The 113577-nt window shown below is 60.1% G+C and carries 104 protein-coding genes, 2 other RNA genes and 1 pseudogene (1 of these 107 running past the window's edge); 43 read left to right on the top strand and 64 right to left on the bottom strand.

Features of this window, described 5'->3' with window-relative positions; all coding sequences use genetic code 11:
* Positions 1-126: 126 nt before the first annotated feature.
* Both FHX09_RS15920 and FHX09_RS15915 read right to left on the bottom strand, forming a co-directional pair.
* Complete coding sequence (locus FHX09_RS15920; protein WP_132590813.1) at positions 127-1398, bottom strand: NAD(P)/FAD-dependent oxidoreductase; 1272 nt, start codon at positions 1396-1398, stop codon at positions 127-129.
* Positions 1399-1529: 131 nt separating this feature from the next.
* Entirely contained in the window at positions 1530-1994 is a 465-nt protein-coding gene (locus FHX09_RS15915; protein ID WP_007802135.1) for an Lrp/AsnC family transcriptional regulator, read from the bottom strand.
* Positions 1995-2154: 160 nt separating this feature from the next.
* On the opposite strand from FHX09_RS15915, the gene FHX09_RS15910 reads away from it, so the two are divergent.
* From FHX09_RS15910 to FHX09_RS15895, 4 genes are all read left to right on the top strand, one after another.
* A complete protein-coding gene (locus FHX09_RS15910; protein ID WP_007802137.1) occupies positions 2155-2874 on the top strand; it encodes an aspartate/glutamate racemase family protein in 720 nt (239 codons plus the stop codon).
* Positions 2875-2939: 65 nt separating this feature from the next.
* A complete protein-coding gene (locus FHX09_RS15905) occupies positions 2940-3857 on the top strand; it encodes a bifunctional helix-turn-helix transcriptional regulator/GNAT family N-acetyltransferase (RefSeq protein ID WP_007802139.1) in 918 nt (305 codons plus the stop codon).
* Between the two features lie 60 nt (positions 3858-3917).
* Positions 3918-4535: a TetR/AcrR family transcriptional regulator gene (locus FHX09_RS15900; protein ID WP_132590811.1), complete on the top strand. Its 618-nt coding sequence runs from the start codon at positions 3918-3920 to the stop codon at positions 4533-4535.
* 71 nt (positions 4536-4606) lie between these two features.
* Positions 4607-5836 carry an MFS transporter gene (locus tag FHX09_RS15895; protein WP_132590809.1) on the top strand — a complete coding sequence of 410 codons (1230 nt, stop codon included), beginning with the start codon at positions 4607-4609 and terminating at the stop codon, positions 5834-5836.
* Here the strand turns inward: FHX09_RS15895 and FHX09_RS15890 are convergent.
* Positions 5822-6238 (bottom strand): helix-turn-helix domain-containing protein, encoded by a 417-nt coding sequence (locus tag FHX09_RS15890; RefSeq protein WP_007802145.1) that lies wholly within the window; start codon positions 6236-6238, stop codon positions 5822-5824. The two genes, FHX09_RS15895 and FHX09_RS15890, sit on opposite strands and share 15 nt — an antisense overlap.
* Positions 6239-6355: 117 nt before the next feature.
* Here FHX09_RS15890 and FHX09_RS15885 point away from each other — a divergent pair, with 117 nt between their 5' ends.
* Positions 6356-7243 (top strand): SDR family oxidoreductase, encoded by an 888-nt coding sequence (locus FHX09_RS15885; RefSeq protein WP_132590807.1) that lies wholly within the window; start codon positions 6356-6358, stop codon positions 7241-7243.
* 57 nt (positions 7244-7300) lie between these two features.
* On the opposite strand, the gene FHX09_RS15880 is transcribed toward FHX09_RS15885, so the two are convergent.
* A complete protein-coding gene (locus tag FHX09_RS15880) occupies positions 7301-8053 on the bottom strand; it encodes a pyridoxine 5'-phosphate synthase (protein WP_007802149.1) in 753 nt (250 codons plus the stop codon).
* Positions 8054-8478: 425 nt separating this feature from the next.
* Between FHX09_RS15880 and FHX09_RS15875 the strand changes: the two genes are divergently transcribed.
* Positions 8479-9165 carry a MerR family transcriptional regulator gene (locus FHX09_RS15875; protein ID WP_007802151.1) on the top strand — a complete coding sequence of 229 codons (687 nt, stop codon included), beginning with the start codon at positions 8479-8481 and terminating at the stop codon, positions 9163-9165.
* Between the two features lie 16 nt (positions 9166-9181).
* On the opposite strand, the gene FHX09_RS15870 is transcribed toward FHX09_RS15875, so the two are convergent.
* Positions 9182-10309: an ATP-dependent RecD-like DNA helicase gene (locus FHX09_RS15870; RefSeq protein ID WP_007802152.1), complete on the bottom strand. Its 1128-nt coding sequence runs from the start codon at positions 10307-10309 to the stop codon at positions 9182-9184.
* 146 nt (positions 10310-10455) lie between these two features.
* Here FHX09_RS15870 and FHX09_RS15865 point away from each other — a divergent pair, with 146 nt between their 5' ends.
* The 3 genes from FHX09_RS15865 to FHX09_RS15855 are packed head-to-tail and all read left to right on the top strand — an operon-like array spanning position 10456 to position 12141.
* The gene (locus FHX09_RS15865; RefSeq protein WP_007802155.1) at positions 10456-10836 is read left to right on the top strand and encodes a hypothetical protein; all 381 of its coding nucleotides are present in this window, start codon (positions 10456-10458) and stop codon (positions 10834-10836) included.
* Positions 10837-10846: 10 nt separating this feature from the next.
* Positions 10847-11362: an RNA polymerase sigma factor gene (locus FHX09_RS15860; RefSeq protein WP_183720407.1), complete on the top strand. Its 516-nt coding sequence runs from the start codon at positions 10847-10849 to the stop codon at positions 11360-11362.
* Entirely contained in the window at positions 11359-12141 is a 783-nt protein-coding gene (locus FHX09_RS15855) for an anti-sigma factor (protein WP_132590803.1), read from the top strand. Before FHX09_RS15860 ends, FHX09_RS15855 begins: the two co-directional genes overlap by 4 nt.
* 3 nt (positions 12142-12144) lie before the next feature.
* Here FHX09_RS15855 and FHX09_RS15850 read toward each other — a convergent pair whose 3' ends face one another.
* Genes FHX09_RS15850 through nthA form a run of 3 tightly spaced genes read right to left on the bottom strand, consistent with a single transcriptional unit; the run spans position 12145 to position 13794 of the window.
* A complete protein-coding gene (locus FHX09_RS15850; RefSeq protein ID WP_132590801.1) occupies positions 12145-12516 on the bottom strand; it encodes a nitrile hydratase accessory protein in 372 nt (123 codons plus the stop codon).
* Entirely contained in the window at positions 12503-13162 is a 660-nt protein-coding gene (nthB, locus tag FHX09_RS15845) for a nitrile hydratase subunit beta (protein WP_184450362.1), read from the bottom strand. Before nthB ends, FHX09_RS15850 begins: the two co-directional genes overlap by 14 nt.
* Positions 13159-13794, bottom strand: coding sequence for a nitrile hydratase subunit alpha (gene nthA / locus FHX09_RS15840; RefSeq protein WP_183720413.1), 636 nt, complete (start codon positions 13792-13794; stop codon positions 13159-13161). The genes nthB and nthA overlap by 4 nt, the downstream gene beginning before the upstream one ends.
* 99 nt (positions 13795-13893) lie before the next feature.
* Between nthA and FHX09_RS15835 the strand changes: the two genes are divergently transcribed.
* The gene (locus FHX09_RS15835) at positions 13894-15174 is read left to right on the top strand and encodes an SDR family oxidoreductase (RefSeq protein WP_184450360.1); all 1281 of its coding nucleotides are present in this window, start codon (positions 13894-13896) and stop codon (positions 15172-15174) included.
* Entirely contained in the window at positions 15174-15650 is a 477-nt protein-coding gene (locus FHX09_RS15830) for a DUF2269 domain-containing protein (protein WP_183720525.1), read from the top strand. Before FHX09_RS15835 ends, FHX09_RS15830 begins: the two co-directional genes overlap by 1 nt.
* Here the strand turns inward: FHX09_RS15830 and FHX09_RS15825 are convergent.
* Entirely contained in the window at positions 15642-16235 is a 594-nt protein-coding gene (locus FHX09_RS15825) for a LysE family translocator (RefSeq protein ID WP_132590793.1), read from the bottom strand. The genes FHX09_RS15830 and FHX09_RS15825 overlap by 9 nt on opposite strands.
* A gap of 160 nt (positions 16236-16395) precedes the next feature.
* Between FHX09_RS15825 and FHX09_RS15820 the strand changes: the two genes are divergently transcribed.
* Entirely contained in the window at positions 16396-17244 is an 849-nt protein-coding gene (locus FHX09_RS15820; protein WP_184450358.1) for an aldo/keto reductase, read from the top strand.
* A 33-nt stretch (positions 17245-17277) separates the two neighbouring features.
* Here the strand turns inward: FHX09_RS15820 and ilvN are convergent, their stop codons facing one another.
* Positions 17278-17850, bottom strand: a complete 573-nt coding sequence (ilvN, locus tag FHX09_RS15815; protein ID WP_007802177.1) for an acetolactate synthase small subunit — start codon at positions 17848-17850, stop codon at positions 17278-17280.
* 26 nt (positions 17851-17876) lie between these two features.
* On the bottom strand, positions 17877-19670 hold the full coding sequence (locus tag FHX09_RS15810) for an acetolactate synthase 3 large subunit (RefSeq protein ID WP_007802179.1): 1794 nt from the start codon (positions 19668-19670) through the stop codon (positions 17877-17879).
* Positions 19671-20016: 346 nt separating this feature from the next.
* On the opposite strand from FHX09_RS15810, the gene FHX09_RS15805 reads away from it, so the two are divergent.
* Positions 20017-22107, top strand: a complete 2091-nt coding sequence (locus FHX09_RS15805; RefSeq protein WP_132590789.1) for an ATP-binding protein — start codon at positions 20017-20019, stop codon at positions 22105-22107.
* A 14-nt stretch (positions 22108-22121) separates the two neighbouring features.
* Here the strand turns inward: FHX09_RS15805 and miaA are convergent, their stop codons facing one another.
* Positions 22122-23012, bottom strand: coding sequence for a tRNA (adenosine(37)-N6)-dimethylallyltransferase MiaA (miaA, locus tag FHX09_RS15800; protein WP_183720416.1), 891 nt, complete (start codon positions 23010-23012; stop codon positions 22122-22124).
* 1 nt (position 23013) lies between these two features.
* Between miaA and serB the strand changes: the two genes are divergently transcribed.
* Positions 23014-23904 (top strand): phosphoserine phosphatase SerB, encoded by an 891-nt coding sequence (gene serB, locus FHX09_RS15795; protein ID WP_132590785.1) that lies wholly within the window; start codon positions 23014-23016, stop codon positions 23902-23904.
* Positions 23901-24467, top strand: a complete 567-nt coding sequence (locus FHX09_RS15790; RefSeq protein ID WP_132590783.1) for a GNAT family N-acetyltransferase — start codon at positions 23901-23903, stop codon at positions 24465-24467. Before serB ends, FHX09_RS15790 begins: the two co-directional genes overlap by 4 nt.
* 124 nt (positions 24468-24591) lie before the next feature.
* On the opposite strand, the gene FHX09_RS15785 is transcribed toward FHX09_RS15790, so the two are convergent.
* From FHX09_RS15785 to FHX09_RS15765, 5 genes are all read right to left on the bottom strand, one after another.
* On the bottom strand, positions 24592-26187 hold the full coding sequence (locus tag FHX09_RS15785) for a DegQ family serine endoprotease (RefSeq protein ID WP_007802189.1): 1596 nt from the start codon (positions 26185-26187) through the stop codon (positions 24592-24594).
* Positions 26188-26374: 187 nt separating this feature from the next.
* Positions 26375-27304: a protease modulator HflC gene (locus FHX09_RS15780; protein WP_007802191.1), complete on the bottom strand. Its 930-nt coding sequence runs from the start codon at positions 27302-27304 to the stop codon at positions 26375-26377.
* Between the two features lie 3 nt (positions 27305-27307).
* Positions 27308-28399 carry an FtsH protease activity modulator HflK gene (hflK, locus tag FHX09_RS15775; RefSeq protein WP_007802194.1) on the bottom strand — a complete coding sequence of 364 codons (1092 nt, stop codon included), beginning with the start codon at positions 28397-28399 and terminating at the stop codon, positions 27308-27310.
* 153 nt (positions 28400-28552) lie between these two features.
* A complete protein-coding gene (locus tag FHX09_RS15770) occupies positions 28553-29068 on the bottom strand; it encodes a dihydrofolate reductase (protein ID WP_183720419.1) in 516 nt (171 codons plus the stop codon).
* Positions 29069-29080: 12 nt separating this feature from the next.
* On the bottom strand, positions 29081-29875 hold the full coding sequence (locus FHX09_RS15765; protein WP_007802199.1) for a thymidylate synthase: 795 nt from the start codon (positions 29873-29875) through the stop codon (positions 29081-29083).
* Between the two features lie 264 nt (positions 29876-30139).
* On the opposite strand from FHX09_RS15765, the gene cmoA reads away from it, so the two are divergent.
* From cmoA to FHX09_RS15735, 6 genes are all read left to right on the top strand, one after another.
* Positions 30140-30901: a carboxy-S-adenosyl-L-methionine synthase CmoA gene (gene cmoA / locus FHX09_RS15760; protein WP_007802201.1), complete on the top strand. Its 762-nt coding sequence runs from the start codon at positions 30140-30142 to the stop codon at positions 30899-30901.
* A 14-nt stretch (positions 30902-30915) separates the two neighbouring features.
* Positions 30916-31416 (top strand): hypothetical protein, encoded by a 501-nt coding sequence (locus tag FHX09_RS15755; protein WP_245505487.1) that lies wholly within the window; start codon positions 30916-30918, stop codon positions 31414-31416.
* A 97-nt stretch (positions 31417-31513) separates the two neighbouring features.
* Positions 31514-31883: a transfer-messenger RNA gene (gene ssrA / locus FHX09_RS15750) on the top strand.
* A gap of 126 nt (positions 31884-32009) precedes the next feature.
* Positions 32010-32519, top strand: a complete 510-nt coding sequence (locus tag FHX09_RS15745; protein WP_132590779.1) for an SspB family protein — start codon at positions 32010-32012, stop codon at positions 32517-32519.
* Between the two features lie 50 nt (positions 32520-32569).
* Positions 32570-32764, top strand: coding sequence for a DUF4169 family protein (locus FHX09_RS15740; protein ID WP_007802209.1), 195 nt, complete (start codon positions 32570-32572; stop codon positions 32762-32764).
* A gap of 97 nt (positions 32765-32861) precedes the next feature.
* Positions 32862-33080 (top strand): ribbon-helix-helix domain-containing protein, encoded by a 219-nt coding sequence (locus tag FHX09_RS15735; RefSeq protein WP_132590777.1) that lies wholly within the window; start codon positions 32862-32864, stop codon positions 33078-33080.
* A 156-nt stretch (positions 33081-33236) separates the two neighbouring features.
* Here FHX09_RS15735 and FHX09_RS15730 read toward each other — a convergent pair whose 3' ends face one another.
* From FHX09_RS15730 to FHX09_RS15720, 3 genes are all read right to left on the bottom strand, one after another.
* Entirely contained in the window at positions 33237-36980 is a 3744-nt protein-coding gene (locus FHX09_RS15730; protein WP_183720421.1) for an AsmA-like C-terminal region-containing protein, read from the bottom strand.
* A gap of 184 nt (positions 36981-37164) precedes the next feature.
* Positions 37165-38577, bottom strand: a complete 1413-nt coding sequence (locus FHX09_RS15725) for an FAD-linked oxidase C-terminal domain-containing protein (RefSeq protein WP_132590773.1) — start codon at positions 38575-38577, stop codon at positions 37165-37167.
* 108 nt (positions 38578-38685) lie between these two features.
* Positions 38686-39720: an aldo/keto reductase gene (locus tag FHX09_RS15720; protein ID WP_132590771.1), complete on the bottom strand. Its 1035-nt coding sequence runs from the start codon at positions 39718-39720 to the stop codon at positions 38686-38688.
* A gap of 96 nt (positions 39721-39816) precedes the next feature.
* Between FHX09_RS15720 and FHX09_RS15715 the strand changes: the two genes are divergently transcribed.
* Positions 39817-40719 (top strand): LysR family transcriptional regulator, encoded by a 903-nt coding sequence (locus FHX09_RS15715; protein WP_132590769.1) that lies wholly within the window; start codon positions 39817-39819, stop codon positions 40717-40719.
* A gap of 164 nt (positions 40720-40883) precedes the next feature.
* Positions 40884-41978: an AbrB family transcriptional regulator gene (locus tag FHX09_RS15710; RefSeq protein WP_183720528.1), complete on the top strand. Its 1095-nt coding sequence runs from the start codon at positions 40884-40886 to the stop codon at positions 41976-41978.
* On the opposite strand, the gene FHX09_RS15705 is transcribed toward FHX09_RS15710, so the two are convergent.
* Complete coding sequence (locus FHX09_RS15705) at positions 41938-42825, bottom strand: AraC family transcriptional regulator (protein ID WP_132590765.1); 888 nt, start codon at positions 42823-42825, stop codon at positions 41938-41940. The two genes, FHX09_RS15710 and FHX09_RS15705, sit on opposite strands and share 41 nt — an antisense overlap.
* A 33-nt stretch (positions 42826-42858) precedes the next feature.
* On the opposite strand from FHX09_RS15705, the gene FHX09_RS15700 reads away from it, so the two are divergent.
* A complete protein-coding gene (locus FHX09_RS15700) occupies positions 42859-43266 on the top strand; it encodes a DUF2000 family protein (protein ID WP_132590763.1) in 408 nt (135 codons plus the stop codon).
* Between the two features lie 50 nt (positions 43267-43316).
* Here the strand turns inward: FHX09_RS15700 and FHX09_RS15695 are convergent, their stop codons facing one another.
* The 4 genes from FHX09_RS15695 to FHX09_RS15680 all read right to left on the bottom strand — a co-directional run bounded on the left by FHX09_RS15695 (position 43317) and on the right by FHX09_RS15680 (position 49738).
* The gene (locus FHX09_RS15695; protein WP_037084427.1) at positions 43317-43982 is read right to left on the bottom strand and encodes an OmpA family protein; all 666 of its coding nucleotides are present in this window, start codon (positions 43980-43982) and stop codon (positions 43317-43319) included.
* A 194-nt stretch (positions 43983-44176) separates the two neighbouring features.
* Positions 44177-45172, bottom strand: coding sequence for a flagellin (locus tag FHX09_RS15690; RefSeq protein ID WP_132590761.1), 996 nt, complete (start codon positions 45170-45172; stop codon positions 44177-44179).
* A gap of 247 nt (positions 45173-45419) precedes the next feature.
* Complete coding sequence (locus FHX09_RS15685) at positions 45420-48575, bottom strand: efflux RND transporter permease subunit (protein ID WP_183720430.1); 3156 nt, start codon at positions 48573-48575, stop codon at positions 45420-45422.
* Entirely contained in the window at positions 48572-49738 is a 1167-nt protein-coding gene (locus FHX09_RS15680; protein WP_007802239.1) for an efflux RND transporter periplasmic adaptor subunit, read from the bottom strand. The genes FHX09_RS15685 and FHX09_RS15680 overlap by 4 nt, the downstream gene beginning before the upstream one ends.
* 408 nt (positions 49739-50146) lie before the next feature.
* Here FHX09_RS15680 and FHX09_RS15675 point away from each other — a divergent pair, with 408 nt between their 5' ends.
* Positions 50147-52627, top strand: a complete 2481-nt coding sequence (locus FHX09_RS15675; protein WP_184450356.1) for a UvrD-helicase domain-containing protein — start codon at positions 50147-50149, stop codon at positions 52625-52627.
* 102 nt (positions 52628-52729) lie between these two features.
* On the opposite strand, the gene FHX09_RS15670 is transcribed toward FHX09_RS15675, so the two are convergent.
* Together FHX09_RS15670 and FHX09_RS15665 are read right to left on the bottom strand one after the other, a co-directional pair.
* Positions 52730-53077, bottom strand: a complete 348-nt coding sequence (locus FHX09_RS15670; protein WP_007802244.1) for a hypothetical protein — start codon at positions 53075-53077, stop codon at positions 52730-52732.
* Positions 53078-53166: 89 nt separating this feature from the next.
* On the bottom strand, positions 53167-53568 hold the full coding sequence (locus FHX09_RS15665) for a DUF488 family protein (RefSeq protein ID WP_007802246.1): 402 nt from the start codon (positions 53566-53568) through the stop codon (positions 53167-53169).
* A gap of 336 nt (positions 53569-53904) precedes the next feature.
* Here FHX09_RS15665 and FHX09_RS15660 point away from each other — a divergent pair.
* Together FHX09_RS15660 and pncA are read left to right on the top strand one after the other, a co-directional pair.
* Positions 53905-55208 (top strand): annotated as a pseudogene (locus FHX09_RS15660) (sensor domain-containing diguanylate cyclase); the annotation flags it as partial.
* A 341-nt stretch (positions 55209-55549) separates the two neighbouring features.
* On the top strand, positions 55550-56176 hold the full coding sequence (pncA, locus tag FHX09_RS15655; protein WP_007802250.1) for a bifunctional nicotinamidase/pyrazinamidase: 627 nt from the start codon (positions 55550-55552) through the stop codon (positions 56174-56176).
* Here the strand turns inward: pncA and FHX09_RS15650 are convergent, their stop codons facing one another.
* On the bottom strand, positions 56177-56425 hold the full coding sequence (locus FHX09_RS15650; RefSeq protein WP_132590757.1) for a DUF2164 domain-containing protein: 249 nt from the start codon (positions 56423-56425) through the stop codon (positions 56177-56179).
* Between the two features lie 132 nt (positions 56426-56557).
* Between FHX09_RS15650 and FHX09_RS15645 the strand changes: the two genes are divergently transcribed.
* On the top strand, positions 56558-57274 hold the full coding sequence (locus FHX09_RS15645) for an AzlC family ABC transporter permease (RefSeq protein ID WP_007802253.1): 717 nt from the start codon (positions 56558-56560) through the stop codon (positions 57272-57274).
* 2 nt (positions 57275-57276) lie between these two features.
* Positions 57277-57585: an AzlD domain-containing protein gene (locus FHX09_RS15640; protein WP_007802255.1), complete on the top strand. Its 309-nt coding sequence runs from the start codon at positions 57277-57279 to the stop codon at positions 57583-57585.
* Positions 57586-57615: 30 nt separating this feature from the next.
* On the opposite strand, the gene FHX09_RS15635 is transcribed toward FHX09_RS15640, so the two are convergent.
* Complete coding sequence (locus FHX09_RS15635; protein WP_184450354.1) at positions 57616-59451, bottom strand: aminopeptidase P family protein; 1836 nt, start codon at positions 59449-59451, stop codon at positions 57616-57618.
* Positions 59452-59730: 279 nt separating this feature from the next.
* Here FHX09_RS15635 and FHX09_RS15630 point away from each other — a divergent pair, with 279 nt between their 5' ends.
* Complete coding sequence (locus FHX09_RS15630) at positions 59731-59904, top strand: hypothetical protein (RefSeq protein WP_165933114.1); 174 nt, start codon at positions 59731-59733, stop codon at positions 59902-59904.
* 159 nt (positions 59905-60063) lie between these two features.
* Here the strand turns inward: FHX09_RS15630 and FHX09_RS15625 are convergent, their stop codons facing one another.
* The 3 genes from FHX09_RS15625 to FHX09_RS15615 are packed head-to-tail and all read right to left on the bottom strand — an operon-like array spanning position 60064 to position 62691.
* The gene (locus FHX09_RS15625) at positions 60064-60942 is read right to left on the bottom strand and encodes a 50S ribosomal protein L11 methyltransferase (RefSeq protein ID WP_132590751.1); all 879 of its coding nucleotides are present in this window, start codon (positions 60940-60942) and stop codon (positions 60064-60066) included.
* A gap of 14 nt (positions 60943-60956) precedes the next feature.
* The gene (locus FHX09_RS15620; RefSeq protein ID WP_132590749.1) at positions 60957-62084 is read right to left on the bottom strand and encodes an NAD(P)/FAD-dependent oxidoreductase; all 1128 of its coding nucleotides are present in this window, start codon (positions 62082-62084) and stop codon (positions 60957-60959) included.
* 4 nt (positions 62085-62088) lie between these two features.
* On the bottom strand, positions 62089-62691 hold the full coding sequence (locus FHX09_RS15615) for an SCO family protein (protein ID WP_132590821.1): 603 nt from the start codon (positions 62689-62691) through the stop codon (positions 62089-62091).
* A 352-nt stretch (positions 62692-63043) separates the two neighbouring features.
* On the opposite strand from FHX09_RS15615, the gene FHX09_RS15610 reads away from it, so the two are divergent.
* From FHX09_RS15610 to FHX09_RS15600, 3 genes are all read left to right on the top strand, one after another.
* The gene (locus tag FHX09_RS15610) at positions 63044-64966 is read left to right on the top strand and encodes a methyl-accepting chemotaxis protein (protein ID WP_184450352.1); all 1923 of its coding nucleotides are present in this window, start codon (positions 63044-63046) and stop codon (positions 64964-64966) included.
* Positions 64967-65010: 44 nt separating this feature from the next.
* On the top strand, positions 65011-65478 hold the full coding sequence (locus tag FHX09_RS15605) for a chemotaxis protein CheW (protein WP_007802269.1): 468 nt from the start codon (positions 65011-65013) through the stop codon (positions 65476-65478).
* Between the two features lie 229 nt (positions 65479-65707).
* Positions 65708-66118: a GFA family protein gene (locus FHX09_RS15600; RefSeq protein WP_132590745.1), complete on the top strand. Its 411-nt coding sequence runs from the start codon at positions 65708-65710 to the stop codon at positions 66116-66118.
* Positions 66119-66264: 146 nt separating this feature from the next.
* Here FHX09_RS15600 and FHX09_RS15595 read toward each other — a convergent pair whose 3' ends face one another.
* The 3 genes from FHX09_RS15595 to FHX09_RS15585 form a co-directional block, all read right to left on the bottom strand.
* Complete coding sequence (locus tag FHX09_RS15595; RefSeq protein ID WP_184450350.1) at positions 66265-67134, bottom strand: aldose 1-epimerase family protein; 870 nt, start codon at positions 67132-67134, stop codon at positions 66265-66267.
* A gap of 105 nt (positions 67135-67239) precedes the next feature.
* On the bottom strand, positions 67240-67734 hold the full coding sequence (locus tag FHX09_RS15590; protein ID WP_132590741.1) for a CreA family protein: 495 nt from the start codon (positions 67732-67734) through the stop codon (positions 67240-67242).
* A gap of 63 nt (positions 67735-67797) precedes the next feature.
* Positions 67798-68388 carry a 3'-5' exonuclease gene (locus FHX09_RS15585; protein WP_132590739.1) on the bottom strand — a complete coding sequence of 197 codons (591 nt, stop codon included), beginning with the start codon at positions 68386-68388 and terminating at the stop codon, positions 67798-67800.
* Positions 68389-68652: 264 nt separating this feature from the next.
* On the opposite strand from FHX09_RS15585, the gene FHX09_RS15580 reads away from it, so the two are divergent.
* Positions 68653-69174 carry a GNAT family N-acetyltransferase gene (locus tag FHX09_RS15580; RefSeq protein WP_007802279.1) on the top strand — a complete coding sequence of 174 codons (522 nt, stop codon included), beginning with the start codon at positions 68653-68655 and terminating at the stop codon, positions 69172-69174.
* A gap of 33 nt (positions 69175-69207) precedes the next feature.
* Here FHX09_RS15580 and ligA read toward each other — a convergent pair whose 3' ends face one another.
* From ligA to FHX09_RS15540, 8 genes are all read right to left on the bottom strand, one after another.
* A complete protein-coding gene (gene ligA / locus FHX09_RS15575) occupies positions 69208-71379 on the bottom strand; it encodes an NAD-dependent DNA ligase LigA (protein WP_132590737.1) in 2172 nt (723 codons plus the stop codon).
* 108 nt (positions 71380-71487) lie between these two features.
* On the bottom strand, positions 71488-73161 hold the full coding sequence (gene recN, locus FHX09_RS15570; RefSeq protein ID WP_132590735.1) for a DNA repair protein RecN: 1674 nt from the start codon (positions 73159-73161) through the stop codon (positions 71488-71490).
* A 5-nt stretch (positions 73162-73166) separates the two neighbouring features.
* Positions 73167-74036 (bottom strand): outer membrane protein assembly factor BamD, encoded by an 870-nt coding sequence (locus tag FHX09_RS15565; RefSeq protein ID WP_183720441.1) that lies wholly within the window; start codon positions 74034-74036, stop codon positions 73167-73169.
* Between the two features lie 275 nt (positions 74037-74311).
* On the bottom strand, positions 74312-75268 hold the full coding sequence (lpxC, locus tag FHX09_RS15560; protein ID WP_132590733.1) for a UDP-3-O-acyl-N-acetylglucosamine deacetylase: 957 nt from the start codon (positions 75266-75268) through the stop codon (positions 74312-74314).
* Between the two features lie 286 nt (positions 75269-75554).
* Positions 75555-77279 carry a cell division protein FtsZ gene (gene ftsZ / locus FHX09_RS15555; protein ID WP_007802290.1) on the bottom strand — a complete coding sequence of 575 codons (1725 nt, stop codon included), beginning with the start codon at positions 77277-77279 and terminating at the stop codon, positions 75555-75557.
* A 56-nt stretch (positions 77280-77335) separates the two neighbouring features.
* Complete coding sequence (gene ftsA / locus FHX09_RS15550) at positions 77336-78667, bottom strand: cell division protein FtsA (RefSeq protein ID WP_007802292.1); 1332 nt, start codon at positions 78665-78667, stop codon at positions 77336-77338.
* On the bottom strand, positions 78664-79596 hold the full coding sequence (locus tag FHX09_RS15545; protein ID WP_007802294.1) for a cell division protein FtsQ/DivIB: 933 nt from the start codon (positions 79594-79596) through the stop codon (positions 78664-78666). The genes ftsA and FHX09_RS15545 overlap by 4 nt, the downstream gene beginning before the upstream one ends.
* Positions 79584-80510 (bottom strand): D-alanine--D-alanine ligase, encoded by a 927-nt coding sequence (locus FHX09_RS15540; RefSeq protein ID WP_132590729.1) that lies wholly within the window; start codon positions 80508-80510, stop codon positions 79584-79586. Before FHX09_RS15540 ends, FHX09_RS15545 begins: the two co-directional genes overlap by 13 nt.
* 503 nt (positions 80511-81013) lie before the next feature.
* Between FHX09_RS15540 and FHX09_RS15535 the strand changes: the two genes are divergently transcribed.
* Entirely contained in the window at positions 81014-82318 is a 1305-nt protein-coding gene (locus FHX09_RS15535; protein WP_007802297.1) for an MFS transporter, read from the top strand.
* 116 nt (positions 82319-82434) lie between these two features.
* On the opposite strand, the gene murB is transcribed toward FHX09_RS15535, so the two are convergent.
* The 12 genes from murB to mraZ all read right to left on the bottom strand — a co-directional run bounded on the left by murB (position 82435) and on the right by mraZ (position 96237).
* Positions 82435-83409 (bottom strand): UDP-N-acetylmuramate dehydrogenase, encoded by a 975-nt coding sequence (gene murB, locus FHX09_RS15530; RefSeq protein WP_132590727.1) that lies wholly within the window; start codon positions 83407-83409, stop codon positions 82435-82437.
* Positions 83406-84821 (bottom strand): UDP-N-acetylmuramate--L-alanine ligase, encoded by a 1416-nt coding sequence (gene murC / locus FHX09_RS15525; protein ID WP_132590725.1) that lies wholly within the window; start codon positions 84819-84821, stop codon positions 83406-83408. Before murC ends, murB begins: the two co-directional genes overlap by 4 nt.
* Positions 84818-85942 carry an undecaprenyldiphospho-muramoylpentapeptide beta-N-acetylglucosaminyltransferase gene (gene murG / locus FHX09_RS15520; RefSeq protein ID WP_132590723.1) on the bottom strand — a complete coding sequence of 375 codons (1125 nt, stop codon included), beginning with the start codon at positions 85940-85942 and terminating at the stop codon, positions 84818-84820. Before murG ends, murC begins: the two co-directional genes overlap by 4 nt.
* Positions 85943-85948: 6 nt before the next feature.
* Positions 85949-87103, bottom strand: coding sequence for a putative lipid II flippase FtsW (gene ftsW / locus FHX09_RS15515; RefSeq protein ID WP_007802306.1), 1155 nt, complete (start codon positions 87101-87103; stop codon positions 85949-85951).
* A gap of 1 nt (position 87104) precedes the next feature.
* Positions 87105-88517 (bottom strand): UDP-N-acetylmuramoyl-L-alanine--D-glutamate ligase, encoded by a 1413-nt coding sequence (murD, locus tag FHX09_RS15510; RefSeq protein ID WP_183720447.1) that lies wholly within the window; start codon positions 88515-88517, stop codon positions 87105-87107.
* Positions 88518-88524: 7 nt separating this feature from the next.
* The gene (gene mraY, locus FHX09_RS15505; protein WP_007802312.1) at positions 88525-89625 is read right to left on the bottom strand and encodes a phospho-N-acetylmuramoyl-pentapeptide-transferase; all 1101 of its coding nucleotides are present in this window, start codon (positions 89623-89625) and stop codon (positions 88525-88527) included.
* A 22-nt stretch (positions 89626-89647) separates the two neighbouring features.
* Entirely contained in the window at positions 89648-91081 is a 1434-nt protein-coding gene (locus tag FHX09_RS15500; RefSeq protein ID WP_132590719.1) for a UDP-N-acetylmuramoylalanyl-D-glutamyl-2,6-diaminopimelate--D-alanyl-D-alanine ligase, read from the bottom strand.
* Positions 91078-92538 (bottom strand): UDP-N-acetylmuramoyl-L-alanyl-D-glutamate--2,6-diaminopimelate ligase, encoded by a 1461-nt coding sequence (locus tag FHX09_RS15495; protein ID WP_183720449.1) that lies wholly within the window; start codon positions 92536-92538, stop codon positions 91078-91080. Before FHX09_RS15495 ends, FHX09_RS15500 begins: the two co-directional genes overlap by 4 nt.
* 67 nt (positions 92539-92605) lie before the next feature.
* Positions 92606-94348, bottom strand: coding sequence for a penicillin-binding protein 2 (locus tag FHX09_RS15490; protein WP_183720452.1), 1743 nt, complete (start codon positions 94346-94348; stop codon positions 92606-92608).
* 2 nt (positions 94349-94350) lie between these two features.
* On the bottom strand, positions 94351-94755 hold the full coding sequence (locus FHX09_RS15485) for a hypothetical protein (protein ID WP_132590715.1): 405 nt from the start codon (positions 94753-94755) through the stop codon (positions 94351-94353).
* Position 94756: 1 nt separating this feature from the next.
* Positions 94757-95782, bottom strand: coding sequence for a 16S rRNA (cytosine(1402)-N(4))-methyltransferase RsmH (gene rsmH / locus FHX09_RS15480; protein WP_183720455.1), 1026 nt, complete (start codon positions 95780-95782; stop codon positions 94757-94759).
* A gap of 17 nt (positions 95783-95799) precedes the next feature.
* Positions 95800-96237 (bottom strand): division/cell wall cluster transcriptional repressor MraZ, encoded by a 438-nt coding sequence (mraZ, locus tag FHX09_RS15475; protein ID WP_088692059.1) that lies wholly within the window; start codon positions 96235-96237, stop codon positions 95800-95802.
* Between the two features lie 578 nt (positions 96238-96815).
* Here mraZ and FHX09_RS15470 point away from each other — a divergent pair.
* Positions 96816-97010: a hypothetical protein gene (locus FHX09_RS15470; RefSeq protein ID WP_016554526.1), complete on the top strand. Its 195-nt coding sequence runs from the start codon at positions 96816-96818 to the stop codon at positions 97008-97010.
* Between the two features lie 34 nt (positions 97011-97044).
* Here FHX09_RS15470 and rnpB read toward each other — a convergent pair.
* The 5 genes from rnpB to FHX09_RS15445 all read right to left on the bottom strand — a co-directional run bounded on the left by rnpB (position 97045) and on the right by FHX09_RS15445 (position 101078).
* An RNA gene (gene rnpB / locus FHX09_RS15465) (RNase P RNA component class A) lies at positions 97045-97440 on the bottom strand.
* Positions 97441-97543: 103 nt separating this feature from the next.
* Positions 97544-98731 (bottom strand): FAD-dependent oxidoreductase, encoded by a 1188-nt coding sequence (locus FHX09_RS15460; protein WP_132590709.1) that lies wholly within the window; start codon positions 98729-98731, stop codon positions 97544-97546.
* A 99-nt stretch (positions 98732-98830) separates the two neighbouring features.
* Complete coding sequence (locus FHX09_RS15455) at positions 98831-99349, bottom strand: lytic transglycosylase domain-containing protein (RefSeq protein ID WP_132590707.1); 519 nt, start codon at positions 99347-99349, stop codon at positions 98831-98833.
* 260 nt (positions 99350-99609) lie between these two features.
* A complete protein-coding gene (locus tag FHX09_RS15450; RefSeq protein WP_132590705.1) occupies positions 99610-100374 on the bottom strand; it encodes an N-acetylmuramoyl-L-alanine amidase in 765 nt (254 codons plus the stop codon).
* Positions 100371-101078, bottom strand: coding sequence for a DnaJ family molecular chaperone (locus FHX09_RS15445; protein WP_007802334.1), 708 nt, complete (start codon positions 101076-101078; stop codon positions 100371-100373). The genes FHX09_RS15450 and FHX09_RS15445 overlap by 4 nt, the downstream gene beginning before the upstream one ends.
* A 343-nt stretch (positions 101079-101421) precedes the next feature.
* Here FHX09_RS15445 and FHX09_RS15440 point away from each other — a divergent pair, with 343 nt between their 5' ends.
* From FHX09_RS15440 to FHX09_RS15430, 3 genes are all read left to right on the top strand, one after another.
* Positions 101422-102633, top strand: a complete 1212-nt coding sequence (locus FHX09_RS15440) for a pyrophosphate--fructose-6-phosphate 1-phosphotransferase (protein WP_132590703.1) — start codon at positions 101422-101424, stop codon at positions 102631-102633.
* 58 nt (positions 102634-102691) lie between these two features.
* On the top strand, positions 102692-103327 hold the full coding sequence (locus tag FHX09_RS15435; protein WP_132590701.1) for a LysE family translocator: 636 nt from the start codon (positions 102692-102694) through the stop codon (positions 103325-103327).
* A 114-nt stretch (positions 103328-103441) separates the two neighbouring features.
* Positions 103442-104377: a lytic transglycosylase domain-containing protein gene (locus FHX09_RS15430; protein ID WP_132590699.1), complete on the top strand. Its 936-nt coding sequence runs from the start codon at positions 103442-103444 to the stop codon at positions 104375-104377.
* On the opposite strand, the gene FHX09_RS15425 is transcribed toward FHX09_RS15430, so the two are convergent.
* On the bottom strand, positions 104371-105756 hold the full coding sequence (locus FHX09_RS15425; protein ID WP_183720461.1) for a serine hydrolase: 1386 nt from the start codon (positions 105754-105756) through the stop codon (positions 104371-104373). The two genes, FHX09_RS15430 and FHX09_RS15425, sit on opposite strands and share 7 nt — an antisense overlap.
* A gap of 171 nt (positions 105757-105927) precedes the next feature.
* Between FHX09_RS15425 and FHX09_RS15420 the strand changes: the two genes are divergently transcribed.
* The 4 genes from FHX09_RS15420 to FHX09_RS15405 all read left to right on the top strand — a co-directional run bounded on the left by FHX09_RS15420 (position 105928) and on the right by FHX09_RS15405 (position 110084).
* The gene (locus FHX09_RS15420) at positions 105928-107172 is read left to right on the top strand and encodes a DUF3419 family protein (protein ID WP_007802342.1); all 1245 of its coding nucleotides are present in this window, start codon (positions 105928-105930) and stop codon (positions 107170-107172) included.
* Between the two features lie 50 nt (positions 107173-107222).
* Positions 107223-107840, top strand: a complete 618-nt coding sequence (locus tag FHX09_RS15415; protein ID WP_165933115.1) for a class I SAM-dependent methyltransferase — start codon at positions 107223-107225, stop codon at positions 107838-107840.
* A 131-nt stretch (positions 107841-107971) separates the two neighbouring features.
* On the top strand, positions 107972-108769 hold the full coding sequence (locus tag FHX09_RS15410) for a GH25 family lysozyme (RefSeq protein WP_007802347.1): 798 nt from the start codon (positions 107972-107974) through the stop codon (positions 108767-108769).
* Between the two features lie 82 nt (positions 108770-108851).
* A complete protein-coding gene (locus tag FHX09_RS15405; RefSeq protein WP_183720467.1) occupies positions 108852-110084 on the top strand; it encodes a lytic murein transglycosylase in 1233 nt (410 codons plus the stop codon).
* A gap of 508 nt (positions 110085-110592) precedes the next feature.
* On the opposite strand, the gene metF is transcribed toward FHX09_RS15405, so the two are convergent.
* From metF to ettA, 3 genes are all read right to left on the bottom strand, one after another.
* Positions 110593-111492: a methylenetetrahydrofolate reductase [NAD(P)H] gene (gene metF / locus FHX09_RS15400; RefSeq protein WP_007802352.1), complete on the bottom strand. Its 900-nt coding sequence runs from the start codon at positions 111490-111492 to the stop codon at positions 110593-110595.
* Positions 111493-111496: 4 nt separating this feature from the next.
* On the bottom strand, positions 111497-112519 hold the full coding sequence (locus tag FHX09_RS15395; RefSeq protein ID WP_132590689.1) for a metalloregulator ArsR/SmtB family transcription factor: 1023 nt from the start codon (positions 112517-112519) through the stop codon (positions 111497-111499).
* 165 nt (positions 112520-112684) lie between these two features.
* Positions 112685-113577, bottom strand: partial view of an energy-dependent translational throttle protein EttA gene (gene ettA, locus FHX09_RS15390; protein WP_007802357.1) — the 3' portion only. The gene runs 757 nt beyond the window's last position; the window shows 893 of its 1650 coding nt (coding positions 758-1650); its start codon lies beyond the right edge, outside the window; it ends in the stop codon at positions 112685-112687.

Here is a 113577-nt window from a genome sequence, read left to right as displayed (position 1 = left end):
GGAACGACCCGACTTTCCTCCGCCAGAAATCCTGCAGCCAGAAAAATCCTATCCGAAAAACAAAACCCGCCGAAAAATCGACGGGTTTGTCAGCGGTCTGAGGCCGGCCTTGAGCCGCCCTCTTTGTTATGTGCGATCGTCGTCGCGCATTGTTTCCTTTTGAGTGATGAGCCGCGCGCTGTGCTGACCGCTCAGGTAGATCCAGAGCCAGCTCCAGGCCACAGCAAAGCGCGAACGCGTCCCGATCAGGAAGTAGATGTGGGCGATGCCCCATATCCACCAGGCGATCCAGCCTTTCAGTTTGATGCGACCGAAATCGATGATCGCGGCGCTCTGGCCGATCGTCGCAAGACTGCCCTGATGTCTATAGCGAAACGGAGCGGGCGCCGGTTTTGCCGCTAGGCGCGCGCGGATCACTTTTGCGGCATAGGCACCCTGTTGCTTGGCGGCCGGCGCGATCCCTGGAACCGGGGCGCCGCTCTCCTGAACGACAGAGGCCGTGTCGCCGACGACAAAGACATCCGGAAACCCCGGCGCCGTCAGATCCTTCTCGACGATGACGCGCCCCGCCCGATCTGCCGGCACATCGAGCCACTTGGCAGCGGGCGACGCCTGTACGCCTGCAGCCCAGACGATCGTGCGGCTTGGGATGATCCCTTCGCTTGTCTCGACGCCTGCTGCCGTGCACTCCAGGACGCGCTCGCCGATATGCAGTTCGACACCGAGTTCTTCAAGCGCCTTGCCGGCATAGGCCGAAAGCTCTTCGGCAAAGGTAGGAAGTACGCGCGGCCCCGCCTCGACGAGCACGACCCGTGTCTTGCGCGTATCAATATTGCGGAATTCGCGCGGCAAGGCATTGCGCGCAAGCTCGACAATGATCCCGGCGAGCTCGACACCGGTCGGCCCTGCACCGACAATCGTGAAAGTCAGAAGCGCGTCACGGATAGCGGGATCGGTTTCGGTCTCCGCCCGTTCGAATGCGAGCAGAACCCGTCGTCGGATCGTCGTGGCATCCTCCAGCGTCTTCAGCCCTGGCGCAACCGGCTCCCAATCGTCTCGCCCGAAGTATGCGTGCGTTGCTCCCGTCGCTAGAACAAGGCTGTCATAACGCAGAGTCATGCCGCTGCGTAAGGCAACTTCCTTTGCGGCAGTATCGATACCAACGACCTCACCAAGCAGCGTCGTGACGTCCGGCCGGTCGCTATAGAGGTGGCGAATGGGCCAGGCGATATCCGAGGTCGAAAGGATTGTCGTCGCCACCTGGTAAAGTAGCGGTTGGAACAGGTGATGATTGCGACGGTCGACCAGGGTGATGCGGACGCCCGCTCCCTTCAAATCGTTTGCCAACTGCAGTCCGCCGAAACCGCCACCGACAACGACAACGTGGTGCTCGCTCATGACTTGCCTTTCCGTGCCATTGCGCTACCGCAAATGTCGTCGATTGCCCGCGGCTTTCAACCTCTCTTTGGGTATAGCTCGCCTGCGTCCAGCGGTTGTCGCCGAGGTCGAATTCAGAGAGTGGAGACAACTCAGTCTGCGTAAGCAACCGGAATCGATGTCCCGCTTTTCAGCAACTCCATCGAGATGGATGCGGAAACGTCGAAGAGTTCGATCTTGCGAACGATCTGCTTGTAGATCACATCGTAGTGCTCGACGCGTGGCAGCACGATCTTGAGAATGTAGTCGTGGTTCCCGGTAAGCCGATGCGCCTCGACGATCTCGGGAATGGCGCTGATCGCCCGACGAAATGCTTCGATCCATTCGTCGGTGTGGTGCGCCGTCTTGATCAGCGCAAACACCGTCGTCGGGACACCCATCTTCTCACGGTCAAGCACCACGATCCGCCGCGCAATGTGACCGCTCTCCTCCAGCCGCTGGATGCGCCGAGAACAGGCCGAGACCGATAACGCGACCTTCTCTGCGAGATCCGTCACCGAAATGCCCGCATCGGCTTGCAAGAGTTCGAGGATTCGGCGGTCGCGATCATCCAGCATCGAGTCTTCCCAGAGTTATGATTTGATTTTGCACGATACTGAAATTTGGCGCAAAAATACAGCGCCAACGGAGAACTTGATACAAACAAAGCAAACCATTTGCGCGATGATCGATGCATGATTTCGCCAATAGGAAATTCCAGACGGGAGCATAACAATAATGCAGACAATCGGACTGATTGGCGGGATGAGCTTCGAAAGCTCGGCGGTCTACTATCGCTTGATCAATGAAATGGTGCGCGAGCGCCTCGGTGGGCTCGCCTCGGCCGACCTCCTGATGCACTCCGTCAATTTCGATGAGATCGTCGCCATGCAAAGGGCGGGCGACTGGGACGCCGCTGCCAACCGGCTCGGCGACGTCGCCCTGCATCTGCAGATTGCCGGCGCGCGCTGCATGCTCATCTGCACGAACACCATGCATCTCATCGCCGACCAGGTCGCCTCGCGCATCTCCGTTCCCCTGATCCACATCATCGACGAGACCGCGAAGTCCTTGAAGGCCGCCGGACGCAAGCGCCCGCTGCTGCTCGCCACGCGATACACGATGGAGCATGGTTTCTATGCCGATCGCATGAAGAGCCTTGGCGTCGACGTCGTCGTTCCCGAAGCCGCCGACCGGACATCCGTTCATGACATCATCTTCAATGAGCTCTGCGCCGGAAAGGTGCTCGACAGTTCGCGTGACAAGCTCATGCAGATTATCGAGCGCGAGCGGGCCAAGGGCGCCGACAGCATTATTCTCGGCTGCACGGAAATCTGCCTCATCCTCGACCCGAAGCATCTGCCCCTGCCCGGCTTCGACACGACTGAGATCCATGCCAGGGCAGCTGTCGAGTTCGCGCTTGGCGACGAAGCGGTCGAAGAGATCGTCGCCGCCTGAGTGACAAATTAGTTGACTCAGTCAATTAATTGCAGGACAAAATCTCCTATCAGGAGGTTTTGTCCATGTCCGACTCTGGCTTGATCGACGTCGCCCGCGACTTCAATCGCTTCTACACGAACTTTCTCGGCGTCTTGAACCGGGCCTATCTTGATACGGAGTTCACGCTCACCGACGCACGTGTCCTCTTCGAGGTCGGCTCTCGCAACGGTATAAGCGCGGTCACTCTTGCCCGCGACCTGCACCTCGACCCCGCCTATCTCAGTCGCATCCTCAAGCGCTTCCGAGCCGACGGACTGATCGAAACAAAGCCCGATCCCAGCGATCTGCGCAGTCAGATCATTATGGTCACCACCAAGGGACACGATCAGTTCGAGGAACTTGGCAGGCGCTCAAATGCTCAGATCGCGGAGCGCTTCGGCAACCTCGCCGAGGGCGAGCCGCAAAGCGTTGTAACGGCAATGACAGCTATCCGCTCGCTACTCGATCCGGACGCCTCACCTCCTCCATTGGTCATCCGCGCCCACCGGCCCGGAGATATCGGCTGGATCGTTCAGAGCCAGGGGAAGGCCTATACCGAGGAATACGGCTGGGACATGCGCTTCGAGGGCCTTGTTGCAGAGGTCGCCGGCAAGTTCCTGGCGAATTTTGATCCGTCGACGGAGTATTGCTGGATTGCCGAGCGTGGTGGCATCAACGTCGGCTCCATTCTCGTGACCAATGGCGGCGACGGCGTTGCGAAGCTTCGTCTGCTCTATGTCGACAAAGCGGCACGCGGCCTCGGGCTCGGCAAGATGCTGGTCGACGAATGCATCCGCTTTGCCAGAACAAAGAAATATCGACAGATAACGCTCTGGACGAACGACATCCTGCACGCTGCGCGCGGCATTTACTTGAAGGCCGGCTTTCGCCTTGTCTCCGAAGAAAGACACCGGATGTTCGGGCCGGAGGAAAACGGGCAGACCTGGGTTCTTGATCTCTGATTTGCTGCGTCGCAAAAGTTTCACTTGATTTGGAAACGATCATTTCCTAATTAGTCAGCCATGACCATGGCGACCCTTTCTGAAACGACCCGGACACGCGGCAGGCCGCGCGAGTTCGATCGCGATGCAGCGCTCGACACGGCGCTGCAGGTGTTTGCCGAGCGCGGCTATCATGCCGCGTCGATCAGCGAGCTCACCGAGGCCATGGGCCTTGCCTCCGGCAGCGTCTACAAGGCTTTCAAGGACAAGCGCGGCATATTCCTCGCAGCCTTCGACCGATATCGCACCGTGCGTCGCGGCCTGCTGGATGCCCGCATGGCGAAGGTTGGAACCGGCCGCGAGAAAATCCGCGAGGTCCTGGCCCATTATGCGCTCTCGTCACATGGCGCCTCCGGTCGTTGCGGCTGCCTCGTCGTTAGCAGTGCGAACGACCTTGCGCTTTTCGACGAGGAAGCCGCCGAGCGTGTCGCAGCGGCTTTTACAGCCAACGAAAAACTGATCACCGATCTCCTCCGCCTCGGCCAAAGCGACGGCTCGATCGCAGCCGAAATTGACGTCGCGGCCACCGCCCGTACCCTCCTTTGCGTCACCAAGGGAATGCGAGTGGTCGGCAAAACGGGACGAAGCGAAGAAGACATGGTCGCTGTCGCCGAGACTGCAATGAAGCTTCTTGCGTGAATCGGGTTGCGATCGACCTGCCTAAACGCGCAACCTTTTTTAATCATCCGATAGTCCCACCGGAGCCTACTATGAGCCTTTCGACCACCACGCGGGAAACCGTCGCGCCACAGACGATCTCGCCGTTGATGACGTTTCTTTTCGCCGCCGCATGTGGGCTGGTTGCCGCCAATCTCTATTACGGCCAGCCGCTCGCCGGGCCAATCAGCACATCCCTCGGCTTTACGCCGGCGGCAACCGGCCTGATCGTCACCCTGACGCAGATCGGCTACGGTCTCGGACTGCTCTTGATCGTCCCACTCGGCGATCTGCTGGAAAATCGCAGACTTGTGCTGACACTCATCACCACCTCAGCTGTCGCTTTGGTCGGAGCCGCCTTATCGTCAACGCCCGCGATGTTTCTCCTCGCCTCGTTGTGCATCGGCCTCGCCTCGGTCGCCGTCCAGGTGCTCGTTCCCTTTGCCGCCCACATGGCGCCGGACGCAAGCCGTGGCCGCGTCGTCGGCAACGTCATGAGCGGGCTGCTCTGTGGCATCATGCTGGCACGCCCCTTCGCCAGCTCCCTTGCCGAGGCGACTTCCTGGCACATGGTCTACTTCGTCACCGCTGCCTTGATGATCGCGCTCGTCGTCATTTTGAGGGCTAAGCTGCCAGTGCGTGTTCCTCACACTAAGCTGAGCTATGGCAAGCTGCTTGCCTCTATGGCAGATCTCGCCCTCCATTCGCGCGTTCTGCAGCGTCGCGCACTCTACCAAGCCGGCATGTTTGGTGCTTTCAGCCTGTTCTGGACCACCACGCCTCTGCTTCTGGCCGGCCCTGAATTCGGGCTGACGCAGAACGGCATTGCCTTGTTCGCGCTGGCCGGTGCTGCCGGTGCCATCGCTTCGCCGATCGCCGGACGCCTGGCCGACCGCGGCCTGACCAAGGCTGCCTCCACGCTGGCGATGTTGCTTGGAATGTCGGCCTTTCTCATCAGCCACTTCGCGACGGACGGTTCGCTGACGGCGCTGCTGTTGCTGACGGCGGCGGCAATCCTTCTCGATTTCGGCGTAACGACCAATCTTGTCTGCGGACAGCGTGCAATCTACGCGATCAGCGCCGAGCATCGCAGCCGTCTGAACGGTCTCTACATGGCGACATTCTTTGCCGGTGGAGCGATCGGATCGGCCGTGGGCGGCTGGGCTTACGCCACCGGTGGTTGGACGATGACTGCCTGGATCGGCTTCTGTTTCCCGGCCTTCGCGTTCCTTCTCTTCCTGACGGAAGGCCGCGGCACGCAGATAGTCTCAGACGTTGCCTGAGTCGAACCTGAGCCGGGCGGCGCGAACTGCGCTATGGTTTTCTTCCGCCCAGTTCAGCAGCAGTGCGAGAGTACTGTAGAGCGAGCGGCCAAGATCGGTCATGCGATACTCGACACTCGGCGGCTTGGTCGGAAACACCTCCCGCTCGATATAGCCGTCACGCTGCAGATCTCTTAGCGTCTGCGTCAGCATGCGCTGCGAGATGTCAGGGATCATCCGCCGCAACTCGCCGAATCGGTATGGACGTTGCGACAGCGCCTCGAGCATCAGCGTCGACCATTTGCCGCCGATCTGCTGCATCATGTCCCTGACCGGGCAATTGCTGAAGTCGAGCTTGCTGAGATCGACGTCTCGACGAATGCCGGGTGCCTTGTTCTTCAGGTTGACGACGGAGCCGCTCATCCTTGGTTCCCTTTTGGTAACGTAGAGCGAAAAAACTGCCTTCTTTACAGCTCGCAGTCAATTCCTATTCTAGAGCTACTCTCTTTTTGAGACCAGTAACGAACCTAGAGGAAAGACATGAGCGAGACCATTCTCATCACCGGCGCCGCCGGCCAGCTTGGCCAGAGGGTCATCCATCACCTGCTCGAGACCGAGAAAGTTCCTGCTGCAAAGATCATCGCCGCAACGCGCGACCCCGCCAAGCTCGCAGATCTCGCCGCCAAGGGCGTGGTCACCCGCCAGGCGGACTTTGACGATGCCGCCTCGCTAGAAGCCGCCTTCAAGGGCGTCGATCGGTTGCTGATCATCAGCACCGATGCACTTGCCGTCCCCGGCCAACGTCTCAAGCAGCACGAGGCAGCAGTGGATGCGGCCGTGAAGGCCGGCGTGAAACACATCGCCTACACGTCGATGCCCTCGCCGGACAAATCGCTGGTCACTTTCGCACCGGACCACCTCGGCACCGAGAATGCCATCAAGGCGACGGGCATCCCCTCCACCATCATCCGCAATGCCTGGTACATGGACAACTATCTCCATGGCATGCCGCACAATCTCCAGTCGGGAAGCTGGTACACGGGCAGCGGCGAAGGCAAGATTTCGAATATCTCTCGCGAAGACTGCGCACGGGCGATCGCAGCAGCTCTTGCCTCAGGGACGAAGGAAAATGCGACCTATACGCTGACCGGAGCGGAGTCTCTGACAGCAAACCAGATCGCAGCGACCGTCACCGATGCGGTGGGAAAGCCGTTGAAGGCTGTTAGCGTCACGGATGAGCAGCTTGGCCAGGGTATGCGCGGCGCGGGTCTTCCCGATTTCGTCGCCGACATGCTGGTCTCCGCCGATGCCAACATCCGCGCGGGCAACTTCGATCTGGTAACAGCCGATTATGAGAAACTGACCGGCAAGAAGCCTGAGACACTCAAGGACTTCTTCATCGCGCACAAGACCGCCCTCATTGCCTGAGTCGGTCAAGGAGGTCCGCTTCGCACCACCGGAGCGGGCCTTCGCCTATTCGCGGTCTTAGATCTTCTGACCGCACGCCCGGCAGAACCGCCGAACGGTTTCCGCCATGCCGAATTCTAGCGCGTCCGCCGTCAATCCATGACCGATGGACACCTCAGCAAGTTTGGGAATACGCTTTACAAGCGGCGGCAAATTCGCAACCGTCAGATCGTGCCCCGCATTGACACCCAGGCCGATTGCCAGCGCCGCATCCGCTGTCTTGCCGAGCGCTTCAAGGATTGGCCCTGCCCGTTCGGGCGCGTCGTAGCACCCGCCATAAGGACCCGTATAAAGTTCGATCCGGTCAGCGCCGACCGCCTTGGCGATAGCAACGGCCTCGGCGTCCCCATCGCCGTCGGCGAACAGCGATACGCGCGTTCCCATCTTCTTCAGCCGCGCGATGACGTCTGTCAGGAAGTCGCGGTGCTTGCGGAAGTCCCAGCCATGATCCGAGGTTGCCTGTGAGGGATCGTCAGGAACCAGCGTGACCTGCTCAGGCGCGGCGCCGACACAAAGTTCGAGGAACTCATCGGTCGGATAGCCTTCGATGTTGAACTCGGCAGCAGGAAATTCATCATCGATCAGGTTTCGGATGACAGGCAGGTCGGAGAAACGGATGTGCCGCTGGTCAGGCCGCGGATGCACGGTCAGTCCGCTGGCGCCGGATTGCAGCGCGATCCGCCCCAGCCCTTCGACACTTGGCCACGGCAGATCGCGGCGGTTGCGCAGCATCGCGACGGCATTGAGATTGACGGAAAGCGTGGTCGGCATGGCAGGATTCCAAATGAAGCGAAGGATGATCGTTTCTAGGCCAATGAGTCGGTATGGGCCAACGAGATTCGTACATGAATGCATGTGAATCTGTGATGACGCGAGTGTTTCACCCGTCAGCGCGACACTGAAAGTACATATGGTTCGGTCCTCGCACTTTAGATGATCAAGCGTTTCTCCAACGCTGATTCCTCACGAGAATCGCCTTCACCTGGTGCAACTTTCTGTCCGGATTGCCCTGCAAATTAAAAGTCACTAATTTTGATACTAACAAAATACGTCAATCACGGGTAACGTAAGCTCACAATATCGAAGAGAACACCGCCAGTTGCTTCTATGCCTGAACAGGAACGATAAGAGGGAACCCCACTCAACCGCACCCTTTTGCAATTTGCAGACGCACAATGAGCACAATGGGAGGGACCATGGCAGAAGGTTACAAGCAGGGGTTCACCTCAGACCTAGCGACACAAACGCGACCGCGGCACCGTTTCCTCCCGTCAGCGGCTCTCCCCGCCGACTTGCCCCGCGGAAGAGTACCGATCGCCGACATGGCCAATGCCTTCGGCGTGACCCATCGAACCCTGCATTTCTATGAGGAGAAAGGGCTGATTTCGGCCAGCCGAATTGGCCTGATGCGCGTTTATGAGCCGGGCGACGTTATGCGCATGGCCGTCATCAACGCTTGCCGCGAGGCCGGCATGGCGGTTGCCGTGATCCAGGATCTGATGACTGACCTCATCGAGGCCGACTCGCAGGAGGCTGCCGAGGCTCTGTTTCGCGATGCGCTCGTGACCCGCAAACGCGAACTCAGCGCGGAAATGTCCACATTGCATCGACAGATGCAGCAGGTGAGCGATTTGCTCGATCGCGAGGCGACCGAGGATCAACCCCTCAACGACAATCAAAGCGGATCGGCACTCACGGATCAGGAGTTGCGGTGTCTCGCACTGATGGCGGCAGGGCTTTCCACGCAGCGCATTGCACGCACCCTCGACCTTCGAGATGACACTGCACGATCACTTGAAGCCGGCATCATCCAGAAATTCCACGCCAACAATCGCTTTCAAGCCATAGCCAAGGCCGTCATGCTCGGCGTCGTCCAAGTCTGACGCTCAGGAAAATTGCCTAACGCACGATCGTCAAGGTTTCTGCTGCGCGCGTGATAGCCGTGTAGAGCCACCGTTCGCGTGTATCGCGGAATGCCCAGCTTTCATCGAACAGCACGACGTTGTTCCACTGCGAGCCCTGCGCTTTGTGAACCGTCAGCGCATAGCCGTAGTCGAATTCGTCATAGCGCTTGCGCGTGTTCCAGGGAATCTCACCCTCGACATCCTCGAAAGCCTGCTTCAGCAGCTTGATCTTCGCTGCGCCGCGATCCATGTCGTCGTCTTCAGGCCGGATCAACAGGTTGATGCCGGGCTTCGTCGTCTCCCTGGACGATGTCATCACCTGCCAGAGCGAGCCGTTGAGCAAGCCCTTTGCCGGATCGTTGCGCAGGCAGACGAGCTTGTCGCCCGTTTGCGGATACTCGGCCGTAAAACCCTTCAGCTCGCGAAGCCGCTGATTGTATCGGCGTCGCGTGCGGTTGGTGCCGACGAGCACCTGATCGGCATCGAGCACTAGCGACTGGTTCACCTCGCCCTTGGAGATGACCTGCGCGGTGCCATAATCGCCGTAGCTGACTTCGTTGCCCTCACGAACCTGCATTGCGAGCTGGATGATCGGATTGTCGCGAGCCTGGCGGTGAATGTCCGTCAGCAGATAGTCCGGCTCCTGATTGGTGAAGAAGCCGCCGCCGGAAACGGGAGGCAGCTGGCCGGGATCGCCGAGCACCAGAATCGGCGTTCCAAAGCTCATCAGGTCCCTGCCCAGCGCCTCGTCCACCATCGAGCACTCGTCAACCACAATAAGCGCAGCCTTTGCAACCGGGCTCTGCCGGTTGATGGAGAACATCGGCGCGATGGAGGTCTTGCCCGTTTCCTCGTCCTCGACTGCCTCCTCGCCGCGCGGGCGATAAATCAGCGAATGGATCGTCTTTGCGTTGCTGGCGCCGCGCGATCGCAGCACCTGAGCCGCCTTGCCCGTAAACGCGGCAAACAGCACATCACCGTCCACATGCTCCGCGAAATGCCGCGCAAGCGTCGTCTTGCCCGTACCGGCATAGCCGAACAGACGGAAAAGCGGCGACCGCCCTTCTTTCAGCCATTTGGAAACGGCCTTGAGGGCTTCATCTTGTTGCGGAGCAAATTGCATCGTGGATCGACTTGGCAGGATTCGCCTGACATAGGCAACCCAGAAAATCTGGGCGAGCGGGCGATCACAATGGAATAAAACCGACGCCGATGGTGTCTCATGTCTGGCAACGCAATCAAGCGTGCCAACACGTGAGGAGAGAACCCATGAAATCCGCAAAGATGCTGATCGCATTTGCCATTGCATCCGCCGTCGCAACGTCCGCATTTGCGGCCCCGCCCGTCAAGGCGGTGAAATCCAGCAAGGGCGAGGTTCTTGCCGGCGAAAACGGCATGACTCTCTACACGTTCAAGAAGGACAAAATGGGCGTTTCCAATTGCTACGACGATTGCGCCAAGAACTGGCCGCCGCTGAAGGCCGCTAGCGATGCGAAGCCAGAGGGTGCATATTCGATTGTCGAACGGAAGGACGGCAGCAAGCAGTGGGCCAAGGACGGCATGCCGCTCTATTTCTGGGTGAAGGACAAGAAGATGGGCGATATCACCGGTGACGGCGTCGGCGGCAACTGGGATCTCGTCAAGCCGTGAGCGAACCGATTTGAAGACACCAGGGCAAGATACCTTCGAGGGCCAGATCCTGGCCCTCCTTCCCTCGCTGAGACGCTATTCCCGCAGCCTCACCCGGTCCGACGCGGACGGGGAGGATTTGCTGCAGGACTGCGTCGAGAAGGTCCTGGCCCGCCGCGGACAGTGGCGGGGGCTGAACTTGCGCGGCTGGGTGTTGACGATCATGACGAATCTCTATCGCAACGGCCGCCGCCAGACGGATCGCGCGCCGTTCGTGGAACTCGACGACGCTGAGGATACCGTATCGGTGGATCCCGCTCCCGATCCCCTCGAACGCTCGCGGCTGGAGGACGCGCTAAACAGCCTCTCGGAGGAAAACCGCTCGGTGCTGATGCTGGTCGTCATCGAAGGCTATACCTATCAGGAGGTCGCGACCGCGCTCGACATCCCGATCGGCACGGTTATGTCGCGCCTGTCACGCGCGCGCCAACGGATAGGAGAGCGCATGAAGGCTGACAATGTCATTACGCTTCGGAGACCGAAATGAACGAGATCAACCAGACCGTGACCGAAGCGGATCTTCATGCCTATGCCGACGGGCAGCTTCCCGATCAGGCACGCGCGCGCATCGAAGCGTGGCTCAGTGACAATCCGGACGATGCAGCAAGAGTGGCGGAATGGACGGCACGAAATGCCGATATCCGATCGCTCTTCGCAGCTTATGAAAAATCCACGGACGCGGATATAGGGCTCGTCACTGGCCGCAGACAGCCCGCAAATTGGCCGAAGCGCCTGGCGACGATGGCCGCGATCATAGCGATTTTCGGCCTTGGCGCGTTGAGCGGCCACTACGGCCCGACGCTGTTTGAAAAGCCGGATCTGCAACTGACGGAACTCGAAACGCTTCCCAACGAAGCCCGCAACGCCTTCCTGGTTTACGCCGGTGAGGTCCGTCATCCTGTCGAGGTCTTTGCCAATGAGGAAGCTCATTTGGCGACCTGGCTCGGCAAGCGGCTAGCTGTTCAGGATCTCAAGGTTCCGAACCTGCAGGAGCTCGGCTTCAAGCTGGTCGGCGGTCGCCTGTTGCCCGTCGATGGCAGTCCCGGTGCGATGTTCATGTACGAGGACCAGGCTGGCGAACGCCTGACGGTCCTCGTCGGGCGCAACGCCGATAACAGATCTACCAGCTTCCGCTTCGCCTCGTCCGGCAATATCGAAACCTTCTACTGGATCGATGGCGAACTCGGCTATGCCGTGACCGGCGAGGTCTCGCGCGATGTGTTGAGAAAGGTCGCGGAGGAGTGCTACAGGCAGTTTCCGTCCTGATCCTCAGTACAGCGGATCATTGGCAAGCTCGATAGGCTTGCCGTGCGGCGTTGCCTCCGCCGCCCGCTGCCAGCTCTTCTGCAGATCGAGGATCATGTCGGCGTCGGCCACGCCGAGTTTGACAAGGATCGCCGAAAGCGCCGCCACCCAGCAATCGAAATAGTCGCTGCCGTCTTCGGCGCGGCCGGGCTGATGCAACTCCAGGGACAGGGTCTTTGCCCATTCGCTCCACGTAAACAGGCCGCGCTCGTGCAGATGCACCGTCATGGCGAAAGCTTCCGCAGCCCAGGGCTCGGGAAAAACCGGCTCGCCATCGGAGGATTTCGGCAGTTGCGGCGATTGCGCCAGCGGCGAGCGCGTTTCACACTGGCTCAAGATAGCTCTCCCAGGCATCGATCGACACGCTGAGCGTCGGGTCGGCACCTTCGCCCCAGATCTCTACACCGTCGAACACGACCGTATAAACCCATTGCGGGTTTTCGCCCTTTCCATGGGCGTTGTCGTCCGGAAACACGAAGGAGCCCTGCACCACCTCCACAACGCCGGTTTTGGCGCGTGCATAACGCGGCAGCCGCGTATGTGTGGTCGGATTGAAATTCCTGGTTCGGACCCTGTCCCCGGCGCCAAAGCGGGGCGGCGTTGTCACCGACCGATCACACGGACCACCCTTTGCCAGCACGCCCGCCACCATGTCGGCCTTCAGGACGCGCTTCGGCGTCGCGCCATCCGTTTGCTTGTGGCCAGCAGCGATCTCTCCGGCGGTGACGAAACCGTGCCGCTCAAGCAGCACCTCGAGAGCCCGCGTCCAGATCTCATAGTAGCTCGCGCCAAGATAATTCGCCGGCGGAATGTTTTCGCGGGCATGCCGACTCTCGTCGATATTCCAAGCGCCAAACGCGCCACTGGAAAGCGTAAGTCCAAGCGCCCGTTTCTCCCACTCCGCATGGAAATACGGCTCGTTCTTCTGGGGCGCGACTGGGCCGAAGCCCATCTGACCGCCAAGGTCGTGAGGGCCGTTCATGGAGCAACTCCCGCCACAGCCGCGAGACCCGTCCCGATCATCGCGTCGCGGCTGACGAGATCGGCAAGCTGCTCCTCGCTCCACCCTTCTGTGCCTTCCGGTCGCTCGGGAACGACCAGATAACGCAGCTCCGCAGTCGAATCCCAAACGCGGATCTTCTTATTCTCCGGCAACATCACGCCGAACTCAGCCAGCACGCCCCGCGGATCGATGACCGCCCGCGAGCGATAGGCGGGGGCCTTGTACCAGACCGGCGGCAGGCCAAGCACGGACCACGGATAACAGGAGCAAAGCGTGCAGACGACGAGATTGTGCGTATCCGCGGTGTTGAACACCGCACGCATGTGCTCACCCTGACGGCCGGTATAGCCGAGGCTCGCGACGGCAGCCGTCGCATCACGCCGCAACCACTCGGCAAATTCATGATCACTCCACGCCCTGGCAACGACGCGCGCGCCGTTGCGCGGACCGACCTTTGTCTCGTAGGTCTCCACGATCGCGTCTATCGCCGCCGGATCGATCAGTCCCTTCTCCGTCAGAACCGTCTCAAGCGCCCTCACCCGCGCCTGCATGTCGGTATAGCGGTTATCGTGGTGGTGGTCGTGGTCGTGCTGGTGATCGTCGTCGTGCACGAGATATCCTCCTCCGCCAATCTGCCGCTATCTTTACGCTCTCGTGCGCGTCACGCCAAGGCCTCTTGCCGATGCAACTTTTCGGTTAAGTTCGATGCCATGAACATCCTGATTCTCGGTGCGACAGGCTTTATCGGTTCGGCGGCAGCATCCCGCCTACTGGCTGACGGGCATAGTGTTACTGGCCTCGGACGCAACCCATCTCGCGCTCGTCTGAAATTGCCGGATATCAGATGGATTGAGGCCGATCTGTCAGAAATGCTGCGCGCGGAAGATTGGCGCGCGGTCATTGAAGGTCATGACGCCGTCGTCAATTGCGCGGGCGCTCTGCAGGACGGCCTTGCCGACGATCTGGCGGCGACACAACACAAGGCGATGCTGGCGCTGTACGCCGCCGCACAGCAAACGCGCCCTCTCATCGTCCAGATTTCCGCACGGACGAACGGCGCCGCCGGCGACCTGCCGTTCCTGGCAACGAAACATCAGGCTGACAAAGCGCTCGCCTCAAGCGGCCTGCCTCATGTCATCCTGCGCCCGGCCCTCGTCCTCGGCCGCAACGCCCATGGGGGTTCGGCCCTGCTGCGCGCCCTCGCCGCCCTGCCCTTCAGCATCCCGCTAGTTCATGCAGCTAGTCCGGTTGCAACAGTAGCACTTGACGACGTCGCGGCGGCGGTAAGTAGCGCTGTGGCGGGACATCTCCCATCTGGCACTGACGCGGATCTTGCATCGACCGAGCAATTGACGCTCGCCCAACTCGTTACCCTCCACCGGCAATGGCTGGGTTTGCCGCACGCAGATGTGGTATCCCTGCCTGCCGTCGCTGCCGCACCGGCCACCTGGGTCGCAGACGCTGCCGGTCGCCTTGGATGGCGGTCGCCCTTGCGCTCCACGGCCATGACCGTCATGGCGGAAGGCATCCAGCCAAGCGCCGACAGAGACCCCGGTATTGCTACAGCGTCGGCGCGGGACATCTTGCGCATGAACCCGGCCGGCGTGCAGGATCTTTGGTTTGCCAGGCTCTATCTCCTGAAGCCGCCGATAATCGGTACTCTGTCGATATTCTGGCTGCTGTCGGGTTTTTTGCCCTTGCTTGATATTGGGCGTGCCGCCACGCATTTCCTGCCGCTGCTGCAGGCCGGCCCTGCCGTGTCGCTGGCCGTCCTCACCTGCCTGATCGATATGCTGCTCGGCGCGGCTGTCCTTGTCCGGCCACTCGCCCGCAGAGCTATGCACGGCATGATGTTGGTCTCGCTGACCTATCTTGCCGGTGCCACCATCGTCGAACCTTCCTTGTGGCTCGATCCGCTTGGCCTTTTGGTCAAAGTCCTGCCGTCGCTGGTGCTGACGCTGGCCGCCCTCGCTATTTTGGATGAAAGATGATGCTCGAACAGTTGCTGCTGCTGGCACATGTGATCGGCGCGACTGTCCTGTTCGGTACGGGCGCCGGCATCGCTTTCTTCATGGTGCTCGCACACGGGACGCGGGATCCCAGGCTGATCGCTCATGTCGCGGGAACCGTCGTCATCGCCGATACGCTGTTTACGGCGACAGCCGCACTTCTCCAGCCGGTGACAGGTTATCTGCTGGCGCGACTGATCGGCTGGGAGCTGACAGAGGGCTGGATCACCCTCTCATTGCTACTCTACGTTTTTACCGGCCTTTTCTGGCTGCCGGTCGTCGGTATTCAGATCCGTATGCGAAATCTCGCCCGCGCTGCCGCTGTGGCGCGCGCGGAGTTGCCCGCAACCTATTTCCGGCTTTATCGCATCTGGTTTGCCTTTGGATTTCCGGCATTCTTCGCAGTTATCGGCATCCTGTGGCTGATGCTCAACAAACCGGCGATCACACTATTTTAGCATCGGCCAGAGGCTGAGCACCAACAACACGGCCATGGTAATGTTGAACCATTTGAGCCTCACAGGATCCGACAGCCAATCGCGCAGCGCCGAGCCGAACCCTGCCCAGGTCGACACGCTCGGCACGTTGACCAGCGCGAAGGCGAAGCCGACAATCAGGACACTCGCAAGATAGATATCCGGGATGGTATAGGTTGCCATCGCGGTTACGGCCATGACCCATGCCTTCGGATTGACCCATTGGAAGGCTGCCGCCGACAGGAACGACATCGGCTTCACGCCGCTTTTGCCTTCGCTAAGTGTACGCGATGTCGCGATCTTCCAGGCGATCCAGGCAAGATAAGCGCCGCCAGCAAACTTCAGCGTCGTATAGAGCGCCGGCACCGTGTGCAGCAGCGCTCCAAGTCCAAATCCTACGCCGATCAACAGCGAGAAGAACCCTGCTCCGATACCCAGCATATGCGGAACGGTGCGGCGGAAGCCGAAGTTCACGCCGGATGCGAAGAGCATCATGTTGTTGGGGCCTGGCGTTATCGATGTCGTAAAGGCAAACAGAACAAGTGCCAGAAATGTATCCAGCGGCATGAGACCTCCCAGAGGCCCGCGATTGCTTGGGCGGGCTCGATTGATTTAGGTCAATATAGCTGACCCAAATTCGCCGTTCCACGCAATCATTGTCATGGTGACAGGATTGGTTGAAAGATTGCGGAGCCGTCCAATCTTTTTCGAAAGCGGAAATGACATCATGCGAGACGACGCCATCCCAACCATCCAACTTCCGAACGGTGCAGAGGTTCCAGCCCTCGGTCAGGGCACCTGGAACATGGGTGAGAATCCCACCGAGGCGAGGCGGGAAATAGCAAGCCTGCGCGCTGGCCTCGATCTTGGCATGACGCTCATCGATACCGCGGAAATGTATGCCGAAGGTGGCGCGGAGAAGATTGTCGGCGAAGCGATCCAAGGGCGACGGGACGAGGTCTTTCTCGTCAGCAAGGTCTATCCCTGGAACGCCAGCCGAAAGGGAACGATCGAAGCCTGTGAACGCAGCCTATCGCGCCTCGGCACCGACCGCATTGACCTCTACCTGCTGCACTGGCGCGGCGATCATCGCCTCGCGGACACCGTCGAGGCGTTCGAAGCGTTAAAGACATCCGGCAAGATCGGCGCCTGGGGCGTCTCCAACTTCGATATGAATGACATGGAGGAATTGCGGACCGTTCCCGCGGGGCGCAATGTCGCCGCCAACCAGGTTCTCTACAACCTGTCGCGCCGCGGCGTTGAATACGAAATGCTGCCTTGGTGTCAGGAGCGTCAGATCCCGCTCATGGCCTATTCGCCGATCGAACAGGGACGCATCCTGCATCACCCGGAACTGATCCGCATCGCCAAGGTTTATCAGGCAACGCCGGCGCAGGTGGCGCTTGCCTTCCTGCTGGAGCGTGACGGCGTGATCGTTATCCCGAAGACGTCGAGCGCTGCCCGCGCCGCCGAAAACCGAGACGCCGTCTCGCTCGACATTACCGACGAGGATTGGGCCGTGCTGGATGCCGCCTTCCCGCCTCCGGCAAGAAAAAGACCGCTGGAGATGCTCTGATCCCAGCGGTCTTGGACGTCACTGCACGGTGCCTTACATGCCCTGCTGGCCGCGGTTCATCGCGGCAATGCCGGTGCGGCAGACCTCGATCAGGCCGAGCGGCTTCATGATCGAGACGAACTGATCGATCTTCGAGGACTTACCGGTGATTTCCAGGATGAAGTGATCGACGGTCGCGTCGACGACCTTCGCATGGAAGGCATCCGCAAGACGGAGCGTTTCGGCGCGGGTCTCACCCGTGCCGACGACCTTGACGAGCGCCACTTCGCGCTCGATCGGCCGTTCCTGACCGAGTTCGCGGGCGCGCACCGTCAGATCGACTACCCGATGAACAGGCACGATGCGCTCGAGCTGCGCCTTGATCTGTTCAAGCACGTGCGGCGTGCCGCGCGTCACGACGGTAATTCGCGACAGATGCGCCTGATGCTCGGTTTCGGAGACAGTCAGGCTCTCGATGTTGTAGCCGCGGCCTGAGAACAGGCCGATGACACGGGCAAGGACGCCCGGCTCATTGTCGACGAGGACGGAAAGCGTATGGCTTTCGGCGGCCGCCGTCTCAGGCGAGATGAAGTAGGCAGAGCCCGTCGGCTGAAGGTGTGCATTCATGATCGTGGGTTTCCTCTACCTTGATATCAAACGAGCTGGCGGCCTTTGGCGTCGATCGCATTGGCGACCGCCTCGTCCGTGGCTTCATCCGGCAGCAGCATCTCGTTGTGAGCCTTGCCCGAGGGGATCATCGGGAAGCAGTTGGCGAGATTGGCGACGCGGCAATCGAAAATGACAGGCTTCTTCACGTCGATCATTTCCTGGATCGCACCGTCCAGATCTTCCGGCTTGTCGCAACGCAGGCCAACGGCACCGTAGGCTTCGGCGAGTTTGACGAAGTCAGGCATCGCTTCCGTATAGGAATTCGACAGGCGGTTGCCGTGCAGCAGCTGCTGCCACTGACGAACCATGCCCATGTACTGGTTGTTCATGATGAAGATCTTGATCGGCGCCTCATACTGGATGGCCGTTGACATTTCCTGGATGCACATCTGGATCGAGGCGTCGCCAGCAATGTCGATGACGAGGCTTTCCGGATGCGCGATCTGAACGCCGAGCGCTGCCGGCAGGCCGTAGCCCATGGTGCCGAGGCCGCCCGAGGTCATCCAGCGGTTCGGCTTCTCGAAGCCGTAGAACTGTGCCGCCCACATTTGGTGCTGGCCGACTTCGGTCGTGATGTAGGTGTCGCGATCCTTGGTCAGCGCATAGAGGCGTTCCAGCGCGTATTGCGGCATGATGACATCATTGCTCTTGGTATAGGCGAAGGAGTTGCGCGCGCGCCAACGGGTGATATCGGCCCACCAATCGGCGATCTGGCTCTTCTCCGGCTTCTTCGGCAGCGCCCGCCACAGGCGGACCATATCTTCCAGAACGCTTCCGACGTCGCCGCGAATGCCGAGATCGACGCGAACGTTCTTGTTGATCGAGGACGGGTCGATGTCGATGTGGATCTTCTTCGAGTTCGGCGAGAAGGCATTGATGCGGCCGGTGATACGGTCGTCGAAGCGCGCGCCGATGCAGACCATGACGTCGCAGTCATGCATCGCCATGTTCGCCTCGTAGGAGCCGTGCATGCCGAGCATCTTCAGCCAGTTCTTGCCGGAAGCCGGATAAGCGCCGAGGCCCATCAGCGTCGAGGTGATCGGGAAATCCGTCAGCTCGACAAGCTCGCGCAGCAGCTTGGTGGCCTCGGGGCCGGAATTGACAACACCGCCACCGCTGTAAATGACCGGACGTTTTGCGCTCGCCATCAGCTCAACGGCCGCGTGGATCTGGTTAAGATCGCCCTGGACCTTGGGCTGATAGCTCTTCTGGATCGCATGGGCTGCCGGCGGCGTGTAGGTGCCGGTCGCAAACTGCACGTCCTTCGGAATGTCGACGACAACCGGGCCCGGACGGCCGGACTGGGCGATGCGGAAGGCTTCATGGATGATCGCAGCGAGATTGTTGACGTCCTTGACCAGCCAGTTGTGTTTGGTGCAAGGGCGGGTGATGCCGACGGTATCGCACTCCTGGAAGGCATCCGAGCCGATCAGTGAGGTCGGAACCTGGCCGGTGAGGCAGACGAGCGGGATGGAATCCATCAACGCGTCCTGCAGCGGCGTGACGGCATTCGTCGCACCCGGACCCGAGGTAACGAGCATGACACCGACCTTGCCGGTGGAGCGGGCATAGCCTTCAGCCGCATGGCCGGCACCCTGCTCGTGGCGGACGAGAATGTGCTTGATATCGTCCTGCTGGAAGATCTCGTCGTAGATCGGCAGCACTGCGCCACCCGGATAGCCGAAGATATGCTCGACGCCGTTGTCCCTCAGTGCCTGGAGGACGATCTCCGCGCCCGTCATCCGATTGCCTGCTGCCTGATTGTCCGTGCCCGTCATGTTTGTTTTCCATTTTGACTGCTGGGATTTGAGTTTTGTGGTCCGGAAGCCCGAATTTCGGACATAAAAAAAGGCCCCTGAGGGAGCCTGTCATCTAGCGCATGGGTGGCTATCGCCGGATGGTTACACCACCCTGCCCATGCGCCTTCCCACCACGATAAGAGCTACTGCGATTTTCATGGGGCGAAGTGATAGACAGAAAATTTCGCATCGTCAACGCATGCCGCAATAAAAAATCGAGCAGCGTCGTACCGCCCGAACGTGTGCGTGAACGGCCCACCTTTGGCAAAAACACTTTCTTAAACGTTCGCTCATATCCTCTTTTGCTACCGCAGGGAGTAGCCCTTTGCTGAACAAGGACTTGCACACCTCAAGCAAGGCAGGCGAGCATGACCGCCGCGATGACCAGACCCCGGGCAACCGGTTTCTCGGTCGCGTTGTTGCGTGTAGCGGGTCTCGCGCCACCATCGCCGCAGTCGCCGAAGCTGGCGGCACAGAGTTGGCCGAACTGTGGTCGGTCGGCAGGTTGATTTCGATCAGCGTTGGTCGAAACCGCGTGGTCGCCCTCGTCTACTCCATGAACACCGGCGGTCACGGCTGGGGTGAAGGAGAGGACAACTACTTTCAGATCGAAACCGAACTGCTCGGCGAGGTCCGCGTCGACGAGGATGGGCGCGAGCAGTTCTCGACCGGCATCTCCCGCTATCCCTATCTCGGCGCCATCGCCCATCGCATTCGCGCAAGCGACCTGATGCGGATCTATGATGCCGGCACCGGAACGACGGCCGTCATCGGCAAGCTCACGCAGGACGAGAGCATCGACGCTGCAATCCACATCCCCTCCATGCTGTCGAAACACTTCGCCATCGTGGGCTCGACCGGCGTCGGCAAGTCGACCGCCGTCTCACTACTCTTGCAGAAGGCAATCGAAGCCGATCCAAAGCTGCGTGTCCTGATCCTCGACCCACATAACGAGTTCGCCGCCGCCTTCCCGAAGCACTCCGTAGTCATCGACACCGATACGCTCGATCTGCCTTTCTGGCTGATGAAGCTGGAGGAGTTCGCCGAGGTCGTTTTTCGTGGTCGCGCGCCTATTCCAGAAGAAGTCGATGTTCTGCGAGACCTGTTGCCGGAGGCAAAGCGTGCCTTCCGCGGCAGCGACAACTCGCTCGTCCGTCGTACGACGGAGAAAAGTTCGATCACGGCCGATACGCCGGTTCCGTATCGCATGGCGGACCTGCTCGCCTTGATCGACGAGCGCATCGGTCGGCTCGAGGGCCGTGGCGAAAAGCCTCTCCTCAGATCGCTGAAGATGCGTATCATCGCCGCCATCAACGATCCTCGCTACCACTTCATGTTCTCCAGCAACACGATCAGCGACACGATCATGGAGACGGTGGCCGAAATCTTCCGTATTCCTGGCGATAGCCGACCGATCTGCACCTTCCAGCTGTCCGGCATCCCGTCCGAGGTCGTGAACTCCGTTGCCTCGGTTCTCTGCCGCATGGCTTTTGAAATCGCATTGTGGAGTGACGGCGCCATCCACATGCTTGTGGTCTGCGAAGAAGCGCACCGCTACATTCCGTCGGACCCAAATCTCGGCTTTTTCCCGACCCGGCAGGCTATCGCCCGCATCGCCAAGGAAGGCCGCAAATACGGCGTGTCGCTGGGGATTATCACCCAGCGCCCCGGCGAACTCGATCAAACGATCCTGTCGCAGTGCTCGACGCTCTTTGCCATGCGCCTAGCCAATGATCGCGACCAGGAGATCATTCGCTCGGCGATTCCCAATTCGTCGATCTCGACGACCAGTTTCATTTCCTCGATCGGCAACGGCGAGGCGATTGCCTTCGGTGAAGCGATCAGCGTTCCGATGCGAATGCGCTTCTCGCGCGTCGAGGAGCGCTACTTGCCCAAGGCCAATGGCGCCAATGTGAAAGTCAGCGAAGAGGATCCTGATAACGTCGACCTGCGCAAGATCGTGACGCGCATGCGTGCCGTCAGCGGTCCCGATATTTCGGCGTTCCAGCAAAGCTATTCCGCCGCGATGCCGCCCAGCGGTCCTTATGAGGACGAAGACGACTATGACGACGTCGACGGGCCGGTAGCACCATCTTCCTACCCGTCGGCACCAATGGCTGCCCGCATGCCGGCAACACCGCCACTTGCCCCGATCGAACCCTATCGCCGCGATATGCTGCCGGGGGCAGGCTCGCAGCGTGAGCCTCTAGCCGCCACACCGCGTTCAAACGCCGCGGTGCCGGAAACGTCCATCGACAGTCGCCTCGAGGCTCTAAAACGCGAAATCCGCGGAGAATCGTCACCGGGACAAGGCGACAAGCCAACTGTCGCAGGGAGCATTCGTCGCGAACCCGGCATGTCCCTCCGTGACAGCATACTGAAAAAGCCCCTTAGCAGCCTGAACGATAAGGACTAACGCCGCTCGCGGCTTTACGGCAAGCGCTCCCAGCTCTCATCCATCTGGTTGCGAAACCAGGTCATCTGCCGCTTGGCATATTGCCGCGTCGTCGCCGCACCCCGCTCCAGCACTTCGTCGCGGGTCAGCTCACCGTTCAGCATCGCCGCAATCTGCGCCACGCCAATCGCCTTCATCACAGGCATGTCGGGCGACAGCGAAAGGGCGAGCAGCGCTTTCACCTCATCCTCTGCCCCCTGCTCCAGCATCTTTTCGAACCGGCCGTTGATCCGCTGGTGAAGCACGCTTCGCTCCGGCTGCACGACGATCTTGCGCGCCGTCGATGGGTCTACGATCAGAGGCCCCGCTTGCGCCTGAAAATCGACGATCGAGCGGCCAGTCGCCTCGAGAACCTCCAGCGCCCTTACGATCCGCTGTCCATCCTGCGGACGAAGACTACCAGCGACTGCGGGATCGCGCTCTTGCAGCTGTCGATAAAGTTCGTCAGGCCCTTCTTCCTGCAGGCGTGAACGGAGGCCGTTGCGCACATCCTCCGGTATCACGGGCATGTCCGAAAGCCCGCCGGTCAACGCCTTGAAATAAAGGCCGGTTCCGCCAACAAAAATCGGCTTTCGTCCCTCGGCACGAAGACGCTCCAGCAGATCCGTAACATCACGCAGCCAAGCGCCCGTCGAATAGGCGCGGCTCGCCGGAACATGGCCGTAGAGGTAATGCGGCACGCCCTGCATATCGGCTTCCGAGGGCCGCGCGGTCAACACGCGCAACGTGTCGTAGACCTGCATGCTGTCGGCATTGACGACGACGCCACCGTGCTCTTTCGCCAATTCGACGGCAAGCGCGGACTTGCCGCTGGCGGTCGGCCCGGTTATCAGGATCGCGTTCACTGCGCTCAGAAGGTTTTCCATCATGGCCCTCGTTGCCACGCTTGTTGCCAATCCGTCAAATCCTGTTCTCACGCCCCTGGTTGCCGAGCAGGCGGCAGACGCAGTGAATGCTTCCGGCCTCTACTGGCTTGCCGATGGAATCGCCTGCGATATCGTGCTGAGGGACGGGACGGACGTGGAGGCCGCTCGAGCCAGCATTCTCGCCGTCATCGACAGTGCTGCTATCGACCTCGTCGTCCAGGATGCCGAAACGCGCCGCAAGAGACTTCTGATCGCCGATATGGACTCCACGATGATCGGCCAGGAATGTATCGACGAGCTCGCCGCCGAAGTGGGACTGAAGGAGAAGGTCGCCGCGATCACTGCTCGCGCCATGAACGGCGAGATCGCCTTCGAGCCGGCCCTTCGCGAGCGCGTCGCGCTGTTGAAGGGATTGCCGATCGGTATCGTGGACGAAGTCATTGCCAGACGCATCACACTAACCCCGGGCGGCCCCGAACTGATCGCCACCATGAAATCGAAGGGACATTATACGGCGCTTGTCTCTGGCGGCTTCACTGTCTTCACCGGTCCCATCGCAAAGACGCTCGGCTTCGACGAAAACCGGGCGAACGTCCTTCTGGAAGAGAACGGCCTCCTCTCCGGCCTCGTCTCTGAACCTATCCTCGGCAAACAAGCCAAGGTCGATGCGCTGAACGATATTTCAGAAAAGCTCGGCATTTCGCCAGACGACGCCATCGCAGTTGGCGACGGCGCAAACGATCTCGGGATGCTTCAACTTGCCGGATCCGGTGTCGCGTTGCACGCCAAGCCGACCGTTGCCGCGCAAGCGAAAATACAGATCAACCACGGCGATCTCACCGCCCTGCTTTATATCCAGGGCTACCGCAAAACCGATTTCGTAACGCCATGACAGTGATCTTAACGACGGACCGCCTGCTTTTGCGCAATTGGACCGAAATGGACCGGCCGCTTTTCCACGAGATCAATTCCGATCCTGAAGTGATGGAATTCTTCGCCTTTCGTCGCGATCGCACTGAAGCAGATTCGTTGCTGGACAGTATTCGCGATGCCATTGCGACTTCAAGGCTTGGCTTCTACGCCATAGCCCTGAAGGAAACCGATGAGCCGATCGGCTTTTGCGGTCTCTGGAAACCCGAACTGGAACCGTTCCTTCCGGCGGACACGATCGAGGTCGGCTGGCGTCTTGCGAAGCGGCATTGGGGCAAGGGATATGCAACGGAAGCGGGAGCGGAGGCACTTCGCCATGGCTTCACCCAGTTCGATCCTCCCGAGATCGTCTCTTTCGCAGTGGCGGACAATCATCGTTCCACCGCCGTCATGCGCCGACTGGGCCTGCATCACGAACCGGATCGTGATTTCGACCATCCCCGCGTTCCCGACACGCATCCGCATCTCAAACGCCACGTTCTCTATACGATCAGCCGTCAGCAATGGGAGCGTAGAATCGGCTGACGCCGACTGCCGACGCACGTCAGGCACATGGAAAATGTGGTCCGTTTGCCTCCGTCGCCGACACAGGCTTCGAACGATGAAGCGTTTCGAAGATTCACGAAGGGATGAACAAGCCCTCGTCTCGCTATTCCATCGGCACTGCGACGAAGCGCAAGTCGCCATTCGCCGACGCGATCATCATCTGCGCATTGCGCCGGCCTTCCTGCTTCAGCGACTGCACCTTAGCAGCAACCGCTTCAGGCGAACGCATGAATTCCTGCGCCACCTCAACGATCACGTCGCCAGGCTTCAGGCCCTTTTCCGCCGCCAGTGAGCCCGGCGCAACCTCGGCGACGAGCACGCCATCTACGCTTTCAGCGATACCGAAGGTTTTGCGGGTCTCCGCGCTTAGTTCCGACAGCGACAGGCCGAGCACGTTCTTCGGATTCGTTGCATCGGGTGTCGCCTGATCCGTCTTGCCCTTGCCATCAGGCATAGGCTGGCTCTGCTGATCACCGGGCTCATCCATGTCCTGGTTTTCATCAGGATCCGGATTGATGACCCCGCCCTTGTTGTTGGAGTCGGCATCGTTCGAGGCAGCCTGATCGCTGTCTTCGAGACGGCCGAGAGTCACCTTCACGGTCTGCTCCTTGCCATCGCGAAGAACGACGACGTCGACTTCCTTGCCCACCGGGCTTTCCGCCACAACGCGCGGCAGATCACGCATCTCGTTGACGGGCTTGCCGTCGAATTTCAGGATGACATCGCCCGCCTTGATCGAGCCATCATCGACCGGACCGCCCTTGATGACGCCTGCCACCAGCGCACCTTTGGCGCTCGTAAGACCGAGGCTGTCGGCGACATCGTCTGTAACCGGCTGGATGCGCACGCCGAGCCAGCCACGCCGCGTTTCGCCAAACTCGCGCAACTGCTCGACGACGCCGGCCGCCAACTCAGACGGCACCGAAAAACCAATACCGATCGATCCGCCGCTCGGCGAAATGATCGCCGTGTTGATGCCGATGACCTCGCCCTTCATGTTGAAGAGCGGGCCGCCGGAATTGCCCTTGTTGATGGCCGCATCCGTCTGGATGAAGTTGTCGTAGGGGCCGGCGTTGATGTTGCGTCCGCGTCCCGAAATGATGCCGACAGTCACGGACCCGCCGAAGCCGAACGGATTGCCGATCGCCATAACCCAATCGCCGATGCGCATCACGCTGGAATCGCCAAATTTCACGGCCGTCAGCGGTGTCTTCGGCTCAACCTTCAGGACGGAAAGATCGGTCTTCGTATCGGTTCCGATCAGCTTCGCCTTCAGCTTGGTGCCGTCGGCGAAATTGACTTCGATATCGTCTGCGCCTTCGATAACGTGGTTGTTGGTGACGATGTAACCTTGCGGATCGATGACGAAGCCCGACCCCAACGAGTTGACGTTGTGGTTGCCGCCCTTGTTACCCTTCTGCTTGTTGAAAAAGTCGTTGAAGAACTCCTGGAAAGGCGAGCCGTCGGGCGCGCGCGGCGCCGGACCAACGCCCTCATCGTCCTTGACATTTTGCGACGTCGAAATGTTTACAACGGCATTGAGGAGCCCTTCTGCAAGATCGGCAACAGATGCCGGCCCGTTCATCGGCGGCGTGCCCTGTGCGTGGACTGCGCCTGTGAATCCAATATTAGCCAGAAGTGCAGCGCCGGCCAGGAGAGCGAGCGATCGTCTGAAGGTCGGGCGGTTCGTCGGGGCCATCAAGCATCCTCATTTCAAATAAAACGCACTCTGAACACCAGCATAAGGCGGAATGATGGAGGGTGAAATCACCTTTTCGCGAAATCCCGCGCAATATGTCCGCCACGCTCGCGAACATCATGTCGCAAGCAAAAAGGGCCGGCAAAGCTGCCGGCCCTTCGTATTTCTGTACGTCCCGATGCGTCGATCAGTTCGTCGGCGCGGTCGGCATCGCCGGCGCCGGTGCGTTTCGTGGCGCGCCGTTTGCGTCGTTGAAGAAGCGGAAGAACTGCGAATTTGGCGAGATCACCAGTGTCGTGTCCTGCGAAGTCAGAGCCGTCGAGTAAGCTGCCATTGAGCGATAAAACTCGAAGAATGCCGGATCCTTGCCAAAGGCATCCGCAAACAACCGGTTCCGCTCGGCGTCGCCTTGACCGCGCAGGATTTCGGAATCGCGTTGCGCCTCGGCGGTGATCTCGACCACCTGCCTGTCTGCGATAGCTCGGCGGCGCTGGCCCTCTTCCGTACCCTGTGCGCGCAGGAGTTCAGCTTCGGCAAGACGCTCGGCGCGCATACGGTCATAGGTCTTCGGCGCAACCTCACGCGTCAGATCCGTCCGACGGATGCGGACGTCTTGGATGTTGAGGCCGAGGTCTTCGGCATCGCGATGCAGATCGTCGCGAACCTCAAGCATCATTGCCACACGCTCTTCCGACAGTGCAGCATCGAAGTCGCGCAGACCGTAAACACGGCGAAGCGAAGAATCGAGCTGCGTGCGAAGGCGCGCTTCCGCTGCCTCGCGATCGCCCGAGACCGTTTCTCGGAACTTGCGCACGTCCCTGATGTCATAGACCACGAAGGCATCGACATCGAAGGTCGCGCCACCCCGAACCTGGACACGAATGTTGTCGAGGTCGAAGCGAAGCGCCTGCCTTTCGACGATCTGAACGCGGTCGGCATCCATGAAGGCAAACGGCAGCTTGAAGTAGATGCCCGGCTCAGTCTTCACCGACTGGATCTGGCCGAAGCGGACAACAATTGCCTGTTCACGCGCGTTCACCACGAAGACCGAGGAGTAGAGCGCGATCAAGATGACGGCGAGGATGCCGAGGATGACAGGAAGCCTGTTTGATGTCATGGCTCAACCTCCCTGCTGTGCCGGCTTGCCGATCTCATTGAGCGGCAGATAGGGCACAACCCCCTGCTTCTCGTCGATCACGACTTTCTTGGAATTCTTCAGAACCTGCTCCATCGTTTCCAGGAAGAGGCGCGTACGGGTTACGTCAGGCGCTTTCGCGTATTGTTCGTTGATGAAGGAGAAGCGCTGGGCCTCACCTTCGGCCTCCTTGACGACACGATTCTTGTAAGCCGCTGCCGCTTCGCGGATCTGGGCGGCGTCACCGCGCGCCTGACCAAGCTTCTGGTTGGCGTATTGATTGGCCTCTTCGACCAGTCGCTGCTTGTCCTGGTCGGCACGCTGCACCTCTTCGAAGGCATCGGCAACTTCGCGCGGCGGTGCCACGTCCTGGATCGTCACGGCGCCGATGGAGATACCGGCCCTGTAGCGGTCCATGGTCCCCTGGACGATGTTGGCGACTTCTGTCTCGATCGGCTGACGATTGTCACGGAATGCGTCCTGGGCCGGACGGCGACCGACGACTTCGCGCATGGCGCTTTCGGCGACCTGCTGCAGTGTCTCAGCCGGATTCTCGACGTTGAAAAGATATGCCTTCGGATCGCTGACCGTGAAGAAGACGGAGAACTGGACGTTCAGGATGTTCTGGTCACCGGACAGCATCAGGCCGCTCGGCGAGGAGGAGGACGTCGATGCCGAACCGATGTTCTGCTGCTGCATCGTCACCTTTACGATTTCTACGGTCTCCATCGGCCACAAATGGAAATGCAGGCCGGGTGTGGAAATCTCTTCCTTCGGATTACCGAAACGCAATTCGACGCCGCGCTCGTCCGGCTGGACGATGTAGATGCACTGGAAGAGCCAGAACACTACCAAAATCGCCGCCACAATGACGAGTACGCCGCCGTTGAACCCGCCCGGTACAATGTTGCGAAGCTGATCTTGGCCACGTCGGATAATGTCTTCCAGATCGGGCGGGCCGCCCTTGCCGCCGCCGCCACCGCGCGGGCGATTGGGCCCTTGCCCCCATGGTCCCTGATTGTTACCGCCGCCGCCGCCCCAAGGGCCGCCGCCGCCATTCTGATTGCTCCAGGGCATCAAAACCTCGTTATTCGTTAAACTCCCGATCGCCCAACCCACGGGGGCGGCGGATACTAGCGATCGTGACCGTTATAGGTATCGCCGCATCTGCTTTCAACGCAACATGAGGAACTTGACGATATTTATTGGAAAATAGTTGGTTTTCTGCGGCTAGCGCCGGTCATAGATAACGAATTTCGTGGGATAGCTATCCTTGTCGCCCGCCGGCACGCCGATCGTCTCCGTCGCCCTCCACAGCGACGGGTCAATCACGGGAAACAATGTGTCGCCGTCAACAGAGGTTTCGACGTGTGTAACGTACAGTCGATCAGCTAGATCGACTGCCTGCGCATAAATCTGCCCACCACCGATAATGCAGATTTCGTCCTCGCCTTTCTGGCGCGCAATTTCCTCGGCAAGACTGACGGCTTCGGCCAGCGAACCGGCCATGTGCACATCGGGTTGATCTATCGCCCCGGCCTGCCTGGAGATAACGATATTTGCTCGGCCCGGTAGTGGCTTACCTATGGACTCATAGGTTTTCCGGCCCATGATGACAGGCTTGCCCAGCGTTAGAGCTTTGAACCGCTTGAGATCGGTCGAGAGCCGCCATGGCATGTCGCCATCCCGCCCGATGATACCGTTGTCGGAAACGGCAACCACAATGGTCTTGCGAACTTCAGACATCAAACTCTCCGATCAGACAGCGATCGGCGCCTTGATGCTGGCATCGGCCTCATAGCCGATCAGCTCGAAATCATCGAACGTGAAGCCGAAGATGTCCGTGACGTTGGGATTGATGCGCATGAAAGGCAGCGGCTTCGGCGTACGGGTAAGCTGCAGCTTCGCCTGCTCGAAATGATTATGATAGAGGTGCGCATCACCCAGCGTATGCACGAAATCCCCGAGCTTCAGGCTCGTCACCTGCGCCACCATCATGGTCAGCAGTGCGTAGGATGCAATGTTGAAGGGCACACCGAGGAAGATGTCCGCAGAACGCTGGTAGAGCTGGCAGGAAAGCTTGCCGTCCGCAACGTAGAACTGGAACAGGCAATGGCACGGCGGCAGCGCCATGTCATCCACCTCGGCGGGATTCCACGCCGAAACGATATGCCGGCGTGAATTCGGATTCTTGACGATGCCGGCGACGAGGTTGGCGATTTGATCGATGTGGCCACCATCGGGAGCCGGCCAGGAGCGCCATTGAGCGCCGTAGACCGGCCCGAGGTCGCCGTTTTCATCGGCCCATTCGTCCCAGATCGAGACGCCATTGTCCTTGAGGTAGCCGATATTGGTGTCGCCGCGCAAAAACCAGAGAAGTTCGTGGATGATGGACCGCAGATGCAGCTTCTTGGTGGTCAGAACCGGAAAGCCTTCCTGCAGGTCGAACCGCATCTGATAGCCGAATACGGAACGTGTGCCCGTGCCCGTGCGGTCCCCGCGATCGGTTCCGTGTTCCATCGCATGCTTCAGGAGATCGAGATACTGCTTCATCGTCCGCCGCCGATTCTGTTCCTCACCCTATTTAGGCGCTTTGAGCATCAAAACCAATCGCCGCGCTGTCATTATCCCGGCAAATCTCCGCCCCTACCTGCCAGGATGCAACCCGCGACGCGGAGCACTTTCAGGTTATCGTCAGCTTGACATGTCTTCCTGAATTCGGCGCGGGGGCGCTCCACGGGGAATCATCATCATTAGGATGCTGGCGACAATGTCGCCGACCACCCTTGGGGCCAGCCGCAAGTTTTGGGGGAAATGATGGCCGAGAGCCCAGTACGATTGCAGCTGCGAGCAGAGCTGCGCGACGAAGTATTCGCCCAGCAGGATCAGCCCATCGGCGACTTCACATTCAATGCGAAGGTCGCCGATGTTTTTGACGACATGGTCAGCCGATCCGTGCCGTATTACGAAGAAATGCAGCGGATGGTCTGCGAGCTAGCGCAGGACTACGCCAAACCGAAGACCAATCTCTACGACATTGGCTGTTCGACGGCGACCACGTTGCTCACCCTCGACCGAGTGATCGATCCGACCGTCAATTTCATCGGCGTCGACAATGCCCCTGATATGCTGGAAAAAGCCGCACAGAAAATCCAGCATGCAGACACGCAGCGACCGATGGACCTGAAAGTCGTCGATCTTCACCAGGGTCTCTACATGGAGAACGCCAGCGTCGTCACCATGCTGCTGACGCTGCAGTTCATTCGCCCGCTGTTTCGCGAGCGCGTGATGAGGATGATCTTCTCCGGCCTGAACGATCAGGGTTGCCTGCTGCTTGTCGAGAAGTTGACCAGCGAGGATACCGCCTTCAACCGCCTGTTTATCCAGCACTATTACGACTTCAAGCGACGAAACGGCTATTCTGAAATCGAGATATCGCAGAAGCGCGAAGCACTCGAAAATGTGCTCATCCCCTATCGACTTGAAGAGAACATGCAGCTTCTGAAGGAAGTCGGTTTTCGCAGCGTCGAGGTCTTTTTCCGCTGGTACAATTTCTGCGGCATCGTAGCCGTCAAGTAAGGCTGGACGCCAACATGAAAGCAACCATGATCCACAGCGGGAACTTCTTCTTCAAGTACCGCAATCAGGTGTTTCCGATCATAATCGTCGCCTTGTTCCTGATGTCACCGCCACCAGCGGAAATTGGCGGAAGCGTTGCGGCCGAGCGTGTCAAGGACGTGATCGCGCTTCTGATCGTGTTTTGCGGCCTGGCCCTGCGGGCAACAGTGATCGGCTGCGCCTCTATCCGGCGGGGCAAGTTTGGAGATGCATATCGGGCCTACTGCGCGGACGTCCCTCGCTGGATGCTTCATTTCAGCAATTTTGCGCAGGCGACCCACGGGATGGCATTCAACGTGAAGCGAGTAATCGCGCAAAGACTATTCGACTGTTTCTGCCGCGCTGCTGGCTGTTCTTCTGATCGAGATCTACCGGGTTGCAGGCGCAGCCAATGCGTTGCCCCTCCCCTACATCTGTCTTCTTGGCTTCTTTATTGCCGTCGTCGGAGCCGCGACCGGAATGGTCAGTCTGCTTAAGAAGCGTGGTGTTTTCGATGATCCGAAGGCCATCTCCTAGGGCCGCTAGCAATCTTCTTGCTTTCCTGCCTGACTACGACACGGTTTTGTGACGACGCCTCTTCCCATACGAAACGGAAAACACTATATCAGCCGTGCCGGTCTTCGGGCCGGCTATGGCGATAAATGAGCGGTGTAATAAACCTATTGGACCCGGGGGCGGTACCCGGCGCCTCCACCAAAAACCGGCGGGCTGCCAAATAGATGGCCGGCTTTTGATGGGGGCGAAACAGGATCGACAAGGGTGTAAAGATCGTCTTTTTGCTCGGCATTGTACCGCCGTTATCGGGCTAAAATTGTAGTTGCAAACGACAACTATGCGGAAGCTCGTCTCGCTGCTTAATCGCGGTGTGACACTTCAAATAAAGCCCTAGTGGTTCGCACCTCTAGGCGGGGTCCGAAGGCACCTGGCAACAGAAGCCTTCACCTTCTCCCTTGCGCGCAAATCATGTATGGTTTGGTCAAGCATGAATCGGCTCAGGCCTTTTCCAGGGCGTCTTGGCATGCCATACAGCCTTGGGAAACGAGTCCGAACCAAAGAAAGACAGGAAAGCATGGGGCAGGATCACATCCGTTACGACATTCTGGCACAAGACGCACTGCGTGGCGTCATCCGCAAGGTTTTGTCTGAAGTTGCCGCGACGGGCCGCCTGCCGGGCGAGCATCATTTCTTCATCACCTTTCTCACGGGCGCGCCAGGTGTTCGCATCTCGCAGCACCTGAAGGCGAAGTATCCGGAGCAGATGACCATCGTTATTCAGCACCAGTTCTGGGAGTTGAAGGTCACTGAGACGACCTTCGAGATCGGCCTTTCCTTCTCGGATGTTCCAGAAAAACTGTTCATTCCGTTCAACGCCATCCGGGGCTTCTACGATCCCTCCGTCAACTTCGAGCTGGAATTCGACGTACCTCTCGCTGACAGCGACGAGCTTCCGGACGCCGAAATCACGGCTTATCCGGTCTCGGCCGAGAAGGCCGAGGAAGCGCCCGCCGGCAAGGCGGATGGCGAGGAAAAGAAGCCTGGTTCGGTCGTCTCGCTCGACGCTTTCCGAAAGAAGCAGTAAAACGAAGGGAAGCAATTGCTTCCCTTTTTCAATTCCGATCGAGGCCAGCCGTGACCGCCGAAGTCGTCAATCTCCGTCAGTTCAAGAAGAAACAGGCCCGCGCCGAGAAAGAGAAACAGGCGGAGCAAAACCGCATCTCCTTCGGCCGCACCAAGGCCGAAAAGCAGCTCACGAACGCGCTCAACGAGAAGGCCGAACGCTCTCATCAACAAGGCCGGATCGAGAAATCCGAAGACGACAAATGAGCGTCCAGAGAAACGAAAAATATTCCGAAATCAATCGACTGGATAGCGTTCCGGAATCATATCCTCAGCAGCTTGAATCGAATTCTGAAGCCTTGCGATGATCCGCAAGCACTCGGCTACTCTGCACGGACACCGCACCAGCCTCTCTCTGGAAGACGAATTCTGGACTGAGCTGAACACAATCGCCCAGACGCGCACCATTCCGCTCGCAGTCCTGATTTCCGAAATAGACGATCAGCGGCAACCCGAAAGCAACCTCTCTTCAGCACTCCGTGTCTACGTCCTTCATTGGCTGAAATCAAAGCGCGACGGCTAGATCATCTCCCTGGTTTCGGCAGGCCGGGCCCGAATGTACGGATTGTCGCATCGTAAGGGAAGCTCGGTTGACCCACGCCCTTCGACACCACATTCTTTGCCAGAACGCCCTCCTGGCCGAACGCAATGCTCACCACAGGGTACTCCCGCAATACAACTACTGCGGTATCTGCACACCGGGCAGTCCCGGTACCGTTCCAAAATTGAGCGAGTTCTCAGGGGGGACGGCAAGCTGCTCTTGAGCACGTCGCGCGGCATCCGCGGCCGCCTTCTCATGCGCCGCCCTGGCGCGCGCTTCCGCCTCGGCTTTCGCCTTGGTTTCTGCCTCAGCCTGCGCCTGCGCTTCCGCTGCTTTCCTCTCACGCTCGGCCTGAGCGGCCAAATCCCTCAGCCGCTGCTCTTCAGCCTGTCGCTGTACCTCAAAGGCGGCAGCCTTCTGGCGCTCTGCGTCATTGAACTTGTAGAGAGCGACTTCGCGGCGCAGTCGCTGCTTTTCCAGGACGTTCGACTGCAACCGCTCGACGCGTCGGCGTTCACGCTCGAAGGCGCGCAGCGACAGGAAACCGGTGATATCGGTGACGTCCATCGTACGGCCAGGCGACGCAAGCAGCCCCGAAAAGTCGAGGCGTATCGCAGGCTCCGCGCCGGGAAGCACCTCGTTGCCCGGATTCAGCGCGATATTGAGCGACGCGTTGATGCGCTCCTGCGGCAGGTCGATCTGGCCGTTGCCAACAACCGTTGCCTGATCGGTCGTCACGGCGATGTTCTGAAAGCGCAGAACCCCATCCGTCACGTTGAACGGAATAGCGGTCGGCGGCAGCTTCGCCTCGCCGTTGTTGAGCAATGTCTCGACGATCGGATGGACTTTGCCGGCGTTCAACTGATCCTGCATCGGATCGGTCGCAGCCAGTAACGGCGCCAGCATGCCGAGATTGAGCCCACGCACGCTGATATCGCCGAGCCGAAGTTCGCCGGATCCATTCAGCGAGCCGGCTATATCCTTCATCGACTTCCCGGAGGCTTCCAGAGAGAGTGCCAGCCCGAACTTGCCATTTGCGACGGGAGCTCCATCGCGCGGCCACACAACCCCGGCGAGGTCCGCGTCCGCCAGAGCCAGCTTTGTCTGGAAGAAGCCTGTACCATCGGCATTGGTAAACAGCAGACTGCCGTTCAGGCTGCCGGCATCCCACCCGCCCTTGATGTCGTTCAGTTGCAGTTCGTCGCCCTTGTAGGCCACAATAGAGGTGAAATCCGAAATCGGTCCCGACCAGCCAGGCCAGAATTGCTTGGCGGAAAGCTTGAGATTGACGTCCATGTCCTTGAAGACTGGCAGGCCCAGCGCTGCGGCCGACAGGTCGCCCGTCGCTGCATCCGTCATTGGGCCGTAGACCGCTTCCCCGAGCCAAGCGGCATCAGCCTTGGATAGCGCCAATTCGCCCGTCGCCGTTGTCTTCTCCGCTTTGCGGTCGACGGTCAGCGCACCCTTGAATTCGTTGTCAGCGGCATGTCCCGCGATATTCGCAAAAGCAATCTTGTCGCCGTCAATGGTCGCGTTCGTCGTCAGCTTGAACGGCAAGCCCGTACCCATCTGCGGCATGGCGATGCCGTTCATCACAAGATAGGGATCAAGGTCCGCACTCTCCAGTGATACCGCAAGCTGACCGTTCATGAAGGCTTGCGGGCGGACATCCACCTTACCGCCAGCAGTAAACGAGGTACGGTCAGTGGCAAACGTCAGCTGCGCGTCGGCGGGATCCGTGCCCTCAGCCTGTACCTTCAGGGTCAGACGACCGTTGGCGTCCGCATCGACTGGCAAGGGATCAAGGCCGGCCTGCCCGAACAAGATCGAAGTGGTGCTGTTTTCAAGCGTCGCCTCGAGGCTCGTGGTGCCCTTGCCCGTCAGCGCCAGAAGATCCGACATGCGGTAGTCGAGATTGACACGGCTACCATTGCTCACCCCGGCCAGCGTCAGGGTCAGGCCGTCGCCCTCGTCTCCTCCAAGCGTCAAGGCGCCGCGCAGCGCAGTATTGGTGTACCAGGCAGCATTGCGCACGAGCCTATCCATAACCGGATGCTGTGGCAGATGCTGTTTGAGCATGGTGAAGAATGAGCCCGGATCGGCCGATTTGAAGGTGATTTCGCCAGAGCCCTTGTAGTCGAGCAGCGATCCCTCGGCGCGACCGGTCGCGGTCACCTCCGCACCTGCCAGATTCTTGACGGAAAGCTTCTCGACGGCGAGAGCCCCATCAGCAATTGCGAAGCTTGTCTCGACATCGGCCGCTTCGACGCCAAAGGCACTAAACTTGTCGGCCTTGAGCCGCGCGTTGATTTTGTGATCAAGCACGTTGTCACCGGCATCCTGACCCGTGAACAATCCGGTCAGCGCACGCAGCGCATCCAGATCGAGCGCGTCGCCGGCGAGCGCCACGTCCAGCGTCGGCGCCTGGTTGGCCAGCACCTGGCGGTCGAGCGTGCCCTTGAGCGTCGCCTGCCCCACGGCAATTTCCAGGTTGTTGAACGTCTGCCGGTCGTGCGTAAGATTGACGTCGGCGGAAAAACCCGCCTGTCGCAGTTGCCGGATCGCAGGATCGACGGAGCCGGCAAGCCAGGCCGCAAGGCCTGTGGGCTGATTGGAGGCGACCGTGATCTGCCCAACGAAGGATGCCTGCCCCTGCAGATTGAGCTTGCCTTGACCCTCCACCTGCGTACGACCGGGGAGCGTGCCGACCACGTTGTCGATCGTCCAGCCCTTGCCAGCGGGTTCGACATCGAGCTGAATGTCGCGGATTGTCGTGTCCCCGGCAACGATCGCCGGCAATCGAACACTCGCCTTTCCTGGCACCTGCGGCACGGGCACTTGCGAAATAATTTGGATCATCGCGTTCAGTCGCTGCCGGGCCGAAAGGCCGGGATCACGGTTGGTCTTGCCGTTCGCCCCCTGATTGCCGATACGATTGACGTCAATCTGCTGGCCATTCGCAATCAGCAGGAATTGCGGCTTGCTTCCCGTATCAAGCGTCGCCTCTCCGGTCACGACGTAGGGATCGTCCGTAGGTCCGACCTCCAGACGATATTCCGGTATCCGAATGCTTTCGTTGGTAAGTTCGAACTTCCCTTTCAGTCGCGGAGGGACATCAGCCTTGTCGGTTTTCTTGCCATTCCGGTTCTCGATCGATGCGGAGACCGTTCCTTGATAGTTCGGTCTGCGGTCGACGAGCTTCAGCTCACCGTCAAGATCAACCGTGATCGGCTGCCTGTCGGGCTGCAGGCGCGTGCGCATCCGCAAGATTCCGTTCTCGTCAGGCTGATTGCTGGCGATGGTGAAGCTGCCATGCTCGCCGTCGAGTGCGGCATCGCCTTCGATCCGCCACGGACCGGCAAGCGACTTGGCCGACATTTCAGCATTGAGACCCGCGATGTGCCGCGACCGCCCCGACTGATCGTCGATGAACTGGACATCACCGCCGCTGACATGAACGTTCTCGAGAACGACTGTCCTGGCTGGGATTTCAGGCTGGCTTCCGCGCGTCCAGTCGAGCGTGCCGTCCTTCAGAAGTCTCAGCTTAACCTTCGGGTTGACCACGCGCATGTCGAAGATCAACGCTTCGCCCGAGAGGAATGGCGCAAGTTCGGCGTCCATGGAAAACTGCTCGATCTGCACAATCGGCGACCCGTCAAGCTCCTGCCCAACGCGCACGTCATGCAGTGTCACGGAGGGAAACGGCAGCAGGCGCGCATCCACCGCACCATGCACGACGACCTTCTTGCCGATGATCCGGCTCGCCTGGTCCTCGAAATTCTTTCGGAAATCGGTCCAGTCGATAAACAGCGGCGCCAGCAGCGCCACGAATAGCGCCACGACAACCACTCCGCCCAAAAAGACGAGGAACCGGCCTACCAACTCAACAAATCTCCATTCGGGAACCCATCGCGGACACTAGAGCATGATACCGAAAGCTGTGAAGCAGCTTTCGGGCAACATCATGCTCTATTTACTTGATTTGGAGATGAATTCGCCTCATCGCCAAATCATTCCCTGCAGCACCGATCCCGGCTGATAGTCAGGCGCGACGGAATGTCCGTCTTCAGGCACGATGGAATATCTTGCCGGGGTTGAAGATATCGTCCGGATCGAGGGCCGCCTTGACTTGCCGCATCAGGTCGACCGTGCCGCCGAGCTCCTCCTCGAGGAATGCCATCTTGCCCTGGCCGATGCCGTGCTCGCCGGTGCAAGTGCCATCCATTGCCAGAGCGCGAGCGTTAAGCCGACCGACAAAGGCTTCGGCGACAGCAATGCCCTCCTCCGTCTTGTCGTCGAACAACAAAAGCACATGGAAGTTGCCATCACCGGCATGACCGACGATCATCGCAAGCAGACCATGCTCCTCGATGTCGGCCTGCGTCTCGCCGATGCAATCGGCAAGACGCGAAATCGGCACGCAGACATCCGTCGAGAGCGCGGCCATTTCAGGCGCCAGCGCCCGCGAGGCCCAGTAGGCATCGTGCCGCGCTTTCCACAGTTTGCTGCGTTCCTCGGCGTTGACTGTCCACGAGAACGCGCCGCCTCCGCATTCAGAAGCGATCTCGGCAAACTGCTCCGACTGCAACGCAACTGTCTCATCCGTGCCGTGAAATTCCAGGAAGAGCGTCGGCTTTTCCTCATAGCTCAGCTTCGAGTAGGCGTTGCAGGCGCGGATTTGCAGGGCATCGAGAAGTTCGATGCGGGCAACGGGAATGCCCATCTGGATGGTCATGATCACCGCATCGCAGGCAGCCCGGACGGTCGGAAAGGCGCAGACGCCACCGCCGATCTTCTGCGGGATGCCCTGCAGCCGCAGCGTCACGGAGGTCAGGATGCCAAGCGTGCCTTCCGCCCCGACGAAAAGCCGGGTCATGTCGTAGCCGGCGGACGACTTGCGGGCGCGCCGTGCGGTGCGGATTTCTTCTCCGTTTGCAGTCACCGCCGTAACGGCAAGCACATTGTCCTTCATCGTGCCGTAGCGCACGGCGTTCGTTCCCGACGCGCGCGTCGAGGTCATGCCGCCGATCGAGGCATTTGCGCCCGGATCGATCGGGAAGAACAGACCGGTATCGCGAAGATAAGTGTTGAGCTCCTCGCGCGTCACACCCGGCTCGACGGTGCAGTCTAGATCCTCGGCATTGACTTCAAGAATCCGGTTCATCCGGCTGAAATCGATTGATATCCCGCCATTGGGCGCATTGACCTGCCCTTCCAGCGAAGAGCCCGTGCCGAAGCCAATGACCGGCACCTTGTGTTCGGCGCAGACTTTGACTGCCGCCTTCACATCGTCTGCACTCTCGGCAAAAAGCACGCCGTCGGGCAGCTGCGACGGAATGTAGGTCGTCGTGTGCGCGTGCTGTTCGCGAAAGGCTTGGCCGGTCTGGAAGCGCTCGCCAAAGCTCTGTTTCAGAACGCCGAGAGCAGCCGCAATGCCAACCTCGTTGCGTGTTCCGGTTCTTGCATCTTTGAGCGCCATCTCTTTGATCTCCTTCACCTTCGCTGCCGGGAGGCAGGTTGGTATGAGACAAGAGACGGCGCCTGTCTAGTGCAGGACTAGCGAGAATGGTCCCCTGCCGAGCGCCGTTCAGACCAACGGCGGATTGAGCCGTGCAAAGGCCTCCTGCCTGCGGTACGGAAAGTACGGATAGGGCGCGGTCACTGCACTCGCCTTATCGAGCCTTTCCACCTGCTCCTTCGATAGCGACCAACCGACAGCACCGAGATTCTGTCGCAGCTGCGCCTCGTTCCGCGCGCCGATGATGACACTGGCGACAGTCGGGCGGCCAATCAGCCAGTTGAGCGCGATCTGCGGAACGGTCTTGCCTGTCTCTTCCGAAACTTCGAACAGCGCGTCGACGATGTCGTAAAGCTTCTCGTCATCGACCGGCGGCCCGTATTCCGCCGTCTGGTGCAGACGGCTACCCTCCGGCAGCGGCTGGCCGCGCCGGATCTTACCGGTGAGACGACCCCAGGCAAGCGGACTCCAGACCAGCGCGCCTACGCTCTGGTCGGCGCCAAGCGGCATCAGTTCCCATTCGTAATCACGGCCAGCCAGCGAATAGTAGACCTGATGCGCGACATAGCGCGGATAGCCGTGACGCTCTGCAATCCCGAGCGACTTCATCAGTTGCCATCCCGCGAAATTGGAGACGCCGACATAGCGGATCTTCCCTGCCGTTATCAGCCCGTCCAGCGTTGCAAGCACCTCTTCGATAGGCGTCGAGGCATCGAAGGCATGAAGCTGCAGCAGATCGATATAGTCCGTGCCCAGCCGCCTCAACGCCTCGTCCGTCGAGCGAGTGAGACGCGCGCGCGAGGTTCCCCAATCCGCAGGGCCATCGCCCATCGGCAGGGCGATCTTGGTCGAGATCAGCACGGCATCTCGTCGACCGGCGATCGCCTGGCCAAGGACTTCCTCGGAGGCCCCAGCCGAATAGACATCCGCCGTATCGAAGAGATTGACGCCCGCTTCGAGCGAAATGTCGATCAGGCGCCGGGCTTCGGCGGCGTCCGTATTGCCCCATGCACCGAAGAGCGGACCCGAGCCTCCGAACGTTCCCGCCCCGAAGCTCAAGGCCGGCACCCTGAGGCCTGATGCGCCGAGATTTCTGTATTCCATGGTCAGTCTCCTGTTGTGGACTTCAGAAGAGATAGACACTGAATTTACCATGATATAGATTGCCGGAAGGAAAACCATCCATGAACTGAATTCATCATGAGCCGACAAGACATCAATCGCTCCGGCGAAATGGAAGTCTTCGTACGCGCCGTCGAGCTCGGCGGCTTCACGCCCGCGGCCCGCGCCTGCCGCATGACGCCATCTGCAGTCAGCAAGCTTGTAGCGCGGCTTGAGGCACGCCTCGGCGCTCGCCTCGTCAATCGTTCGACCCGCAAGCTGCATCTAACGCCGGAAGGCTCCGCCTTTTACGAGCGCAGCGTTTCTATTCTTGCAGACATAGCGGAGGCCGAACGCTACGCCTCCGCCGGCGAACAGGCCGTGGGTCCCATTCGCATTAACACGAGCGCCTCCTTCGGCCATCATATCCTTGCGCCGCTCGTCTCCGAGTTTCTGGCGCTCAATCCCGCCGTCACTCTCGATATCTCGCATACAGACGCCATCGTCGACCTCGTAGAGGATCGAGCCGATGTCGCGATCCGCGCCGGACCGCTGAAGAGTTCCAGTCTCATTGCGCGCAAGCTCGGCGTCACCCGGAAAGTCATCGTGGCGTCGCCGACCTATCTGAAGCGCGCCGGCGAGCCGAAATCTGTTGCGGACCTGAAACATCACCGCCGCATCGGCTTTTCTTATGCGCGCAGCGTCCAGGGCTGGCCCCTTCGCCAGGACGGAGAAACCGTCGCGTTGCCGATCTCACCCGGCGTGCAGGTGGGCGACGGCGAAGCGATGCGGTATATGGCACTGTCAGGCGCAGGCCTAGTCCGCCTCGCCACCTTCACAGTTCGCGCCGATATCGAGGCCGGGCGGCTGGTCCCGGTTCTCGAGGAGATCAACCCCGGTGATATCGAGGAATTTTACGCCGTCTATATCGGCCAGGGCGGTCCGTTGCCGGCCCGCGTGCGAGCGCTGCTCGACTTCCTGGCCGAGCGCGTCAGCCTCTAACGCTGCGAGATCTATAGGATTTCGCAATTGACCCCTTCCCCGGCTCGCGCCTATATCGGCGCATTGCCCTCCGGTCTCTCCGGGCCGCCTCTTTTGCCAGCCAGTGCTGCTCCCTTGCTTCGCCTGATCGCGGTTCCAGCATTGGCAAGACATGCATGGGAATCATGCCGTTGTACGACGCCAGCCGCTTCCTTCGATACGCCAGCCTGCCGCGGTGGACACTCTTGCTCAGCATCTCGACCCTGCTTGTCGTCGGGCTCGAAATGCTTGGCCTGCCGGCCTCACTCCTTATCGGCCCGATGGTGGCGGCAATTATCCTTGCTCTCTCCATCGGCCAGGGATCACTTCGGGTCCCGCGCTGGCCGCTCCTCTTCGGACAGGCGCTCGTCGGATTTCTCATGGCGCGCGCCATCACCGTCGATATCCTGAAGACGATGGCGACCGACGCACCGCTCTTTCTCGCGATGATCCTTGCCGTCATCGTCGCGGCGGCCGGCCTTGGCTGGCTGCTGACACGCTGGCAGGTCTTACCGGGAACGACGGCGGTTTGGGGTTCCTCGCCCGGCGCGGCTTCCGCGATGGTTATCATGTCCGAAGCCTACGGCGCCGATGCCCGTCTCGTCGCTTTCATGCAGTATCTGCGTGTGGTCTTCGTCGCCGTGGCCGCTTCGGTGGTCTCCCGCCTATGGGTTGCCGCAGACGGTGGCGAACCGGCGGCAATCATCCTCTTCCCACCGGTCGACTGGCAGGCCCTTGCCGCGACTGTCACCCTGACCTGCCTGTCTGCCTATGTTGCTGTCCGTTTTCGTATCCAAGGCGGCACAATCACCGTGCCGTTGGTGCTCGGTTCGCTGCTGCAAGGCTTCGGTCTGCTGACGATCGAGCTTCCGTTATGGCTTCTGGCGATCAGCTATGCCCTGATCGGCTGGAACATCGGTTTGCGCTTCACCCGCGGCATTGTCATGCACGCCGCCCGCGCCCTTCCCCGCGTCGCTGCCTCCATCCTTTTGCTGATGTCGATCTGTGGCTGCATGGCCTTTGCCTTGCACAAATTCGCAGGCGTCGATCCGCTCACAGCCTATCTTGCAACCAGCCCCGGCGGCGCCGATTCCGTCGCCATCATCGCCGCATCGAGCGATGTCGACGTGCCCTTCGTGATGGCCATGCAAACCGGCCGCTTCCTAGTGATCCTGTTTACCGGCCCAATGCTGGCACGCTTTATCGCGCGCCGCTCCGGTCTTGCAGAGAAACCTGTCTGAGGCTCGCCCATTGGCCAGGCGTCATGCCGTAGGCCTTCTTGAAGTGCCGGGTCAAATGGCTCTGGTCTGCAAATCCGGTCGCGGCAGCAACATCCGAAAGTCCTGCACCCGCCCCGATCATGGCACGCGCATACTGCAGGCGCCGCATGAGGAGATAGCGATGCGGGCTGGTTGCAAAGGCAGCCCTGAAATGCCGCGCGAGGGAAAAGCGGTCGAGGCCGGTAACAACCTCCAACTCGCCCGACCGCACAGTCTCTGTCGCATGCGCTTCGAGATAGTCCCGCGCCAATCTTGCGCGCTGCCACGCCACGCTTCCGAGCGGCCGCTGTGGTGTCCTTGCATGCTTCGCAAGTCCACCGGCAACACGCGAAACGAAGTCGTCGACGAACAGCTCATCGAGCTCGCGATCCAGTTCGCCAAGCGCTGCGAGCAACGTGCCGGCTAGGATGGGATCCCAGATCACCGGTTCATCGACGAATGGCAGCCCGATCTTCTCCTCGTCTAGGCATTCGAGCAGCAACGCCGGTTCCAGATAGAGCATGCGATATTGCAGCCCGTCATCGGTACCCGCACCACCATCATGCTCTTCATCAGGGTGGAGCACGAGCACCTGTCCTGGCATGCTGAAGCGCCGCTCTCCGCGATAGGAAAAAGTCTGCACACCTTTGATCGTGACGCCAAGCGCATAGGTATCGTGGCGATGGGGCTCGAAGGCATTGCCTGAAAATTGCGCCTCGATCCTCTCGATGCCGGGAAAAGCCGGCGCAGTCACGATCCCATCTGCGCTGCGTTCCGTGCACAAACGTTCAAGACCCTCGAAGGCATGACTGTTTACATCCTGGTCCAACGCGACTTTCGAACCCGCATGAAAGAGACTGGAATGTTTGATACCAAAATTGCGATCGTCCTGCGAAACAATCTTGCATCCTGGCAGAAGCTGAACGTGACCGCCTTCCTGATGAGCGGCATTGCCGGACAGAACCCCGAGATCATCGGCGAGGCCTACAAGGATCGCGCCGGCAATCTTTACCATCCGCTCTCCATCCAGCCGATCATCGTTCTATCGGCCGAGGGCGAGACTCTGTCGACGATCCACCGCCGCTCTTTGGAGCGCGGCGTGACCTCTTCATTGTTCATCGAGGAGATGTTCGCAACCGGCCACGACACCGCCAACCGAGCCGTCTTTGCTGAATATGCACCTGACGATGCCAAGGTCGTCGGCATCGCCATCCGAGCCGAGAAGAAGATTGTCGACAAGATCACCAAAGGCGCGACGATGCACCAATAACGAAAACGGCCGGGCGCTGGCCCGGCCGCTTCTCACGACTGCAATGTCGGTCAGCTCTGGGTGACAGGCGCGATCTGGATTTCGACGCGGCGGTTCTGGGCGCGGCCGGCTTCCGTGGCGTTCGAAGCGATTGGCTGCGATGGGCCGAAGCCAACGGCCGAAACACGGCGCGGATCGATGCCCTGGGTGCCGAGATAGTCGGCAACCGACATCGCGCGGCGCTGCGACAGATCCTGATTGTGCTGCAGGCTGCCGGTGGAATCGGTGTGACCGTTCACGTCGATCAGCGTGCGGTTGAACTTGCGCAAGACGATCGCGACAGAGTTCAGCGTCGGATAGAAGCCAGCCTTCACGGCATCCTGGTCGACATCGAACGTGATATTGGACGGCATGTTCAGGATAATGTTGTCACCGCGGCGGGTGACCGAGATGCCGGTTCCCTGGAGCTGGGCGCGCAGTTCGGATTCCTGCTGATCCATATAATTGCCGATCGCACCACCCGCGAGCGCGCCGACGCCGGCACCGATCAGCGCAGCGTTGCGACGTCCAACCGGCGAGCCGCCGACAGCCAGGCCAGCAAGCGCGCCAACGCCGGCACCCAGCAGTGCCCCGCCTGACGTGTTCGACATCTTCTGCTCGCCCGTATAGGGGTCGGTCGTGGTGCAAGCACTAAGGTAAGTTGCGGCAACAGACAAAAGTATGAATTTCTTGATCATGGACAGGTGTGTCTCCAGTTCGGTGTTGATGCGACCAGTATTAAGGATTGCGGCAACAAGATGAAGCAGGCGCTTCAGATGCTGGAAATCGGGCAAAATGCACAGCGACTGCGGATCGCAAGCCACAGTGACAGGCTGAGTGGCCGTGTCGCCCGTCGGATTGCGCGCGACACGTCCTTTATCAAGCCGACCTGTTAGAAGTTCTGGAAGAGCTGGCGAACTTTGTCATAGCTGGCGTTAGCGATGTTCAGCGACTGCAAGCCAAGCTGCTCCTGCGTTTGCAGGGCCCGCAGCCGGCTCGACTGCTCCTCCATGTCGGCATCGATCAGCCGGCTGATGCCGCGGGCGTAGGAATCGTCCAACGACTGCGCGAAATCGCCCTGGATGCCGATACGCTTTTCGAGTGCGCCAAAGGCCGAGCCGACCGTCGTCATCTGGTTCAGCATCATGTCGACGACGGTGATCATCTCCTTCACCTGCGCCTGGGTCGTAGTGCTTGAAACCCCAATCTCGACCTGCCCTGCCGTGTTGCCGGCGCCCTTCAGCATCACATAGTTTTGCGAAGCACCGGCCTCGGTGGCAAAATACTGCGACGTGAGAGCGCCGTATTCCCCCGATCCCGTCGTGCGATCATCGATCAGATAGCGCGCATCCTTTGAGCTTGTCGCCCCAACTGGTGCCAGGTCGACCTCATAGCTCAGCGTGTCGATTTTGACGCTTCCGTCAGAATAACGGATGAAGGACGAAGGGATCTGCCTGGGTTTCGACGGATCCGAGGAATCGTCGATCGCCACCCAGTTGTCGCCGTTGAAGGTCGCCGACTGCGCGACGGACCGCAATTGATCCTTCAGATGAGCGATGTCTGTATTGATCTTGTCCTTGTTGACGCCGGACTCGGTTGCCGCGACCAGCTTTGCCTTGATCTCACTGACGAGATCGATCGCGTTGTCGACGGCGTTGTAGGCCGTGCCCATGGTCGCGGCCGCGAGGCCAAGGGCATCGCGTATTGCCGACTGGGCTTTCTGATCGGTTTTCAGCGTCGAACTGATCGCCCAGTAGGCGCCATTGTCGGACGCTTTTTCCACTCTGAGGCCGGTGGACACCTGCCTCTGGGTCTTGGTCATATCGCGACCGATGTCACGCAAAACATAAAGGGCGGCATCCACCGAAGTGCGCCGATAAATGCTCAAGGTACTGTACTCCGAACACAACAATACGCTGATACACACAAACCGCACCGCGAACGCTCATGTCCGGGGGCGCCCCACACCGGCGCCGGAGCAGCCCCCCGAAACGCTGGAGGACCTATCGGTTTCTGCTCGCATGATTGCCGCTCATGCTTAAAAAACATCTAAGGTTCAGAGGAAATTCATCCAATCCTACAAATTTTCATAAACTATAAGTCGCAGCGTTTGCCGGCCAGGGCAGCGGGCTTCCTTACTCCGCCGCCTCCAGCCGCCCTGGCTTGGTGGCAGGGCGCGGACGCGAGGCCTGCGCCATTTCTTCGTGGAGGCGCTCCTCTTCGTGAGCATGCGGCTTCGCAAAGCGGGCGATGAGCAGGTAGGCGACCGGCGTGATGTAAAGTGTCACGAGCGTCGCAAAGCCGAGCCCCCCGACAATTACCCAGCCGAGCGCAATACGCGCTTCCGCGCCGGCGCCATGCGCAAAGACCAGCGGAACGCCGCCGAGGATCGTCGCGATCATGGTCATCATCACAGGGCGCAGGCGCAGCGCACACGCCTTCTCGATCGCCGTGCGCACATCTTCGCCGCGATCGCGCAGCTGGTTGGCGAATTCGACGATCAGAATGCCGTTCTTCGCCATCACTCCCACAAGCAGCACAAGGCCGATCTGGCTATAGATGTTGAGGCTCGACCCGGTAATGATCAGCGCGAAGACGGCGCACGCGAGCCCCAGCGGCACCGTCGACATGATGATGACAGACGAAAGCACGCTCTCGAACTGAGCGGCTAAAACCAGGAAGATGATGACGATGGCAAAGCCGAAGGTCAGCGCCATTCCGCTCGAGTTTTCTTCCAGCGTCGCGGCCTCAGCAAGAGGGACGAGACGAGCGCCAGCCGGCAGGACCGATTTCGAGATCTCGGTCACTTCCTTGACCGCATCTCCGAGTGAGAGACCGTTCTTCAAGCCAGCGGTGATTGCCACCGACGCAAGTTGCTGTTCGCGGTTCAGCTGCGGCGCGACGGAACTCTCTGTCAGCGCGGCAATCACCGACATCGGCACGATCTTGCCGTCGCCGGTCTTGAGGAAGACGTTCTCGAGGTCCGTCGGATCGTCCAGCGGCCGCGTGTTCGATGTGAGCAACACAGGATAGGATTCACCCTTCACGAAGACATCGACGACCGAACGCCCCTCGAGCAACGACTGCATGGCTGTCGAAAGGCCGGTGATATCGATGCCGAGATCGGAGGCACGCTCGCGGTCAATCGTGACAGAAACCTGCGCCTGTGTCGGCTCGTTGGTCAGTCGCGGCGTATCATAGTGTCCCGTGGCATCGAGCGCGTGGACCAGGTCGGCAGCCGCAGCCGTCAGAGCCTCATGGTCGTTGCCGACCAGTGCCATCTGCAGCCCGCTGCCGGCGCCACGGATACGCAGGCTGTTGGACTGGATGGCATTGCCACGCAGCGCCGGCACCCTGGCAGCCGTCTTGTTGATATCGGCAACGATTTCGGCCTGCGTGCGGTGACGCTCACCCCATGGGGCCAGCGTCAGCACCATGAAGCCGCTGTTGACCTGTCCGCCCTGTCCCGAGATGGAAAAGACGTTGCGGATATCGCCACTGTCGACGAGCGGCTGAAGATATTCCTCGACCCGCTGCAGCTTGTCGCGCGTATATTCGAGGCTGGAACCCTGCGGCGTTGTCAGGCGCATCATCACCAGGGCCCGGTCTTCGCTCGGCGTCAACTCGCTCCGAACCGTTTGGAACGCGACAACAGCCGCTCCCGCGAAAAGAACGGATGCGACGATGATCACGAGCGGCGCATTCAGGCAGGCATGCAACGACCACCGGTAGGTATCAGCAAACCAGGTGCCGAAACGGCCGAGAAGTCCGTGGTCCTCGAGCATATCCTTCGTCAGTATCCGCGACGCCAGCATCGGACATAGAGTCAAGGCGACGATGGACGAGAGGCCGACCGAGAAAGCGAGCACGAAGCCGAATTCGCGGAAGAGCCCACCCACCTGCCCCGGCAGGAAGGAAAGCGGAATGAAAACCGCCGCAAGCGTCGCGGTCGTCGCGATCACAGCAAAGAACACCTCGCGCGTACCAAGCACGGCAGCCGCCCGCGGCCCCATGCCCTCCGATCGACGGCGTACGATATTTTCGAGAACGACGATCGCGTCGTCCACGACGAGACCAGTCGCCAGCACGATCGCAAGCAGCGTCAGGATATTGATCGAGAAGCCAACGAGATAGACGGCCGCGAGAGTTCCGATGAGGGCCACCGGCATGCTGATGGCAGGGATGATCGTCGCGCGCCAGTCCCTGAGGAAAAGGTAGATCACGCCGGTAACGATGACGACGGCCAGGATCAGCGCGAGCAAGACCTCATGGATCGCCCCCTGGATGAAGACGGCGTCATCGCTGGTAATAGCGATCCGCGTGCCCTCGGGAAGCGTCTTCGAAAGCTCGGCAACGGCGTCCTTGATGCCGTTCGAAATGTTCAGCGTATTCGACTGCGCCTGGCGGATAATGCCGAGGCCGATGCCGGGAACGCCGTTGGAGCGCAGGGCAGTCTGTCCGTCGCGCGGCCCAAGCGTGACGTTCGCCACATCGCCGAGTCGCACGTGGCTCTGCAGGACAACGTTGGAAAACTCTTCCGGCGTCTGCAGGCTTGCCATCGCACGCACGACGATCGTCTGCGTCGGGCTCTTCAACGATCCGGCCGGCATATCGAGGGCAGCGCTCGACAGCGCCTTCGTCAAATCACCAACCGTCAGCCCGCGACTGGCGAGTTCGCTCTGGTTGACGTCGACGCGGAAGACCTTCTCCTGGTCGCCATATGTCTCGACATCGGCAACGCCGTCGACGGAGGCGAGACGATCGATAACCTGGTTTTCGACGAGAAGGGTCAGGTCGTCCATGTTGAGCTTGGACGAGGTCACGGCAAGACGCATGATCGGCTGTGAATCGGAGTCGGCCTTGACGATCTGCGGCGCGTCCGCCTCCTCCGGTAGACGATCGGCGATACGGCCGATGGCATCACGCACGTCGTTCGCCGCAACGGCAAGGTCAACCGAGTCGGAAAATTCGAGCGTCACACGGCTCTGGCCGAACTGCGAGCTCGATGAAATCGACTTCAGGCCGCTGACGCGTGCCGCCGCCCCCTCGATGACCTTCGTCAATTCCTGATCGACCGTCTGTGGCGAAGCGCCGTCAAAGGTCGTGCGAACGGTGACGATAGGCCGGTCGACATCTGGCAGTTCGCGCACTTCGATCCCGGCATAGGCCGCGAGGCCGGCAACGATCATGAGTGTGTTGAATACCAGCGCAAGGATCGGGCGCCGGACAAACAGCGCGGTAAATGTCTGCTTGCCGGAAGCCGGCTTCTCCTGCATCTCGATCACGTTCATTGCGTGGCAGGCTCCGAGCTCGACGCGACTTCGCTTGCGACGCGCACTGCTCCGCCCTCAAGGACGCGCTGCAGCCCCTCGGTAACAATGGCGTCGCCGTCCTTCAGGTCGGCTTTGACAAGGATAAAGTCGGGATTGCGCTGCACGATGCTGACGCGAACCTTTTGGGACTTGCCGTCGACAACATGCCAGACGAAAGAGCCTTGGGAGTCCCACTGTACCGAAACGGGGTCCACCGCCGGATACTGATCACCCGCGAATTTCATACCGACATTGAAAGACATGCCGGCCCGCAATTCGTCGGACGCGTTGTCGATCCGCGCCCGCACGCGCAGTGTCCGGCTGGCGGCGTCGATGCGGTTGTCGATCGCCTCCACCACTCCCGAGAAAGCTCGCCCGGGCAGCGCAACAGAGGTCGCCTCCACCGGGTGACCTACGGTGATCGTGTTGGCAAAGCGTTCCGGTACCCAGTAGTCTACGAGAATCTCCGTCCGGTCGTCGAGCGTGGCGATCGGCGTTGTCGTCGAGACGTTATCACCGACATTGACAGCGATGATACCGACGATGCCATCGATGGGCGCGACGATGTTGCGGCGCTCGAGATTGAGCTCGGCGGCCTGCAGCTGCAGGCGTGCGCCCTGCTCAGCGATCTCTGCGTCGAAGACGTCCATGCGCGACACGCTGGACTTGATGTTGTGGTAGAGGCTGGATTTCTCGATGGCGCTCTTCAGCGCCACATCAGCCTGACCGCGAGCAATGACCTGCTCTTCGCTGTCGAGCTTCGCGAGAACCTGCCCCTTGGTGATCCTGTCACCCGACTTGATGAGGATGTCGCGGATCGTACCGCTCGCCTGCGGCATCACCACGACGGAGCGGATCGCATCCCCCGTGCCGATGGCGCTCAACCGATCATTGACGACGCCACGAACAACGGCTTGCGTGGCGACCAGAACGGGCGCATTGGCTCCGCCACCGCGGCGCCTTGATTGTCCCTCTGCGCTGACCACAGGCTGCGGTGCAGCTTCGCCGGGCGCCAACTTGGAAACCTCAGAAAAGCCGGCTTTGCGTAGCGTCTCGCCGGCCCCCGGCACAAAGTAAACCCATCCAGCAAAGCCGGCAGCAATCACGACAAGGCAAACTATAAACTGCTTCCAAAATGCCATTCACGTCTCCAGAGGGACTCGAGGCTCGTCCAGGGTCTATCGAAAGAGGCGTTCGCAGGACAAATTGCCGCGCGTCTGCGACAATATTGTCTCTTTGCTGATCACCGGCAAGCGAATTGGTCCGCATTACTGAATTGTAATATCAAGACTGAGTTACTGGTAAAACGTTCGCCACTCGTTTCCCGCACGCGTCGCAGCGTTTCTTCGCCGAGGACAAATAACGGTTTTGTTTTCTGACGTTTATGCGAGATGCCGTACCGTCTAGGATAAAACTTGCAGCACATCCGGCAATTCGTCGCCGTTGCGGCCCTCCCAGGCCGGATACAAGCTGAGGACAGCCGCCCGGACAGGAATGAAAGCAGAACATCTTTTCTGGTCTTTCCATCCCGAATCACTACATTACGCGCCATGAGCAATAGTTTCGACGATATCCCCTTCTTCGACGAAGAGCCGGATGAGCCGCCGCGCAAGCAGCCGGCCCCTGCCGCTCCGGCCGGAGGAGGGCTCGCCGCCCGCGCCATGGCCGCTCGCGATGGCGGCAAGCGCCCCGATTACCTTTCCGGCCTGAATCTGGAGCAGACCGAAGCTGTCGAAACACTCGAAGGTCCCGTTCTCGTGCTCGCGGGCGCTGGCACCGGCAAGACGCGCGTTCTGACGACGCGCATTGCCCACATCCTCAACACCGGCCGTGCATTCCCTTCACAGATCCTTGCCGTCACCTTCACCAACAAGGCTGCCCGCGAGATGAAGGAGCGTATTGCCGTGCTCGTCGGCGGCGCCGTCGAGGGCATGCCATGGCTCGGCACCTTCCACTCGATCGGCGTCAAGCTTCTACGCCGCCATGCCGAACTCGTCGGCCTGCGCTCCGATTTCACAATTCTCGATACCGACGACGTCGTTCGCCTGATCAAGCAACTCATCCAGGCGGAAGGCCTCGACGACAAGCGCTGGCCCGCCAAACAGTTTGCCGGCATGATCGACACCTGGAAGAACAAGGGCCTTGGCCCGAGCGACATCCCCGAGGGCGACGCGCGCGCCTTCGCCAATGGCAAGGGCCGCGAACTCTATATCGCCTACCAGCAAAGGCTTTCGACGCTGAACGCCTGCGATTTCGGCGACCTCCTGATGCACCCGATCGCGATCTTCCGTAAGAACCCTGATCTTCTCAAGGAGTATCACGGCCGCTTCCGCTACATCCTCGTCGACGAGTATCAGGACACCAACACCGCCCAGTACATGTGGCTGCGGCTGCTTGCGCAGCGCCCCAGGGGCGAACCGCAGAACGTTTGCTGCGTCGGCGACGACGACCAGTCGATCTACGGCTGGCGCGGCGCCGAGGTGGACAACATCCTGCGCTTCGAGAAGGATTTTCCGGGCGCCAAGGTCATCAAGCTGGAACGCAACTACCGCTCGACGGCACATATCCTTGGTGCGGCTGGCCATCTGATCGCTCACAACGAAGGTCGCCTCGGCAAGACACTCTTCACCGACCGGAGCGATCCCGAGGACATCAAAGTCCAGGTGCACGCCTCCTGGGATTCCGAAGTGGAAGCCAGGGAAATCGGTGAGGAAATCGAGCAGCTTCAGCGCGGCGATGCCAATGGCAAGCGGCATCTGCTGAACGACATGGCAATCCTCGTGCGCGCCTCCTTCCAGATGCGCGAATTCGAAGACCGTTTCGTGACGCTAGGCTTGAACTACCGCGTCATCGGCGGTCCGCGCTTCTACGAGCGCCTCGAAATCCGCGATGCCATGGCCTATTTCCGCCTCGTCGCACAGCCTGCCGACGACCTCGCCTTCGAGCGCATCATCAACACCCCGAAGCGCGGCCTCGGCGATACGACGGTACGCGCCCTTCACGATTACGCTCGCGCCCGCGATATCCCGATGCTGGCGGCAGCCGCCGACATGATCGAAACCGACGAGCTGAAGCCGAAGGCGCGCAAAGCCCTCTTCGACGTCGTTCAGTCGTTCCGCCGCTGGCAGGAAATGCTGGAGAACACGCCCCATACCGAGCTTGCCGAGCAGATCCTCGAAGAGTCGGGCTACACCGACATGTGGAAAAACGACAAGTCGGCAGACGCGCCAACCCGTCTTGAAAACCTGAAGGAACTCATCCGCTCGATGGAAAGCTTCGAGTCGATGCGCGGTTTTCTCGAGCACGTCTCGCTGGTGATGGACGCCGAGCAGAATGAAAATCTCGACGCCGTCTCGATCATGACCCTGCATTCGGCCAAGGGCTTGGAGTTCGACACCGTCTTTCTGCCGGGCTGGGAAGAAGGCCTGTTCCCGCACCAGCGTTCGCTCGATGAAAGCGGCCGCGCCGGTCTCGAAGAGGAACGCCGCCTCGCCTATGTCGGCATCACCCGCGCAAAGCGGCGCTGCCACATCTGGTTCGTCTCGAACCGACGCATCCACGGTCTGTGGCAATCGACGATCCCGTCGCGGTTCCTCGATGAACTGCCGGAAACGCATGTCGAAGTGGCGGAAGCCGAGCAGAGCTATGGCGGCTATGGCAGGGGCAGCTACGGTCAGTCCCGCTTCGACAAGGCCGATCCCTTCGCCAACGCCTATTCGACGCCGGGCTGGAAGCGTGCCCAGCAGAACAGGACGGACGCCACCCGCGACAACTGGGGCACCCGCTCCGGCCATGCCGTGGAGCGCATCGGCTACGGCGAAAGCGGCCCGCGCGGCCGCACCATCGACGGCGAGCTGGTAGCTAAATCCACGGCGACGGAACCCTCGAAGTTCAAGACCGGCGACCGCGTCTTCCACCTGAAATTCGGCAACGGCAATATCATCGAGATCGAGGGCAATAAGCTTACGATCGATTTTGACCGGGCTGGCCAGAAGAGAGTGCTCGATGGGTTTGTGGAGCGGGTTTCATAGGTTTCATATATCAGGACGGATTCACAAGAATCTCAATGTGATCGGCCTGCGGACATCGTGCAGCGTCGATGAGATCGAGACTATAAGACGGCAACATCCCGCTCACCCCAAGATCGGCATTGATCCCAGCCCCAGAATATCATTGAGCAATGCCAGCCCGATTCCGGCCGCGACGACCGCGATGCCGATCAGAAACAGCCGTCTGGCCCGATCGTATTTGGCAGCAATCAGCGAGTCCCGGGCCAGGAGGTCGGCGAAGACCTTGACCTGCAGGGCTATCCCCACCGTCAGCAGCAGCATCGGAAAGATGTCGATCCGGCTCCAGTCGTTTGGATTGGAGGCCCAGCGGCTGATGAAGCTCAAGGAAAAGCCGAGGATGATGCCGGCCGCCGTCAGCGAGCCGTTGCGGAACGTCGCGTCGATCTTCTCCTCTGGACCGGGCTCGGTCATGGCTTGGGCTCCGGGTAATCCCCTCGCACAGAAAGGCAGAAAATCCCGGAGTCAGCAAGGCCGCGGCTCATAGCAGGCCTACGAAGACGCTAGGCGCAGGCTTCCGCCGCAAACGTTGCGTTCCGCTCTTCAAGCAGGCGCCGCAACACGCTTCGATGGCATCGGCTCTCGTTCTCACAGTAGCAACCGATCGAAAAATGGCTTGCATGTGAAAGTGTGGCGAGCAGGTCGAGCACATGACTTGCCTCCGGCACGTTCATTTCCTTCCTGAAGCTGCGCACAAACATCGCCCATTCGGCATCCGTGGTCGCTGCCTTCGCTTGGGTCACCAGGGCCTGGCTCGGCGAAAGGATCGGCAGCCAGACGTCATAGTAGTTGCGGCTGGAGAATTCCTCCTTCGGTACGCCCCGCGGCGGTCGGCGGACGGTGCCGATGCGCACGCCCTCGCCTTCCGCCCGCGGCGACCCCAGTTGCACGACGCCAATAGCCATTCCGCCCCTCCATCAACCTGTCTACGCATCCAGCAGCAAGGAAGATCATCACGAGCATGACGAGGCAAAACTTGACCGTCGCCACTGTCGCCTGCCGCCTGATACTTTGAACGCTACTCACCATTGTCACTCTTTCGCGCCTTCGAAGCCGCGACCTCTCCTGCAAAAGAAGATTGGCGGGATCGCGGGCATCAATGCCTCCCCGCATGAGAGCGGTCAGCGTTACGGCGGCACCACCAACAACGCCGCGTCAAGCGAAGGTTAACGAATCACTCCTAAAGATCGATCAAATAGTGCTGTGCCTCCAAAGGTAACGCCAAAACCGAAAGTCCCGTCATGAGCGATTGCGATATCTTCGATCTGTCACCAATCGCGATGTGGATCGAGGATTTCAGCAGGGTCAAGGCACAGTTCGATCGCTGGCGCGCCGAAGGCGTCGAAGATATTCGCGCCTATTTGAGGGACGATACCAGACGTGTCCCTGCGCGCAGCTGATCCGCGTGTTGCGCGTCAACCGCAAGACGTTGGAACTCTTCGAAGCCAACGACCTCGATCACCTCATCGCGAACCTCGGCTTGGTATTCCGCGATGAGATGCTGGAAAGCCATGTCAACGAATTGGCCGAACTCTGGGACGGCAAGACCGAATTCACCGGCAGCGCCGTCAACTACACGCTGTCCGGACGCCGGCTTGATATCCAGTTGCGCGGCTCGGTGCTGCCGGGCCATGAGCAGTCGCTCGCGCAGGTGATGCTGACGACGGAAGATGTCACGGCTCGCGAGGAAGCCCGCCGCAAGGAGCGCGAAAACCGCCGTTACGCCGAAGGCATTTTCGAGCATTCGCCGGTCTCGCTTTGGGTCGAGGATTTCAGCCAGATCAAGCTGCTGCTGGAGAATGTCCGCGATCGCGGCATCGACGACTTCCGGGTCTTCACCGATGTCCATCCCGAGTTCGTACGCCAGTGCATGAGCGAGATCCGGGTCATCGACGTCAACCAGGCGACCCTCGATCTGTTCTGCGCGCCTGACCGCCACACGCTTCTGCAACGCATCGCAGAAGTCTTCCGCGACGATATGGAGAAACACTTCCGCGAACAGCTGATCGAACTGGGGAACGGCAGACTTTTCCATCAGCGCGAAGTCATCAACTACGCGCTCGACGGCTCGGAGCGCTATGTCCTCCTGCAATTCTCCGTCCTTCCCGGCCATGAAGCAGACTGGGAACTGGTGCAGGTGGCGCTCACCGACATCACCGCGCGCAAGAAGGCGGAAGCCTATCTCGAATATCTCGGCAAGCACGACGTTCTAACCAAACTCCGCAATCGCGCCTTCTATGTGGACGAGCTGAACAGGCTCGAGCGCAAGTCACTGCGCCCGATATCGGCCGTCATCATCGATCTCAACGGCTTGAAGGAGGCAAATGACCAGCTCGGACATGATGCCGGCGATGGACTGTTGCGCCGCCTTGGCGAGGTCCTGAACGGCGCCGCCGCTCAACCCAATCATGCTGCCCGCATCGGCGGCGACGAATATGCAGTGCTGATGCCCGGCGCCGACAAGCAGGCGGTCGCGACAATGGTCGAGACCATCGGGGAACTCCTCAAGATCAACAACCAGTTCTACTCCAACGCTTCGCTCAGCTAAGAACCAGCCTCGCCAGCGTGTGTTCGCAATCGCGAACTACCTATCGCAACGCAATATTTGAATACTACCATACTAAACGAGTAAGGGCTCCGGAATCCCCTGCCTGGCCATTGCTGGCGGCGCCCTGAGGCGCCCTTGCCGACATCATCGGCATATACATCGCCTACCTGATGCCGGTTCTGTGCTATGCTTGTATCGCCTTTTACGGGCTGAAGGGCACCGACCGACCCGACCTTTTCAAGGCTCGCTTCTCCGGCCCCTGCGGCGAAGCGTCTCGACGCTTGCGCCATCCCTCGGCCCTTGGCATGGTGCAATGCAAAATCGAGGGAGTCGCACCGATGAAAGCCTTGCTTCTAGTCGATATTCAGAATGGCTTTTGCCCGGGCGGCAACCTCGCGGTCCCTGACGGCAACGAGGTGGTTCCCGTCGCAAACCGCCTGATCGAGAGCGGCAAATACGACCTGATCGTCGCCTCCCAGGATTGGCACCCGCCCGGCCACGGCAGCTTCGCCTCCTCCCACCCCGATAAGAAACCATTCGAACTCGGCACACTTTCGGGCAAGCCGCAGATGATGTGGCCGGATCATTGCGTGCAGGGCACAGCGGACGCAGAACTGCATCCGGACCTCAAGATGGGCAAAATCGACCTTATCCTGCAGAAGGGCGAGAATCGCAATATCGATAGCTACTCGGCTTTTCGCGACAATGATCAAGACGCGCTTACTGGGCTCGCCGACTTTCTCGAGGGCCAGGACGTGACCGAACTGGACGTCTGCGGTCTCGCGACCGATTACTGCGTGAAGTTCTCGGCATTGGATGCGACCGAGATGATGCCGGGCGTGCGGGTTCGCTTTGTCGAAGACGCCAGCCGCGGCATTACACCCGAAGGCGTTGCGGCCGCGATCGAGGAAATGCGTGCGCGTGGCATCGATATCGTGACCAGCCGGCAAATTCTGGAAGGCTGATCACTCCGTCGCGTTCCGCTGCAACTGATAGACGTCCTCGGAAAAGTCATCCATCCGTCTGGCAAGCGCGACCTGCGCGTCTTCGAGCCCCTTCTTGTAATAGGCGGCGCCAACCTCCTTCGCAAAGAACTCAAGAACGATCTCCGCTTTGAGAAGGCCTATCGGCTGGTCCAGCTCGCTGTCGAAATAATGCTGGATCCGCGCAAGGAGCTCGGTCTTCTCTTCCTTCGAAAGTTCGATCTGATTCATGTTGTCTCCCCGAAAGGCGATCGGCTGCGAATGCATCGTTCAGCGAAATCGATCGTTCAATCAAGGAAATTTGCTTGCGGCAGATACCGCCCTTCCTTAGACGAGGGCAAAATTCCAGAAGGATTGTCGCCGATGAGTCGCGCTGATTTTTTCGACGGTTTGCGCGGTGGCTCAGCCGTTGCGCTGGCCTCGGCCCCATTCGGGGCTTTGTTCGGAGCGCTGGCGGTCGATAACGGCATGTCGCTCGCCGAAACGACCTTCATGAGCGCCACGGTCTATGCCGGCGCAAGCCAGATGGTCGGCATCGAGCTCTTCGGCCACAACGTCCAGGCTTGGCTGATCGTCGCCTCCATCCTGGCAGTCAACTTTCGCCACGTGCTCTATTCGGCGGCACTCGCGCCCTACATCAAGCACTTCTCACCGATCCAGAAGTTCTTCACCTTCTTCCTGCTGGTCGATCCGCAGTTTGCGGAAACGGCAAAACGCGGCGAAGCAGGCAAGCCGGTCACGTTTGTCTGGTATCTCGGCTTTGGCATCATCATCTATGTACCCTGGGTTTTGGTCAGCTTGCTCGGCGGCATGCTCGGCAGTTACATCGGCGACCCGAAATCGATCGGACTGGACATCCTGCTGCCGGCCTATTTCCTCGGCATCGTCCTTGACTTCCGCCATCGCGACAATTTTCTGCCGGTCGCCGCCGTCAGCGCTGTCGCCTCCATTATCGCCTATCATTATGTCGGCTCGCCTTGGCACGTCAGCCTAGGTGCCGCGGCAGGCATCATCCTTGCCGCCCTGTTCCCGCCGCCACCGCATGAGCAGGAACTCGAATCCGATTTGCACGAGGTATGACGATGGCCTTCGATCTTCACATGGCTCTCGTGATCGTCGCAGCCGCGGTTGCGACCTACGCAACCCGCATCGGCGGCTATATCCTCATCACCACGATGAAGCGCATTCCGCCGCGCATGGAGGCTGCGCTTGCCGCCGTCCCGGCCGCGGTCTTGACGACGCTTGTTGCGCCGGCCTTCTTCATCGGCGGTTGGGATTCGAAGCTCGCCCTGCTCGTCGCACTCCTCGTCGGTCTGCGGGTCTCGCACACCTGGATGCTGATTGCCGCGTGGCTCGTCGTCATGGGCTGGCGTCACACGATCGGCATGTAACGCCACTGGCGGCCGACAAGGCCGCCTCGCTTAATATTCCAGCGGCAAGGTCGCATTTTCCAGCCACGCCTTGACGTCGTGGTCGTGAATCAGCGGCATCAGCGCTTCTCGGGTGCGCTCGTGGTAGCTGTTGAACCAATGCAGCTCGTCATGCGTCAGAAGTTCCGAACTAACCAGGCTGCGGTCGATCGGGCAGAAGGTCAGCGTCTCGAATCCGAGCATTGGCATGTCGCCACCGTCGATCGCCTCTGCCTCGTGGACATAGATCAGGTTCTCGATGCGGATGCCGAAAGCGCCGGGGCGGTAATAGCCGGGCTCGTTCGAGAGGATCATCCCCGGCAAAAGCTCCTGCGTCGAGAGCCTGGCGATGCGCTGCGGGCCTTCATGCACCGAAAGATAGGACCCGACGCCGTGACCGGTTCCATGGGCAAAATCAACCCCTGCCCGCCAGAGCGCAATGCGGGCAAGCGGATCGAGGTCGCATCCGCGCGTGCCCTTCGGAAACCGTGCGGTGCTGATCTGGATCATGCCCTTCAGCACCAGCGTGAAGAAGCGCTTGTGCTCCTCGGTGACGGAACCGATGCCGACGGTGCGGGTAATGTCGGTCGTGCCGTTGATGTACTGGGCGCCGGAATCGATCAGGAAGAGTTCCCCGGCCTCCAGCTTGCGGTTCGTTTCCGTCGTCACGCGATAGTGCATGATAGCCGCGTGCTCGCCGGCTCCGGAGATCGTGTCGAAGGAGATATCCTTCAGAGGGTTCTGCATACTCTGGCCGACACGGGCGCGTGCCGCTTCCAGCTTCTCCGCCACCTCGATTTCGGTCACGGTCCCCGGCTTGATCTGCGACAGCCAGTAGAGAAATTCGACCATCGCGGCGCCGTCCTGCAGATGCGCAACCGCAGAACCGTTGATCTCAACGTTGTTCTTGACAGCTCGCGGAAGTTTCGCGGGATCATTCCCTTCCACGACCTCGCCACCCCCCTTGCGAATGATCTCCGCCAAGGCATACGAGGTAAGGTCCGGATCCACGACGACTCGACCGCCATCTCTTGCAACAGCGGACAGTTTCTTTTCGAGTTCCGACGGCGGAAGCTGCATGCACATCTGCGCCAGATAGGCTTCGGCCTCGATACCGGTCTTGCGCTTGTCGAGGAAGAGGTCCGCCTTGCCGTCGGCATAGATGATCGCACGCGCCAGCGGGTGCGGCGTGTGCGGAACGTCGGCACCGCGAATATTGAAGATCCAGGCGACCGAGGACGGATCGGCGATCAGCGCCGCCTTGAGGTTCTTCTTTGCAAGATCGGCAGCGATCGTTGCAATCTTGTCGGTCGCGAGCACGCCCGCCTGCACGACGCTCTGGATCATCACCTGTCCCAGCGGCTCCTGCGGCCGGTCGCTCCAGAGCTTGTCGAGAGGATTGTGAGGCAGGACAACGAGCGAACCGCCAATTTCGGCCAGCGCCTTTTCAAGTCGCCGCACGTCTGCGCCGGAATCCAGCCAGGGATCGATGCCGAGGCGCAGGCCCTTGGAGCCGTTCTTCGCAAGCCAGGCATGAGGCGGTTCGTTCACAAGGTCTCCGCCTGTGAAGACGGAACTATCCACTTGCTCGGCAAGTTGCGTCACGTAGCGCCCGTCCACGAAGACAATCGCCTCCGAACGCGTTACCAGCGCAACGCCCGCAGACCCGGTGAAGCCCGTCAACCACGACAAGCGCTCCGAACAAGCCGGCACGTATTCGCCGTTGAACTCGTCGGCACGCGGCACAAGAAAGGCGTCGATATCAAGCGCATCAAAACTTGCGCGCAAAGCCGAGACGCGATCGCGGCCGAATTGTGGCGTCGAAGTGACTTCGAAAGACTGGAACATGTTCAAGAATCCGGTGTTTTGGGCGAATCCCCTAGGCGAGATTCGGCTATATTATAGGAATTTCAGACGAGTACGAGGAATTCGCGAAGTGACGTATGAGCGAAAGCCGCGCAATAATCCGGCGGAAATGAGGCACCGCCTCACAAAGTGGCATGCTTTATGCATTCCACGCATGGCTCCCATGAACGAAACCCTCTCCCTCAGCTTTTCTAAATCGCTATATAGGCGCCATCAAACGGGTTCGAGATGAACCTGAAACGAAACAAAAGGAATTTAGATATGACTGCCCCTCTGTCGCGCTTCGCTTACAGCAGCCCGGTGCAGGCTGGCGAGCGCCAGACTGTGCGTCACATCATCGGCTCGCGCCGTCCGCTGCATGAGGACACTCTCAATCTGCTGGGCGCTGGCCAAAAGGTTACGCGCCATCAGGTCGCAACCAACTACGCGTTCTGAGCAACTCGCCGCTCCCTTCTCCTCCTCCCTCACGGGACCGGCGATCAGAACCAGTAGAAGCCCGCTCGAGCGCTCCTCCTCCTTCGAGCTCGCGGGCATTGACCGGGAAACTGGTCCAAAGGCGGTGCCATTGGCACCGCCTTTTCTTTTGCCCTCGCCTCAAGGACGATCGAGATGGATCGTCACCCAGCCATTACGCCAGATCGTACGGACGTGCCGCAAATGCGCACCGTTATAGGCCGCCAGCACCTTCCAACGCTGCGCAGCCAGAATGCCGGAAAGAATGACCGAGCCCCCGGGCGCCAAGTGGGTCACGAGTTGCGGCGCCATCTTGATCAAGGGCCGCGCCAGGATGTTGGCGATAATCAGATCGAAGGGGCCATGCGCGCAAAAGGCGGTCGAGTGAAAACCTGGCGCCGTCTCTGTGGCGATACCCGACGCAATGCCGTTGCGCCGAACATTCTCGGCAGCGACCCGCGTCGCGATCGGGTCAATGTCCGTTGCGAGAACAGGAATGTTCCGCAGCTTCCTGACAGCAATCGCCAGAACGCCGCTGCCGGTTCCGAGATCAAGCGCATTCCGCACCCGGCGGGAACGCAAGACACGGTCGATCGTCTCCAGGCAGCCTGCCGTCGTGCCGTGATGACCTGTACCGAAAGCCTGGCCGGCATCGATCTCGATCGCAATATCGCCGGACCGCACCTTGTCGCGGTCGTGCGATCCGTGGACCAGAAAGCGCCCCGCCCGAACCGGCTTCAGCCCCTCAAGTGACTTCGCCACCCAATCGACCTCGGGAATCACTTCGCGCTCGACTTTGGCCTCGGGAAAGCTCACCTTCAGCGCTTCCTCGACGCGCGCGCGAACCTGTAGTTCTTCTTCGCGCATCATGTAGACCGAGGCTTCCCAAATATCCTTCTTCTCATCGATCTCAGTGGTCGCGATTGCGAAGTCTTCTTCGCCGAAAACATCGGACAGCAGATCCAGAATCTCTCCTGCCTGCACTTCGGTCGTCGTCACATAAAGGCGTATTTCACTCACAAGCGGTCTTTCTTCTATAGGGCGCCATCGATCCAGGGCGGCGACTGCGTATCATATCCGGAAACGCCGTGAAGCAATTTCTGTCGGAATGCAGGTATTCGCAAAAGTAAGGGGACGGCAACATTGCGGATCGCGATCGCCACCGGATTCTTCATGGTAATAAGCGATGTCAGTTGATGGGTCTGCTTCAGCACCGTCTTCACCGCCGGCATTCTGAGACCCGCATATTCGCGCTCCCGCCCTTCCGAGATGAGCCAGGCCAACCAGCACGCGTCCTCGATGCCAAGGTTCATCCCCCGCGCACCGGCCGGCGAATGAATATGCGCCGCGTCGCCTGCAAGAAACACGTTGCCTCTTGCCATCACAGCGACATGGCGGAAGTGAATGCGAAAATCGGAGGCCCAGACACGCTCGGCGATTGCGGCAGGATGTTGGATGCGGCTCTCGAAATCGGGAAGCGTCGAGATGTAGCGCAGCACATCGCGGGTGACAGGCAAACGCCCGATCATGCCGGGATCGAACAGGGTTATCTCGGCAAAACCGGGATCGATCGGCACAGCGTAACGAAAGTCCGCCAGATAGAAGCTGCGCTCCAGCGCCTGTCCGGGGAAACCGATACCGACAGCTTTGCGGACCGCCGAATGGGCACCGTCGGCAGCGATCACGATATCGAAATCCGCCGTTTCGACCGATCCATCGGCCTTCCGTAGCGTTACTCGCGGCTTCGAAAGATCCCCGGAGACTGTCTCTACCGCAGTTTGCCATTCCGGAGCAACCTCATAGTCGGAAAGCTTGCCCAGCAGCAGCCGCTCGGTATGCCCCTGTGCCAGCGCGTGGATTGCGCTGTAGGGGCCGGGAACCTTCGTCGTGTCGATGTCAGCAAGCAGTCTTCCCTTGGAGACGATGCGGAAATGCGCAATCTGCTGCGCCTCCTGCAGTATCGTGTCCGACACACGCGAGGGTGAAAGCAGCGCCAGCGTTCTGGCATTGATGCCCAGCGCACGGCTTTCCGTCAGCGGCACGGGCCCGGCGTCGCTATCAACGATACGCGGAAGGAACCCGCGTCGGGCAAGTTCGAGGGCAGCAGTCAGGCCAGTCGCGCCGGCCCCGGCGATCAAGATGCTGCGATGCCCTGACGCCATGCCGTCATCCCTTGCTGACGAGGTTCTCCAGTTTCTTTACAGCCGTATCGGGATTTTCGCCATAGGCGATGGTCCCGGAGAACCGCCCTGCCGAATCGAGCAGGAAGACCGAGGCCGTATGGTCCATCGTGTAGTCGCCGTTCGGATTGCTCTCATCCACGGGAACCTTCTTGGCGTAGACGCGGTAACCCTTGATGACGTCGGCAACCTTGTCGGGAGCGCCTGATATACCGACAATGCGCTTGGAGACATTGGAGACGTACTGGTTCATGACGTCAGGCGTATCGCGCTCCGGATCGACGGTGACGAAGTACGCCTGAAGCTTCTTGCCCTCCGGATCGACCTTCTCCAGCCAACCATTCATTTCGAACAGCGTTGTCGGACATACTTCCGGGCAATGGGTAAAGCCAAAGAAGAGCGCCGTCGGCTTGCCGCGGAAGGCCTGCTCCGTGATTGGCTGGCCGTTCTGGGCGACAAGCGTGAACGGCACGCCGAACGGTCCCTCGGATACAGCCTCTTTTGTCTTGGTGACATTGAGCGTCAGCCAGCCGAGAATCCCGGCCATTACCAGCACCGCAACCCAGACCGCAATGCGGACAGTCTTCATCGATCGAACCTCTGAGATCGGGACCATTCCCGTTTCCGGGTGATATCGCCTCGTTCTTCAGGGTGCAATTCAACAAGATGTTTTCCAGGCGGCGACCGATTGCCCCACCAGCACACGGAAAAGGCGCAATCAAAATCGGAAAATCCAGTATTTACAAACACATATTCGACGCAACAAAGGCAACCTACAATCTTTGAGGGTTAGCAAATACTTAAAAATACATATCTATATTTAGCAATGGATAGAACGGTCGCCGTTCTCGTGACATGATGTCTGCCTGGCATTTCAACCCCGGCTATCCGCGTGAGCGCAAGATACATGCCGCGTCTCATCGCGGGGGGATAATCGTCACATGACTGATATGAAAGTGCGCAAGAGCCTCTCCGTTGGCCAGCGGCTTGGAACGCTGGCCGGCGCTGCATTCGTCGGCTTCGGCGCGATGCTTGGAGTCGGCTGGCACCAGAATTCGAGCGCCGACGCCGCTCTGAGGCATGCCAACGAGATCCAGGCTAGCGTCGATCACATCAACGAGCTGCGCACGGCAAATCTTACTCTAATTCTCGCCGCCATGGACACCATCGTCGATCGCGGCGATCGCGCCGTGATGCCCGAACGCCTGAAACTGATGAACGAAGCGATCGGCGAGCTACAGAGCAGTTCCAAGGAAATGCACCGCCTCGGAGGGGAGCTGAACGCGGGAAGCCTGCTCTCCACGTATGATGCAGACGTGGCGACACTCGGACAGAATGTCGTCGGAGACCTGAAAGCTGCCGTCGAATCTGGGGCGCCCGACAATGAATTCGACAGGCTTGATGACGCCATCGACGGTGGCGGCGACAAGGTGGGCGCGACTCTGGATAAGTTCGCCCGCGAAGGCGGCGAATTCGCCAAGAGGAGAATCGACGAAGCCAATGTGATCTCGCAGCGAGCGATGCACATCCAGCTTGCACTTGGCATCGTCGCTATCCTGACGATGGCGATCCTGCAGTACATCCATGGCGGCTCGATTCGCCGCGGCATCGAGGGCGTACGCAAGAGCATGCAGGGGATCATGCGCGGCGATCTCGATAGCCACGTCCCCGCCACTGAGCGTGGCGACGAGATCGGCGACATGGCGCGCGCGGCGGAGAGCTTTCGCCTTGCCGCAATCGAGAAGCAGGACCTCCAGGCGCGAAGTGAAAGCGAACGCCAGCAAAGTGATGCCGAGCGTCGCAGCCGCGAAGCGGCAAAACTTGCAGATGCCGAAGCGCTCGATAAAGCAGTAAAAGCACTGGGCCAAGGCCTCACACGGCTCGCTGGCGGTGACGTAACGGTCACCATCGATCAACCGTTCAAGCCGGAACTGGAGCGCCTGCGTAGCGACTTCAACGAGACCACGGCAACGCTCCGCCAGACGATGGCCGGCATCTCCCAGAACGGAGCTTCCATCCAGGCGAACAGCCAGCAGATGCGCTCGGCCGCCGACGACCTCGCAAAGCGCACAGAACAGCAAGCGGCCTCGCTCGAGGAAACCTCCGCTGCCCTCGATCAGATCACGGCAACGGTTCGCAACGCCACCAACCGCGCCGAAGAAGTCGGCCACATGGTGGCCAATACCCGGCAGAACACGGCGAAGTCAGATGTGGTCGTCACCGACGCCATGGCGGCCATGGAGCGAATCGCGGCGGCCTCGCGCGAGATCGGAACGATCATCAACGTCATCGATGAGATTGCATTCCAGACTAATCTCCTCGCCCTCAACGCAGGCGTCGAGGCGGCGCGCGCAGGCGAAGCCGGCAAGGGCTTTGCGGTCGTCGCACAGGAAGTGCGTGAACTCGCCGGTCGCGCAGCGGGTGCCGCCAAGGATATCAAGGCTTTGATCGGGAAGTCCGGAGCCGAGGTGAAGGCCGGCGGTGAACTCGTGACGGCCGCAGGCGAAGCGCTGCGCCAGATCGGCGACGATGTTTTGCGCATCGACGAGCATGTTAAGTCAATCGTAACCTCTGCACGCGAACAATCCACTGGACTGAACGAAATCAATACGGCCATCAGCCAGATGGACCAGGTGACGCAGAAAAACGCGGCCATGGTGGAAGAGACGAACGCAGCAAGCCACGCACTCGCCACCGATGCCGACAGCCTGATCCACCTGATCCAGACGTTCAAGATCGGCGAGGGCATGAATGCCCGTTCTACGCCGCGGGAAGCCACCGCAGTCTCGCATCCAAAACCATCTCCCGCACGAAGCCTGATCGGCAAGGTGGCGGGCGCATTCAACGGCGGCGCAACCGCCTAAGCCATGGCCCCACCGGCCGGAGACAACTGGGAAGAATTCTGATCATGAACAGTACTATCATCAACCAGACCGGCTCGCATCTCGAGATCGTCTCTTTCCATCTCGGCGAGCAGGAATTCTGCATCGACATCATGGCGATCCGCGAAATTCGCGGTTGGGCACCGGTCACCCCGATGCCGCACACGCCGCCTTACGTGCTTGGCCTCATCAACCTGCGCGGCGCGGTGATCCCGGTCATCGACATGGCCTGCCGCCTCGGCATGAAGATGACGGAGCCGTCCGAGCGCTCCGCCATCATCGTCACCGACATAGCCGGCAAGCTCGTCGGCCTGCTGGTCGAGCAGGTCTCCGACATGATGACCATCAAGAGCGAAGACCTGCAGCCGGCGCCGGAGATCATTCCGGAAGCACAGCGCGCCTTTTGCCGCGGCATCGTTGCGCTGGAAAAGACCATGGTCTGCTTCCTGAACCTCGACACCGTCATCGCCGACGAGCTGGCACAGGCCGCGTGATCAGACTAGCCGGGTTTCGCTGCTAGGCCTGGCCCCTGACAACATTTCCGAACCGCTTGCGACCGAACGTTGCAAGCGGTTTTTCTATGCCGCCATTCTTAGGGCCGCATTGCAGGCTATCTCGTTGGCGAACGCCACCTCCGTCATGCGGTCGTTAGACATAACCTTGTAAATGAAGGGCGAAGGCCGGCGTTTCAATGTCGTTGGAAAAGGCAATGGGATACGCAGGATGAGCAAAGCACAGACCCGCCACACCGGAGGATGCGGCTGCGGCGCGATCCGCTATAGAATCGACGAGGCGCCCCTATCCAGCGGTATCTGCCATTGCCAGACATGCCGGAAGGTTGCTTCGGCTCCCACGCTGCCGTTCGTCACCTTTCCCGTGCGAACACTGGTGTACGAACAAGGAGCCCCGCGGGCTTTCGCCTCCTCGAAGGGCGTCGTGCGGACATTCTGCGGCTCATGTGGTTCCCCGATCGGCTACCAGAACGATGCGGACCCCGGTTTGATCGACATCATGACCGTCAGCCTCGACGAGCCGGATGAGTATCACCCGACCTTTCACGTCTGGACATCCGAAAAGGTGTCCTGGGATGTCATCTGCGACAACCTGCCGGCCCATCCCAAAAGCCGTCCCTAACTCGACGGGCCGCGCTGCTGTTGCGGCTTGCCGTTCTTCCACATGACGTTCCGGCCGTAGAGCGGGATCGTCGAGATCGCCATCTTGGCCGAGCCGTCGGCCTCGAAACGATCGCGGTCTGATCGCAGACTGATGCCAGGATCGAACTACTCGACGATCTCGACCGTAAACGCAAAGCGGCCGATCTCGCCGGGAGGCAATGTCAGGCTGTACGGTCGCTTTGCAAGCTCCCTCGAGCCGTTCTTTTGAGCAGCCATCCCATGCCAGGGTTCGATGCAGATGAACGGCGCACCCGGTTTCTGCCAGAGCGCCAGATTGGGCAGATTCTCAAAACTGAAATGCATCGTCGGTCCGCCCTGGACGCCGTAGCGCAGCCCCGTCCCCGCATCCTCCGGAAAGATCATCGCATCCTGCTCGAACATGCCGTGGTCCAGCACAAGCCGTCCTGCCTTGAATGGGGATGCCAGCTTTGCGGGCGAAATCAGCCCATTCTCCAACCGCACCAAACCGGGTTCGCCCTGATTGTCGAGCGTTATAACGTGATCCTGCCCGGCCGCGCCTGGCAATGGCCAGAGGAAGGCGGGATGAAAGCCGAGCCCAAAAGGCATCGGCCGCCGGTCGCGATTGGTCACCTCGGCGGCGACGGTCAGCGCCCGCCGCTCAAGCGTATGCTCCACCGCCAACAGGAAGTCGAACGGAAAGACCGCCATCGTCGTGGGCGATGACGCAAGCTCATACCGGCACGTCGTCGCGTTGGCGGACGCAAGGGCAAATTCCGTCCGGCGCGCGAAGCCGTGCTGGCCCATCGGAAAGCTCTGGCCGTCGATTGCCAGCATGTCATCGGGCGCCTTGCCGACGATCGGGAAGAGCACAGGCGAACGCCCGCCCCAGAAAGCCGCATCACCATTCCACAGCCACGACCTGCCGTCGCTCGTCAGCAAGTCCTGCATCTCGGCGCCGAAAGAGGAGACATCGACTGTCAGGTACTGGTTTGCGATCCGCGTGAAGCTTGGCATCGAGCATCCTTTCGATTTGATCCGCAATCGGACCCTATCCGCGTCAACCAACGATTTCCATGACGACGCACGTTTGGCCACCTCGCCCCGTCAGCGAGCGCGCAGCTATTGCGGCTTTCCGTTCTTCCAGATGACGCTCTGGCCATAGAGCGGGATAGTCGAGATCGCCATCTTGGCCGAGCCGTCGGTCAGTTCGCGAGAATGTGCGAGATAGATCAGCGTGTCGTTCTCCTTGTCGTAGATCCGGTTGACGACCAGTTTCTTCCAGATCAGCGACATGCCTGTCTTGAACACCTCGTCGCCGCCCTTCGACAGGTCAATGTCGCCGATCTCAATCGGACCCGTCTGACGGCAGGCAATGGAGTTGTTCGAAGGATCCTCGAACCAGTTGCCGTTCTTCACGCGGTCGATAACGCTGCGGTCGAAATAGGTGACGTGACAGGTCACGCCTTTCACCTGCGGGTCGGTAACCGCGTCGATGATGATGTCGTTGCCGATCCAGTCGACCCCGACCTTGCCGACTTGGTCGGCGGATGCCGTGCCGGCGCAGAGGCCTACAAGCGAGGCGGCGGCAAGCGCGATACAGCTCTTTCTGGACATGACGGCTCCCTGATTGCATCCGCATCTAAGGTAAGCGCGACGGATGCCTTTACAAGGAAGCCCTCACGCCTTCCTGCACGTGCAGGCCTCGTACCCCTCCGACGTCAGCCTTCCCGGTTTCATGCCGATCAGAGCAGGAATGGCGTTCACCGCTGTCGCCCCGACGGCCTTTGCCATCTCAATCGCCGCATGCGCACAGACCGCAGCGTCTTCGGCAGCGTTGTGATGCGCAAAGCGCAGCCCAAGGTGCTCGGCAATCATGTTCAGCCGATGTGACAGGAAATGCGGCCAGATTCGCTGTGCCATCTTCAGGCTGCAGAGATAGGTGAGTTCCGGATAAGATTGCCGATACAGGTCGAGACTTGTGCGCCAAACGCTGAAATCGAAAGCCGCATTGTGCGCGATCATGGTCGCGCCTCGGAAATCGTCGTGAAACTCGTCCATCACCTTCGGAAACTCCGGCGCGTCCTCGACGTGCTCCGGCCGAATGCCATGAATGGCGATGTTCATGCCGGAAAACCGCATTTCCTTCGGGCGGATCAGCCGTTCCTCGACGCGGGTGACCTTGCCATCCTCGATCCATGCCAGACCGACCGAACAGGCGCTGCCGCGTTGTTCGTTGGCAGTTTCGAAATCAATGGCGATGGTCTTCAAGGGGTTTCCGATTCGATTGTATCGATATGGCATAGCCTTCCGGCCCTGTCGGCGCAAACCCAAGCTGTTGACATCCGCAACCGGATTGCGAAACATGGCGGGCATGAACGGATCGATGACCATGACGCTTACGCTGACGACCACCACCCTTGCAGGGTTGGCGGGAGCGACGGTGCGTTAGATCAAGCCCCGTCATCCCCGAAACCCTGCCGAGGCGAGCAGGGTTCTGGAACCGGCTCTCCTCACAACAACCAGGAGAGTTGCATGCAGAATAATCCAAGCAGTAGAAAAGCACCTGTCGGACTGTTGATCCGAGCCATCCGTCCGTCCGACACCGAAGCCTTGGCAGCGCTGGTCAATCTGCCGGGCTTTCGGGCCGGGACCTTGCGTCCGCCCTACCAGAGTATCGAAGAAACCCGCCGCCATGTCGAAAACAGCAATCCGGACGCGATGCGTCTGGTCGCAACCATCGACGGGCAAATCGTCGGCGACATCGGCATGACCCGCTTCCGCGGCCGTCGCAATCACGTCGCCGGCATCGGCATGGGCGTTCATGACGACTTTACCGGCCGAGGCATCGGCAGCGCGCTGCTCGCAGCCGTCATCGACGCCGCGGATAATTGGTTGAACATCATGCGTCTGGAATTGACCGTCTACACCGACAACGAAGCCGCTCTTGCGCTCTACAGAAAGTTCGGCTTCGAAGAGGAAGGCGTACTTCGTGCCTACGCCTTCCGGGCCGGCAGTTACGTCGATGCCTATGCGATGGCGAGGGTCAAGCGGTAGAAGAAGGCTCTGAGGTGAGCAGAACCGATGCCCTCACCCGCCGATCAGCGCCAGCCACTCGTCCTCGTCCATCGTCTGGACACCGAGTTCGCGTGCCTTGTCGAGCTTCGAGCCAGCGCCGGGTCCCGCAACGACGATATCGGTCTTCTTCGACACCGACCCCGCGACCTTGGCGCCGAGGCTTTCGGCCCGCGCCTTGGCCTCGTCGCGTGAGAACTTTTCTAGCGAGCCGGTGAAAACGACGGTCTTGCCGACGACAGGGCTGTCGGATGTCACCGGCTGTTCGGCGGGCAAGGGCCTCTTGTCGTTGAGCTCGTCAAGCAGCGCTCCGATCACGTTGATATTGCGCGGCTCCTTGTAGAATTCGACGATGGCACGAGCGACAATCTCGCCAATGCCTTCGATGGCGTTCAAGTCGTTCCAGGCATCGCCGGAAAGTGATGCAGCCTCCTTCATCGCCTCCTCGAAGGCGTCATAGGTGCCATAAGAGCGCGCCAGCAGTTTCGCGGTCGTCTCGCCGACATGGCGGATGCCGAGCGCATAGATGAAGCGGTGGAGCGCGATAGTGCGGCGCTCGTTGATAGCTGCGTAGAGCTTGCCGACACTGACCTTGCCGAAGCCGTCGATATTCTCGAGCTTGGTCAGTGAGCCCGCCTGCCGCTTCTCCAGTGTGAAGATATCGGGCGCGGTGCGAATCTGCAGCGCCCTGTCCTCATTCTCGAAGAAGAAGTCGATTTGCTTCGATCCAAGGCCCTCGATATCGAAGGCATTGCGGGAGACAAAGTGCTTGAGATGCTCCGTCGCCTGCGCCCTGCAGATGAAGCCGCCGGTGCAGCGGGTGACCGAATCGAGCTTGCCGGTCTTCTCGTTCTTTTCGCGCACGGCATGGCTGCCGCAGACCGGGCAGGTCTTCGGGAATTCGTAGCGGGCTGCATCTGTGGGCCGCTTTTCCATGACGACGTCGAGCACCTGCGGGATGACGTCGCCGGCCCGCTGCACGATCACGGTATCGCCGATGCGGATATCATGCTCCTCCTCGCGGATGCGTTCGCCCGAATTGCCGATGCCTTCAATGTAATCGGCATTGTGCAGCGTCGCATTGGTGACGACCACGCCTCCGACGGTGATCGGGGTCAGCCGCGCGACCGGCGTCAGCGCACCAGTGCGGCCGACCTGGATGTCGATATTTTCGACCGTCGTGAAGGCCTGTTCCGCCGGGAACTTATGCGCGGTCGCCCAACGCGGGCTGCGCGAACGGAACCCAAGACGGGTCTGCAGCTCAAGACTGTCAACCTTGTAGACGACGCCGTCGATGTCGTAGTCGAGATCCGGTCGCTTCAGGCCGATCTCGTCATAGTGCGCCAGGATATCGGCGACGGAATTCAACCGCTTCATCAACGGATTGACGGGAAAGCCCCATTCCTTGAACTTCTGCACCATGTCGAATTGCGTCTTCGGCAAATCATTGGGCTCGGAAATCTGGCCCCAGGCGTATGCGAAGAACTTCAGCTTGCGGCTCGCCGTCACTTTCGCATCGAGCTGTCGCAGCGAGCCAGCGGCGGTGTTGCGCGGATTGACGTATGTCTGCTTGCCCGCCGCCTCCATCTGCTTGTTCAGCGCCATGAAGTCGCTCTTGGCCATATAGACCTCGCCGCGCACTTCAACGACGGCAGGAACGCCCGCAGGCAACTCGTTGGGGATTTCCTTGATGGTGCGGATATTCGCGGTGACGTTTTCCCCCGTCGTACCGTCGCCGCGAGTCGCTGCGTTTACAAGTTTGCCATTCTCATAGCGGATCGACATGGAGAGGCCGTCGATTTTCGGCTCTGCGGTAAACGCGATCGACTGGTCCGGCAGACGGCCGAGAAAACGGTAGACGCTGGCCACGAAGTCCTGCACGTCCTCCTGCGAGAACGTATTGTCGAGCGATAGCATCGGGCGCGCATGCACGACAGGCGCAAAGGTCACCGAAGGCGCGGAACCGACACGCCGCGATGGGCTGTCTTCGCGAATGAGTTCCGGAAAGCGCGCCTCGATCGCGTCGTTGCGCCGCTTCAGCGCATCATACTCCGCATCCGAAATCGCCGGGCGATCCTCGCCGTGGTAAAGCTCATCGTTGCGGGCGATCTCCCTGGCAAGTCGCTCAAGCTCGGCAGCGGCATCTTCGATCGTCAGGGCATCAACGGCTATGGCTTCGGTCGACATACGGCTCTCGCTCCACGGAATCTGGAGTCGTTTTAGAGCAAAATGCATGGATTGAAAGAGAGCGAGACGTCATCTCCGGCGCCTCTCCCCAATTCGGCGATTGCGAAATCAGCCGTTCCCGGCCAGCAGACGGGCAGCCGCGGCCCTCGCCTCTTCCGTCACCGAGGCCCCCGCCAGCATGCGCGCGATTTCCTCCGTACGGTCGCCAGGCGCCATCGTCGCGACGCGAGTCGCGATCTTCTCGGAGCCTTCCGCAGCCGGCCCCTTCGAAATCAACAGATGCGTTGCGGCCCGTGCCGCAACCTGCGGCGCATGCGTGACCGACAGCACCTGTACACGGTCGGAAAGGCGCTTCAGCCGCTGCCCGATTGCATCCGCAACCGCGCCGCCGACGCCGGTATCGATTTCGTCGAAGACGAGCGTTGGCGCAGAGCCACGATCGGCAAGCGCCACTTTAAGGGCCAGCAGGAAGCGCGAAAGCTCGCCGCCGGATGCCACCTTCATGATCGAGCCCGGACGCGTGCCGGGATTGGTCTGAACGTGGAACTCCACCACGTCGATACCCTCCGAGGTCGCATCTTCGGGATCGGTGGTGATTTCCACCATGAATCGTGCCCGCTCGAGCTTTAGCGCCGGCAGCTCCGCCATGACCGCAGCAGCCAGCGCGTCTCCAGCATGATGACGCTTGTCGGAAAGCGTGCGGGCCGCCGTGTGGTAGTTCGCCTTGGCGACACCGACCTCCGCCTCAAGCTTGGCAAGCCTTTCCTCGCCAGCGTCGAGATCGGCAAGATCGCCGATCATGCGAACGGCGAGCGCCGGCAGTTCGGTCACCGGTACGGAGTACTTGCGCGAGGCGGCGCGCAAGGCAAACAGGCGCTCCTCTACACGCTCCAGCTCTTTCGGATCATATTCCGTTTTCCGGAGTGCCGCCTCGACTTCCATCTGAGCGTTGGAGAGCTGGTCCAGCGCAGCGTCCAGAAGCGCCACCGTATCTTCCAGCAGTCCTGGGGCTTCGTGGCTCTTGCGCTCCAGCCGGCGCACCAGCGAGGCGATATGCGGCACAGGAGAGGCGTTGCCGTTGAGGAACTCGGAAGCCTCGGCGATATCGCCCGCGATCCGCTCGGCCTTCATCATCTTCTGGCGGCGGTCGGCAAGTTCGTCCTCTTCGCCATCCTGCGGTGACAGCTTTTCGAGCTCCTCGACGGAGGAGCGTAGATAATCCGCCTCGCGCGCAGCATTCTCCACCTTCTCGCGCTGCTTCTTCAGTGTTCGCTCGGTATCACGCCAGATGCGGTAAAGGTTGGAAACGGCCGCAGAGTCTTCGTTCGCGCCTGCGAAGGCATCGAGCAGCATCCTGTGGGCATGCGTATCGACGAGAGCGCGATCATCATGTTGGCCGTGGATCTCGACCAGCATCTGTCCGGCCTGGCGCATCAGCTGAACACTGAGTGGCTGGTCGTTGACATAGGCCTTCGTACGCCCGTCAGAGTTTTGGACGCGGCGAAAGATGAGGTCGCCATCATCATCGATGCCGTTTTCGCGCAGCAACTTGCGGGCGCCGTGATCCGGCCCGACGTCGAAGACAGCCGTCACCTGCCCCTTGTCTTCGCCGTGTCGAACAAGGCCGCCATCGCCGCGGCCACCAAGGGCAAGCGACAGGCTATCGAGCAGGATGGATTTGCCAGCACCGGTCTCACCGGTCAGCACCGAGAGGCCGGTCTCGAAGGCGAGATCCAGCCGCTCGATCAGGACGATATCGCGGATCGAAAGCTGGGTCAGCATTGGCCTCAGGAACCGAGCAGGAGTTTCTTGCCTGCAGCAGCGATCCAGGAGCCCGGGTTTTCACGCGGCTCTGTGCCACCGCTCTTCAAGAGCTTGAAGGAATCTGCGTACCACTGGCTATCCGGATAGTTGTGGCCCAGAACGGCGGCGGCGGTCTGCGCCTCCTCGACGATGCCCATTGCATAATAGGCTTCGACAAGGCGCGCGAGCGCTTCTTCGATCTGGTTGGTATTCGGATACTTCTCAACGACTGTGCGGAAGCGTGAGATTGCCGCAAGGTATTCCTTGCGTTCCATATAGTAACGACCGACCTGCATTTCCTTGCCGGCGATCTGGTCGCGTGCGAAGCGGATTTTCGCTTGCGCATCGTCGACGTATTCGGAATCCGGATAATTGTCGATGACAGCCTGCATGGCTTCGACGGTCTTTGCAGCCGCGCGCTGATCCTGCGTGACGTCGACGATCTGCTTGGAATAGGTCAGACCGATCAGATACTGCACATAGGGAGCATCCTTGGACTTCGGATACTGCGCCATATAGCGGTTACCCGAGGCGAGAGCATCGTCGAGACGGCCTTGGCGGTACTTGACGAAGGTGCTCATCACGAGCGCCTTGCGCGCCCATTCCGAGAACGGGTTCTCGCGGTCGATGGCATCGAACTTGCGCGCCGCCTCGGCCATGTTACCGGCCTTCATGTTGGCGAGGCCCTGGGTATAAAGAACATCCGGCGGATCGCTCTCGACGCCGAGCTTGGTAATATCGATGTCAGGGTCCGACTGGCATCCGGAAACTAAGGCACCTGCGCTCAGCACCAAGAGCGATGCGAACAAAGCGCGCGCTGTCTTCATCATACTTTCAGACCCTGCATAACCCATCGGAACAATCCCAACGCTGCCATCCCTCAACAGCAGCCACGCCTTGCTGGCGTTTCTAGCCACAAATGAGCAGCCAGAGCAACGCAATGATGATGCATTAACGCATTTTTGTGGCGACGCAGGCCATATTCACCGGTTTTGCACCGAGAAAGCTGCAACTGTTGCCGCTAAACATCTGCGGCAACACATCTATCGGGGAATCACCGTCGGTCTGTTCCCCATAAAGAAACCGCCTCCCGAAGGAGGCGGCCCTGGCCTTAAAGATGCGATGGAGGTCATGCCGACCAGGGAGCAAATTCCGGTGCGTTGACCCGGATGAAATCCCGAGGAGCAACACGCTGGCGCGGCGCAGAGGTCTCGACCACTTCATAGGCGGTCGGGTCGCTGAGCAGCGCCTTGAGAGCATTAGCATTCATCTTGTGGCCACCGCGATACGAGCGGTAGCAGCCGATAAACGGAGCGCCGGCCAGTGCCAGATCGCCGACGGCATCGAGTGCCTTGTGGCGCACGAACTCGTCCTTGGCGTAACGCAGGCCCTCGACATTGATAACAGTATTGTCGTCCGAGATGACGACGGAATTCTCAAGCGAGGAACCAAGCGCATGGCCAGATGCCCAGAGACGCTCGACATCCCGCATAAAACCGAAGGTGCGAGCGCGCGACAACTCTGACTTGAACGTCGCGGCCGTCATGTCGCCTTCCCATTTCTGCCGGCCGATCAGCGGGCAATCGAAATCGATCTCGACTTCAAAGCGCATACCGTCATAGGGACGGAACTCGCTCCACGAGCCGCCATGCTCGATGCGAACCGGCTTGGTGACGCGGACGTAGCGGCGCTTCACGCCGAGCGATACCAGGCCAACCTGTTCGATCGCTTCGATAAAGGGCATAGAGCTGCCGTCCATGATCGGCATTTCGGCGCCATGGACCTCGATCAACACGTTGTCGAGACCAAGCGCGTAGACAGCAGCCATGACATGTTCGATCGTCGCGACTGAGCGCGCCGGCGAGAACCCAAGAACAGTGCAGAGATCCGTATTGCCGACCTGCGAAGAAACAGCACGGTATTCGGAAACCTCGCCGTTCTCATGCATGCGATTGAAGACGACGCCAGTGTCGGCTTCTGCCGGGTTGAAGGTAATCGAAACGTCAGCACCGGAATGGACGCCGATGCCCGAGAGCGTGATCGGACGTGATACCGTCGTTTGAAAACCCAACATGCCAATAACCATAAATTTTGCCTTTATTATCCCTGGTGACCCGCCGCGGCTAACATGCCGAACTATCTGCCAGGGTTCATTTCACTCCGTCCAAGTCTCGCCATGAAGGGCACAAGGGCGGTTTCTTGACCCCATACATACGTGCGCCCGGGTTCCAATCCAAATCACTGTTTCTTTCGCATTGTTACGAAAGTATGCCATTGAAATAACAGCGCAATTAGCGCCAGATTCGATGCTCTGAAACAGCAATGCCCGGGAGCTTACTCCCGGGCATCCTTGTGGCGATTCTGTCCTTGCTTCAGTTCGACTGACGGCGCAGGAATGCCGGAATTTCGAGCTGATCGTCTTCCTGCATCATGCGAGCCTGCGGAACGCTACGACCCTGATCGTCGAGATTTCCACGGCGCGGTGCATAGAGGCTTGCTTCGGGAGAGAGCGGACGGCGCTGCTGCGAGGCAGCCGCAGGAGCCGACGTCATCTCCGGCGCGACTTCCTCTTCGCGGCGGCCAAGCGAGTTGGTGATCCGCTTCAGGAGGCCCATTGGACCACGCTCTTCATGCGCATGAGACGTCGGAGCAGGCTGCGAGCGATGGTCGATCTCTGCCTGAACCACAGGCGGGAAATCTTCCACCTTCGGCATACGTACGGCCTGCTGAGCGGCCATCGGCTGCTGCATGACCGGCGCCGGCTGGCTGATAACAGGCTGCTGAACCGGCTGGCTCATGACCGGAGCGTGAACTGGAGCCTGCTGAACCGGAGCAGGACGAATGACCGGAGCGGCCTCAGGAGCAGCGAAGATCTTGCTCTGCGGACGGAAGGTCTCCTGCATCGCCGGCTGCTGGACCGGGGCTGAAGCACGCGGCGCGTGGATTTCAAGCTCGCGTTCCATTTCGGCTTCAGCCGTACGGATTGCTTGCGCGACCGGATCGACGGGCTTGGGTGCCTGCTGCAGGACAGGTGCAGGCTGAACTGCGGCCGGCGCCGGAGCAACGGCCGCGGAAGGACGCACGATCGGCTTTGCCACCGGCTGGAAAGTCTTCCCTGCCGCCGCGTTGATGGCACGGTCGATGCCTGTCGCAACGACGGAAACGCGGATGATGCCTTCGAGCGATTCGTCGAATGTCGCGCCGAGGATGATGTTCGCATCCGGATCGACTTCTTCGCGAATACGGGTTGCCGCTTCATCGACTTCGAAGAGGGTAAGGTCGCGACCGCCGGTGATGGAGATCAGCAGGCCCTGTGCACCCTTCATCGAGGTTTCGTCGAGCAGCGGGTTGGCGATCGCAGCTTCGGCAGCCTGCATCGCGCGGCCCTGGCCGGATGCTTCACCGGTTCCCATCATGGCGCGGCCCATTTCACGCATGACCGAACGAACGTCAGCGAAGTCGAGGTTGATGAGACCTTCCTTCACCATCAGGTCAGTGATGCAGGCAACACCCGAATAGAGAACCTGGTCAGCCATCGCGAAAGCGTCGGCAAAGGTCGTCTTGTCGTTGGCGATGCGGAAGAGGTTCTGGTTCGGGATGACGATCAGCGTGTCGACCGACTTCTGCAGCTCTTCGATGCCGGCTTCCGCCAGGCGCATGCGGCGACCGCCTTCGAAGTGGAAGGGCTTGGTGACAACGCCAACGGTCAGGATGCCCTTGTTCCGGGCTGCCTGAGCGACAACCGGAGCAGCACCAGTACCCGTGCCGCCGCCCATACCGGCGGTGACGAAGCACATATGCGTGCCGTTCAGGTGATCGATGATTTCATCGATGCATTCCTCGGCAGCTGCGCGACCGACTTCCGGCTGCGAGCCAGCACCGAGACCTTCGGTAACATTGGCGCCGAGCTGGATAATGCGCTCTGCCTTCGTCATCGTCAGGGCCTGGGCGTCGGTGTTGGCAACGACGAAGTCGACGCCCTGGAGGCCCGCGGAGATCATGTTATTGACAGCGTTGCCACCGCCACCGCCAACACCGAACACGGTGATACGCGGCTTAAGCTCAGTGATATCCGGCTTTTGCAGCTTGATAGTCATGTTACCGTTCCTTCTCTTTATGGCCGCATCGCCACGCCGGCCAATTCACTCAATTATCAGAAGCTTTCTTTCAGCCACTGCCCCATGCGGGCAAAGCGGCTGGTATTTCCCCCAAGCGACATGAGCAGACCGCTCTGTGACGCATGTGTTTCCTGGTCCGCGACCTGCGGATAGATCATCAGGCCGACGGCGGTCGAAAAGGCTGGGCCCTTCGCTGCTGTCGGCAGGCCCGAGACGCCCATCGGACGACCGATTCTGACGTTGCGGGCAAGAATGCGGCGTGCGACTTCGGCAAGGCCGGTCAGCTGGCTCGCACCGCCCGTCAGCACGACGCGCTTGCCGACGATCGGGCTGAAGCCCGAGCGCTGGATGCGGTCGCGGATCAATTCCATCGTTTCCTCGATACGGGCGCTGACGATGCGTGATACCAAAGCGCGCGGCACCTGTGTCGGCAGGTCGCGTTCGTCTTCGCCGATCGGCGGGATCGAGATCAGTTCGCGCTCGTCCGAGGAATTCGGCATCGCGGAAGCATGGACGACCTTCAGGCGTTCGGCATCCTCGATACGGGTCGAAAGACCGCGGGCGAGATCCGTGGTGACGTGATGGCCGCCGAGGCCGACGGCATCCGTGTGCACCAGCTTGCCTTCTGCGAAGACCGAAATCGTCGTCGTGCCGCCGCCCATATCAATCGCCGCGCAGCCGAGCTCGACTTCGTCGTCGACGAGAGCAGCAAGGCCGGATGCGTAGGGCGTCGCAACGATGCCCTCGACCGAGAGGTGCGCGCGATTGACGCTGAGCTCGAGGTTCTTGAGCGCGGTACGCTCAGCCGTGACGACGTGCATGTCGACGCCGAGAACGTCACCATACATCGACAGCGGATCGCGGATACCGCGCTCGCCGTCAAGCGAAAAGCCGGTTGCCAGCGAATGCAGTACGGCACGATCCTGGCGCAGCGACTGCTGGCAGGCGGCGGAAAGGACCTTCTTGAGGTCGTTCAGTTCGACTTCCTGGCCACCGAGATCGATGGTCGCAGTGTAGATGTCGCTCGTCAGGCGCCCCGCCGTGACGTTGACAATCAGGCTTTCGACAGTAAGACCGGCCATGCGCTCTGCAGCGTCGACCGCAAGGCGAATCACGCTTTCCAGAGCATCCAGGTCAGAGATCGCACCGGTCTTGATGCCACGCGAGCGCTGATGACCGATCCCGATGATCTCAATGTTATGCGTGCGACCGGGCAAAACCTGACTTTCCTCGCGGGGCGTCAGGCGGCCGATCATGCAGACGACCTTCGTCGATCCGATGTCCAGCACCGAAACGACATGGGACCGCTTCGATGAAAGCGGCTTCAGGCGCGGCAATCCGAAATGGGACGAACCGAACAAGCTCATATATTTTGCCCCGCCTTCTTCAAATCCTTAGCCCTCTGATCGAGCACCAGTTGCCGGCGCGCCATCGCCTCCGGCGTCAACTGAATTGCCGTGCGGTCGGTGAGCCTCAGATCGACGGCAGCGATGTCGCGCTCCAGAAGATCCTGCTCCTTCATGAACTTCGACAGCCGCGCCAACGCCAGATCGACATCGTCTTCCGGCAGCTTCACCGAAATGCCGTTGTCCATGTGCAGATCCCAGCGACGACCCGAAACCCAGACGTAGGCCTTCACCCGCGCCTTGATCTCCGGCCAGTTTGCGAATTCGGCTTCGAGCGAAGTTGCAGCAGCCTCCGCGCCACGACCAACCACCAGAGGCAACTGCGAGAACTTATTGTCGCGCAGCGGAGCGATTACCGAGCCCCCCTTTTCCACGAGAGAAAGTTCCTGGCCATGCTGCCAGATGGCGTAGGCCTCACGCTCCTTGAGTTTCACCTCGATCGTCTTCGGATAGATCTTGCGAACTTCAACATTCTCGACCCAGGGAAGCTTCGCGATCTTCTGACGCGCCGCATCGACATCGAGCGCCACGAGCGACGTTGTGCCATCAAGCCCCAACAGCTGCAGGATCTCGATTTCGGAGGTCTCGGAATTGCCGGACACCTTCACATCATCGATCGCAAATCCGGCAGCCGTTGTCGTCGCCTGGGCAACGGCTTCTGTGTGACCACCGAGCGACATGCCATAGAGACCCGTCGCGGCAAAGAAAGCCAAGGCGGAGACCGTCCCGACATGAGCCGGAATATGGATGCGGCCGCTTCCGAGGCTGACAAGGAAGCGAACGACACGCCGCAGCGGGCGCGGCAGAATCAGCCGACCATCACCCTCGGGATACGAAGGCTCCACCTGATGACTTGGGCGCCCTATCCTTTTGACCGTCACCGAGAACAAGAAGCGTCCTCCACCATCCAACGGAGAAATTCACCAAACGAGTAGCCGGCATGACCGGCCATTTCGGGCACCAGGGAGGTTGGCGTCATGCCTGGCTGAGTATTGATTTCCAGCCAGATAATTTCGCCATCTTCGGAGAAGCGGTCGTCATAACGAAAGTCGGAGCGACTGACGCCACGGCAACCAATTGCTTGATGCGCCCTTAACGCCAATGATTGTATTTTTTGGTAAATATTCGGTGAAATTTCCGCAGGGATGACGTGTTTCGATCCACCCGCGACGTACTTGGCATCATAATCGTAGAAGCCATGCCCGAGCGGCACAACCTCGGTCACGCCGAGGACCCGATCACCCATAACGCCGCAAGTCAGCTCGCGACCATAGATGTAACGCTCGACAAGAACCTGCTCGCCGTAGCGCCATTCCGGAGAGCTGATGATCTGCGGAGGGTGAGATTGATCCTCTTGAACGATCACCACGCCGAAGCTGGAGCCCTCACGCACAGGCTTCACAACATAGGGCGGCTTCATCGGGTGCTCGGCCGGAAAGGCGAATCGATTGATCACCTCGGATTGCGCAACCGGAATGCCAGCGGCGGCGGCAACGCCCTTGGCCTTCTCCTTGTCCATGGCAAGGGCCGACGCCAGCACGCCGGAATGCGTGTAGGGAATCTCAAGATATTCAAGCACGCCCTGGATCGTACCATCCTCGCCGTAGGGGCCATGCAGTGCATTGAAGACGACATCGGGTCGCAAGGCAGCAAGCTTCGCAGACACATCGCGGTCGACATCAATCCGCGTCACCTGGAAGCCCTCAGCCTCAAGAGCATCCGCGCACGCCGTCCCGGAAGAAAGGCTTACCGGCCTCTCCGAGGAAAACCCGCCCATCAGGACAGCGACATGCTTGCGACTCATCAACACCCCCAAAAAATAACCTGCACACTGCGTTCCGACGCTTGCACCAAGCTTGTTTGTCGTCCGAATCTCGCTCGGTGATGCAGATGTATTAGAGTCCGATTATGGTTAATGAAGCGTTTACTTTCGTTAATTTTTGCCTTGTCCGACCGCCCGGACAGGGCCGTGCAAAACGCAGAAACCCCGTGGCGACAGCGCGTGACGCGCGGGGTTCCGTAAAGGAAGTTGTGTCAGTTCGAGCCCTCTTCGCCTGCTAATTTCCACACAAGGCCACCCAGAGCGCCGCCAAGGAGCCCTCCTGCGCTCAACCAGAGCGTTCATGAGGGATCTGCTTCATATTGATTCTGGTCAAGTGACCACACGCGGGCGTCGATGGGTGGAAAAATGCAAAGCCTACTAATCTTTTTTTCGTTTGTTACGCGGTGACCATTTGCGCCGAATTAAAATTGCGTTAAGAGCCGCCTGCCTCCCAAGGCATCTTTACAATCCCGATTGGAATGAAAATGTCAGACGCGATATACAAAGTATCGCCGACTCCCGCTTCATCGAACCATGCGCAAGTCAACTCGCCGGCGCGTGTTCTGATCGCGAGCCTCGTCGGCACCACGATCGAATTCTTCGATTTTTACGTGTATGCAACCGCCGCCGTGCTGGTCTTTCCGACGCTGTTCTTTCCGAACAGCGACCCGACGACCGCACTGCTTGCATCCTTTGCAACCTTCTCCATAGCCTTCTTCGCCCGTCCGCTCGGCGCCGTGGTCTTCGGCCATTTTGGCGACAGGATCGGCCGCAAGACGACACTCGTTGCCGCGCTGCTCACCATGGGCATTTCGACGGTTGTGATCGGCCTCCTGCCCTCCTACGAATCGATCGGCGTCATCGCACCGCTGCTGCTCGCGCTTTGCCGTTTCGGCCAGGGCTTCGGTCTCGGCGGCGAATGGGGCGGCGCCGTGCTGCTCGCGACCGAGAACGCGCCGGAAGGCAAGCGCAGCTGGTACGGCATGTTCCCGCAGCTCGGCGCCCCGGTCGGCTTGTTCCTTTCCTCGGGCATCTTCTGGCTGCTGCTGCAGGTCATGTCTCAGGACGCTTTGCTGAGCTGGGGCTGGCGTGTGCCGTTCATCTCCTCGATCCTGCTGATCGTCATCGGCCTCTGGGTCCGCCTCTCAATCACCGAGACGCCAGCCTTCCAGAAGGCGATCGACAAGCAGGAACGCGTTGCTGTTCCGGTTGCCGAACTCTTTCGCAAGCACAAGCGTAGCCTGTTCCTCGGCACCTTTGTGGCGCTCGCGACCTTCGTGCTGTTCTATATCGGATCGGCCTACCTGCTGTCCTACAACGTCAAGGTCCTGAAGATCCCGTTCCTTGACGCGCTCGAAATCCAGATCGTCGGTTCGGTCGCCTTTGGTATCTTCATCCCGATATCAGGCAAACTGGCCGAGCGGTTCGGACGTCGCGAAATGCTGATCCTCACCACCTTGCTGATCGGTATCTTCTCGTTCTTCCTGCCCGGCCTGATGACCGGCGGCGAAGGTGGCATCCTGGTCTTCGCGATCGTCGCCATGGCGCTGATGGGCATGACCTACGGTCTGATCGGAACCGCGCTTGCCGCCCCCTTCCCGACGGCCGTCCGCTACACCGGCTCGTCGATCACCTTCAACCTTGCCGGCATCTTCGGCGCTTCGCTGGCGCCCTACATCGCCACCTGGCTGCAGGCAAACTACGGCATGCAGTATGTCGGCTACTATCTCGGCCTCTCCGCGGTCATCACGCTGATCTGCATCCTGGCTTCGGGCCGCGACGAAGTCTGAAGTTAACTCATATTGAAAACGAAGGCCGCAAAACCCTGGTTTTGCGGCCTTTCTTATCTGTAAGAAGGTAAAAAGCTATTTCCTGTCGCTCGAGCGAGGAACCAGCCGGACGAAGTCTACTCGCTGGTCACGCCCTGGAAGGGGCGGACTTCGCGTCCCGGCATGAAAACGCCGAGACGCTTGATTTCCCACTCAAGCTTGATGCCGGAATTCTCGAAGACCTCGCGGCGAACCTGTTCGCCGAGATATTCGAGATCATATCCCGTCGCCTGCCCCATGTTGATCATGAAGTTGCAGTGAAGCGAGGACATCTGCGCTCCGCCGATCACCAGACCGCGGCATCCGGCCTCGTCGACGAGCTTCCAGGCCGAATGCCCTTCCGGGTTCTTGAAGGTCGAACCGCCGGTTTTTTCCCGGATTGGCTGGACCGTCTCGCGATGGCTGCGCACGGCGTCCATCTCAGCGCGGATCTTGGCGCGATCCTCGCTATAGCCTTCGAAGAGCACCGACGTGAAAATCAAATCGTCCGGCACCGACGAATGACGGTAGGAATAGCCCATATCGGCGTTCGACAGGATGTGCTTGTTACCCTTGCGATCAACGGCGTTCACCTCGACAACCCGTTCACGCGTCTCCGCGCCATTGGCGCCGGCGTTCATGCGTGCCGCACCGCCGATGCTGCCAGGGATGCCGTAGTAGAAGTGGAAGCCGCCGATGCCGTTGTCCATTGCCATGGCCGCAACATGCTTGTCCGGGCAGATTGCACCGGCAAGAATACGATTCTCGCCAGCGAGCTCGACTGCGCCGAAGCCTTTCGCCGAAAGCCGGAGAACGACACCAGGAATGCCGCCATCGCGCACGAGAATATTAGAGCCGACGCCCACGACGGTGATCGGCACTTCTTCGGGCAGGATCTTGAGGAAGGCGATGAGGTCGTCCTCGTCGTGTGGCTGGAACATCAGCTCGGCCAGACCGCCAGCGTGGAACCAGGTGACACGGTCCATCGGCGCATCCGGTGTGATCCTCCCACGGATGTCCTTTACGCCGTCGCCGAGCGACGCAAGAAGCTTTTCCCCATTCACCTGTTTCATGCAGATATTCCCGAAAGGCTTTCCAATTGCTTGGGCAGCGCTGCCGCCCAGTATGTGATACTCCCAGCCCCCAACAGAACCACAAAATCCCCCGGCTTTGCAATCTCTGCGACCATTTCAGGCAAAAGCTCTGGGGACGACAAGAAGCGGGCATCACGGTGACCGCCCGATTTGATCCGTGACACAAGTGCCTCGGAGTTCGCCCCTTCGATGGGATCCTCGCCTGCGGCATAGACAGGCGCAAGGAAAATGCTGTCCGCATCGTTGAAGCAAGCCGCAAACTCCTCGAAAAGGCTCGATAGGCGCGAATAGCGATGCGGCTGATGGACCGCAATCACACGCCCCTTGCAGGCCTCGCGCGCGGCCCGCAGCACGGCCTTGATCTCGACCGGGTGATGACCGTAATCATCGAAGATCTGCACACCGTTCCATTCGCCGGTCAGCGTGAAGCGACGCTTGACGCCGCCAAAGGAGGCCAGTCCCTTGGCGATGTCCTCGCTCGACATGCCGAGACGGTTGGCAACCGCAATCGCGGCGGTGGCATTAGAGATGTTGTGACGTCCGGGCATCGGCATCACGAGATTGTCGAGCCTGATGACCTGCCCAGTCCGCCGGCGACGGATCTCGACGTCGAAAATCGAACGCGGACCCTCGACACGAACATTCATGAAACGAACGTCGGCCTGAGGATTCTCGCCATAGGTAATGATCTTGCGGTCCTCGATGCGGCCAACCAGTGCCTGGACTTCCGGATGGTCGAGGCACAGCACGCCGAAGCCGTAGAACGGCACGTTCTCGACGAACTGGCGGAATGCAGCGCGCACGGCATCGAAGTTGCCGTAGTGATCGAGGTGTTCAGGGTCGATGTTGGTGATGACAGCAACATCAGCGGGAAGCTTCAAGAATGTGCCGTCGGACTCGTCGGCCTCCACCACCATCCATTCACCCTCGCCCATGCGGGCGTTGGTGCCGTAGGCATTGATGATGCCGCCATTGATTACCGTGGGATCGAGGCCGCCTGCTTCCAACAACGTCGCCACCAACGACGTCGTTGTCGTCTTGCCATGCGTTCCGCCGATCGCGATCGCGTTGCGGAACCGCATCAATTCGGCAAGCATCTCTGCCCGGCGTACGACCGGCAGCAGCTTTTCGCGCGCCGCTACGAGTTCCGGGTTGTTCTTCTTGATCGCGGTCGAGACGACGACAACTTCGGCGTCGCCGAGGTTCTCGGCCTTGTGACCGACGAAGACTTCGATGCCCTTGTCGCGCAGGCGTTGCACATTGGCGCTGTCGGCCTGATCCGATCCCTGCACGCGATGGCCGAGATTATGCAGCACCTCGGCAATGCCGCTCATGCCGATGCCGCCGATGCCGATGAAATGAACGAGGCCGATGGCCTTCGGCATTTTCATGCGCGTTTCCCCTTGAACTCTGCAATTGTACGTCGTGCCGCAATAGCCTCTACCATGTCGGCAAGCAAGTTCGCAGCATCGGGTTTACCCGCCTGCTTTGCTGCAGCGGCCATCCGGCCGAGCTTTTCGGGGTCATTCATCACATGGGTGAGGATCGAAGCAATCTTCTCGGGCGAAAGCTCGGCCTGCGGAATAACCTTGGCACCGCCTGTCGCCGCAAGCGCTGCCGCATTCGCGGCCTGATCGTGATCCAATGCATGCGGATAAGGCACGAGCACGGCCGGCCGCCCGATCACGGAAATCTCCGAAACAGTCGATGCGCCTGAACGGCAGATAACGAGATGTGCAGCGGCAAGTCGTTCGGCCATATCGGTGAAGAAGGGGGCTGTGTCAGCCGCCATCTTCAACTGAGCGACGCAAACGCCCATCATCTCCGTATCTTCCGGCCGCACCTGCTGGGTAAGGCGCAGGCGATCGCGAAGTCCGTCATCAAGTAAGCTGATGGCGGTCGGCATCGCCTTGGAGAAATACTGTGCGCCCTGGCTGCCGCCGAAGACGACGAGATTGAAAGGTTCACCAGGATTCGATGGAGAATACGGCACTTTCGCCGCATCGATGATTGCCGGGCGCACCGGATTACCCGTTGTCACCGTTTTGTCGGGAAACTGACCGCCGCCTTCAGGCAGGAAGCCGCCGGCAATCGCTTGCACGCGGCTCGCCAGCGCCTTGTTGGCGCGTCCCATCACCGCATTCTGCTCGTGGATCATGGCAGGCACGCCAAGGCGTGTCGCGGCGAGCAGCGGCGGTACAGTGGGATAGCCGCCGAAACCGACAACAACCACGGGCTTCAGCCGTGCAATCAGCTTCTTGGCGGCCCGCATGCCGCTCCAAAGCGTCCACAGCGAGCGAGCGACGGAGACCGGATTCTTCGAGCCGATCGTCGCCGACGGAACGACGTGGATCTCATCGGCCGGGAATTTTCCGGCATAGCGCTCGGCACGACTGTCGGTGACGAGATGCACGGAATAGCCCCGCTCTTTCAGCTTGTACGCCAGAGCCTCCGCGGGAAACACATGACCGCCGGTTCCCCCGGCGGCAAGCAGGACGATGCCTTTGCTCATGAACTCTTACTCCGCCGGCATGCCATGCGCGACGCGGAAGAGGCTCCGATCCTGCGCACGCTTTTCCGGCCTATGGCGCGTCAGCGCGAGAATGAACCCGGCGGTGACGCAGATGGCGACCATGGACGAACCGCCGTAGGAAATCAGCGGCAGGGTCATGCCCTTTGCCGGCAGCAGTTCGAGATTGACGCCCACATTGATGATCGACTGTATGCCGATCTGCAGCACGAGACCAGCGACGGCAAAGCGGTTGAAGTCATTCCGCTCCTTGTAGGCATGCGAGAGACCGCGCAGCACGAGAACGGAAAACAGCGCGACAAGCGCCATGCAGAAGACGATCCCGAACTCCTCGGCAGCGACCGAGAAAATGAAGTCGGTATGCGCGTCCGGGATGATGCGCTTGACGATGCCCTCGCCCGGTCCCTGGCCGAACCAGTCGCCGCGGATGATGGCTTCACGCGCCGTATCGATCTGGAAGGTATCGCCCTCGCCGGTCAAGAACTTGTCGATACGCAGCGCCACGTGCGGGAACACGTAGTAGGCGCCGAAGAGTCCTCCGACCCCGCCGGCACCCAGAATAATGATCCAGATCCACGGCATTCCGGCCATGAAGAACATGCCGCCCCAGACAGCCGTTGTCAGGATCGTCTGCCCAAGGTCGGGCTGTGCGACCAGAAGTGCTGCCACGATGCCAAACAGGATGATGGCGAACAGGTTGCCCGGAATTTCAGGCTGCCTCGCATGCTCGGCAAAGAGCCATGCGCAGACCACCACAAAGGCCGGCTTCATGAACTCTGACGGCTGGATCGAGATGCCGGCCAAGGTGACCCAGCGGCGGGAACCCTTGACCTCGATGCCGAAGAACAGCGCCAACAACATCATGGCGAGAGCGACAATCAGCAGGATGATCGCCGTGCGCCGCACCTGGCGTGGCGTCAGGAAGGAAAGCCCGACCATGACAGCGAGCGATGGGATCATGAAAGCCGCGTGTCGCTTGACGAAGTGGAACGGCTCCAGCCCGATGCGCTCGGCAACCGCTGGCGAGGCGGCGAACGACAGCATGAAGCCGATGCCCATCAGGAAGATGAACATCGCCAGGAAAAAGCGGTCGATGGTCCAAAACCAATCGGCCAGAGGCCCACGTTCCGCGCGGCTTACCATGTCATTTATCTCCTGTTGCCGAACCGATCAGCATGGTGATTCCGTCGAGCGCTGCCACATGGCTGACAAATGCATCGCCCCTCACTTCGAAGTTCTTGTACTGGTCGAAGCTTGCGCAAGCCGGGGATAACATCACGGCCAGTGGGCCGCTTTCATCTTTTTCAGCATCCGCAGCCGCATGTGCCACGGCGCGCTCCAGCGTTCCGGAAATCTCATATGGCACGGCTTCGCCGAGCGTCGCGGCAAATTCGGCCGCGGCTTCGCCGATAAGATAGGCCTTGGCGATCCGCGGGAAGAAGCCCGTCAGCGACGTGATGCCACCGGCCTTTGGCAATCCACCGGCAATCCAGTAGATGCGGTCGTAACTCGACAGCGCCGGAGCGGCCGCATCAGCGTTGGTGGCCTTCGAGTCGTTGACGAAAACGACATTGCCGCGACGCCCGACCGGCTGCATCCGATGCTTGAGCCCGGGGAAGGACGTCAGGCCGGCACGAATTTCATCTTCCGAGACGCCAACTGCAAGGCATGCGGCGACGGCTGCAGCGGCATTCTGCGCATTATGGCTGCCACGCAGTGTCTGGATGCCGTTAAGATCGGCAATCGGCCTTGTTGCGCCTCCCGAGGCCTGGATAAGCTTCGTTCCATCCGCATAGATGCCATAGGGAAGCGCGTGGCGCCGCGAAATCCGCGTAACCTTGCCGCCTGCCCGCTCGATACGGTCTGCAATCATCTCGCAATGGCTGTCGTCCACGCCGATGACGGCAACGCCGCTGCCGGCAACAAGCCGCTCCTTGATGTCGGCATAGTGCTGCATCGTGCCATGGCGATCGAGATGATCCGGCGTCAGGTTGAGCAGGATGCCCGCGGACGGATTGAGTGTCGGAGCGAGGTCGATCTGATAGGACGAGCATTCGACGACGTAGAAGCGTCCATCTTTTGGCGGATCGAGCGTCAGGACCGCCGTCCCGATGTTGCCGCCGAGTTGCGTATCCCTGCCGCTGGACTTCAGGATGTGCGCGATCAGCGCCGTCGTCGTCGACTTGCCGTTGGTGCCGGTGATCGCGATGAACGGGCAATCCGGCGCATGCGCCCGGCGCTCGCGCACGAAAAGCTCGACGTCGCCGACGATATCAACTCCGGCGGCACGAGCGAGATCGACCGTCCAGTGCGGTTTCGGATGCGTCAGGGGAACACCTGGCGAAAGCACGAAGAGCGATTGCGCGCTCCAGTCGATGGAGCGCAGATCTACTGTATGAATGCCTTCAGCGGCAGCCTTGGAGACGCTGTCCGGGTTATCGTCCCATGCAGTGACCTCGGCACCACCCAATTTGAGCGCACGCGCCGTGGCAAAGCCCGAGCCGCCGAGCCCAAAGAGCGCGACCTTCTTCCCTGCGAGTGTCGTAACGGGGATCATTGCGGCCTTACCGCAGCTTCAGGGTAGAGAGACCAAGCAGGGCGAGACCGACCGCAACGATCCAGAAGCGGATCACCACCTGGCTTTCCGTCCAGCCCTTCTTTTCGAAATGGTGATGGATCGGCGCCATCAAGAAGACGCGCCGGCCAGTCATCTTGAAGAAGCCGACCTGGATAATGACCGACAGCGTCTCCATCACGAACAGGCCGCCGATGATCGCCATGACGATCTCGTGCTTGGTGGCCACGGCAACCGTGCCGATCGTGCCGCCGAGCGCCAGCGAGCCGGTGTCGCCCATGAAGATCGCGGCGGGCGGCGCATTGAACCAGAGGAAGCCGAGGCCGGCGCCGATGACGGCGCCGAGGACAACCGAGAGTTCGCCCGTGCCCGGCACGAAATTGATCTGTAGATAATTCGCGAAGACGACGTTACCCGCCAGATAGGCGATGACGCCAAAGGACGCAGCGGCGATCATCACAGGGACGATGGCGAGGCCATCAAGACCATCGGTAAGGTTCACGGCATTGCCGGCGCCAACGATCACGAAGCCGCCGAAGACAACGAACATGATGCCGAGATTGATCATGAAATCCTTGAAGAACGGAAACGCGACCGACGACCCGAAGGTTGAACCTGCCGTACCCGACGCCAGCGCCGTGCGCATCATGAAGTAGACGGCAATGCCGGCAATCACGAACTCGATGCCGAGCCGAGCCTTGCCGGAAAAGCCCTTATGGCTCTGCTTGGTGACTTTCAGGTAGTCGTCGTAGAAGCCGATCGCGCCGAAACCGAGGGTCACGAGCAGCGTCGCGACCACGTAAACGTTGGAAAGATCGGCCCAAAGCAGCGACGAACCGACAATGCCGGCGAGGATCATCAGGCCGCCCATGGTCGGCGTACCGGCCTTCTTGAAGTGCGTCTGCGGGCCGTCGGCACGGATCGGCTGCCCCTTACCCTGGCGGATACGCAACGAGTTAATGATGGCAGGACCAAAGAGGAACACAATGAAGGCGGACGTAAACAGGGAGGCGCCCGTGCGGAAGGTGATGTACCTGAACAGATTCAAGAATTTCAGGTGTTCCGACAGTTCGACAAGCCAAATCAGCATTCAGGGCCCCTTGTTTACCCGCTCAAAAATCGCGTTGCGTGTCGGCAAATGGCGGGAATTTGTCAAGGAGCGCGGCGACGATCTTGCCGAAACCGATGCCCAGTGACGATTTTACCATCAGCACGTCGCCAGCCGCGACAGCGTTTAATACATGTTCTGCGAGTTCTTCGGTCTTCTCGTGGTGGACGACCTGGACGCTCTCGGGGAGCGATTCCTTCAGCGCAACCATTTCAGGGCCGGCAAGCCAGACGTGCTCAATACCGGCAGCGAGCAATGGCCCCGCCAGATCCGAATGGACTTTCTGCGCGTAGTCGCCCATCTCCAGCATGTCGCCAAGCACGGCGACGCGGCGTCCCGTGCCCGTCGGCACGGAACTCGCAAGCACAGCGATTGCCGCTCGCATCGAAGCAGGATTGGCGTTGTAGCTCTCGTCGACAACTGTGAAGGAGCTGCGCTCGATCGCCAACCGATGACGACGACCCCTGCCCTTTTCCGGCTGGAGCGTCGCAAGGGCGCCGATCGCCTGCTGCATATCAGCCCCGACGATCTTCACAACGCCGAGGGCGGCCAACGCATTCTCGGCGATGTGCCGGCCCGGTGCACCGATCGCAACTTCCTTCGTCTCGCCGTCAATGGTGATCCACAACGTCGAACTCTGATCGGCGCCGTTGAACTCCGCCAGGCGAAAATCGGCTTTCGCATGCTGACCGAACGAATGGATGTGCTGGATGCCCCAAGCCTGCGCCGTGCGCTCCAGGAAGTTGAACTGATCGTTGTCTCTGTTAAGCACGACCTGCCCGCCCGGAACCACACCTTCGAAAATCTCGGCCTTCGCCGTTGCGATCTCGCGAATGCTCTTGAAATTGCCTAGGTGAGCCGGTGCAATCGTCGTGATCACGGCGACATGCGGTTTGATCATCTTGACCAGCGGACGGATCTCGTCCGGATGGTTCATGCCAACTTCAAAAACGCCGAAATAGGTATCGAGCGGCATCCGGGCGAGCGTCAAAGGTACGCCCCAGTGATTGTTGAAAGAGGCCACGGAAGCATGCACCTTGCCCGATGGAGCCAAGACTCGCCGCAGCATCTCCTTGGTGGTCGTCTTGCCAACCGAACCGGTGACAGCAACGATTTGGGCGCGCGAACGGGCGCGCGCGGCAATAGCGAGCTTGCCAAGTGCCGCCAACACGTCCTCGACAACGATCACCGGAACGGTGAGCCGCCCCATGGCTGGAAGGCGTGCTTCGCTGACGACGAGAAGAGCAGCCCCGTTTGCCATCGCCATCGACGCAAAGTCGTGGCCGTCAACGCGGTCGCCCTTGATGGCGAAGAATGCTTCGCCGGGCGCAATGGAACGGCTGTCGATGGAAATCCCGGTAATGCCCTCAGGCAAAGTTCCGAACGGCCGCCCTGCCATGGCGGCAATCATGTCTTCCGTCGTCCAAAGCCAGTTCACGGTTTCAGCTCCTCCAAAGCCTTACGCAATTCGGCGTGATCCGAAAACGGCAGGGTGACGCTCCCGATCGTCTGCCCTTCCTCGTGTCCCTTGCCGGCAACGATCAACGTGTCGCCCGACGTCAGCATTTCAACCGCGGTTCGGATCGCCTCGGCGCGGTCGCCGATCTCGGTCGCGCAACCTGCAGCCGCCATGATCTCGGCACGAATAGCCGCCGGCTCTTCTGAGCGCGGATTGTCGTCGGTGACGATCACCACATCGGCCAGACGGCAGGCGATCTCGCCCATAATCGGGCGCTTGCCGCGATCGCGATCGCCGCCGCAGCCGAATACGACGATCACACGGCCAGTCGTAAACGGCCGAACGGATTCCAGAACGTTGGCGAGCGCGTCCGGCTTATGTGCGTAGTCTACATAAGCAAGTGCGCCATCCTTGGTGTGCCCCACCAGCTCAAGCCGACCCGACGCGCCCTGCAGCTTCTCGAGCGCGGCCATGGCGACCTTCGCCGGCACACCCGTCGACATGGCAAGGCCTGCCGCCACGAGCGCGTTGGCCACCTGGAAGTCGCCGGCAAGCGGAATGTTGACCTCAAAGATCTCGCCGTCGGCATGAATTTCAGCCACCTGCTTGTGGCGAAAATGTTCGACGCGCTTCAGAGTCAGGTAATCGCCCTTGCGTCCGACGGTGCGAACACCGTGACCCGCATCGCGAGCCGCCTTGATCGCCTGCTCCGACCAAGCATCGTCGGCAAAGATCACGGCCGGTGCGCCCTTCGGCAGCAGCGTATCGAACAGCCGCATCTTCGCGGCCATGTAGCTTTCGACCGTCGGATGGTAGTCCATGTGATCGCGGCCGAGGTTGGTAAAGGCAGCGGCCGCGAGCTTGACGCCGTCCAGGCGGCCCTGATCGAGCCCGTGGCTGGACGCCTCCATCGAGGCATGCGTGACGCCCTCGTCCGCAAGTTCTGTCAGCAGCTTGTGAAGTGAAACCGGATCAGGCGTCGTTAGCGAGCCGTATTCGTTGCGTGTCGGCGAGACGACGCCGGTGGTGCCGATCATCGCGGCCGCATGCCCAGCATAGGCCCATATCTGCCGGGTGAAGGAGGCAACCGACGTCTTGCCGGCCGTGCCGGTCACGGCCACCATCGTTTCCGGCTGCTTGCCATAGAAGTGAGACGCCGCGATCGACAGGAAGCGGCGCGGATCGTTCACGACAAGAACGGGGATGGAGGCATCGATACCATGGGAGGCAAGCGCTACGACCGCACCACGCGTCGCCGCATCCGCGATAAAGCCCGCGCCGTCCGCCTTCGTCCCGGCGACAGCCACAAACACCATTCCGGGTTCGATCTTGCGGCTATCGGACGAGATGCCAGAAACCGCCAGCGCCCCGATAGCCCCAGCCAATTGATCTTCTAGTTCCGGAAATGCATCTCCGGCGATGTCTCGCAAGTTCATCGAATGTACTTTTCTCTCTCGAGCCGCCGCGCCCCCGTGGCGAATCGGCTTCGACATTCATTCAGTCTCAATAAGACACCAACATGGCCGATCCGTCGTCACCGAACTTGGGTTCCACACCGAGAATTGGCGCTGCGCGGGCAATGATGTTCTTCACCATCGGCGCTGCGGTATACGCGGCGATGTTCTGGCCTTTCTCACCATTGTGCGGCTCATCACAGAAGGTCAGCACGACATACTTCGGGTCATCGATCGGAAACGCCGCCAGGAACGCGTTGAAGTTGAGGTTCGTCGCATAGCGGCCGTTGACCACCTTGTCGGCCGTCCCGGTCTTTCCACCGACGTTGAAGCCGGGAACGTCCGCATTGCGGCCAGACCCCTTGATGCCGTTCAGCTTGAAGAGATAGCGCACATCGTCGCTGGTGCTCTTCTTGACGACCGCTTCAGCAACTTCGTCTGCCTGTTCGCGGTTGCGCGGAAGGAAGGTCGGCTCGATGAGCTTGCCGCCATTGACGAGTGCAGCGCCGGCAACCGCCGTCTGCAGCGGCGTGGTCGAGACCCCGTGGCCGAAGGAAATCGTAATCGAGTTGATTTTCTTCCAAACCTTCGGTTGGCTCGGCATTTTCACTTCTGGCAACTCGGTCTGCATCTTGGTCAAGAGGCCGAGCTTCGTCAGGTAATCTTTCTGAGCATCCATGCCGACGATGTCGATGATGCGGGCGGTACCGACGTTCGACGAATACTGGAAGACTTCAGGCAGCGTCAGCCAACGGCGTTGGCCGTGGAAGTCGTGAATGGTGAAGCCGCCGATGCGGATCGGCTGCGTGGCATCGAAGCTGTCGTTGAGACTGACCTTGCCGGTGTCGAGTGCCATGGCGAGGGAGAAGGTCTTGAAGGTCGACCCCATCTCGAACGTGCCGTTCGACATGCGGTTGAGCCAACCCTCCTTGGCGCCTTCCAGCGGATTGTTGGGATCGAAATCCGGCGCCGATGCCATCCCAAGCACCTCCCCGGTATGAATATCGAGGATCACGGCGCCCGCACCCTTTGCCTCGTAGTTCTTAACTGCGTTGACGACGACATCGCGCACGATGTTCTGGACACGAACGTCGATGGACAGACGCACAGGTTCAAGTGGCTGATCGCTTGTCATACCGACTGAAGCAAGGTCGGCAAGACCCTGATCGTCAATGTATTTCTCCATGCCGGCAACGCCGCGGTTATCGATGTTGACGTAACCGAGGATGTGCGCTGCGGTTGGGCCACCCGGATAGAAGCGACGCTTCTCTGGCCGGAAGCCGATGCCGGGAATGCCGAGCGCGAGGATCTGGCTCTGCTGCTTCGGCGTCAGCTGGCGACGGAGCCAGGCAAAGTGGGATGTGCGGTTCGCGAGCTTCTTATAGGTTCCCTTCATGTCAAGGTCGGGCAGAACTGTGGCAAGTTTCTCGACCGCCTCGTCGGCATCGACGACCTTATTCGGTTCGGCAAAGAGCGAGACAGTGCGGATATCGGTCGCCAGCACTTCGCCGTTTCTATCCAGAATATCAGGGCGCGACGCCATCAGACGATCCGGCGGCAAAATGCTGGACACGACCTCCGGGTCGCGGACCGCGTATTCAACGAGACGCCCGCAGATCACGCAATAGACCCCGAGGAAACCGACGATCAGCAGACCGACACGGCTCTTGGCCTGCCCCGCCCTCTTCTTTCGCGATCCCTCGATCGGCATGTTGCCACCGAAGCGGTTGTGTGTGCCTGCCGAAAAATGCGCCTGGCTCTTCAAGACCATGATGCGTGAAAGAAAGGACATCTCTACTCCACCGATCCGGTTGCCATCAGGTCTTCTTCTTCGGGTTGCGGCACCGCTGCCTTAGGCTTTGCCTTGCCAGAACCAGCCTTCGCTTCGGTAACGTCGGGAACAGGAACCTGCGACTTCAACATCGGCAGCTCCTTGGCATGAACCAGCGACGTTGAAGCCGTTGGCTGCAACTGAAGCTCGCCATTGTAGTTGTTGACGAGACGCTCGAGTCTGTTCGGCTGGGAGAGCAAAGCCCAATCGGCCTTTAATAGATCGATCGTGTCCTTCTCGAGCTTGATCTCCGCTTCGAGGCGGTGAACCTCCTCAAGCTTGAGTTCGGCATGGTGCTTGATCGTGTAGGTGACAGCCGCCGCTGCTGTCATGACACCGACCAGGATGAGGTCCAAGGTTCTCAGCATATCAGGCTCCGAGCTTTCCGAGACTCGCCAGATTCGGCAATCCGAAGATGGAAACATCTGCCGCTTCGGCAGGTGCTGCAGTGCGCAGCCCCGCACGTAGCTTGGCCGAGCGCGCCCGCGGGTTTGCTTGCGCCTCCGCTTCGGTCGCAGCAACCATTGGCTTACCGATCCGCTCGAAGGTCGCCGCACGCTCGTGCGCAACGGGCAGGTGACGAGAGCCCGAAGCCTTGCCGGCGCGATCGGAGAAAAACGTCTTGACGATCCGGTCTTCAAGCGAATGAAAGGTGACGACAACGAGGCGTCCACCGGGCTTCAGGACACGCTCCGCGGCAAACAGCGCCTGCGCCAGTTCGCCGAGCTCATCGTTGACGAAAATGCGCAGCGCCTGAAAGACGCGCGTCGCCGGATGAATCTTGTCCTTCATCTTCCGCGGCGTGACGAGCTCGATCAGCCCGGCCAGATCACGCGTGGTCTCGAAGGGCTTATCGGCCCGCCGCTTTTCAATCGCATGCGCGATGCGCGGCGACTGGCTTTCCTCTCCGAGAAAATGAAAGATGCGGATCAGATCGGCCACCTTGGCGCGATTAACCACGTCAGCCGCGGAAACGCCTGCAGCCGACATGCGCATATCCAGAGGACCACTCTTTTGAAACGAGAAGCCACGCTCGGCCTCATCGATCTGCATTGACGAAACGCCGATGTCGAGCACGACCCCGTCGAGCCCGTCGTGGGGAGCACACTCGGCCAATTGAGAAAATTGAGAATGAACGAGCGTCAAACGACCCTGGCTGCTTGCCACAAGGGCCTGGCCGGCTTCGATCGCGGTCGGGTCCCGATCCAGGGCGATCACGTTTGCACCAGCGCCCAGAATGGCAGACGTGTAGCCGCCCGCACCGAATGTGCCATCCAAAATGAGCTTGCCGGGCAAAGGATCGAGCGCCGCAAGCACTTCGTTGAGAAGAACCGGAAGGTGGCGAACCGGTCCGCCACCGGCATCAGTTGAATCTCCGCCAGGATTCGCCGCCATTCCGTTCCCTCGTATTGTCAGGAACGCCCGCCCGCCAGCCGACGCCCTCCTCGTGCCTGCATCTGGGCAGCCTGAAATGCCTGCGGCTGCCACAGCTGAAAATGATCCGCCCGACCGACGAAGGTCACTTCGTCCGAGATGCCGGTGAAGTCGCGGATGAAATCCGTGACCATCAGCCGACCTTCCGCATCGAGCTTCATGAAGATACCGCCCCCGTGGATGAGAAGCGACATCTCGTTCGCGTCCGGCGAAAACGGATCTTCCGCAGAAATCTGACGCTCGAACCTCTCCAGGAGGTCCGGACCGCCGACACTGATCGCCGGAAACACAAAGTCCTGGAAGCAATAGAGCTCCTGAACATTGCGCTGCGCCAGCACGGATCGAAACGCCGCCGGCACGGAAACCCTGCCTTTGGAATCGATTCTGTTGGTCGCATTTGAAAGGAAGCGGCTCATGACACGAAACATCCGTTCCCGAAAGAGCCCGGACTGAACTCACAAGCCCGGAACCTCGAAATTCAGGCATAGCTTCGCGAGCCAAACGGGCGTGATCCCATCCGGCGCCTCCATCGAGGAAGACACCTTGGCTTTGCGATTGAGGGGCACCTACTTGCCCTTGCGCAGTGCATAACTGGGATAACATGGGACCATATGGGCGTCAATGGGAAACGCCCGTCTCACGATGAGCGCAGTATCGAAAATTTATAAGCTGTTAAGTTTAACAAAGGGTTAGGATTGCCCTTACCGATGCCAAGCGGGCGTGTTGCGAGCACGCCCTCGAAGGCGGCACATGTTTCAAATCGGCACAGCCAAATATGCGATTTCAAACAGAGGCTTAAGACTCCCTCTTCAAGAGTGGGAGGCGCCAGTCCGAGCGCCCCCATGAAGAGGTAGGCGACCGCTATTTCCTTCGAAGTAGGGATCAAGCCGTTCGGATATTGCCATGTGCAAAATAATAAAGAGCCGGAGAATTGAATTAGTTCTGCGCCGCCGCATATTATCGAGGGCTAAATAAGTAACAGTGGAGTAACGCCATGACAAACTTCACACTAAAGGGGCTTCTGTACGGGCGCTTTGAGCCGGAAAAGCGTATTCCGCTCTCGCAGTCGGGCATGACAACCGACATCCAGTGCGATTCCTGCGGGAAGATATTCAAGCGCTGGTCCATTCTTGCGCGCAGCAGCACCACCTGCGAAGAATGTCTGGCGAAGGCGCCGACCGCCCACTGACGGCAATGCCGGAACCCTCATTTCGCAAAGGGAATTCGCCAGTTGGCCTGTAAGCCGGGTTCTGTATGGCCCCGGCCGAAGCCGGAACGTGGCAGCCATTCCTCTGGGACAACGTTCGCACGCTGCCTCACGCAACCCACCCGGATGACTGACCTGGAAACCGGCCGAAAGGCTTTCGCCTCCCACGTCATCCCTATTCGGTCTTGCTCCCGGTGGGGTTTACCTTGCCATCGCCGTTACCGGAAATGCGGTGGGCTCTTACCCCACCCTTTCACCCTTACCTGCCGTGCAGGCGGTTTGCTTTCTGTGGCACTTTCCCTGAGGTCGCCCTCGCCGGACGTTATCCGGCACCGTGTTTCCGTGGAGCCCGGACTTTCCTCACCCTACCGCCTTTCGGCATTTGGTAAAGCGCGGCTGCCCGGCCAACTGGCACGGTTCCCTTAGCGGAGACTTGGCGTGAATTCCACTGAAATGTCCGCAACGAGGAAGCAATACCACCACAATTGCCTGACGCGCCGCCGAAATGCGCTTGCCTACCGGAAGACGGGCGTCAACTCCTGGCCGAAGTCCTCGGCACAGAGCCAGCCCTGCGTCATGACGACCGCACCCAGCCGGCCAAGTTCGTCCGATGACTTAGCCGCGACGAAATTGCCGCCGGAGAGAACGGCGATGCGCGGCGAATCCGTGTATCCCACATAAGGATAGGCTGTTGCCGTGAAGGTCGCCACGCAAGGCGCCGAGGTTGTCGGACACCCGGCCAGCGCCGGCATCAGTTGAAGGGCCGTGGATACCAGAAGGTCGCGCTCCACCAGATCGCCGTCCGAGCGAAACCAGGCTCCGACGTCCTCCAGCGTGTCGAATGAGCGTGTTTCCAGATCGCCGCCGAGCTTGAGATAGGTCTTGCCGTCGGGATAGCGCACCGGTGGGAGGATATAGACATGGTCCTCGTCGCGGTCACCAAAGACGATCGTCGAAGGCATTTCGGACAAGACCGTCATTTCCCGCTCACCAAGCTCGAAGAAGGCGACAGTGCGCGCCGCAAGGCGAACATCGGTGGCAGCCGGCAGAAGATCGTTGAAATTGCTAAACCCGCCGGCGGCGACCAGCACACGTTCGGCGGTGTAGTGCATGCCATCCGTATGGACCTCTACGAACGTGCCCTCATCGCGAACCGAGGCAACGGTTGCATCGATGACCGTCACACCCGCCTGCCCAGAAAGCTTGGTCTGAGCCCGAACCAAAGCGCGCGGATTGATATGGCCGGCACGCCGCGCTTCGAAATAGCCGTTGAACGAAGGATTGAGGTCAAACTGAGGAAAGCGCGCTTGCAGCGCCGCAGACGTCAACATTTCAACGTCGAGATCAAGCGCTTCGCTTACCTGCAGCGCCCGCCCAAGGAATCCCTGGCCCGGTCGGGCGGGCGGTCCGGCAAACAGACAACCCACTTCCGAGAAAAAGGAAATGCCGCTTTTCGCTTCGATTTCCCTATAGCGATCGAGCGAGCGCGCCGCCAACGTCGCCCAAACCATATTGTCGTCGAAGCACCGCGTGATGCGGGCCTCGTCGTAATGACTGGCAAAAACGCCATGATGGCTCTTGCGCTCGGCCGGCTCACCGGGGCCGATGAGCGCAACGCCCTCGATCATCCCGGAAAGGTGACGGGCTGCAGCCGCGCCCATCATTCCGCTTCCGACGATGATCACCTTGAAATCAACTGCCACATGTCACCTCATTTCAGAGGTCAGATAACACAGGCGTCATGTTGAACCATATCGTTAAGTGCCTGACCGAAGTGATTCTCGACCAAGCAGTTCAGATGATCAATCGAGCATCGCCAGGACTTTGCCGCAATAAGCCTTCGAGACTGGGTTCATGCGGGTTGCGCCGTGGCCGGCATTGTACTTCAGGATCGTGTCGCAGGTTTCGCCACCGCCGAGCTCATGCGCTGCAGCCAGGTATTTCATGCCAAATTTGATGTTCGTCTCCGGATCGAACAATCCTTTACTCGTCCCCGAATAACCCATCATCCTTGCAGTCGCCGGCTTGATTTGCATGAGACCTATTTCACCCGCGCTACCGCGTGCATTCGGATTGAAATTGCTCTCTACGCGCACGACCGCATGAGCAAGCTCGACGGGCACATCGTACTGGTTTGCATATTTGACAATGAGAGCGGAATACTTGTTGGCGGTGAAGTCCGGCATCGCATAGCCGCTGGTCCGGTCAACAGTCTTCAAAGGAACTGTCTGAGATCTTGCACCCCATTCGCCCGCAAAGGCGCAATTGATACCCATCAACAGTGCGCTCGCGCACACTGCAGCAGAAATAATCTTCTTCATACAGTCTAATTACTCCGACCCAAAGAATTTCCGGATCGAAATTCTAATAACAATCCGGCCATATGCAGCAGATATACATTAGATGTTCTGCAGCAATTCTTTTTGTTTCAATTGACAACCGCCTGAAACCCCTAAACAAACCAGGCGGCACCGTTCGACGATGGCGTTAGACCATCGCAATGAGGAGATAATAGGGAAATCATGTGGCGGCGCAGCAGACACCCGAATTCTTCGGAGTCGGAGCCGCTTAAAAGTACGACTTATGAGGAGTAGCGCGGAAGCGACGCCAGCAGACGGTGTAGCGTGTCTATCGTCGAAAAATCCGCAATTCCGTCGATCCGCGCAGGCCGAAAGTGGCGTTGGAAGGCCTCCACATCGCCCGCCGTCTTATCGGAGAATTCGCCTGTGATTTCCGTCGCATAACCGTAAAGCGAGAGCATCGACTGCAAGGCCTCGACCGGCTGGCCGTGGTCTCCGCGTTGGAAAAATCTTCCACCTGCGATCGGAGCAGGCTCGACCCAGTGCCCGACACCAGCTCTGTGAAGGCCTGCCCAGGGAAATTTTTCCCCCGGATCAACCTTCCTAATCGGTGCAACATCGGAGTGTCCAAGCACCCGTTCGGGGGCAATGGACCAACGTTGGCCGCAATCGCGACACAATTCAATGACTGCCTGAATTTGTTCTTTCGGATACTCGGGAAGACCGCCGGGGTGCCCCGCATTGGCGATCTCGATCCCGATCGACACAGAGTTGATATCGGTCTCGCCCTGCCAGTAACTTTTGCCGGCGTGCCAGGCGCGGCGCTCCTCAGGCACGAGCTGAAGAACCTCGCCGTCTTCACCTACGAAGTAGTGACTCGAGACCTGGCTCTCGTCACGACAGAGCCACTCCAACGCTCCATCCGGCGTTGGCATGCCCGTATAGTGCAGAAGTATCATATCAGGCTTGCGCCCGCCCGCACGCTCCCCGTGATTGGGCGAGGGACGAACAAGGGCTTTCCGGTAGTCGGCCTCGAACGAGGTCATGCTGCGCGGCGTTCCTTTTCGATCGCCTCGTAGGCTGCATTCAGAGCAGCCATCCGCTCATTGGCAATGGCATGGAACTCGGCTGGTACGCCACGGGAAATCAGCCGATCCGGATGATGTTCACTGACAAGGCCATGATAGCGACGGCGAATCGTCGTGAAGTCATCGGAGGGCGACACGCCGAGCACCTTGTATGGGTCGCGACCCATGGAGACATGGCGCGCTGCGATCCGTTCGAAATGCTCTTCATTCATATGGAAGATCTCGCCGACATGCCGCAGGAAGGCCAACTCCTTCTCGTGGACGAGCCCGTCCGCCTTGGCGATGTGGAAGAGACCGTCCAGCACCTCTTCCAGCACCGGGCAATTGGCTGCACAAGTCACGCACAAAGATGAAAGGCGCTCTGCATAGGCCTCATAGCCGGCAACGTCCTGACGCGCCATATTATAGAGGCGTGCAACATTCTTCGCCTGCTCGGGCGGGAATTCGAAGATCTCACGGAAGGCATCGACCTCCCTCTCACTGACGATTCCATCCGCCTTGGCCATCTTCGCCGACAAAGCGATGATCGCGACCGAGAAGGCGACCTTGCGGCGCGTCTCGGGATCACCCTCGAAAACTGTCCGGATAGCCTCGACCACCGCCGAAAGGACGTTGCCCGCGGTGTTGCCAATGGCATTCAGCAGTTTTTCCCAGAAGGACATAAAAGTCTCTCGCAGTGCAAATAGATGAAACACCTTGACCAAATAATGCCTGCCTTTGCAAGGCGGCGATTGGTCGTAGGATGGAATAGACCTTTCACAATTCGTTCATGGTCGCAGCGCGAAGTGGGTCCCAACTGCTGCCAGTGAGTGACGATCGCGCTTTCCACAGCCTTCTGAAGCGCCATCTCGAGCTTGAAACGATTATATCACCGCTTCCGCCTGTCTTCGCCGTTTGGGGCCTGATTTTCATAATAACTACACTTTACATGCCCCTTTCCCTGTCGCATCCATGCGTTAGGTAAGCAGCACGCAACTGCGCTGATATTGAGACGTTGGAGGGATCATGGCCAAACAGAAAGTCGCAATGCTCACGGCTGGAGGCCTGGCACCGTGTCTGTCGTCGGCGGTCGGCGGACTTATCGAACGCTACAGCGACGTGGCGCCGGACATCGAGCTTGTCGCTTATCGCTCCGGATACCAAGGAGTGCTCCTCGGCGATAGCATAAAGATCACCGCTGACATGCGGGAGAAGGCACCGCTTCTGCATCGTTACGGCGGCTCACCGATCGGCAACAGCCGCGTCAAGCTGACCAACGCAGCCGATTGCGTGAAGCGTGGCCTGGTCAAGGAAGGTGAAAATCCACTGCGCGTGGCGGCCGAGCGCCTCGCCAATGATGGGGTCACGATCCTTCATACGATCGGCGGCGACGACACGAACACCACGGCTGCCGATCTGGCGGCATATCTGGCCGCCAATGGCTACAATCTGACGGTCGTTGGCCTGCCCAAGACGGTCGACAATGACGTCGTCCCCATCCGCCAGTCGCTCGGCGCGTGGACGGCCGCGGAAATTGGCGCGCAGTTCTTCGACAACGTCAGCAACGAACAGACGGCGGCACCGCGCACCCTGATCATCCATGAAGTCATGGGACGCCACTGCGGCTGGCTGACGGCAGCAACTGCCCGGGCCTATCTGCAGCGGACGAAGAATTACGAATATGTCGATGGCTTGATGACGAACGCCAAGATGAAGAGCATCGATGCGGTTTATCTCCCTGAAATGGCGTTCGGCCTCGATGCGGAAGCCGCACGACTGAAAGAAATCATCGACCGCACGGGCCACGCGACGGTATTCGTTTCGGAGGGCGCTTGCCTTGACGCCATCGTCGCGGAACGCGAGGCCGCCGGCGAGACCATCAAGCGCGACGCTTTCGGCCACGTGAAGATTGATACGATCAATGTCGGCGGCTGGTTCCAGAAGCAGTTCGCAGGCCTCATCAATGCCGAGCGCTCGCTCGTGCAGAAATCGGGCTACTTTGCCCGTTCGGCACCTGCCAACAGCGATGACCTCCGTCTCATTCAGAGTATGACCGACCTTGCCGTCGAAAGCGCCCTCAACAAGGTATCGGGTGTTACCGGTCACGACGAAGCGCAGAACGGCAAGTTGCGGACAATCGAGTTCCCGCGCATCAAGGGCGGCAAGGCTTTTGACATCTCCACCAAGTGGTTCGGCGAAGTCATGGACACAATAGGGCAGAAATACCGGACGGCATGATTGACTGAGGCTTGATATGGTGTCTTTGCTTTTACCCTAGGGAATAGGAGGAGATTCCATGTCGCTCGAAGCCTGGCTCGCTTTTGCCGCTGCGTCTGCAATCATGCTGGCCATCCCGGGCCCGACGATTCTCCTCGTCGTTTCCTATGCCCTCGGTCATGGCCGTAAGACGGCGCTTGCAACGGTAACCGGCGTTGCACTCGGCGACTTCACCGCGATGACCGCATCGCTATTCGGATTGGGGGCCCTACTCGCGGCCTCCGCAACCCTGTTCACGGTACTGAAGTGGATCGGCGGCGCCTATCTGATCTGGCTCGGAGTAAAACTCTGGCGTGCACCCGTGATTTCCGAGCCCATGGCAGACAATGACAACCTGCCCGAAAAGAAATCGCTCAAGGTTTTCCTCCACGCCTATGTCGTAACGGCTCTCAACCCGAAGAGCATCGTATTCTTCGTCGCATTCGTTCCGCAGTTCCTCAATCCGGCTCTGCCGTTCTTTGGCCAGATGCTCGTCATGGAAGCTACCTTCCTGGTGCTCGCGACCATCAATGCCTCTATCTATGCGCTGGCCGCAAACGCGGCGCGCGGCCTTATCCGCAAGGCAAGCGTTCAGCGCGCAGTCAACCGTACCGGCGGCACCTTGCTCATTGCTGCAGGCGCCGTAACCGCTGGCTATCGGCGCATCGCCGCGTAAATATTTTCGGCGGGTTGCGGCTAAACAACGAATACGTTAATTGCGGAATCCGGGCTTAAGGTTTTTGGTAACTTCTAAATGCTGCCGGGGCGGCGCATTCACGAAAGTGAGAGTATGGTAGCGATCGGTTTTTCCGGCCTGAAACGCAGTCTCATCGTCTCGACGATGCTCTGCGGCGTTGTTGCCGGATGCACGAGCGTCGAATACACGTCGCAGGCAGAATTGACCGCAGCCCAGACCGTTGTTCCGACGCCGAAGCCGGGCGAAGACGCTACGCTTGCAGCCGTGCCGGCCGGCGAAGGCGCGCCCCAGACGGCGATGATCACCACCGCCGATCCGACAGCAACTGCCCTGGCAGCACCGGCCATGCCGGCAACCGATCCCTCGCAGTTGAGCAGCCAGATCCAGCAGGCCACTGCAACGGGTTATGCGCAGATCCCGCTCACGCCCGAGATGACGGCTATCCAGTCCGTTATACCGACACCGCGACCGGGCACCACTTCTCCGTCGACGCAGCTCGCCTTTGCTGCGACGCCGCAGGCTGGCACTGGTGCGATTGCCGCGCTTTCCGCAATAGATACCATGCCGCATCCGATGATGGACTACGGCTTCGACACCTCAGGTCCGTCCGACCCGCCGACCGCTCCACCCATGTTCAGCGACAGCGACGACGATGGTGCACCGACGGTCGAGAAAAGCGCGATCACCAAAATTATCGACAAGTACTCGAAGCTTTACGAGGTGCCCGCATCCCTGCTTCACCGCGTCGTGCATCGGGAAAGCCGTTACAATTCGAAGGCCTATAACAAGCGTGGCTACTTCGGCCTCATGCAGATCAAGTACAATACGGCTAAGTCGATGGGCTACGACGGCGAGCCCGCCGGCCTGTTTGACGCCGATACCAACATCAAATACGCCGCCAAATACCTTCGCGGCGCCTGGCTAGTCTCCGACAACAGCGAAGACGATGCGATCCGCCTTTATGCCCGTGGCTACTACTACGATGCCAAGCGCAAGGGCATGAACGACGTCGCCCACGGCAACTACTGACCACTGCCGTGCAGCACCGCTAGAATCTCCTTTACCAGGACCTGCGGCTTATAACGGAGCCAGCTCGGCGTCAGCCCGAGCCTGACGACGACAAGCTTCGCGGATGGCACGATCGCAATGCTCTGTCCGTCGTGCCCCTCCATCCAGAAGGTGTCATCGGGAAGACCGGCAATGGTGCTGCTGTCACCCCCCGGCGCGGCAAGCCAGGCCTGCGCCTGCGTATATTTGCCACCCGAGGCCACAGTCGGCGTCCGCATTGCCGCCATGAACTGTTCCGGCAACAGCCTCTGTCCATTCCAGACGCCGTCTTGAAGAAGAAACTGCCCGAAACGGGCCCAGTCCCGCGCAGTGGCGTAGAGATAGGAGCTGCCGGCAAAGGTGCCGCGCGCGTCAACCTCCAGTACGGCACTCGACATGCCGATCGGGTCAAACAGCGCCATCTTGGGATAGGCAAGCGCCGCCTGCATGTTGCCGATCCGATCCATCCATATCTTCGAGATCAAAACCGATGTGCCGCTCGAATAGTTAAAGCGCTGGCCCGGGCTCGCCTCCAAGGGGAGGCTCGCCGGGAGCGCCGTCATATCTGCATCGAGATAGAGCATGCGTGTGACATCGGCGACCGTGCCATAATTCTCGTTGAAGGCCAGGCCGCTCTCCATGCCCAGCAGATCGCTGAGCTTGATTGCTGAATGGTCGCCGCCCTGCCACTGCGGCAGGAGGGCGACGTCATCAAACCCGATCTTGTTGTCCTGCATCAGCCGTCCGACAATCGCCGCATTGACGGTCTTCGTCATCGACCACCCCGTCAGCGGCGTCGTCGGACCGAAGCCGTCACCGTAGCGCTCGGCAATGATACGGCCGTTGCGAACCACGACAACCGCGCGCGCTGCAGGACCGGTCAAGTCGCTGTGCGAGAGCAGTGCGTCGATACGGCTGTCATTGACCGTCGCGACGGCATTACCCTGCGGCCATATCGCATCATTTTGCGGCTCTCGAGCGACCGGACGATCGGGCACTGCGCTCGCGGCCGCTTCAAAATCCCCGTCCGGCACGCTGCTGCAGCCGAGCGCGCCGCGATAAATTGCATAGCCCGGTGCGAAGACCCCGAGGATGCGCGCTGTAACCCGCTTCTCCTGCCTGTCGACAACCACACGCACAAGCCGCAGCAACGGATTTCCGGGCGCCTGAACGTCCTCATAGAGCACCTCTTCAGGATCCCGCCCTGCAAGGAAGACGTTCGAGCAAACGATCTTGGCCGCATAGCCGTCGCCCACCCGCAGCAATTCAGGTGGGCTGACATAGAGCCAAGCCGCGCCCATTGCGACGATCGCGATCAGTAGAAGGGCAAGTGACTTCACGACACGCAGCACAAATCGCATGTACGGTCCTCCATGCCTGCAAGAGAAGCAGGAAAGCCCGCGGCGCGAAAGACCCCAACGCCCGGATGGTTTCTATTAGCTACCGCGGAAAGGCCTGCCCACAGCCTGCGTCATCAAACTGTAGTGACGGCGCGCTAAACGCCCTGAACGCTAAAAGGGTGAAAGACTCATATGACGGAATTTGCACCGGATGCCGGCTTCCGCAAGAACCGGAAACTCAAGGCAGCTCTTCTCCGCCACAATGCCTTCTCCAAGGCGGGCTTTTCGGAACGGCTCTTTGGCCTGCTGTTTTCCGGTTTGGTCTATCCGCAAATCTGGGAAGATCCCGACCTCGACATGCTGGCGATGGAGCTTCAGCCGCATCATCGCATCGTGACGATCGGCTCCGGCGGCTGCAACATACTCGCCTATCTCTCCAAAAGCCCGGCGTCGATTGATGTGGTGGACCTTAACCCGCATCACATCGCCCTCAATCGCCTGAAACTCGCGGCGTTCCGTCACCTTCCCGGACACGCCGACCTCGTTCGCTTCCTCGCCACACCGCGCGAAACATCGAACAGCCGCGCCTTCGACCAGTTCCTCGCAGCAAATCTCGACGAGACAACCCGGAACTACTGGAATGGCCGCAAGTTCGGCCGTCGGCGCGTGACGGTTTTCGACCGCAACATCTACGAAACGGGTCTCCTCGGTCGGTTCATCGGTGCAGCCCACCTGCTTGCCCGCCTGCACGGCGTCGACCTGACGGAGATGACCAAGACGCGCTCGCTGCGCGAGCAGCGCCAGTTCTTCGACGAGAAGATCGCGCCGCTCTTTGACAAGCCGGTTGTGCGCTGGATCACCGGCCGCAAGAGCTCGCTGTTTGGCCTCGGCATCCCGCCGCAGCAATACGACGAACTGGCAAGCCTCGCGGCCGACCAGTCCATTGCTCCGGTCCTACGCCACCGTCTTGAGAAGCTCGCCTGTCACTTCCCCATGCAGGAAAACTATTTTGCCTGGCAGGCGTTCGCTCGCCGCTACGCGCCAAGGGGCGAAGGCCCGCTTCCGACCTACCTCGAGCCCGCGAACTACGAGGCGATCCGTGCCAATGTGGATCGCGTCAACGTTCATCACGCAAGCTTCACCGAGCTGCTCGCCGGCGAGCCGGCAGCCTCGCGCGATCGCTATATCCTCCTGGATGCACAGGATTGGATGACGGACCAGCAACTGAATGATCTATGGGCCGAGATCAGTCGCACAGCCCGTGAAGGCGCTCGGGTGATTTTCCGCACCGCGGCCGAAAAGAGCATCATCGAAGGACGCCTGTCGCCTGCGATCCGTGATCAGTGGACCTACATGGAGGAACGCTCGATTGAACTGACGGCGCTCGATCGCTCGGCGATCTATGGCGGCTTCCATATCTACAGGAAGACCGCGTGAGCGGGGTCGACACGAACCCGGTCGCAAAGGACGACGACCACGCCGCCCTGATGGACGGCATGTACCGTTATCAGCGCCACATCTATGACCTGACGCGCAAGTATTACCTGCTCGGTCGCGATCAGACGATCCGCAATCTGAATGTGCCGGCAGGCGGCACCCTTTTGGAGGTCGGTTGCGGAACCGGCCGCAACCTCGCACTTGCCCATAGATATTATCCGCAGGCTAAGCTCTACGGGCTCGATATTTCGGCGGAGATGCTGATCTCCGCGCGCAGGACATTCGATACCAAAGCCACGCTCCCTGATTTCCGCGTCGCGGACGCGACGGCCTTCACGCCGCGCGAGTTCGGCGTCGGCGGCTTCGACCGCATCCTCATTTCCTATGTGCTTTCTATGATTCCCGACTGGGAATGCGCGATCGACTCGGCCGTGGCCGCCCTAGCCCCCGGCGGCGAGTTGCACATCGTCGATTTTGGTCAGCAGGAACGCCTGCCGGGCTGGTTTGCGCGTCTTCTCAAGGCATGGCTGCGAAAATTTCACGTGTCGCCGCGTCCCAATCTGCGGCAGGTTCTTAAGTCTCAAGCCTCTGAAAACCAAGGACGACTGACGTTCGAGACCATCGGCGGCGGCTATGCCTGGCGGGCTGTCATTGTGACCAAACCTTGACATTTCGCTTGAAACTAACCGAATTTTTACGTTGATATGGGAAATAGAGGGGACATTCCTCTGCTGGACGCGTTTATCACGAAGGTCGAGCTGTGGGGCAAAAATTCCATTCGTTTCGCGACGGAACATCTATGCGCCGGCTTCTGTTTTGCGTTTTGCCGTTGGCTGTCATGCTCGCCGGGTGCACGTCATCGGGCTATGACTATCTCGAAACAGCGTCCGTAAAGCCGAAGACGCGCTTCAAGGACACCGATCCTCAGGACTTCGGAACAAAGCATCCGGAGAAGCAGCCAGTTCACGGCATCGACGTCTCGAAGTGGCAAGGCGATATCGACTGGCAGACGGTCAGGAACTCCGGCGTCGCTTTCGCATTCATCAAGGCGACCGAGGGCAAGGACCGCGTCGATTCGCGCTTCAATGAGTACTGGCAGCGCGCCCGCGCCGTGGGCATTCCGCACGCTCCTTATCATTTCTACTATTTCTGCTCGACGCCTGATGAACAGGCCGATTGGTTCATCAGCAACGTGCCGAAAGACTCGATGCGGCTGCCGCCAGTCCTCGATGTCGAATGGAACTCAGAGTCCAAGACATGCCGTTATCGCCCAGATCCAGCCACGGTGCGCGCACAGCTGCAGCGCTTTATGGACCGCCTCGAGGCCTACTACGGCAAGCGTCCGATTATCTACACGTCGGTCGATTTCCACCGTGACAATCTCGTCGGCTACTTCCAGAATTACCACTTCTGGGTCCGCTCCGTCGCCAAACATCCCGAAGTTACCTATGCCGACCGCCGGTGGGCCTTCTGGCAGTACACGTCGACGGGCGTCATCCCTGGTATCAAGGGCCCGACGGACATCAATGTTTTCGCCGGATCGACGCAGAACTGGCACAACTGGGTAGCCGCGGTATCCAAGGACACAAATTCTTAGTAACCTCCCCTCGTCTTTCTTGCTTCCGTCACAATCATCTGGGAAATCGACGGAAATTCCATTGACGACGAGGATCGAAACTATGCACCGCTCGCCCGCAAGCCGCACGGCACTTGCACTCCTTTTTGCTGCCGGTCTTGCCACCGGCGCTGCCGCTCAGACGCCGGCACCGAGTGCACCGGCTTCGCAGGCGGCCGCCCCGGCATGTGATGGTGATCTCGCTGGGTTCTTGGCCGGCGTAAAGGCCGACGCGATTGCAGCAGGCGCATCCGCAGAAGCCGCCGACAAGGCACTTGAAGGCGCACAGATCGACCAGAAGGTCTTGAGCCGCGACCGCGCGCAGGGTGTGTTCAAGCAGACCTTCCTGGAATTCTCACAGCGCACCGTCAGCCAGGCCCGCCTCGATATCGGCCGCCAGAAGATGAAGCAGTATGCGGATGTCTTCGCCCGCGCCGAGCAGGAGTTCGGAGTGCCCGCCGGCGTCATCACGGCCTTCTGGGCCATGGAAACGGATTTCGGCGCTGTGCAGGGCGATTTCAACACCCGCAACGCGCTCGTGACGCTGGCTCATGATTGCCGGCGCCCCGAGTTGTTCCGCCCGCAGCTGATCGCCCTTATTGAAATGGTTCAGCATGGTGATCTCGAGCCGGCAACCAACACAGGTGCCTGGGCCGGCGAGATCGGTCAGGTCCAGATGCTGCCCCGCGATATCGTCGCTTACGGGATGGACGGTGACGGCGACGGCCATGTGCGCCTCAAGCAGAGCGCTCCCGATGCCATTCTGACGGCAGCAAAATTCATCCAGCATCTCGGCTTCCAAAAGGGGCAGCCCTGGATTCAGGAGGTCATACTTCCCGAGAGCCTCCCGTGGGAAAAATCCGGTATTGGCGGCCCTATGACGGCCGGCGATTGGTTTGCCCTTGGTGTCAAGCCGCGTGACGGTAACACGAGCTTCGGCAACCTGCATGCCGACCTGATCCTGCCCCAGGGCCGCCTCGGCCCGACCTTCATCGCTTACCCGAACTTCCAGATCTACCTCGAGTGGAACAAGTCGTTCATCTACACGACCTCGGCCGCTTATTTTGGGACCCGCCTCGCCGGTGCCGAGCCCTATCTCAAGGGCGCGCCCGAACAGGGCCTTTCCAATGATCAGATGAAGGAACTGCAAACGAAGCTCGGAACGCTCGGCCATGACGTCGGCAAGGTCGACGGCATCCTGGGTTCGGGCACGCGCGTTGCCATCCAGAAGGAGCAGCAGCGCCTCGGCATGCCGGCCGACGGCTGGGCAACGCCGACGCTCCTTAACTCCCTCTAATCGCGCATCTTGAGCGCAGGCTTTCGGGCCGGGCTTCACACCCGGCCTTTTCATTTGCGCGGATTATTCCATGGTTTCAGACGCTTCAGGCAAAGCCTTCATCTTGCCGCAAGTGTGAAGGCAGGATCGCCGACTTTAACGGCAGGTTAAAATCTGTGAATATTTTTCTGCGGGAATTTCTTTCGCAATTTCAGTGAATTAGTTGCGGCCCCGCGTCCGCGATGTGACATTTTCGCCGCAGTGCAGTATAAAATCCGCTTTCCAAGCGACACAATCACGACATATTATCGCACCGTTAACGCGAGGAGACAGACATGGGACTTACACAATCCTTGAATGTCCTTTTGGTCAGCGCGGCGTTTGCATTCGTATTGACAATGCTTTTCATCTGAACGTCGTGCCGATTGAACAGTGCCGAGACTCCTGAGTAGCGAAACAGTTCAATGAATCGGAAAAGCGCATCCCACGAGGAGATGCGCTTTTCTTTTTGTCTTCCGACAGGAGCAGCCTATGCGGCGGCACCGGCCTTCTTGGCACCGTCCCGCGTGAAGCCGAGATTGGTCAGCACGGCCGAGACGAGCGGCGCACGATTCATGGTGTACAGGTGAAAGTCGGTGAGCCCGCGACGGGCCAGATCTTCGATCTGTTCGGCTGCAACCTCGGCCGCAACCTTTGCTCTTTCTTCCGGCTTGTCGTCGAAGCCCGCAAAGCGCTCATCCAGAAACGCCGGTATGAGAGTGCCGCAGGCGCCGGCGAAGCGCTTCAGCTGCGTCAGGTTCTGGATCGGCATGATGCCCGGCACAACGGGAATATTGATACCGGCGGCCCGCACTTGCTCCAGATAGCGTTCGAAATTGTCGTTGTCGAAGAAGAATTGCGTCAGTGCCCGGGTCGCGCCGTTGTCCGCCTTCTGCTTCAGCATGTCGATGTCGGCAGCGGTATCGCGGCTCTCCGGATGCTTCTCGGGATAGGCAGAGACCGAAATCTCGAAATCGCCAATCTCGCGCAGTCCGGCAACCAATGCCGCCGCGTTTGCATAGCCGCCGGGATGCGGCTGGTAGGGCGCGCCGACGCCGCCCGGAGCATCGCCGCGAAGCGCTACAAAATGCTTGACGCCAACCTTGCGGAAGGTCTCGATGACGCTGTGCGTTTCATCCTTCGTCGCCCCGACGCAGGTGAGATGCGATGCGGTGGCAAGGGGAGTCTCGGCGAGAAAGCGCGAGACGGTTGCCAGCGTCGGTGCCTTGGTGGTGCCACCGGCGCCGTAGGTTACCGATACGAAGTCGGGATCCCAGTCCTGCAGCTCGCTGACCGTGTTCCACAGCTGACCTTCCATCTCTTCCGACTTCGGCGGAAAGAACTCGAAGGAAATACCGATCTTGCGGCGCGCGGCGCTGTTCAAAGCCATATGATTATCTCCCGGCAAATATGGGTTCGGCGCCTTCGCTCGCTGAGGAGGCTATGAGACGCCGGGGGTCGCGCGCAAGCCAGACGGTGACGGTGAGCCCCTGCCCGCTTTGATGACCCGGATGAAGGTCGACGACCTGCTCGACATCCAGCCCCGCCTTCCGCAGCCAGTCGGATATCGACTGATGCGAGAAGCCGAGGCGAACATGCGCATGCTCGTCACGAAGGTATTCCAGCCCATGCGGCGCCAGATCGATGATGACCAACCGCCCGCCCGGCCGCAGCATACGCGCCGCCTCGGAGATCGCGATCTCGGGCTGATCGAAAAAGTGCAGCACCTGGTGGATCGTGACCACGTCGAAATCCTGCGCCTCGAACGGCAGGTTCAGGATATCGGCTTGACGAACGGATGCCTTGGTGATCCCTGATTTGTCGAGATTGGCACGCGCCACGCTCAGCATATCGCGGCTGGCGTCCACGCCGATCGCCCGGCGATAGAGGCCGGACAGGAGTTCAAGGATGCGACCCGTCCCCGTGCCGAGGTCGAGGAGCGATTCAATCGGCTGGCTGCCGAGCAGCCGAATGACGGCGGCGTCGACCTCTTCATCGGCGGCATGCAGCCGGCGAAGCTCGTCCCACTCGGCGGCGTTGCGGCTGAAATAGGCCTGTGCGCGCTCCGCCCGCTGGCGCTTCACCGCAGCCAGGCGCTCGCTGTCACGCAGGATCACCGGATCATTCTCGGAAGCATGCGCCAACAGGCTGCGGACGAAAAGGACTGCCTTGCCATCCTGACGCAGCCGGAAATAGGCCCAGGCGCCCTCCTGGTAGCGGTCGATGAGATCCGCTTCGCCGAGCAGCTTCAGGTGGCGAGAGATGCGAGGTTGGGACTGGCCGAGGATTTCGGTAAGATCGGTGACCGTCAGGTCTCCTGCCGCGAGCAGGGCCAGCAGGCGTAGACGTGTCGGCTCACCGGCCGCCCTGAGGACGTCCACCAACGCATCCAGTCCGAGTCTGATAGGCTCACCCATATCCGATCCAATCAACATATAAAGATATCTTTATGTGAATCGAGAGGACGTGGCAAGATGCAATTCAATCCGTTCACGAAATTAGCTGCTCGGATCGCGACATCAATGCGCGCAAAAAAACCCCGGCGAACCGGGGCTTCAACGCTTAAAACCAATATCCGATGATCAGCGCGTCAAGCGCTTGTAGGTCACGCGCTTCGGATTGACCGAATCGGCCCCGAGGCGGCGGATCTTGTCCAGCTCGTACTCTTCGAAGTTACCTTCGAACCACTCGACGTGGCTGTCACCTTCAAAGGCGAGGATGTGCGTGGCCAGACGGTCGAGGAACATGCGATCGTGGCTGATGATAACGGCGCAGCCGGCAAAATTCTCGAGCGCATCCTCAAGGGCTGCCAGCGTTTCCGTGTCGAGGTCGTTGGTCGGTTCGTCGAGCAAAATGACGTTGCCGCCGGCCTTCAGCATCTTGGCCAGGTGCACGCGGTTGCGCTGACCGCCCGAAAGCGTGCCGACCTTCTGCTGCTGGTCGCCGCCCTTGAAATTGAAGGCGCCGCAATAGGCGCGCGAATTCACTTCGTGCTTGCCGAGCTTGATGATGTCGTTACCGCCGGAGATTTCCTCCCAGACGGTCTTGTTGCCGGCGAGCGCGTCGCGGCTCTGGTCGACATAGCCGAGGTCGACAGTCTCACCGATACGAATGTCACCGCTATCAGGCTTTTCCTGGCCGGTGATCATGCGAAACAGCGTCGTCTTGCCGGCACCGTTCGGACCGATGACACCCACGATGCCGCCGGGCGGCAGCTTGAAGGTCAGGTTCTCGATCAGCATGGTATCGCCGTAGCCCTTGGTGAGGTTCTCCGCTTCAATAACCACCTGGCCGAGACGCTCGCCGACGGGGATGACGATCTGCGCATCGCCGGGGCGACGGGCGTCGGCCGCAGCGACCAGTTCGTCGTAAGCGCGGATACGGGCCTTGGACTTCGCCTGACGGGCCTTCGGGCTGGAGGCGATCCACTCCTGCTCGCGGCTGATCGCCTTCTGGCGGGAGGCCTCTTCGCGGC

The organism is Rhizobium sp. BK538 (assembly GCF_014197575.1).
Taxonomy (GTDB): Bacteria; Pseudomonadota; Alphaproteobacteria; order Rhizobiales; family Rhizobiaceae; genus Rhizobium.
This window is presented reverse-complemented; position numbering and strand designations above follow the sequence as displayed.

What these genes read in the sequence shown, in the direction of transcription:
- murC (WP_132590725.1), bottom strand. Translation starts at nt 84,821, where the DNA reads ATGAAAATGCCGAAGGCCATCGGCCTCGTTCATTTCATCGGCATCGGC.
- FHX09_RS15865 (WP_007802155.1), top strand. Translation starts at nt 10,456, where the DNA reads ATGAAATCCGCAAAGATGCTGATCGCATTTGCCATTGCATCCGCCGTC.
- FHX09_RS15915 (WP_007802135.1), bottom strand. Translation starts at nt 1,994, where the DNA reads ATGCTGGATGATCGCGACCGCCGAATCCTCGAACTCTTGCAAGCCGAT.
- FHX09_RS15880 (WP_007802149.1), bottom strand. Translation starts at nt 8,053, where the DNA reads ATGCCGACCACGCTTTCCGTCAATCTCAATGCCGTCGCGATGCTGCGC.
- FHX09_RS15725 (WP_132590773.1), bottom strand. Translation starts at nt 38,577, where the DNA reads ATGGCGCTCAAAGATGCAAGAACCGGAACACGCAACGAGGTTGGCATT.
- FHX09_RS15875 (WP_007802151.1), top strand. Translation starts at nt 8,479, where the DNA reads ATGGCAGAAGGTTACAAGCAGGGGTTCACCTCAGACCTAGCGACACAA.
- FHX09_RS15605 (WP_007802269.1), top strand. Translation starts at nt 65,011, where the DNA reads ATGAACAGTACTATCATCAACCAGACCGGCTCGCATCTCGAGATCGTC.
- ftsZ (WP_007802290.1), bottom strand. Translation starts at nt 77,279, where the DNA reads ATGACTATCAAGCTGCAAAAGCCGGATATCACTGAGCTTAAGCCGCGT.
- FHX09_RS15445 (WP_007802334.1), bottom strand. Translation starts at nt 101,078, where the DNA reads ATGTCCTTCTGGGAAAAACTGCTGAATGCCATTGGCAACACCGCGGGC.
- FHX09_RS15410 (WP_007802347.1), top strand. Translation starts at nt 107,972, where the DNA reads ATGCGCCGGCTTCTGTTTTGCGTTTTGCCGTTGGCTGTCATGCTCGCC.
- FHX09_RS15675 (WP_184450356.1), top strand. Translation starts at nt 50,147, where the DNA reads ATGAGCAATAGTTTCGACGATATCCCCTTCTTCGACGAAGAGCCGGAT.
- FHX09_RS15645 (WP_007802253.1), top strand. Translation starts at nt 56,558, where the DNA reads ATGAGTCGCGCTGATTTTTTCGACGGTTTGCGCGGTGGCTCAGCCGTT.
- FHX09_RS15425 (WP_183720461.1), bottom strand. Translation starts at nt 105,756, where the DNA reads ATGCGATTTGTGCTGCGTGTCGTGAAGTCACTTGCCCTTCTACTGATC.
- FHX09_RS15900 (WP_132590811.1), top strand. Translation starts at nt 3,918, where the DNA reads ATGACCATGGCGACCCTTTCTGAAACGACCCGGACACGCGGCAGGCCG.
- murB (WP_132590727.1), bottom strand. Translation starts at nt 83,409, where the DNA reads ATGAAACAGGTGAATGGGGAAAAGCTTCTTGCGTCGCTCGGCGACGGC.
- FHX09_RS15600 (WP_132590745.1), top strand. Translation starts at nt 65,708, where the DNA reads ATGAGCAAAGCACAGACCCGCCACACCGGAGGATGCGGCTGCGGCGCG.
- FHX09_RS15820 (WP_184450358.1), top strand. Translation starts at nt 16,396, where the DNA reads ATGCGAGACGACGCCATCCCAACCATCCAACTTCCGAACGGTGCAGAG.
- serB (WP_132590785.1), top strand. Translation starts at nt 23,014, where the DNA reads ATGGCCCTCGTTGCCACGCTTGTTGCCAATCCGTCAAATCCTGTTCTC.
- pncA (WP_007802250.1), top strand. Translation starts at nt 55,550, where the DNA reads ATGAAAGCCTTGCTTCTAGTCGATATTCAGAATGGCTTTTGCCCGGGC.
- FHX09_RS15610 (WP_184450352.1), top strand. Translation starts at nt 63,044, where the DNA reads ATGACTGATATGAAAGTGCGCAAGAGCCTCTCCGTTGGCCAGCGGCTT.
- FHX09_RS15580 (WP_007802279.1), top strand. Translation starts at nt 68,653, where the DNA reads ATGCAGAATAATCCAAGCAGTAGAAAAGCACCTGTCGGACTGTTGATC.
- FHX09_RS15430 (WP_132590699.1), top strand. Translation starts at nt 103,442, where the DNA reads ATGGTAGCGATCGGTTTTTCCGGCCTGAAACGCAGTCTCATCGTCTCG.
- metF (WP_007802352.1), bottom strand. Translation starts at nt 111,492, where the DNA reads ATGGCTTTGAACAGCGCCGCGCGCCGCAAGATCGGTATTTCCTTCGAG.
- FHX09_RS15395 (WP_132590689.1), bottom strand. Translation starts at nt 112,519, where the DNA reads ATGGGTGAGCCTATCAGACTCGGACTGGATGCGTTGGTGGACGTCCTC.
- ligA (WP_132590737.1), bottom strand. Translation starts at nt 71,379, where the DNA reads ATGTCGACCGAAGCCATAGCCGTTGATGCCCTGACGATCGAAGATGCC.
- cmoA (WP_007802201.1), top strand. Translation starts at nt 30,140, where the DNA reads ATGGCCGAGAGCCCAGTACGATTGCAGCTGCGAGCAGAGCTGCGCGAC.
- FHX09_RS15685 (WP_183720430.1), bottom strand. Translation starts at nt 48,575, where the DNA reads ATGAACGTGATCGAGATGCAGGAGAAGCCGGCTTCCGGCAAGCAGACA.
- FHX09_RS15715 (WP_132590769.1), top strand. Translation starts at nt 39,817, where the DNA reads ATGAGCCGACAAGACATCAATCGCTCCGGCGAAATGGAAGTCTTCGTA.
- FHX09_RS15535 (WP_007802297.1), top strand. Translation starts at nt 81,014, where the DNA reads ATGTCAGACGCGATATACAAAGTATCGCCGACTCCCGCTTCATCGAAC.
- FHX09_RS15755 (WP_245505487.1), top strand. Translation starts at nt 30,916, where the DNA reads ATGAAAGCAACCATGATCCACAGCGGGAACTTCTTCTTCAAGTACCGC.
- FHX09_RS15710 (WP_183720528.1), top strand. Translation starts at nt 40,884, where the DNA reads ATGCCGTTGTACGACGCCAGCCGCTTCCTTCGATACGCCAGCCTGCCG.
- FHX09_RS15650 (WP_132590757.1), bottom strand. Translation starts at nt 56,425, where the DNA reads ATGAATCAGATCGAACTTTCGAAGGAAGAGAAGACCGAGCTCCTTGCG.
- FHX09_RS15910 (WP_007802137.1), top strand. Translation starts at nt 2,155, where the DNA reads ATGCAGACAATCGGACTGATTGGCGGGATGAGCTTCGAAAGCTCGGCG.
- murD (WP_183720447.1), bottom strand. Translation starts at nt 88,517, where the DNA reads ATGATCCCCGTTACGACACTCGCAGGGAAGAAGGTCGCGCTCTTTGGG.
- lpxC (WP_132590733.1), bottom strand. Translation starts at nt 75,268, where the DNA reads ATGGTTATTGGCATGTTGGGTTTTCAAACGACGGTATCACGTCCGATC.
- FHX09_RS15890 (WP_007802145.1), bottom strand. Translation starts at nt 6,238, where the DNA reads ATGAGCGGCTCCGTCGTCAACCTGAAGAACAAGGCACCCGGCATTCGT.
- murG (WP_132590723.1), bottom strand. Translation starts at nt 85,942, where the DNA reads ATGAGCAAAGGCATCGTCCTGCTTGCCGCCGGGGGAACCGGCGGTCAT.
- FHX09_RS15440 (WP_132590703.1), top strand. Translation starts at nt 101,422, where the DNA reads ATGGCCAAACAGAAAGTCGCAATGCTCACGGCTGGAGGCCTGGCACCG.
- FHX09_RS15490 (WP_183720452.1), bottom strand. Translation starts at nt 94,348, where the DNA reads ATGTCCTTTCTTTCACGCATCATGGTCTTGAAGAGCCAGGCGCATTTT.
- FHX09_RS15420 (WP_007802342.1), top strand. Translation starts at nt 105,928, where the DNA reads ATGACGGAATTTGCACCGGATGCCGGCTTCCGCAAGAACCGGAAACTC.
- FHX09_RS15665 (WP_007802246.1), bottom strand. Translation starts at nt 53,568, where the DNA reads ATGGCTATTGGCGTCGTGCAACTGGGGTCGCCGCGGGCGGAAGGCGAG.
- FHX09_RS15630 (WP_165933114.1), top strand. Translation starts at nt 59,731, where the DNA reads ATGACTGCCCCTCTGTCGCGCTTCGCTTACAGCAGCCCGGTGCAGGCT.
- FHX09_RS15810 (WP_007802179.1), bottom strand. Translation starts at nt 19,670, where the DNA reads ATGACGGGCACGGACAATCAGGCAGCAGGCAATCGGATGACGGGCGCG.
- FHX09_RS15680 (WP_007802239.1), bottom strand. Translation starts at nt 49,738, where the DNA reads ATGGCATTTTGGAAGCAGTTTATAGTTTGCCTTGTCGTGATTGCTGCC.
- FHX09_RS15830 (WP_183720525.1), top strand. Translation starts at nt 15,174, where the DNA reads ATGCTCGAACAGTTGCTGCTGCTGGCACATGTGATCGGCGCGACTGTC.
- FHX09_RS15495 (WP_183720449.1), bottom strand. Translation starts at nt 92,538, where the DNA reads ATGAACTTGCGAGACATCGCCGGAGATGCATTTCCGGAACTAGAAGAT.
- FHX09_RS15745 (WP_132590779.1), top strand. Translation starts at nt 32,010, where the DNA reads ATGGGGCAGGATCACATCCGTTACGACATTCTGGCACAAGACGCACTG.
- FHX09_RS15835 (WP_184450360.1), top strand. Translation starts at nt 13,894, where the DNA reads ATGAACATCCTGATTCTCGGTGCGACAGGCTTTATCGGTTCGGCGGCA.
- FHX09_RS15855 (WP_132590803.1), top strand. Translation starts at nt 11,359, where the DNA reads ATGAACGAGATCAACCAGACCGTGACCGAAGCGGATCTTCATGCCTAT.
- nthB (WP_184450362.1), bottom strand. Translation starts at nt 13,162, where the DNA reads ATGAACGGCCCTCACGACCTTGGCGGTCAGATGGGCTTCGGCCCAGTC.
- FHX09_RS15920 (WP_132590813.1), bottom strand. Translation starts at nt 1,398, where the DNA reads ATGAGCGAGCACCACGTTGTCGTTGTCGGTGGCGGTTTCGGCGGACTG.
- FHX09_RS15720 (WP_132590771.1), bottom strand. Translation starts at nt 39,720, where the DNA reads ATGGAATACAGAAATCTCGGCGCATCAGGCCTCAGGGTGCCGGCCTTG.
- FHX09_RS15435 (WP_132590701.1), top strand. Translation starts at nt 102,692, where the DNA reads ATGTCGCTCGAAGCCTGGCTCGCTTTTGCCGCTGCGTCTGCAATCATG.
- ftsA (WP_007802292.1), bottom strand. Translation starts at nt 78,667, where the DNA reads ATGAGCTTGTTCGGTTCGTCCCATTTCGGATTGCCGCGCCTGAAGCCG.
- hflK (WP_007802194.1), bottom strand. Translation starts at nt 28,399, where the DNA reads ATGCCCTGGAGCAATCAGAATGGCGGCGGCGGCCCTTGGGGCGGCGGC.
- rsmH (WP_183720455.1), bottom strand. Translation starts at nt 95,782, where the DNA reads ATGGCGGCGAATCCTGGCGGAGATTCAACTGATGCCGGTGGCGGACCG.
- mraZ (WP_088692059.1), bottom strand. Translation starts at nt 96,237, where the DNA reads ATGAGCCGCTTCCTTTCAAATGCGACCAACAGAATCGATTCCAAAGGC.
- FHX09_RS15785 (WP_007802189.1), bottom strand. Translation starts at nt 26,187, where the DNA reads ATGGCCCCGACGAACCGCCCGACCTTCAGACGATCGCTCGCTCTCCTG.
- mraY (WP_007802312.1), bottom strand. Translation starts at nt 89,625, where the DNA reads ATGCTGATTTGGCTTGTCGAACTGTCGGAACACCTGAAATTCTTGAAT.
- recN (WP_132590735.1), bottom strand. Translation starts at nt 73,161, where the DNA reads ATGCTGACCCAGCTTTCGATCCGCGATATCGTCCTGATCGAGCGGCTG.
- FHX09_RS15595 (WP_184450350.1), bottom strand. Translation starts at nt 67,134, where the DNA reads ATGCCAAGCTTCACGCGGATCGCAAACCAGTACCTGACAGTCGATGTC.
- ftsW (WP_007802306.1), bottom strand. Translation starts at nt 87,103, where the DNA reads ATGGTAAGCCGCGCGGAACGTGGGCCTCTGGCCGATTGGTTTTGGACC.
- FHX09_RS15640 (WP_007802255.1), top strand. Translation starts at nt 57,277, where the DNA reads ATGGCCTTCGATCTTCACATGGCTCTCGTGATCGTCGCAGCCGCGGTT.
- FHX09_RS15565 (WP_183720441.1), bottom strand. Translation starts at nt 74,036, where the DNA reads ATGGGTTATGCAGGGTCTGAAAGTATGATGAAGACAGCGCGCGCTTTG.
- FHX09_RS15540 (WP_132590729.1), bottom strand. Translation starts at nt 80,510, where the DNA reads ATGAGTCGCAAGCATGTCGCTGTCCTGATGGGCGGGTTTTCCTCGGAG.
- FHX09_RS15620 (WP_132590749.1), bottom strand. Translation starts at nt 62,084, where the DNA reads ATGGCGTCAGGGCATCGCAGCATCTTGATCGCCGGGGCCGGCGCGACT.
- FHX09_RS15695 (WP_037084427.1), bottom strand. Translation starts at nt 43,982, where the DNA reads ATGATCAAGAAATTCATACTTTTGTCTGTTGCCGCAACTTACCTTAGT.
- FHX09_RS15825 (WP_132590793.1), bottom strand. Translation starts at nt 16,235, where the DNA reads ATGCCGCTGGATACATTTCTGGCACTTGTTCTGTTTGCCTTTACGACA.
- FHX09_RS15780 (WP_007802191.1), bottom strand. Translation starts at nt 27,304, where the DNA reads ATGACATCAAACAGGCTTCCTGTCATCCTCGGCATCCTCGCCGTCATC.
- FHX09_RS15700 (WP_132590763.1), top strand. Translation starts at nt 42,859, where the DNA reads ATGTTTGATACCAAAATTGCGATCGTCCTGCGAAACAATCTTGCATCC.
- FHX09_RS15790 (WP_132590783.1), top strand. Translation starts at nt 23,901, where the DNA reads ATGACAGTGATCTTAACGACGGACCGCCTGCTTTTGCGCAATTGGACC.
- FHX09_RS15635 (WP_184450354.1), bottom strand. Translation starts at nt 59,451, where the DNA reads ATGTTCCAGTCTTTCGAAGTCACTTCGACGCCACAATTCGGCCGCGAT.
- FHX09_RS15765 (WP_007802199.1), bottom strand. Translation starts at nt 29,875, where the DNA reads ATGAAGCAGTATCTCGATCTCCTGAAGCATGCGATGGAACACGGAACC.
- FHX09_RS15770 (WP_183720419.1), bottom strand. Translation starts at nt 29,068, where the DNA reads ATGTCTGAAGTTCGCAAGACCATTGTGGTTGCCGTTTCCGACAACGGT.
- FHX09_RS15405 (WP_183720467.1), top strand. Translation starts at nt 108,852, where the DNA reads ATGCACCGCTCGCCCGCAAGCCGCACGGCACTTGCACTCCTTTTTGCT.
- FHX09_RS15870 (WP_007802152.1), bottom strand. Translation starts at nt 10,309, where the DNA reads ATGCAATTTGCTCCGCAACAAGATGAAGCCCTCAAGGCCGTTTCCAAA.
- FHX09_RS15895 (WP_132590809.1), top strand. Translation starts at nt 4,607, where the DNA reads ATGAGCCTTTCGACCACCACGCGGGAAACCGTCGCGCCACAGACGATC.
- FHX09_RS15670 (WP_007802244.1), bottom strand. Translation starts at nt 53,077, where the DNA reads ATGACCGAGCCCGGTCCAGAGGAGAAGATCGACGCGACGTTCCGCAAC.
- FHX09_RS15470 (WP_016554526.1), top strand. Translation starts at nt 96,816, where the DNA reads ATGACAAACTTCACACTAAAGGGGCTTCTGTACGGGCGCTTTGAGCCG.
- miaA (WP_183720416.1), bottom strand. Translation starts at nt 23,012, where the DNA reads ATGGAAAACCTTCTGAGCGCAGTGAACGCGATCCTGATAACCGGGCCG.
- FHX09_RS15415 (WP_165933115.1), top strand. Translation starts at nt 107,223, where the DNA reads ATGGACGGCATGTACCGTTATCAGCGCCACATCTATGACCTGACGCGC.
- FHX09_RS15735 (WP_132590777.1), top strand. Translation starts at nt 32,862, where the DNA reads ATGATCCGCAAGCACTCGGCTACTCTGCACGGACACCGCACCAGCCTC.
- FHX09_RS15615 (WP_132590821.1), bottom strand. Translation starts at nt 62,691, where the DNA reads ATGAAGACTGTCCGCATTGCGGTCTGGGTTGCGGTGCTGGTAATGGCC.
- FHX09_RS15590 (WP_132590741.1), bottom strand. Translation starts at nt 67,734, where the DNA reads ATGTCCAGAAAGAGCTGTATCGCGCTTGCCGCCGCCTCGCTTGTAGGC.
- FHX09_RS15450 (WP_132590705.1), bottom strand. Translation starts at nt 100,374, where the DNA reads ATGACCTCGTTCGAGGCCGACTACCGGAAAGCCCTTGTTCGTCCCTCG.
- FHX09_RS15485 (WP_132590715.1), bottom strand. Translation starts at nt 94,755, where the DNA reads ATGCTGAGAACCTTGGACCTCATCCTGGTCGGTGTCATGACAGCAGCG.
- FHX09_RS15885 (WP_132590807.1), top strand. Translation starts at nt 6,356, where the DNA reads ATGAGCGAGACCATTCTCATCACCGGCGCCGCCGGCCAGCTTGGCCAG.
- FHX09_RS15455 (WP_132590707.1), bottom strand. Translation starts at nt 99,349, where the DNA reads ATGAAGAAGATTATTTCTGCTGCAGTGTGCGCGAGCGCACTGTTGATG.
- ilvN (WP_007802177.1), bottom strand. Translation starts at nt 17,850, where the DNA reads ATGAATGCACACCTTCAGCCGACGGGCTCTGCCTACTTCATCTCGCCT.
- FHX09_RS15905 (WP_007802139.1), top strand. Translation starts at nt 2,940, where the DNA reads ATGTCCGACTCTGGCTTGATCGACGTCGCCCGCGACTTCAATCGCTTC.